106 protein-coding genes and 4 tRNA genes (2 of these 110 only partly in view) are annotated in these 115,343 nt (G+C 63.1%); 59 read left to right on the top strand and 51 right to left on the bottom strand.

All coding sequences use genetic code 11. From position 1 onward, the window contains the following. The 5 genes in view from DKW65_RS06990 to DKW65_RS07010 are tightly spaced (at most 15 nt apart) and all read left to right on the top strand, a layout consistent with a single transcriptional unit that may run on beyond the window. A protein-coding gene (locus tag DKW65_RS06990) for a GMC family oxidoreductase N-terminal domain-containing protein (RefSeq protein ID WP_111656573.1) crosses the window boundary here: on the top strand, positions 1-229 show its end. It extends 1,226 nt beyond the left edge of the window; 229 of the gene's 1,455 nt are visible here — the last part of the coding sequence; its start codon lies off the left edge, out of view; the stop codon is at positions 227-229. Beyond that, positions 226-657, top strand: a complete 432-nt coding sequence (locus DKW65_RS06995) for a hypothetical protein (RefSeq protein ID WP_111656574.1) — start codon at positions 226-228, stop codon at positions 655-657. The genes DKW65_RS06990 and DKW65_RS06995 overlap by 4 nt, the downstream gene beginning before the upstream one ends. Then, the gene (locus DKW65_RS07000) at positions 654-2,141 is read left to right on the top strand and encodes an aldehyde dehydrogenase family protein (protein ID WP_111656575.1); all 1,488 of its coding nucleotides are present in this window, start codon (positions 654-656) and stop codon (positions 2,139-2,141) included. Before DKW65_RS06995 ends, DKW65_RS07000 begins: the two co-directional genes overlap by 4 nt. Beyond that, positions 2,141-3,337 carry an amino acid deaminase/aldolase gene (locus DKW65_RS07005; protein ID WP_111656576.1) on the top strand — a complete coding sequence of 399 codons (1,197 nt, stop codon included), beginning with the start codon at positions 2,141-2,143 and terminating at the stop codon, positions 3,335-3,337. The genes DKW65_RS07000 and DKW65_RS07005 overlap by 1 nt, the downstream gene beginning before the upstream one ends. A gap of 15 nt (positions 3,338-3,352) precedes the next feature. Next, entirely contained in the window at positions 3,353-4,522 is a 1,170-nt protein-coding gene (locus DKW65_RS07010) for a multidrug effflux MFS transporter (RefSeq protein WP_111656577.1), read from the top strand. Here the strand turns inward: DKW65_RS07010 and DKW65_RS07015 are convergent. The 5 genes from DKW65_RS07015 to DKW65_RS07035 all read right to left on the bottom strand — a co-directional run bounded on the left by DKW65_RS07015 (position 4,512) and on the right by DKW65_RS07035 (position 14,734). Then, entirely contained in the window at positions 4,512-5,390 is an 879-nt protein-coding gene (locus DKW65_RS07015; RefSeq protein WP_245932419.1) for an OmpW/AlkL family protein, read from the bottom strand. The two genes, DKW65_RS07010 and DKW65_RS07015, sit on opposite strands and share 11 nt — an antisense overlap. 33 nt (positions 5,391-5,423) lie before the next feature. Beyond that, positions 5,424-8,663, bottom strand: coding sequence for an Ig-like domain-containing domain (locus DKW65_RS07020; protein ID WP_111656578.1), 3,240 nt, complete (start codon positions 8,661-8,663; stop codon positions 5,424-5,426). Positions 8,664-8,785: 122 nt separating this feature from the next. Next, positions 8,786-9,670 (bottom strand): OmpW/AlkL family protein, encoded by an 885-nt coding sequence (locus tag DKW65_RS07025; protein WP_245932420.1) that lies wholly within the window; start codon positions 9,668-9,670, stop codon positions 8,786-8,788. Between the two features lie 19 nt (positions 9,671-9,689). Beyond that, positions 9,690-12,962, bottom strand: a complete 3,273-nt coding sequence (locus DKW65_RS07030) for an Ig-like domain-containing domain (protein WP_162925754.1) — start codon at positions 12,960-12,962, stop codon at positions 9,690-9,692. A 530-nt stretch (positions 12,963-13,492) separates the two neighbouring features. After that, the gene (locus tag DKW65_RS07035; protein ID WP_111656580.1) at positions 13,493-14,734 is read right to left on the bottom strand and encodes an alpha/beta fold hydrolase; all 1,242 of its coding nucleotides are present in this window, start codon (positions 14,732-14,734) and stop codon (positions 13,493-13,495) included. 156 nt (positions 14,735-14,890) lie between these two features. Here DKW65_RS07035 and DKW65_RS07040 point away from each other — a divergent pair, with 156 nt between their 5' ends. Continuing rightward, entirely contained in the window at positions 14,891-15,889 is a 999-nt protein-coding gene (locus DKW65_RS07040) for an alpha/beta fold hydrolase (protein WP_111656581.1), read from the top strand. Between the two features lie 5 nt (positions 15,890-15,894). On the opposite strand, the gene DKW65_RS07045 is transcribed toward DKW65_RS07040, so the two are convergent. After that, complete coding sequence (locus DKW65_RS07045; protein ID WP_111656582.1) at positions 15,895-16,806, bottom strand: universal stress protein; 912 nt, start codon at positions 16,804-16,806, stop codon at positions 15,895-15,897. Between the two features lie 171 nt (positions 16,807-16,977). Between DKW65_RS07045 and ccoN the strand changes: the two genes are divergently transcribed. From ccoN to DKW65_RS07105, 12 genes are all read left to right on the top strand, one after another. Then, positions 16,978-18,429: a cytochrome-c oxidase, cbb3-type subunit I gene (gene ccoN / locus DKW65_RS07050; protein WP_111656583.1), complete on the top strand. Its 1,452-nt coding sequence runs from the start codon at positions 16,978-16,980 to the stop codon at positions 18,427-18,429. A gap of 2 nt (positions 18,430-18,431) precedes the next feature. Continuing rightward, the gene (gene ccoO, locus DKW65_RS07055; RefSeq protein WP_111656584.1) at positions 18,432-19,067 is read left to right on the top strand and encodes a cytochrome-c oxidase, cbb3-type subunit II; all 636 of its coding nucleotides are present in this window, start codon (positions 18,432-18,434) and stop codon (positions 19,065-19,067) included. Beyond that, positions 19,064-19,216: a cbb3-type cytochrome oxidase subunit 3 gene (locus DKW65_RS07060; protein WP_111656585.1), complete on the top strand. Its 153-nt coding sequence runs from the start codon at positions 19,064-19,066 to the stop codon at positions 19,214-19,216. The genes ccoO and DKW65_RS07060 overlap by 4 nt, the downstream gene beginning before the upstream one ends. Beyond that, complete coding sequence (gene ccoP / locus DKW65_RS07065; protein ID WP_111656586.1) at positions 19,213-20,124, top strand: cytochrome-c oxidase, cbb3-type subunit III; 912 nt, start codon at positions 19,213-19,215, stop codon at positions 20,122-20,124. The genes DKW65_RS07060 and ccoP overlap by 4 nt, the downstream gene beginning before the upstream one ends. Continuing rightward, entirely contained in the window at positions 20,124-21,494 is a 1,371-nt protein-coding gene (gene ccoG, locus DKW65_RS07070) for a cytochrome c oxidase accessory protein CcoG (protein ID WP_111656587.1), read from the top strand. Before ccoP ends, ccoG begins: the two co-directional genes overlap by 1 nt. Then, entirely contained in the window at positions 21,442-21,990 is a 549-nt protein-coding gene (locus DKW65_RS07075; RefSeq protein ID WP_162925755.1) for a FixH family protein, read from the top strand. The genes ccoG and DKW65_RS07075 overlap by 53 nt, the downstream gene beginning before the upstream one ends. Further along, on the top strand, positions 21,987-24,407 hold the full coding sequence (locus DKW65_RS07080) for a heavy metal translocating P-type ATPase (RefSeq protein WP_111656589.1): 2,421 nt from the start codon (positions 21,987-21,989) through the stop codon (positions 24,405-24,407). Before DKW65_RS07075 ends, DKW65_RS07080 begins: the two co-directional genes overlap by 4 nt. Then, complete coding sequence (gene ccoS / locus DKW65_RS07085) at positions 24,395-24,580, top strand: cbb3-type cytochrome oxidase assembly protein CcoS (RefSeq protein ID WP_111656590.1); 186 nt, start codon at positions 24,395-24,397, stop codon at positions 24,578-24,580. Before DKW65_RS07080 ends, ccoS begins: the two co-directional genes overlap by 13 nt. Beyond that, positions 24,573-25,301 (top strand): sulfite exporter TauE/SafE family protein, encoded by a 729-nt coding sequence (locus DKW65_RS07090; RefSeq protein ID WP_111656591.1) that lies wholly within the window; start codon positions 24,573-24,575, stop codon positions 25,299-25,301. Before ccoS ends, DKW65_RS07090 begins: the two co-directional genes overlap by 8 nt. A gap of 78 nt (positions 25,302-25,379) precedes the next feature. Beyond that, positions 25,380-26,756 (top strand): oxygen-independent coproporphyrinogen III oxidase, encoded by a 1,377-nt coding sequence (gene hemN, locus DKW65_RS07095; RefSeq protein WP_111656592.1) that lies wholly within the window; start codon positions 25,380-25,382, stop codon positions 26,754-26,756. A gap of 132 nt (positions 26,757-26,888) precedes the next feature. Further along, complete coding sequence (gene fnr, locus DKW65_RS07100) at positions 26,889-27,608, top strand: fumarate/nitrate reduction transcriptional regulator Fnr (protein WP_111656593.1); 720 nt, start codon at positions 26,889-26,891, stop codon at positions 27,606-27,608. Next, positions 27,605-28,579 (top strand): universal stress protein, encoded by a 975-nt coding sequence (locus tag DKW65_RS07105; RefSeq protein WP_111656594.1) that lies wholly within the window; start codon positions 27,605-27,607, stop codon positions 28,577-28,579. The genes fnr and DKW65_RS07105 overlap by 4 nt, the downstream gene beginning before the upstream one ends. A 249-nt stretch (positions 28,580-28,828) precedes the next feature. On the opposite strand, the gene DKW65_RS07110 is transcribed toward DKW65_RS07105, so the two are convergent. Then, positions 28,829-29,719, bottom strand: coding sequence for a crotonase/enoyl-CoA hydratase family protein (locus tag DKW65_RS07110; protein ID WP_111656595.1), 891 nt, complete (start codon positions 29,717-29,719; stop codon positions 28,829-28,831). A 111-nt stretch (positions 29,720-29,830) separates the two neighbouring features. On the opposite strand from DKW65_RS07110, the gene DKW65_RS07115 reads away from it, so the two are divergent. Beyond that, entirely contained in the window at positions 29,831-30,133 is a 303-nt protein-coding gene (locus DKW65_RS07115; RefSeq protein WP_111656596.1) for a sll1863 family stress response protein, read from the top strand. Positions 30,134-30,137: 4 nt separating this feature from the next. Here the strand turns inward: DKW65_RS07115 and yaaA are convergent, their stop codons facing one another. After that, positions 30,138-30,926, bottom strand: coding sequence for a peroxide stress protein YaaA (gene yaaA, locus DKW65_RS07120; RefSeq protein ID WP_111656597.1), 789 nt, complete (start codon positions 30,924-30,926; stop codon positions 30,138-30,140). 66 nt (positions 30,927-30,992) lie between these two features. Between yaaA and DKW65_RS07125 the strand changes: the two genes are divergently transcribed. The 4 genes from DKW65_RS07125 to DKW65_RS07140 all read left to right on the top strand — a co-directional run bounded on the left by DKW65_RS07125 (position 30,993) and on the right by DKW65_RS07140 (position 34,279). Continuing rightward, complete coding sequence (locus DKW65_RS07125) at positions 30,993-31,487, top strand: hypothetical protein (protein ID WP_111656598.1); 495 nt, start codon at positions 30,993-30,995, stop codon at positions 31,485-31,487. A gap of 68 nt (positions 31,488-31,555) precedes the next feature. Next, entirely contained in the window at positions 31,556-32,677 is a 1,122-nt protein-coding gene (locus DKW65_RS07130) for an acyl-CoA dehydrogenase family protein (protein ID WP_111656599.1), read from the top strand. Between the two features lie 96 nt (positions 32,678-32,773). After that, positions 32,774-33,625 carry an MBL fold metallo-hydrolase gene (locus DKW65_RS07135; protein ID WP_111656600.1) on the top strand — a complete coding sequence of 284 codons (852 nt, stop codon included), beginning with the start codon at positions 32,774-32,776 and terminating at the stop codon, positions 33,623-33,625. 6 nt (positions 33,626-33,631) lie between these two features. Beyond that, a complete protein-coding gene (locus DKW65_RS07140; RefSeq protein WP_111656601.1) occupies positions 33,632-34,279 on the top strand; it encodes an alpha-ketoglutarate-dependent dioxygenase AlkB family protein in 648 nt (215 codons plus the stop codon). On the opposite strand, the gene DKW65_RS07145 is transcribed toward DKW65_RS07140, so the two are convergent. Further along, complete coding sequence (locus DKW65_RS07145; RefSeq protein ID WP_111656602.1) at positions 34,257-35,528, bottom strand: nucleoside recognition domain-containing protein; 1,272 nt, start codon at positions 35,526-35,528, stop codon at positions 34,257-34,259. The genes DKW65_RS07140 and DKW65_RS07145 overlap by 23 nt on opposite strands. Before the next feature lie 166 nt (positions 35,529-35,694). Between DKW65_RS07145 and DKW65_RS07150 the strand changes: the two genes are divergently transcribed. The 5 genes from DKW65_RS07150 (at position 35,695) to DKW65_RS07170 (ending at position 42,522) form a co-directional block, all read left to right on the top strand. After that, positions 35,695-37,827, top strand: coding sequence for a carboxy terminal-processing peptidase (locus tag DKW65_RS07150; RefSeq protein WP_111656603.1), 2,133 nt, complete (start codon positions 35,695-35,697; stop codon positions 37,825-37,827). Between the two features lie 131 nt (positions 37,828-37,958). Then, positions 37,959-39,395, top strand: coding sequence for an AarF/UbiB family protein (locus DKW65_RS07155; protein WP_111656604.1), 1,437 nt, complete (start codon positions 37,959-37,961; stop codon positions 39,393-39,395). 239 nt (positions 39,396-39,634) lie between these two features. Then, positions 39,635-40,861: a Re/Si-specific NAD(P)(+) transhydrogenase subunit alpha gene (locus DKW65_RS07160; RefSeq protein WP_245932422.1), complete on the top strand. Its 1,227-nt coding sequence runs from the start codon at positions 39,635-39,637 to the stop codon at positions 40,859-40,861. Continuing rightward, positions 40,861-41,136 carry an NAD(P) transhydrogenase subunit alpha part 2 gene (locus DKW65_RS07165; protein WP_111656605.1) on the top strand — a complete coding sequence of 92 codons (276 nt, stop codon included), beginning with the start codon at positions 40,861-40,863 and terminating at the stop codon, positions 41,134-41,136. Before DKW65_RS07160 ends, DKW65_RS07165 begins: the two co-directional genes overlap by 1 nt. A gap of 3 nt (positions 41,137-41,139) precedes the next feature. Beyond that, a complete protein-coding gene (locus DKW65_RS07170) occupies positions 41,140-42,522 on the top strand; it encodes an NAD(P)(+) transhydrogenase (Re/Si-specific) subunit beta (RefSeq protein WP_245932423.1) in 1,383 nt (460 codons plus the stop codon). 82 nt (positions 42,523-42,604) lie between these two features. Here the strand turns inward: DKW65_RS07170 and DKW65_RS07175 are convergent, their stop codons facing one another. Both DKW65_RS07175 and DKW65_RS07180 read right to left on the bottom strand, forming a co-directional pair. Then, positions 42,605-43,375, bottom strand: coding sequence for a DUF481 domain-containing protein (locus DKW65_RS07175; protein WP_162925756.1), 771 nt, complete (start codon positions 43,373-43,375; stop codon positions 42,605-42,607). A gap of 4 nt (positions 43,376-43,379) precedes the next feature. Then, a complete protein-coding gene (locus DKW65_RS07180; protein WP_111656607.1) occupies positions 43,380-44,198 on the bottom strand; it encodes a mechanosensitive ion channel family protein in 819 nt (272 codons plus the stop codon). A gap of 167 nt (positions 44,199-44,365) precedes the next feature. On the opposite strand from DKW65_RS07180, the gene metH reads away from it, so the two are divergent. Then, the gene (gene metH, locus DKW65_RS07185; protein ID WP_111656608.1) at positions 44,366-48,067 is read left to right on the top strand and encodes a methionine synthase; all 3,702 of its coding nucleotides are present in this window, start codon (positions 44,366-44,368) and stop codon (positions 48,065-48,067) included. A 7-nt stretch (positions 48,068-48,074) separates the two neighbouring features. Here the strand turns inward: metH and DKW65_RS07190 are convergent, their stop codons facing one another. Both DKW65_RS07190 and DKW65_RS07195 read right to left on the bottom strand, forming a co-directional pair. Then, the gene (locus DKW65_RS07190; protein WP_111656609.1) at positions 48,075-50,123 is read right to left on the bottom strand and encodes a PEP-utilizing enzyme; all 2,049 of its coding nucleotides are present in this window, start codon (positions 50,121-50,123) and stop codon (positions 48,075-48,077) included. Continuing rightward, on the bottom strand, positions 50,113-50,868 hold the full coding sequence (locus DKW65_RS07195; RefSeq protein ID WP_111656610.1) for a lipoprotein intramolecular transacylase Lit: 756 nt from the start codon (positions 50,866-50,868) through the stop codon (positions 50,113-50,115). The genes DKW65_RS07190 and DKW65_RS07195 overlap by 11 nt, the downstream gene beginning before the upstream one ends. A 41-nt stretch (positions 50,869-50,909) precedes the next feature. Between DKW65_RS07195 and DKW65_RS07200 the strand changes: the two genes are divergently transcribed. Then, positions 50,910-52,568, top strand: coding sequence for an alpha/beta hydrolase family protein (locus DKW65_RS07200; protein WP_111656611.1), 1,659 nt, complete (start codon positions 50,910-50,912; stop codon positions 52,566-52,568). Here DKW65_RS07200 and DKW65_RS07205 read toward each other — a convergent pair. The 24 genes from DKW65_RS07205 to DKW65_RS07320 form a co-directional block, all read right to left on the bottom strand. Continuing rightward, positions 52,525-53,847, bottom strand: coding sequence for a hypothetical protein (locus DKW65_RS07205; RefSeq protein ID WP_111656612.1), 1,323 nt, complete (start codon positions 53,845-53,847; stop codon positions 52,525-52,527). The genes DKW65_RS07200 and DKW65_RS07205 overlap by 44 nt on opposite strands. Further along, a complete protein-coding gene (gene gspM, locus DKW65_RS07210; protein WP_111656613.1) occupies positions 53,847-54,392 on the bottom strand; it encodes a type II secretion system protein GspM in 546 nt (181 codons plus the stop codon). The genes DKW65_RS07205 and gspM overlap by 1 nt, the downstream gene beginning before the upstream one ends. Further along, positions 54,392-55,552 (bottom strand): type II secretion system protein GspL, encoded by a 1,161-nt coding sequence (gene gspL, locus DKW65_RS07215; RefSeq protein ID WP_111656614.1) that lies wholly within the window; start codon positions 55,550-55,552, stop codon positions 54,392-54,394. Before gspL ends, gspM begins: the two co-directional genes overlap by 1 nt. Next, positions 55,536-56,594 (bottom strand): type II secretion system minor pseudopilin GspK, encoded by a 1,059-nt coding sequence (gene gspK, locus DKW65_RS07220; protein WP_245932424.1) that lies wholly within the window; start codon positions 56,592-56,594, stop codon positions 55,536-55,538. Before gspK ends, gspL begins: the two co-directional genes overlap by 17 nt. Beyond that, a complete protein-coding gene (gene gspJ, locus DKW65_RS07225) occupies positions 56,591-57,226 on the bottom strand; it encodes a type II secretion system minor pseudopilin GspJ (protein ID WP_111656615.1) in 636 nt (211 codons plus the stop codon). The genes gspK and gspJ overlap by 4 nt, the downstream gene beginning before the upstream one ends. Further along, positions 57,223-57,642: a type II secretion system minor pseudopilin GspI gene (gene gspI, locus DKW65_RS07230; protein WP_111656616.1), complete on the bottom strand. Its 420-nt coding sequence runs from the start codon at positions 57,640-57,642 to the stop codon at positions 57,223-57,225. The genes gspJ and gspI overlap by 4 nt, the downstream gene beginning before the upstream one ends. Further along, positions 57,643-58,230 (bottom strand): type II secretion system protein, encoded by a 588-nt coding sequence (locus tag DKW65_RS07235; RefSeq protein ID WP_162925757.1) that lies wholly within the window; start codon positions 58,228-58,230, stop codon positions 57,643-57,645. After that, positions 58,208-58,651 carry a type II secretion system major pseudopilin GspG gene (gspG, locus tag DKW65_RS07240; protein WP_111656618.1) on the bottom strand — a complete coding sequence of 148 codons (444 nt, stop codon included), beginning with the start codon at positions 58,649-58,651 and terminating at the stop codon, positions 58,208-58,210. Before gspG ends, DKW65_RS07235 begins: the two co-directional genes overlap by 23 nt. Before the next feature lie 44 nt (positions 58,652-58,695). After that, a complete protein-coding gene (gene gspF, locus DKW65_RS07245) occupies positions 58,696-59,919 on the bottom strand; it encodes a type II secretion system inner membrane protein GspF (protein ID WP_111656619.1) in 1,224 nt (407 codons plus the stop codon). 17 nt (positions 59,920-59,936) lie between these two features. Next, complete coding sequence (gspE, locus tag DKW65_RS07250) at positions 59,937-61,442, bottom strand: type II secretion system ATPase GspE (RefSeq protein WP_162925841.1); 1,506 nt, start codon at positions 61,440-61,442, stop codon at positions 59,937-59,939. A 44-nt stretch (positions 61,443-61,486) separates the two neighbouring features. Beyond that, positions 61,487-62,644 carry a response regulator gene (locus DKW65_RS07255; protein WP_111656621.1) on the bottom strand — a complete coding sequence of 386 codons (1,158 nt, stop codon included), beginning with the start codon at positions 62,642-62,644 and terminating at the stop codon, positions 61,487-61,489. Next, entirely contained in the window at positions 62,641-63,222 is a 582-nt protein-coding gene (locus DKW65_RS07260; RefSeq protein ID WP_245932425.1) for a chemotaxis protein CheB, read from the bottom strand. The genes DKW65_RS07255 and DKW65_RS07260 overlap by 4 nt, the downstream gene beginning before the upstream one ends. 25 nt (positions 63,223-63,247) lie before the next feature. Next, positions 63,248-63,712 carry a response regulator gene (locus tag DKW65_RS07265; RefSeq protein WP_111656622.1) on the bottom strand — a complete coding sequence of 155 codons (465 nt, stop codon included), beginning with the start codon at positions 63,710-63,712 and terminating at the stop codon, positions 63,248-63,250. Then, positions 63,709-64,590, bottom strand: coding sequence for a CheR family methyltransferase (locus DKW65_RS07270; RefSeq protein ID WP_111656623.1), 882 nt, complete (start codon positions 64,588-64,590; stop codon positions 63,709-63,711). Before DKW65_RS07270 ends, DKW65_RS07265 begins: the two co-directional genes overlap by 4 nt. A gap of 15 nt (positions 64,591-64,605) precedes the next feature. Then, a complete protein-coding gene (locus DKW65_RS07275; protein ID WP_111656624.1) occupies positions 64,606-68,307 on the bottom strand; it encodes a response regulator in 3,702 nt (1,233 codons plus the stop codon). Between the two features lie 243 nt (positions 68,308-68,550). After that, a tRNA-Leu gene (locus DKW65_RS07280) sits at positions 68,551-68,637 on the bottom strand. A 52-nt stretch (positions 68,638-68,689) separates the two neighbouring features. After that, a tRNA-Cys gene (locus tag DKW65_RS07285) sits at positions 68,690-68,763 on the bottom strand. Between the two features lie 39 nt (positions 68,764-68,802). Beyond that, positions 68,803-68,878: transfer RNA gene (locus tag DKW65_RS07290), tRNA-Gly, on the bottom strand. A 116-nt stretch (positions 68,879-68,994) separates the two neighbouring features. Continuing rightward, entirely contained in the window at positions 68,995-69,612 is a 618-nt protein-coding gene (gene pgsA / locus DKW65_RS07295) for a CDP-diacylglycerol--glycerol-3-phosphate 3-phosphatidyltransferase (protein ID WP_111656625.1), read from the bottom strand. Positions 69,613-69,695: 83 nt separating this feature from the next. Then, positions 69,696-71,534: an excinuclease ABC subunit UvrC gene (uvrC, locus tag DKW65_RS07300; protein ID WP_111656626.1), complete on the bottom strand. Its 1,839-nt coding sequence runs from the start codon at positions 71,532-71,534 to the stop codon at positions 69,696-69,698. A gap of 8 nt (positions 71,535-71,542) precedes the next feature. Continuing rightward, positions 71,543-72,187, bottom strand: coding sequence for a UvrY/SirA/GacA family response regulator transcription factor (gene uvrY / locus DKW65_RS07305; protein WP_111656627.1), 645 nt, complete (start codon positions 72,185-72,187; stop codon positions 71,543-71,545). Positions 72,188-72,273: 86 nt separating this feature from the next. Next, positions 72,274-72,675: a fluoride efflux transporter FluC gene (locus DKW65_RS07310; RefSeq protein ID WP_111656628.1), complete on the bottom strand. Its 402-nt coding sequence runs from the start codon at positions 72,673-72,675 to the stop codon at positions 72,274-72,276. Continuing rightward, positions 72,672-73,100 (bottom strand): fluoride efflux transporter FluC, encoded by a 429-nt coding sequence (locus DKW65_RS07315; RefSeq protein WP_111657568.1) that lies wholly within the window; start codon positions 73,098-73,100, stop codon positions 72,672-72,674. The genes DKW65_RS07310 and DKW65_RS07315 overlap by 4 nt, the downstream gene beginning before the upstream one ends. Beyond that, positions 73,100-74,035, bottom strand: coding sequence for a LysR substrate-binding domain-containing protein (locus DKW65_RS07320; protein WP_111656629.1), 936 nt, complete (start codon positions 74,033-74,035; stop codon positions 73,100-73,102). Before DKW65_RS07320 ends, DKW65_RS07315 begins: the two co-directional genes overlap by 1 nt. A gap of 139 nt (positions 74,036-74,174) precedes the next feature. Between DKW65_RS07320 and DKW65_RS07325 the strand changes: the two genes are divergently transcribed. Continuing rightward, positions 74,175-74,882, top strand: a complete 708-nt coding sequence (locus tag DKW65_RS07325) for an FMN-dependent NADH-azoreductase (RefSeq protein WP_111656630.1) — start codon at positions 74,175-74,177, stop codon at positions 74,880-74,882. 14 nt (positions 74,883-74,896) lie between these two features. Here the strand turns inward: DKW65_RS07325 and dacB are convergent, their stop codons facing one another. Together dacB and DKW65_RS07335 are read right to left on the bottom strand one after the other, a co-directional pair. After that, the gene (gene dacB / locus DKW65_RS07330) at positions 74,897-76,288 is read right to left on the bottom strand and encodes a D-alanyl-D-alanine carboxypeptidase/D-alanyl-D-alanine endopeptidase (protein ID WP_111656631.1); all 1,392 of its coding nucleotides are present in this window, start codon (positions 76,286-76,288) and stop codon (positions 74,897-74,899) included. A gap of 98 nt (positions 76,289-76,386) precedes the next feature. Then, positions 76,387-76,476: transfer RNA gene (locus DKW65_RS07335), tRNA-Ser, on the bottom strand. A gap of 223 nt (positions 76,477-76,699) precedes the next feature. Here DKW65_RS07335 and DKW65_RS07340 point away from each other — a divergent pair. From DKW65_RS07340 to DKW65_RS07355, 4 genes are read left to right on the top strand one after another with little or no spacing between them, the layout of a single operon-like run. Further along, a complete protein-coding gene (locus tag DKW65_RS07340; protein ID WP_111656632.1) occupies positions 76,700-77,377 on the top strand; it encodes a Bax inhibitor-1 family protein in 678 nt (225 codons plus the stop codon). After that, positions 77,377-77,766, top strand: a complete 390-nt coding sequence (tusD, locus tag DKW65_RS07345) for a sulfurtransferase complex subunit TusD (RefSeq protein ID WP_111656633.1) — start codon at positions 77,377-77,379, stop codon at positions 77,764-77,766. The genes DKW65_RS07340 and tusD overlap by 1 nt, the downstream gene beginning before the upstream one ends. Before the next feature lies 1 nt (position 77,767). Further along, positions 77,768-78,088: a DsrE family protein gene (locus DKW65_RS07350; protein ID WP_111656634.1), complete on the top strand. Its 321-nt coding sequence runs from the start codon at positions 77,768-77,770 to the stop codon at positions 78,086-78,088. Further along, positions 78,088-78,384, top strand: coding sequence for a hypothetical protein (locus DKW65_RS07355; RefSeq protein WP_111656635.1), 297 nt, complete (start codon positions 78,088-78,090; stop codon positions 78,382-78,384). The genes DKW65_RS07350 and DKW65_RS07355 overlap by 1 nt, the downstream gene beginning before the upstream one ends. Before the next feature lie 189 nt (positions 78,385-78,573). On the opposite strand, the gene cysG is transcribed toward DKW65_RS07355, so the two are convergent. From cysG to DKW65_RS07380, 5 genes are all read right to left on the bottom strand, one after another. Then, on the bottom strand, positions 78,574-79,971 hold the full coding sequence (gene cysG, locus DKW65_RS07360; protein WP_111656636.1) for a siroheme synthase CysG: 1,398 nt from the start codon (positions 79,969-79,971) through the stop codon (positions 78,574-78,576). Then, the gene (serS, locus tag DKW65_RS07365) at positions 79,971-81,260 is read right to left on the bottom strand and encodes a serine--tRNA ligase (protein WP_111656637.1); all 1,290 of its coding nucleotides are present in this window, start codon (positions 81,258-81,260) and stop codon (positions 79,971-79,973) included. The genes cysG and serS overlap by 1 nt, the downstream gene beginning before the upstream one ends. Positions 81,261-81,328: 68 nt before the next feature. Then, a complete protein-coding gene (locus DKW65_RS07370) occupies positions 81,329-82,687 on the bottom strand; it encodes a replication-associated recombination protein A (RefSeq protein ID WP_111656638.1) in 1,359 nt (452 codons plus the stop codon). Further along, positions 82,684-83,316: an outer membrane lipoprotein periplasmic chaperone LolA gene (lolA, locus tag DKW65_RS07375; protein ID WP_111656639.1), complete on the bottom strand. Its 633-nt coding sequence runs from the start codon at positions 83,314-83,316 to the stop codon at positions 82,684-82,686. The genes DKW65_RS07370 and lolA overlap by 4 nt, the downstream gene beginning before the upstream one ends. A gap of 8 nt (positions 83,317-83,324) precedes the next feature. Further along, positions 83,325-85,595, bottom strand: coding sequence for a DNA translocase FtsK (locus tag DKW65_RS07380; RefSeq protein WP_211315789.1), 2,271 nt, complete (start codon positions 85,593-85,595; stop codon positions 83,325-83,327). Between the two features lie 535 nt (positions 85,596-86,130). On the opposite strand from DKW65_RS07380, the gene trxB reads away from it, so the two are divergent. From trxB to infA, 4 genes are all read left to right on the top strand, one after another. Beyond that, on the top strand, positions 86,131-87,075 hold the full coding sequence (trxB, locus tag DKW65_RS07385) for a thioredoxin-disulfide reductase (protein WP_111656641.1): 945 nt from the start codon (positions 86,131-86,133) through the stop codon (positions 87,073-87,075). 23 nt (positions 87,076-87,098) lie between these two features. After that, positions 87,099-87,839 (top strand): leucyl/phenylalanyl-tRNA--protein transferase, encoded by a 741-nt coding sequence (gene aat, locus DKW65_RS07390; protein ID WP_111656642.1) that lies wholly within the window; start codon positions 87,099-87,101, stop codon positions 87,837-87,839. Beyond that, on the top strand, positions 87,836-88,579 hold the full coding sequence (locus DKW65_RS07395) for an arginyltransferase (protein WP_111656643.1): 744 nt from the start codon (positions 87,836-87,838) through the stop codon (positions 88,577-88,579). Before aat ends, DKW65_RS07395 begins: the two co-directional genes overlap by 4 nt. Before the next feature lie 104 nt (positions 88,580-88,683). Then, entirely contained in the window at positions 88,684-88,902 is a 219-nt protein-coding gene (infA, locus tag DKW65_RS07400; protein ID WP_008737658.1) for a translation initiation factor IF-1, read from the top strand. A 71-nt stretch (positions 88,903-88,973) separates the two neighbouring features. Here infA and clpA read toward each other — a convergent pair whose 3' ends face one another. Next, positions 88,974-91,238 (bottom strand): ATP-dependent Clp protease ATP-binding subunit ClpA, encoded by a 2,265-nt coding sequence (gene clpA, locus DKW65_RS07405; RefSeq protein ID WP_111656644.1) that lies wholly within the window; start codon positions 91,236-91,238, stop codon positions 88,974-88,976. A 37-nt stretch (positions 91,239-91,275) separates the two neighbouring features. Further along, positions 91,276-91,656 (bottom strand): ATP-dependent Clp protease adapter ClpS, encoded by a 381-nt coding sequence (gene clpS / locus DKW65_RS07410; protein ID WP_111656645.1) that lies wholly within the window; start codon positions 91,654-91,656, stop codon positions 91,276-91,278. Between the two features lie 250 nt (positions 91,657-91,906). Between clpS and DKW65_RS07415 the strand changes: the two genes are divergently transcribed. After that, complete coding sequence (locus tag DKW65_RS07415; protein WP_111656646.1) at positions 91,907-92,182, top strand: cold-shock protein; 276 nt, start codon at positions 91,907-91,909, stop codon at positions 92,180-92,182. Between the two features lie 6 nt (positions 92,183-92,188). On the opposite strand, the gene icd is transcribed toward DKW65_RS07415, so the two are convergent. Next, positions 92,189-93,451 (bottom strand): NADP-dependent isocitrate dehydrogenase, encoded by a 1,263-nt coding sequence (icd, locus tag DKW65_RS07420; protein ID WP_111656647.1) that lies wholly within the window; start codon positions 93,449-93,451, stop codon positions 92,189-92,191. Between the two features lie 169 nt (positions 93,452-93,620). Here icd and DKW65_RS07425 point away from each other — a divergent pair, with 169 nt between their 5' ends. Further along, complete coding sequence (locus DKW65_RS07425; protein ID WP_111656648.1) at positions 93,621-94,253, top strand: pseudouridine synthase; 633 nt, start codon at positions 93,621-93,623, stop codon at positions 94,251-94,253. Here DKW65_RS07425 and DKW65_RS07430 read toward each other — a convergent pair. The 3 genes from DKW65_RS07430 to moaC are packed head-to-tail and all read right to left on the bottom strand — an operon-like array spanning position 94,153 to position 95,393. Beyond that, entirely contained in the window at positions 94,153-94,641 is a 489-nt protein-coding gene (locus DKW65_RS07430) for a molybdenum cofactor biosynthesis protein MoaE (protein ID WP_111656649.1), read from the bottom strand. The genes DKW65_RS07425 and DKW65_RS07430 overlap by 101 nt on opposite strands. Positions 94,642-94,643: 2 nt before the next feature. Continuing rightward, on the bottom strand, positions 94,644-94,898 hold the full coding sequence (gene moaD / locus DKW65_RS07435) for a molybdopterin converting factor subunit 1 (RefSeq protein WP_111656650.1): 255 nt from the start codon (positions 94,896-94,898) through the stop codon (positions 94,644-94,646). After that, positions 94,899-95,393, bottom strand: a complete 495-nt coding sequence (moaC, locus tag DKW65_RS07440) for a cyclic pyranopterin monophosphate synthase MoaC (protein WP_111656651.1) — start codon at positions 95,391-95,393, stop codon at positions 94,899-94,901. A gap of 281 nt (positions 95,394-95,674) precedes the next feature. On the opposite strand from moaC, the gene DKW65_RS07445 reads away from it, so the two are divergent. The 9 genes from DKW65_RS07445 (at position 95,675) to DKW65_RS07480 (ending at position 105,612) form a co-directional block, all read left to right on the top strand. Next, positions 95,675-96,142 carry an NUDIX hydrolase gene (locus DKW65_RS07445; protein WP_111656652.1) on the top strand — a complete coding sequence of 156 codons (468 nt, stop codon included), beginning with the start codon at positions 95,675-95,677 and terminating at the stop codon, positions 96,140-96,142. Further along, positions 96,142-97,269: a tRNA 2-thiouridine(34) synthase MnmA gene (gene mnmA, locus DKW65_RS07450; RefSeq protein ID WP_111656653.1), complete on the top strand. Its 1,128-nt coding sequence runs from the start codon at positions 96,142-96,144 to the stop codon at positions 97,267-97,269. Before DKW65_RS07445 ends, mnmA begins: the two co-directional genes overlap by 1 nt. After that, the gene (gene hflD, locus DKW65_RS07455; protein ID WP_111656654.1) at positions 97,266-97,901 is read left to right on the top strand and encodes a high frequency lysogenization protein HflD; all 636 of its coding nucleotides are present in this window, start codon (positions 97,266-97,268) and stop codon (positions 97,899-97,901) included. Before mnmA ends, hflD begins: the two co-directional genes overlap by 4 nt. A 132-nt stretch (positions 97,902-98,033) precedes the next feature. Continuing rightward, on the top strand, positions 98,034-99,401 hold the full coding sequence (gene purB / locus DKW65_RS07460; protein WP_111656655.1) for an adenylosuccinate lyase: 1,368 nt from the start codon (positions 98,034-98,036) through the stop codon (positions 99,399-99,401). Then, positions 99,402-100,562, top strand: a complete 1,161-nt coding sequence (locus DKW65_RS07465; RefSeq protein ID WP_111656656.1) for a JmjC domain-containing protein — start codon at positions 99,402-99,404, stop codon at positions 100,560-100,562. Between the two features lie 7 nt (positions 100,563-100,569). Continuing rightward, the gene (locus DKW65_RS07470; protein ID WP_111656657.1) at positions 100,570-101,001 is read left to right on the top strand and encodes a GNAT family N-acetyltransferase; all 432 of its coding nucleotides are present in this window, start codon (positions 100,570-100,572) and stop codon (positions 100,999-101,001) included. Next, positions 101,001-101,510, top strand: a complete 510-nt coding sequence (locus DKW65_RS07475; RefSeq protein WP_111656658.1) for a DUF7931 domain-containing protein — start codon at positions 101,001-101,003, stop codon at positions 101,508-101,510. The genes DKW65_RS07470 and DKW65_RS07475 overlap by 1 nt, the downstream gene beginning before the upstream one ends. Before the next feature lie 90 nt (positions 101,511-101,600). Then, positions 101,601-103,850 (top strand): hypothetical protein, encoded by a 2,250-nt coding sequence (locus DKW65_RS15865; RefSeq protein WP_162925758.1) that lies wholly within the window; start codon positions 101,601-101,603, stop codon positions 103,848-103,850. 10 nt (positions 103,851-103,860) lie between these two features. Continuing rightward, positions 103,861-105,612: a toxin-antitoxin system YwqK family antitoxin gene (locus DKW65_RS07480; protein ID WP_162925759.1), complete on the top strand. Its 1,752-nt coding sequence runs from the start codon at positions 103,861-103,863 to the stop codon at positions 105,610-105,612. Between the two features lie 8 nt (positions 105,613-105,620). On the opposite strand, the gene trmB is transcribed toward DKW65_RS07480, so the two are convergent. After that, positions 105,621-106,280 (bottom strand): tRNA (guanine(46)-N(7))-methyltransferase TrmB, encoded by a 660-nt coding sequence (gene trmB, locus DKW65_RS07485; protein ID WP_111657569.1) that lies wholly within the window; start codon positions 106,278-106,280, stop codon positions 105,621-105,623. A gap of 67 nt (positions 106,281-106,347) precedes the next feature. Between trmB and DKW65_RS07490 the strand changes: the two genes are divergently transcribed. The 9 genes in view from DKW65_RS07490 to DKW65_RS07530 are tightly spaced (at most 25 nt apart) and all read left to right on the top strand, a layout consistent with a single transcriptional unit that may run on beyond the window. Beyond that, positions 106,348-107,133, top strand: coding sequence for a hypothetical protein (locus DKW65_RS07490; protein WP_111656660.1), 786 nt, complete (start codon positions 106,348-106,350; stop codon positions 107,131-107,133). Positions 107,134-107,154: 21 nt separating this feature from the next. Beyond that, positions 107,155-107,724 (top strand): hypothetical protein, encoded by a 570-nt coding sequence (locus DKW65_RS15870; RefSeq protein ID WP_162925760.1) that lies wholly within the window; start codon positions 107,155-107,157, stop codon positions 107,722-107,724. Positions 107,725-107,749: 25 nt separating this feature from the next. Then, a complete protein-coding gene (locus DKW65_RS07500; RefSeq protein WP_162925761.1) occupies positions 107,750-108,904 on the top strand; it encodes a hypothetical protein in 1,155 nt (384 codons plus the stop codon). Next, the gene (locus DKW65_RS07505; protein ID WP_111656663.1) at positions 108,897-109,958 is read left to right on the top strand and encodes a DUF2169 family type VI secretion system accessory protein; all 1,062 of its coding nucleotides are present in this window, start codon (positions 108,897-108,899) and stop codon (positions 109,956-109,958) included. The genes DKW65_RS07500 and DKW65_RS07505 overlap by 8 nt, the downstream gene beginning before the upstream one ends. Next, a complete protein-coding gene (locus DKW65_RS07510) occupies positions 109,939-110,457 on the top strand; it encodes a DUF4150 domain-containing protein (RefSeq protein ID WP_111656664.1) in 519 nt (172 codons plus the stop codon). Before DKW65_RS07505 ends, DKW65_RS07510 begins: the two co-directional genes overlap by 20 nt. Before the next feature lie 11 nt (positions 110,458-110,468). Then, complete coding sequence (locus DKW65_RS07515; RefSeq protein WP_111656665.1) at positions 110,469-113,861, top strand: hypothetical protein; 3,393 nt, start codon at positions 110,469-110,471, stop codon at positions 113,859-113,861. An 18-nt stretch (positions 113,862-113,879) separates the two neighbouring features. Further along, entirely contained in the window at positions 113,880-114,884 is a 1,005-nt protein-coding gene (locus tag DKW65_RS15875) for a hypothetical protein (RefSeq protein ID WP_162925762.1), read from the top strand. A gap of 15 nt (positions 114,885-114,899) precedes the next feature. Continuing rightward, positions 114,900-115,130 carry a hypothetical protein gene (locus tag DKW65_RS07525; protein ID WP_111656667.1) on the top strand — a complete coding sequence of 77 codons (231 nt, stop codon included), beginning with the start codon at positions 114,900-114,902 and terminating at the stop codon, positions 115,128-115,130. 8 nt (positions 115,131-115,138) lie between these two features. Then, positions 115,139-115,343, top strand: the 5' portion of a protein-coding gene (locus DKW65_RS07530) for a hypothetical protein (protein WP_162925763.1). 152 nt of this gene lie beyond the right edge of the window; only the first 205 of its 357 coding nucleotides appear in the window; it begins with the start codon at positions 115,139-115,141; its stop codon lies beyond the right edge, outside the window.

Raw genomic sequence — 115,343 nt, forward strand, 5'->3', positions numbered from 1 at the left:
GCGTCGGCACAGCGTGGTCAACCCCGAATTCGCGTTGCATGGCCTGCCGCGCCTGCATGTGGTGGATGGCAGCCTGTTCCCGTCGGCGCCGGGTATCAACCCGTCACTCACTATCATGGCGCTGGCCCATCGGGCCGCCGAGGCGTTGCTGGGCGAATGTCTGCCTGCCACCACAGCGGCCGACCCGCAGCGCTCGACGGCGCCCCGGCGCGAGGATGTTCCGGCATGAGTGATCTGCCGTCTTTTTCACTGACGCCGCGCCAGCATCGCGCCATGACGCACCTCGGCAATGCACTGGTGCCCGGCGGCGATGGCATGCCGTCCTATGCCGAGGTGGATGCGGCGCGCCACGCCGGTCGTGCCCTGGGGGCGGCACGCGCTGCTGACCGCGACGCGCTGCTGCTGCTGGTGCAAATACTCGGTGTTGTCCCGGCGCCGCTGCTACGAGGCGGCCTCATCCTGACAAACCTGCTGGGGCGCCTGCCCGGCATGCCTGGCGCCCCGGCGCGACTGCTGGACATCGGCCTGCGCGGACTGGTGCTGAATACTTATTATGCTGGCCTGGACAGAGACGGGACGGACGGCCGTTCTGCTGTGCACCAGGCCATGGACTTTGCCCTGCAGTGTGAACCACCGAAAGGAAACACCCGACCATGACTACCCCGAACGCGCCCGTGATGATGGATCAGGCCCGCCGCGCCGCCGAGAAGCTGCGTAACAGTACCCTGGCCGAACGGCTGGCCGAGCTGGACAGCCTGCAGGACCGTATTCGTGACCGCCAGGAGGCACTGGTCGAACGCATCATGGCGGAGACCGGCAAGACGCGCACCGATGCACTGGTGTCAGAAATCATGGGCAGTCTGGATTACCTGCACTGGTTGCACGGCGCTGCCCGCAAGGTGCTGGCAGATCAGAAGGTGTCCACACCCATCGCCCTGATGGGGAAAAGCTCACACATCTGGCACGAACCCTGGGGCGTAGTGCTGGTGATCACGCCGTGGAATTATCCGTTCCATATTGCCCTCACGGCGCTGGCGCCTGCCTTTGCGGCGGGTAACGCGGTGATTCTCAAACCGTCGGAGCACACACCGCTGGCCGGGGTCTTCGAGTCGTTGTTTGACGGCTTGCCGCTGCTGTCGGCCGCGGTACAGATCGCCCAGGGTGACGGGGAGACCGCCGCGGCGTTGATTGCCGAGCGTCCGGACCGCATCTGCTTTACCGGCAGCGCGCCAACGGGGCGGCGTATCCTGGCCCAGGCGGCGCCGCTGCTGATTCCCGTGGATCTGGAGCTGGGCGGCAAGGACGCCATGCTGGTGTTCGATGATGTCAATGTCGAGCGCACCGTGGCGGGCGCCCTGTGGGGTGCCCTGACCAATGCTGGCCAGTCCTGCACCTCGGTGGAGCGGCTTTATGTGCAGCGCAGCATTCATGACACCTTTGTCAGCGCCTTGCGTGCATCACTGGACACGCTGGTGGTCAACGAGGGGGATGCCGGTGATGCGGACATCGGTGCCATGACCACCGACTTCCAGTGCGACATTGTGGCCGCACAACTGGACGATGCCCGCCAGAAGGGGGCCGAGGTTCATGGTGGAGGCCGGGTGCCCGAGACCCGCCTGTTACGCCCGGCGCTGGTGACCGGCGTGACCGCGGATATGCGCCTGATGCAGGAGGAGACCTTCGGCCCGGTCATCGTGGTCGAGGCGTTTGATGACGAAGCGCAGGCTATCCGATTGGCCAATGGTGCGCCCTTCGGTCTCAGCGCCAGTGTCTGGAGCAAGGACCTGGCGCGCGCCCGCCGTGTGGCCCGGGCGCTGCGTGTGGGTGCGGTGTCGATCAACAATGTGATGCTGACCGAGGGTAATCCGGCGCTGCCGTTCGGCGGTGTGGGAGAGTCCGGTTCCGGTCGGGTCAAGGGCGCCGAAGGGTTGCTGGGTATGACGCGCAGCAAGGCGGTGCTGATCGACAAACAGAGCGGCAAGCTGGAAGCCAACTGGTATCCCTACACGCGCACCAAGTACCGGCTGTTTGGCGACCTGGTCAACGGGCTCTTCGGGCGGGGTCCGGGGGCGTTGCTGCGTTTCGCCCGGGCGGGTCTGAAGCTGGAAAGCGTGGCGCAGAAGCCACGTGAGGGGCTGTGATGCACCGCGACCCGCAAGCGGCCTACGACTATTACCGGCAGGCCATCGCCGGACAGACCCTGCCGGTTGCCCTGGTGGACATGGAGCTGTTCGATATCAATCTGCGTGCCATTCTGGAGCAGGCAGGGGACAAGCCGTTGCGTATCGCCGCCAAGTCGGTGCGCTGCCCCACCTTGTTGCGGCATGCGCTGGACAGTGACCCGCGCTGCCAGGGGCTGATGTGCTTTCATGCGCGGGAAGCCTGCGCGCTCGCGGCGCAGGGCTTCGACGATCTGCTGGTGGCCTATCCGACGGTACAGGCCGAGGATGTCCGGGCGGTCTGTGCCGCCGTGCGGGCCGGCCATCGCATCCTGCTGATGGTCGATTGCCCGGCTCATGTGGAGGCGCTGGCGGCGGTGGCCCGCGCCGAGCAGGTGACGTTGCCGGTATGTCTGGATGTGGACATGTCCTGGCGCTTGCCCGGCCTTCATTTCGGCGTGTTCCGTTCGCCGGTACGCGAGGTCGAACAGGCGCTGGCCGTGCACCGTGTCATCAAGGCCAGCGGTTGCCTGCGCCTGGAAGGGGTCATGGGCTACGAGGCGCAGATTGCGGGCGTCGGCGATGCCGTGCCGGGGCAGGCGTTGCAGAACCGGGTGATACGCTGGCTGAAGCGCGGTGCCATTCCCCGTTTGCAGCAACGCCGTGCCGATGTCGTGCAGGCCCTGCGTGACGATGGCGCGCCGCTCGTGCTGGTCAATGGCGGCGGCACGGGCAGCCTTGACTCCACGCGCCATGATCCGTCGGTGACCGAGGTGACGGCGGGCAGTGGCCTGTTTGCACCGACGCTCTTTGACCACTATGCCCGGCATCGCTACGCCCCGGCGGCCATGTTTGCCCTGGAGGTGGCGCGCCAGCCGGACGCGGAGCATGTCACCTGTCTGGGCGGTGGCTATATCGCTTCTGGCTCGGCGATGCCGCCCAAGACGCCGTTACCGGTGTTGCCCGAGGGGCTGGCGCTGGAGCCCAATGAAGGGGCTGGCGAGGTGCAAACGCCGCTGCGCGGCAACACGCTGCCGGAGATCGGCGCGCCGGTATTCTTCCGGCATGCCAAGGCAGGGGAACTGTGCGAGCGTTTCAATGCGCTGTTACTGATCCGTGAGGGCAGGGTGGAGGCCCGGGCGGACACTTACCGGGGGCTCGGCTGGCAGTTCATTTAAGAGTATCCTCTGCTGATGTTATCCCCGCCATCCACCGCACGCCTGGCCCTGGTGCTGGGCATGCTGATTGCCGTCGGCCCGCTGGCCATCGACATGTATCTGCCCGCCTTGCCGGCCATGGCCGACAGCCTGCGCGTGAGCGTCGAACGCATCGAAGTGTCGGTCAGTGTCTATCTGTTCGGCACGGCGCTGGGGCAGTTGCTGGGCGGTCCGCTGTCTGACCGTTTCGGACGCAAGCCGGTGGCGACCGGGGGCTTGCTGCTGTTTGCCGGGGCCAGCATGGGGGTAGCCCTGAGTGAAACCATGCCGACGCTGCTGGCGTTTCGTGCCGTGCAAGCGCTGGGCGGCGGTGCAACGGTGGTCATCGCCGCCGCATCGGTACGGGATTTTCATACTGGCCGTGAGGCGGCGCGCCTGCTGACCACCATTGGCCTGGTCATGTTGGTTGCACCGCTGGCCGCCCCGGCCTTTGGCGCCCTGATCCTGCACGCCTTGCACTGGCAGGGCATCTTCTGGTTGCTCTGCGTTTATGCCCTGGCCATGGTCGTGGTCCTGAATACCGCCTTGCCGACGACGCGGCCCGCCGGGGCCCGCCCGCCTGGCGGCATTCTGGCTGCCTACGGGCGTGTCCTGCGGCATCGTCAGGCCATGGGCTTCATCCTGGCCAATGCGCTGTCGTTTGCGGCCATGTTCGTGTTCATCACGGATTCGGCATTTTTCTATATGGAGCACTTCGGCGCCTCCAGCGCTGTTTTCCCGGTGCTGTTCGGTGCCAATGTGGTCGTGATGATCGGCCTGAACCGGCTGAATATCCTGTTGCTGCGGCATTACGACAGCCCGGCAATGATGCGCGCCGGGCTGCTGTTGCAGTTGACCGCCGTGACCCTGCTGCTCGCGCTGACGCTGCTGCAGGCTCTGACGCTGGCGCGTGCCGTGCCGCTGATCATGCTGGGCGTGGGCGCGGTGGCACTGATCATTCCCAATGCACTGGCCAGCTTCCTGTCACTGTTCGAACGCGATGCCGGGGCCGCCACCGGATTGAATGGCGCCTTGCAATTTACCCTGGCCGGGTTGGCCGGGGCGCTGGTGACGCTGCTGCACACCAGCTCGGCGCTGCCGATGGCATTGACCATGACGGTATGCAGCCTGCTCGCCTGCACGGCCTTCTTCGTGCTCAGAAAGTAAAGCCAAGCCCCAGATGCACGGCGAACACTTCCATGTCGGCCACGAATTCGGCGTCACCCACTTCCACAAAATCATACTGCGGCAGGCCAGGAGCGCGAATAAAGGTGCGCCGCATGGTGCCCTTCACGTTCGGCACATTGATGTACTTTACATCCAGCGCTGCCCACCACTGGCGTGACAGGCGCATGTCCAGCCCGGCCTGGGCCACCCAGCCAAAGCGGTTTTCAATGTCCACATCCGGGTGGCCGACTTCGGTCAGGATGCGATTATTGACGCGGGTGTCATAGGTGTAGAGATAGGTGCCGCCCAGGCCCAGATAGGGGCGCAGTATTTCGCCTTCGCGGAAGCGTTTCACCACCGTGATGATCGGCGGAATGGCCTTGGTCTTCACGGCATCGTTGCCCAGTGGTGGCACGCCGGTGGGGATGCCCTGGGCCTCCTCGACCAGAGGCTCATCAGCGATCTTTCCCTTCAGTTTGACCTCCAGCGTCGGCGGCAATCCGACCAGGGTTTCCAGGGACCAGCCTGAACCCCATGGCAATCGATAGCCGATGATGGCCCCCGGGAGCAGCAGGGGATCTGCGTAGGCCTCGCCCTCCTGGGGGCCCGGCTCCACCGCCACTTCGGCAATGTTGGACAGGTTCTTCAGCTCAATGGAGCGCGTTTTCAGATTCGGGTCCAGGTAGCTGGCCCCGAAGCGAAAATAGAGCCGGTTGTCGCCAAATACCCGCCGTACCAGGTTACCACCGGGTACCTGGGCCGGGCGGTAGTCCTGATCCATGGCCAGAGCGGGCGGGGCCAGCAGCAGGCCTGTGAGAAGCACGCAGGGTGCCAGCAGCCTGGCGGTCAATACAGTACGTATTTTCATGATGTCGTTATCCCGGTTGTTATTCGTAGCGGGTTATTCGTTGCCGGGCGCCGCCAGGCGCAGGCCTCGGGACGGATGATTGGCGACGGTAATCTGGAAATCGCCGGAGGCAATCATCAGGTCGGCATGGCCGACCAGCAGGGCACTGCCAATCCCGCACAAGAGATTGAGCAAGGGAATGCCGCAGATATTGGCTTCACGAAGATCCAGATTCAGGCGTGCCCGGATGGCCGTCAGGTTCTCGGCCTCGAGCGCCAGGCGGCCGTCTTCGAGAAAGACGACGGGCCCCATGACATAGGCACTGATGGGCAGGCTGTGCAGATTGGAGGGGTTGCCCAGCCCGAGCAGGTTCAGGTCGGGGGCGTCGAGGTAGGCGTCCAGCCGTATCAGGAATTTTGCTTGCGACTCGCCGGGCTGGTTGATGACGTAGCCGAGTTTGGGGCCCTCCTCACGAGGGCGTACCCGCAATGTCAGGGCGCCAGTGTCGATATTCAGCGGCACCAGGCCAAGCAGGGTGGCGCTCAACGACAGTTCGGTGCCCAGGACCACGGGCGTGCCGACCTCCACCGGCGCCATGAAGCCGCCGTCGGTGTCGATGCAGACGGGGTTGCCGTCGTCATCCTCGTAGCCTTCCGGGGTGCACCAGCGACCACTGCCATCCTGCGTCATGTTCAGGTCGGGCACGCCCAGATCCAGCGGCTCAATCGGAAAGAAACTGACGGGCAGGCCGCCGGCGGTAAAGGCGGTATCCCCCCATTGCCCCGACGGCGAGGCGGCGGTAATCAGACCGCCCGTGCCGGTGACCTGAAGCCGACCGCTGTTGAGCAGCTGCGGTTGCTCGCCGTTGTCCAGAGTGCCGTTCCCGTTGGTGTCCGCGTAGGGCATGGTGCGCACGCTGGCAAAGATCGTGCTGACCGGGTCGATGGCCTCAAAGTCGATGACGATGTTGCCGCCGCCCTGGGCTCCGTTTCCGCCGATGCCCACCAGCGGTGTGGTATTCAGGCGCAGGTTGCCAAAGCGGCTGTGGTTGCGGAAGTAGGGCGCCGTGTTGCCGTTGACCACCAGACGGTACTGCTGGCCATGCTGCAACGCATCCGGGGAGGGATAAAGCTGCATGGCCCGGTCTTCCACATGCACGCCCGGTGTCAGGGATTGCCACTGGCCATCCACCTGCTCCCCCAGACACACCGAGCCGTTCTCACATTGGGTGCCGTTGCTGCTCAACTGGCCCAGCCGCAAGGTATCCACATTCATCGGCTGGCTGAAGACCAGGTTCATCGCCGTGCCGATCTCGTAGCGAAACAGTTCATACAGCGTGTCGCTGGCGCGGCCGCCGGTGCAGCGGCCGGATTTTCCCTGCTGCGCCTGGGTATCGGTGAGGGCGCAGCCCACACCGGGGTGCAAGACCGACAGCAGCGGCGGTACGGCGGTGCCGCTGTAGTCGGCGGTCCGGAACGCGAGCACGCCCTGACCTTCCAGCGCGTCATTGGCCTGTGGTGTGACGGGGAGGGGATTGAACAGATGCGCATCGCTCAGCCCCTGCGGCAATACCACCTGATGCGCCGCGCCGGCGCGCAATTCTCCCCGTGGCGTGATGGTGACCGTAGCGCCATCGTGGTTGACCCGTATCGGTACTTCGCTGCCTCCGGCATCCATATCCAGCAGCATGATCTCATCCAGCGCCGTCGTCGCCAGCGTTTCGCTGAACGTCAGCAGCAGGTTCTCGCGGGTCGGAAAGTTGATGTCGCCAAGCTGCGGATAGCTGCCGGTAATCACCGGCGGCGCCGGGTTGGTTTCATCCACCACAAAATCCATCGATGAGCGGATGCCCAGGGAAAAGTCCGCATTGATCCGGGCCGCACCGCCGAGGGCTTCCAGTTGCAGCGTGGTGAAAACTTCGAAATTGAGGCTGCCGTCGTAGACCGCGACCACGCCCGGGGCCTGAACGTGCATGACATTCTGGTTGAAGGTGGCATTGCCCAGCGGGTCGCCGCCGGTCATGGCGGCATCGAAGTGCATCACGGCCATCAGTGGCGCCAGGTCGTCATCAGGATTGGTATTCGGCGGACGGAACGGGTTGCGCAGCAGATAGGCCGTGACGTTGGTAAAGAAATGCCCGTGAATATCGCCGGTCATCAGTGCGGTGTTGATTTCACCGCCAATGCGCGCCGGATTGATGCCGGTGAGCCGCAGGCCTTGCCCGTGGCGAGACAGGATCGGCGTGTAGTTCGGGTAGATGACCGGGTCTGCAAGCCAGGCTTCCAGACTGTCAGGATAGGTGCTGGCTTCCACGGCGCCGAGCAGGTCGTTGACCAGCTCGAAGTCGTTGAGCTTCATGTCGGTCAACCGGGACACCTGCGGAAAGCCGGGATCGCCCGGTGCCGGGAAGGTGCGCAGCACCTGACGGATGGGCGGGTTGGCGTCATCGGGGTGTTGGCGCGACGACTGCGGGCTGAACACATAGGCCACACTCGCCATCGACTGCCCGGTGAGGTCCTGGATGTCACTGGTCAGACGCAGTTCATAGCGCTCGCCCGGGGTCAGGTCTTGCTTTGGCTGTACCGACACATAATGCCGCTCGGCATACACCGAGGCCGGCACCAGGGAAGCGTTGCCCTGACTGTCGACATGCACGAAAGAAAACGTCTCGCCGTAGCGCACGCTCTGCTGTGCCAGGGGTTCGGTGAAGGTGAGCCTGACCGGAGAAAAATCCATGAACGTGAACACCGGCGGCGTTTCCGGGGCTTCGCTGTAGCGAGCCGGTGATTCGTGATTGATCGCCAGCACGGCGGGGGGCACGCCGGGGAGGGGATCGGGCTGGCGCACGGTAAAGCGCAGCAGCGGTTCCTCATCGGGCAAGTTGACCGCGCCGGGGGCCAGTGGCTCGCGCGCCCACACGGCATACTCGCCGCCTGGCACCAGCGTCGGCAGATTCACCTGTACGGTGCGACCGTCGTTAACGATCACGGCATGCTCGCTGACCTCCAGCGGGCCGTTGGGGCCGACGATGCAGAAGGGGCCGTCGGGCGTCTGTGACCCGTTGAGGGTGCCGCAACCCTGCTCCAGTGCTTGCGGGTCTACGTTGTTGGAGAAGGCCAGCAGCACCTTGCTGCCCTGGGGCAAATCTACCGCCTGATCGAGCGGGTAGGCGTAGATCAGGCCATGGCCGATCTCAGGCGGTTGAAAGGGTGTCGGGCTGTTATCGCAGGCGCTCAGTAGCAGCAACGAAAACAGGGACAAGATCGTAGCGCGGAGAAATGCGTTGGTATTCATGAAGTCCTCGATGCAGCTTTTTGTTGTTTTACGAGGACGATGCTAGGGGGCGGGGGAGGTGGGGGCGATGCCCGTTCGGGTCCCGGTGACCCGAACGGGCAACTAAATCTGTGTATCGTGTATCAGAACGTGAAGCCTACGCCAACGTGTACGGCGATGTTATTAAGGTCGGCTACGAACTCCGCATCACCTACTTCCACAAACTGGAACTGGGGCAATCCCGGCGCGCGGATGAAGGTGCCCTCCATGGTCGCAGTGACCTTGGGTACCGAGACATACTTCACATCGATATTGGCCCACCAGTACTTGTAGATCTTGTAGTCCAGACCCACCTGGGCGACCCAGCCGAACTTGTTCTCGATATCCAGATCGGGGCGCCCGAACTCGGTGAGGATGGGGTTGGTGACCTTGCTGTCGTAGGTATACAGATAGGTCAGCCCCAGCCCGGCGTAGGGGCGGAAGTCACTGTGCATGCGGAACCGCTTCACCAGTGTCACGATGGGTGGCAAGGCTTTGGTTTCGGCCACCCGCGAACCCAGGGGTGGCACCCCGGTGGGAATGCCTTGTGCTTCCTCGGCCAGCGGGACGTCGGCGATTTCACCCTTGATCTTGAGGGTCAGCGTCGGCGGCAGGGCAGCGAGGGTTTCGATCGACCAGCCGCCATCACCCCAGGGCAGCTTGTAGCCGATGATGGCCCCCGGCAACAGCAGGGGATCACTGAATGCCGCGCCTTCCTGTGGTCCGGGCTCGATGGCGACCTCTGCGATATTCGACAGATTTTTCAGCTCGATAGAGCGCGTGTTGAGGTCCGGGTAAAGGTAAGTCGCCCCGGCCCGGAAGTAGATTCTGTCTTCCCCGAAAATACGGCGAACCAGATTCGTGCCGGGGTACTCGGGCCGCTGGTTTCGAAAGTCCCGCTCCGCCTGGGCGGCTGAGGGTGTGCCCAGCAGGCTCGCCGCCAGTGCGGCACCGATCAGGCGGACGATCATCATCCTGTTCTTGTTCATCGTCATGTCCCCGTTATTGTCATTCGGCTTCCGGCGCGGCGATTCGCAGCGCGCGGGAGGGGTGGTTCACCACCTTGATATTGAAATTGCCCGGATCAATGCGCAGATCGACGTTGCCGAGCTCGAAGGTCAGTACCGGCTCGACGATGCCGCAGACGATCGGCCCCAATATCGGCAAACCACAGATCGGGTCCAGTGGACCCGCCGTGCCCGGTTCGGCGATGGACAATTGCAGGGTCTGACGGATGGTGGTCAGGTTGGTGGAATCGAGCGTGATGCGCCCGTCATTAAGGAAGCTGATCGGCCCCTTGATATAGGAACTGATCTCGGTGCTGCGCAGGTTCGACGCCGCGAGGCCACCGAGAATTTCCAGATCTGGCGCGTCGAGGTAGGCATCCAGACGCAGCAGGAATTGCGGATTGTCTTCACCCACTTCGTTCAGCACGTAGCCGATGATCGGGCCTTCCTCACGTGGCCGGATACGCAGGATGACGCCGCCGGTTTCCAGGCCATTGATCGGCACGACGAGGGCGGTCGCGTCCAGCGACAGGCTGGTGCCCAGCACCACCTGCGCCCCGACGTCCACCGGCGTCATGAAATCACCCTCGGCATTGATGCAGACGGAATGGCCATCGGCGTCGGCATCTGGCGGCGTGCACCAGCGATTCGGGCCGTCGGGGATCATGCCCAGGTCATCGACCGCGAGATCCAGCGGTACGATCGGTTTGAAGCCCACGGGCAAGGCGCCGGAGATGAAGATCTTGTCGCGCTCGGGATCAGAGAAGCTGGCATCGGTGATGACCCCGCCCGTATCTTCCAGCACCAGCGTCGCGCCATTACCCAGCGCTTCGAATTCACCGCTGTCGAAAAAGCCGTTGCCGTTGGTGTCGGTGAATGGCCGGGTGCGGATGGTGGCAAAGATGGTGCTTGATGGCGCCACGGCTTCGAAATCGGCAACGATGTTGGGGCCACCGGGAATGCGGACACTGCCAAGCGGATCGGTGTTGACCGCCAGATGGCCGAAATCCGGGTGATTGCGGAACGTGTCGCCGCTGCCGTTGATCACCAGTCGATACTGACCGCCTTCAACGATGCGCCCGGTTTCCGGGAACAGCTGCGCGGCCATATTCTCGGCATGCAGCGCCAGCGGGATGCTTTGCCAGTTGCCGTCCACCTGCTCGCCAATACAGATCACGCCGCTGGCGCAGGCGGTGCCCGCGCTATTGATGGTGCCCGGGCGCATGCTGTCGGTATCCATGGGCTGGCTGAAATTGACATCCATGATGGTGCCGATTTCATACAGGAAGGCTTCGTATTGGGTATCCGAGGGCAAACCATTGACGCAACGGCCCGCCTTGCCCGGCTGTGTGCCGACATCCACCAGTGCACAGCCGACGCCGGGATAGACGTTGACCAGCATCGGCGGCACCAGTTGGCCGTTATCGCGAGCATAATCGCCCGTGGTGAAGCTCAGGATACCGTCGCCACCCAGTGCATCGCTGGCGCTGAATTCGATGGGCAACGGATTGAACAGATGCGCATCGGTGAGGGCAGGGGGCAGAATCAGTTGATGCTGACTGGCAGAACGCAGCTCCTCGCGGGGCGTGACCACCAGCGTGGTGCCATCCCGGTTGACCTTGATCGGCACCGTCGTGCCCCCGGCGCCCATATCCAGCAGCATGATCTCGTCGAGCCCTTGTTCACTCAGGGTATCGCTGAGCGTGAGCAGGATATTCTCGCGCGTCTCCACGCCGACATCGCCGTCTTCCGGGAAGCTGCCGGTGACCATGGGGCCGGCGGGATTGCTGGTATCCACCTCGAACGCCAGATCGCTGCGCACGCCCAGCGCAAAATCGGCATTGATGGTGGACGCTCCGCCGAGCACCTCGAACTGCAGGGTAGTGAACAGTTCGATATTCAGCGTGCCCTCGGTGATGGTGACCACACCGGGTGCCTGCACATGCATGATGTTCTGGTTGAACGTGGCATTGCCGGCCGGATCTTCGCCTTGCATGGAAATATCGAAGTTCATGATGGCAATCAGCGGCGCCAGATCATCATCCGGATTGGTCAGCGGCGGCCGGTACGGGTTCGGCAACAGATAGGCCGTGATATTGTTGAAGAACACGCCGGTGATGTTGCCGGTGTTCAGATTCAGATCCACCTCGCCGCCAAGACGAGCCGGATTGATGCCCGTGAGCCGCAGCTTCTGGCCGCCACGGCCGACAATCGGTGTCTCGACAGGAAAGGCCTGTGGGTCAGCCAGAAAGGCTTCCAGGGCATCCGGAAACGCCTCGACCCGGTTTACCCCGAGCACGTCATTGACCAGATCAAACTGGTTCAGCGTCAGGTCACTGAGCCGGGACGCCTGCGGGAAGCCGTTGTCACCCGGTGCCGGGAAGGTTTGCAGCACCTGCCGGATCGGCGGATTCTCATCACCCGGTTCGGCCTTGGAGCTGATGGGGTTAAAGACATAGGTCACCGGCGTCATGCCTTGCTGACCAAGATCCCGTACCGCGTCGCTGAAACGCAGCTCATACCGTGCATCAGGGGTCATGTCTTCGAGCGGCTGCAATGAGAGGTAATGACGCTCTGAATGCAGGCTGAACTCGACCGGCTCATCGATGGCGTTGCCCTGGTCATCCTCGCTGACCCTGACGAACTGGAAGGTTTCCCCGGGAATGACCGACGTCTGCTCCAGTGGCTCGGAGAAGGTCACCCGAATGGCGGTGAAATCCATAAACGGAAAACGGGTCTCGACACCACTGCCGTCGATGAACGCTTCCGGCCGCTCCTGGTTGATGGCGATGACCTCCGGTGCCGCCCCGGGGACGGGCGCCGATTGCCGGGTACGGAAAGAGAGCAGGGGGGTATCCTGTGGCGGCAGATTGACCGCCCCCGGTGCAGCGCTCTCACGCAGCCAGACCTGATAGCGCGTGCCCGGACGCAGATCATCGGTCAGAAACTCAAGGGTACGACCGTCGTTGACGACCCCGGCATTGCCCATGTCCACCGGCCCTTCGGGCCCGACGATGCAGAAACCACCTTCCGGCACACCATTGCTGCCAGCACTGCAGCCGGCCAGTGCCACCTGGGCGTCCACAGGACTGGAGAACGCAAACAGCGTTCGCGTGCCCAGCGGGATATCCACAGTGCCATCCAGGGGGTAGGTGTAGATCAGACCGTTACCGATTTCCGGGGGCTGAAAGACCTGGCTGCTGTCTTCACAGGCCGCCATCAGCGCGAGACCAGCGACCAGCGCCAGGCCCCGCAACGGGCTTGTTGTTCTCATGTCCTGTACTCCGGCGTCATTATTGTTGTAGCGCCCCTCAATCTTTATCCGGGCTGACCGGCCGGTTCTATGCTGGAAATGCGTGGAGTGGTAAAGCTGGGTGTATTGGCGTAACAGCACGTTACCCGCAGGCGTGTTTGGCGCGAGTTCGGGACATTTGGGCACAGTTGCGGTGGACTTGAGCGCTCAGGCCTCAAACTTCAGGCCAGAATCAGACCAGAGTCAGGCCAGAAGAATCAGACCAGAAGAGGACTGAGCGTTAGAGGATGTGGTCGAGGCCTGCCAGAGAGGCTGGCTGCCATTCTCCTGCCATATCTTCAATTTAACATAATATAGATTATACGAAATTAAAGAGATGCCCGGAGTAGGCAGCCCGAGCCCCTCACCCAAGGTTCTTTCAGATCACCCAAGGCTCTTTCAGATGCCTCACCCTTGACGGTACCGCCGTTGATGGCGACCTCCAGGCCATGGGCTTATCCAGGAACAGCTCCAGAAACAGCATGAGATATTTAATGCAATCCATTGATTTATCAGGTTGGATCATCCACCTGTCTGCGCAGGCGTGCGTCCTGGATGGCGCGGTCAGCGGCGCTGGGGCCTTCCCCGCGACGGGTGTCGCTCTGGGAGCGGCTGGCCAGCCAGGTCGCGGCTGGCTCCCACACGGCCTTGACCGCCTTGCTGCCCAGGATCACGCCCATATGACCACCGGGTACGATATGAAACTCGCGATCGCGGCTGGAGACCAGTTCCACGCTCTGGCGGGCAATACCCGGGGGCACCAGGATGTCGGTGTCGCCCGCGAAGACGAGGAAATTGGCCTCGATCGTGGTCAGGTCTGCTACCGTGCCGCGAAATTCCACCCGCCCTGCGGCCATCTGGTTGTCGATGGCGAACTTCACCAGCATGTCCTGGATCACGCCGCCGGGGTATTCGAGCATGTTGTTCAGGTAATCCGCTGTGGTCGAATAGTTCTCAACGAATTCGCGGTCCCAGAGTCGGGTCAACAGGTCCCAGTAGGTGGTCACGCTGCCGATGGGATCGGTCAGTTTGAAGCTGAGTGTGGTTAGCCAGCCGGGCGCATGCAGCCTGCCCGGATGCAGCGAGTGCAGCCGCCAGGAGCTGAACTTGCGGATCAGTCGGGCCGGGGTATTCAGGGCGGTGGCGGCGCGCGCCACCAGGCCACCACCGCGCAGGTCAATGGGGCTGGCCACCGTAATCAGGTTCTGGATATGCCGGTCCTGGTTCAGGCCGGTATGCAGCAGCGACAGCAAGCCGCCCATGCACCAGCCCATGATGGAAACGTCCTCCATGGCACAGTGGCGACGGACTTCCTCCAGGGCGGTACCGAACATGGTTTCGGCGTAGTCCTTCATGCTCAGTGTGGCGTGTCGGCGCTGGGGCTTGCCCCAGTCGATCAGGTAAACATGAAAGCCTTGCGCGGCCATGTAACGCACCAGGCTGCGATGGGGCATCAGGTCGAAGACCTCGGTGGTCACCCCCAGCGGCGGCACCAGCACCAGGGGAACCGGGTAGCGTTCGTGGCGAACCGGCAAGCGCTCTCCCCCACTCATCTCCAGTGAGTCTGTGGCGGGCGGCGGGTAATAGCGCACCGACATCAGATCGCCCTGATAGACAATCTCGTGGGGCGTCAGGCCGGATTTCACCAGCGATTCACGCATCAGCATCCAGTCCACGGCGTTATCGGCCATGGCCAGCAGGCGTTCATTCAGAAACAGGCCCCGGTCCAGGGCACCTTTCAGCAGGCGGTTCATGCGGTCCTCGAATGTCTCGCTCTGACAGCGACGTGATGCGGGTCGGCAGTCTACAATCAGTCCGGGTACGACCTATGGCCGTGGCGCCCCGGGGGCGTGTTGCACGGTCATGCCATGAATAGACATCCATCAAATAAACCATGACCAGGGAATGTTATGACATCCTTCATCAAGTATCTGTCAGGGCTTGTAATCGCCCTGCTGCTGGTGGTCGCCGTGTTCATTGGCCTGAGCTGGGCGCCTGACCGCCCCGCTGCCGAGCTGGCCGAACGCTGGGCGCCTGCACCTTCCGAATTCATGACCCTTGCCGGCATGCCGGTGCACTACCGTGACCAGGGGCCGCGTGATGCCGCCCAGACAGTGCTGCTGCTGCACGGCACGTCGGCCAGCCTGCACACCTGGGAAGGCTGGGTGGCGTCGCTGGAAGACGAGTACCGGGTCGTATCGCTGGATCTGCCCGGCTTCGGTCTCACCGGGCCGTTTGTCGAGCATGATGACTACAGTATTGATGCCTACACCACCTTTATGGGCCAGGCGCTGGACGCTTTCGGGATTGACCAGGCGGTGATCGCGGGCAATTCCTTCGGGGGTGAAGTGGCCTGGGAAACCGCCCTGGCCATGCCGGAACGCGTCACCGGGCTGATTCTGGTGGATGCCGCCGGGTACCCGATGCAGGCGCAGTCCATGCCGCTCGGGTTCCGCATTGCACAGATGCCGGCCCTCAGTGGTGTGATGAACCGCGTATTGCCGCGCAGCGTGATCGAATCCAGCGTGCGCAATGTCTATGGCGACCCGGCCCAGGTGACCGACGAGCTGGTGGATCGCTATTACGATCTGACCCTGCGCGAGGGCAACCGGGCGGCGCTGTCCCAGCGCTTTGCCAAGGTGGCGTGGCGGGATGAGAGCGGTGAGCGGCTGGCGACATTGCAGCAGCCGACGCTGGTGATCTGGGGCGGTCAGGATCGTCTGATTCCGCCGGAGAACGGTGAACGCTTTGCCCGCGATATGCCGAATGCGGAGCTGGTCATGTTTGATGAGCTGGGCCACGTGCCGCAGGAAGAAGATCCGCAGGCCACGGTGGCGGTGGCGCGGGTGTTCCTGGCACAGCTTGGCGATGTCCGTGGCAGCACCGACGACGCCGACGATAACGGCTGATCGGCTCAACAGGGCACGATCAGCAGGTCCCCCGCCACCCGGTGCAGAATCTTCTCCTGGGTGGTGGTGCGCCACAGGCTTGCCAGACCGGTGTGGTGTGCACTGCGCCCCATGACCAGCAGGCCGTCCGGGTGGGCGCGCATATGCCATTCCAGAGCGTCCGCCGGGGTGCCCTCCAGAATCTCGTGGCCGATGGTCAGCCCATTGTCCAGGCTCAACGTCTCGGTCAGCGCCGCCAGATGGCGCTGATGTATATCCCGCGCCTCCCGGCGCGGGTCTTCCGTGTGTGTCATTTCGCTCATCAGTTCGCCCAACTCCTGGGTCAGCCAGTCCAGTTGCGGCACCACCGTCAGGACGCACAGGGGTAATCCGATGGACCGTGCCAGCCCTGCTGCATGGTGGGCGATGGCAGCGCCCTGCAGGTTCTCGCCGCCGGAACTGCCCGTGTCGATGGCGGCATGCACAGTGGTCGGGCTGTCACGGCCGGTATCCACCAGCCAGGCGGGAATCTGCTCATTGAGGCGCAAGAATCGTCGCAGGTCACCGGGAGGCGTGGCCCCGGCGTGGCTGCGCAGCAGCATGACCAGATCAGCGTCCTGCTGGGCGGCGGCCTCCAGAATCATCGGTGTGGCGTCATCTTCAAGCCAGAGCACATCATAGCTGACATCCATGCCATCGCCGCGTAACCGGGAGGCCTGCATGTCCAGTTGCTCCCGTGCCCTGCCCAGCGCCCGGTGGCGTACCTGGTGGCGCAGCTCCGGTGTCAGGAATCGGTAGTCCATGCCGGACAGCGGGCTGCGCACAGGACGCAGCAGTCGCAGACTGCCGCAGTGCTCACCCAGGGCAGACAGCCGCGCCAGCATGGCGCCGTCTTCCACGTCGTGGCCACTCATCACGGCCAGAATCCGCTGGTACATAAGCAGGCCTCCCTGTTGCTCGCGGCTTGATGCGGATCAATAAATCCGTCGTTATCGCGCTTGACCCCAGCATAACAGCCCCCGCTCCCCATGCCAGCTTGACGCAGATCAAGATTGCCGCCGGACGGCCCGCGAGAATGGCGCTGCTAATGCCTGTCTGGGGAAAACGTCATGCAATACCACTACCGGGTGGTCCGGCAATTTGCGGTCATGACCATCGTCTGGGGCCTGGTGGGCATGTTTGTCGGCGTCTGGATTGCCGCGCAAATGGCCTGGCCTGTGCTCAACTTCGATCTGCCATGGACCAGTTTCGGTCGATTGCGCCCACTGCACACCAATGCGGTCATCTTCGCGTTCGGTGGTTCGGCGCTGATCGGCTCGTCCTACTATGTCGTGCAACGTACCTGTGAAACACCGCTGGCGTTCCCACGCCTGGCCGCCTTTACCTTCTGGGGCTGGACGGCCGTCATCCTGATGGCGGCGGTCAGCCTGCCGCTGGGGGCCACCACGGCCAAGGAATACGCCGAGCTGGAATGGCCCATCAACATCCTGATTGCGGTGGTCTGGATCAGCTACGCAGTGGTGTTCTTTGCCACGATCGCCCGGCGTCGTACCTCGCATATCTATGTGGCCAACTGGTTCTACGGCGCTTTCATCCTCACCATCGCCCTGCTCCACGTGGTCAATAATCTGGCGATTCCGGTGTCGATGTGGAAATCCTATTCGGTGTTTTCCGGCACCGTGGATGCCATGGTCCAGTGGTGGTACGGCCACAATGCGGTGGGCTTTTTCCTGACCGCCGGTTTCCTGGCGATGATGTACTACTTCATCCCGGTACAGGCGCAGCGCCCGATCTATTCCTATCGCCTGTCCATCGTTCACTTCTGGGCGCTGATTGCGATCTACATGTGGGCCGGGCCGCACCATCTGCATTACAGCTCCCTGCCCGACTGGACCCAGTCACTGGGCATGGTGTTCTCCATCGTGCTGCTGGCGCCCAGCTGGGGCGGCATGATCAATGGTGTCATGACGCTCTCGGGGGCCTGGGACAAGCTGCGCACTGATCCGATCATCCGTTTCATGATTGTCGCGCTGGCGTTCTACGGCATGGCCACCTTTGAGGGGCCGATGATGTCGATCAAGACGGTCAACGCCCTGTCGCACAACACCGACTGGACCGTGGGTCATGTGCATGCCGGTGCCCTGGGCTGGGTGGCCATGATCACCATGGGTTGCATGTACGTGCTCATCCCGCGCGTCTTCAACCGCCGCGCCATGTACTCCACCGGCTGGATCTTCGCGCACTTCTGGCTCTCTACCGTGGGCACGGTGCTGTATATCGCTTCCATGTGGATTTCCGGGCTGATGCAGGGGCTGATGTGGCGTGCGGTGAATACCGACGGCACCCTCGCCTACTCCTTTATCCAGGAGATGGAATACCGCTTCCCCTACTACGTGGTACGTCTGATCGGCGGCATCATTTTCTTCCTCGGCATGGTGCTGATGGCCTGGAACGTCTGGAAGACGCTGCGTGAAACCCGTAACGACGACGGCGACGACAACCTGCTGGTGGCCACTGACGACGCCGATGCTGTTGCTGTACCTGTTGAGGGAGGACGCTGATCATGGCTGGCTCAGCCCACGAAAAAGTCGAGAAGAACGTCGGTCTGCTGATCGCGCTGGTGCTGGTTGCCGTCAGTTTCGGTGGCCTGGCGGAAATCGTGCCACTGCTCAAGGACGATGGCACCACGCAGCCGGTCAAGGGCCTGCAACCCTATACCGCACTGGAGCTGGAAGGCCGCGATGTCTACATCCGCGAGGGCTGCCATGTCTGCCATACGCAGATGGTGCGACCGCTGCGCGCGGAAACCGAGCGCTACGGCCCCTACTCCGTGGCCGGCGAGGATGTCTGGGAGCATCCGTTCCTGTGGGGTTCCAAACGCACCGGGCCGGACCTGGCCCGGGTCGGCGGACGCTACTCGGATGAATGGCATCGCGACCACCTTTATGCACCACGGGATCTGGTACCGGAATCGAATATGCCGGCCTATCCCTGGCTGCGATACCGGCAGGTCAACTGGCGGCATACCGAGCGCAAGTTGAACGCGATGCGTCTGCTGGGGGTGCCCTACTCCGACGAGGACATCGCCGAGCAGCTGCAACGTATCGCTCGCGATTGGGCGGACAAGACAGAGGAAGATGCGCTGGTGGCCTACCTGCAACAACTGGGGACCGTGAGAACCGGAAGGAGTGCGCCATGAACCTGATTGATTACCACATCGGTCTGACGGTGCTGTTCGTGGTGGCGTTCTTCACCATGGTGGCCTGGGTGTTCTGGCCGTCGCGCCGTGACCGTTACAAGGATATCGCCCGCCAGGTGATCGAGGATGATGAAGGGGGTGCGCCATGAGCCAGTTCTGGAGCATCTATATCATCGTACTGGTGGTGCTGAATCTGGTCGGCTGTGCGGTGCTGCTGTTCTGGAACAGTCGCATGAGCGCAGAAGAAGCGCAGCGCGAAACGACCGGGCACAGTTTCGATGGTATCGAGGAGCTGAACAAACCCTTGCCGCGCTGGTGGCTGTGGCTGTTCGTTCTCACCCTGCTGTTTTCGGCCGCCTACCTGGCGCTGTACCCGGGGCTGGGGAACTACGCCGGCATGCTCGGCTGGACCTCCACCGGCCAGTGGCAGAAGGAAGTCGATTTTGTCGAGCGCCAGACGGCGCCGCTGTTTGCCGAATATGCCAAGGTGCCGGTGGAAGAACTGGTGGCCTATGACGAGGTGCTCGAGGTCGGCGCACGGCTGTACATGCAGAATTGCGCCATGTGCCACGGTGCCGATGCCCGGGGTGGGCGCGGCTATCCCAACCTGACGGATCGCGCCTGGCAATGGGGCGGCTCCCCGGAGGCGATTCGCATCAGTATCAGCGAGGGCCGACGCGCCAACATGATGGCGTTTGGCCCGATGCTGGGCGGCGAAGACGGCATTCTCGACATGGCCTGGTATGTCGCCGCGCTGAGCCGCGAGGAACTGGCCGAGCGTGACGACGTCGCCGAGCGCATAGCCCGCGCCGCACCGCGCTTTGCCATGTGCACCGCCTGCCACGGTGCTGACGCTACCGGCAATCCGCAGTTTGGTGCCCCGGACCTGACCGACGGCAACTGGCTGTATGGCGGGCGCATCGAAGATATTGCGCAAACCCTGCGCGAAGGTCGCTTTGGCCACATGCCGGGTCATGCCGGCCTGTTGTCGCCAGAGCGGATTCATGTGCTCACCGCCTATGTCTACAGTCTTTCGCTACAGGATGACGATCACTGATGTCCGGCAACCCGGCGCGTATCCCGCTCTACCAGAAGCGCGAGGCGATTCACCCTCGCGCTGTTTCCGGCCGTTTCCAGCGGCTTCGGGATATCACCGTGTGGCTGACCATGGGGGCATATATTCTGCTGCCATGGGTGTCCTGGGACGGCCGTCAGGCGGTGCTGTTTGACCTGCCCGCCCGACAGTTCCATGTCTTCGGCATCACCTTCTGGCCACAGGATTTCATCCTGCTGTCGTGGCTGCTGATCCTGCTTGCCTTCATGCTGTTTGTGGCCACCGTGTTTGCTGGCCGGGTGTATTGCGGCTACGTCTGCCCGCAGACCACCTGGACGCGATTCTTTACCTGGATAGAACACTTCACCGAAGGCGATCGCCATGCACGCCAGCGGCTCGACAAGGCACCGTGGTCGCGCCGAAAGCTGCTGCGCCGTGGCAGCAAGCATCTGCTCTGGTGGGCCCTGGCCTCGCTCACGGGGATCACCTTTGTCGGCTACTTCACTCCCATCGACAGCCTGGTATGGCGCGCCTTCGTCTGGGATCTGGGCCAGTGGGAAATCATCTGGATTGCATTCTTTACCGCGATCACCTACCTCAACGCGGGCTGGCTGCGCGAGCAGGTGTGCATCTACATGTGCCCCTATGCCCGCTTCCAGAGCGCCATGTTCGACCGCAATACGCTGATCGTTTCCTACGACGAAGCGCGTGGCGAACCGCGCGAGCGCGGTAAACGTCGTCGTGACGAGCAGGCCGGGGACTGTATTGATTGTGATCTGTGCGTGCAGGTGTGCCCCACCGGCATCGATATTCGCAACGGCCTGCAATACGAGTGTATTACCTGCGCCGCCTGTATTGATGCCTGCGATAACGTCATGGACCAGATCCACAAGCCACGCGGACTGATCCGTTACACCACGGAAAATGCCCTGGAAGGACAGCCTGTACAACTGCTCCGTCCTCGCTTGCTCGGTTACACGGCCCTGCTGGCCGTCATGGCGCTGTTGCTGGCCTGGTCACTGGCCACGCGCGTGCCTCTGGGCATTGATGTGATTCGTGATCGCGGTCAGCTCTATCGCACCGCCAGTGACGGTTTCATCGAAAACAGTTACCAGTTACGTGTCATGAACCGCAGCCAGCAGGCACGCACAGTGCTGATCGGTCTGCAGGCGCCTGAGGGCCTGCAATGGCGCCACGGCGAGCAGCAACTGGTACTGGAACCCGGCGCCAGCCGCATTCTGCCGGTGACGCTGGGTTATGACCCTTATCAGCACCGGGTCAACACCGGTGCCATTCGCTTCACTCTGGAGGACGACGACCATGCGCGATATCACCGCGCGCGGGAATCCCGCTTTATCGCCCCGCGTGACTGACACCCGTTCCTGGTATCGGCACGCCTTTGTCTGGCTGGTCCTGGCCATCCTCGCCTGGTCGGTTGTCGCCGGCCTGACGCTGGTCTACGTCGCCTTTTCCAACGCGGATGACGTGGTCAGTGATACCTGGTACCGGGATGGCCGTGGGATCAACCGCGATATGGCCGCCGAACGCATGGCCGAGGCGCTGGGTATCCGTGTCCTGCTCAGCGGTGGCGCGGCGCAAACACAGCTGCAACTGCACAGCGATGCAGCGCTGGCACTGCCCGCCTCGCTGGAGCTGGCCTTGCGTCACCCGACCATGGCGTCGCGGGATGTGGCGCTCACCTTCCGGCTTACGCAGCAGGGCACCTATGTGGCCGACGCGCCATTGCCTGCCGGGCGTTACAACCTGACCCTGACCCCGGATGCCGGTCACTGGCGCCTGTCGCGGCAGACGGTGGTACCCGTGGACGCCGGGCTGTCCCTGGATGCCACAGATGGCAGCCCGCAATGAACAGCGCGGCGCCCTTGTGCTGGCATTGCAGTACACCCGCGACAGGTCGTATCACGCTGGCGCGCACGCCAGAAGGTGACAAACCGGCCTGCTGCCCGGGGTGCGCGGCGGCCATTGAGGGCATTCATGCCCTGGGTCTGGGGGACTATTATCGTTTCCGCACCGACGCCAGCCCGGTGCCGGATCGTGAACAATCGGATGACGCCGTGCTGGCGCCCTTTTCGGTGCCCGAACTGGTGGCGGGCTATCTGCAACCCACCGCCTCGGGCGACACGCGGCTGACGCTGCGCATTGAAGGGCTGCACTGTGCCGCCTGTGTCTGGCTGATTGAAAACGGACTCAAGCAACTGCCCGGGATCACCGAGGTTCGTCTGAATCTGGCCAGCGCCCGGCTTCATGTCAGCCATGATCCGACCCAGGTGACCCCGCGGCAGATTGCCCAGCGTCTGCAACAACTGGGTTATCGGCCTGCCCTGCCGAGCCGGGATGGCCGTGCGACAGTAGCCCGCGAGGCGCACCGCGCCCTGTTGCGTCGTCTTCTGGTGGCGGGCCTGTGCAGCATGCAGGCGATGATGTATTCCACTGCGCTGTATATCGGCACCTTCGACGAGGTCGAGCAGGTCTATGCCGCGCTGTTCCGGTTAACCAGCTTTATTGTCGCCACCCCGGCCATCTTCTACAGCGGCTGGCCGTTCTTCAGCGGCGCCTGGCAGGCGCTGCGTGCCCGCACCCTGACCATGGATGTGCCGGTGGCCCTGGCCCTGGGACTCGCCTGGAGTGGCTCGGTGGTCGCGCTGGTCAGTGGCGTCGGTCACATCTATTTCGAATCCCTGGCGATGTTCGTGTTCTTCCTGCTGATCAGTCGCTGGCTTGAGCAACGCCAGCGGTTACGCGTGGCTGAGGCCCACAGCCAGTTGGCCGACAGCCTGCCCGCATTGGCCCTGCGTCGCACCGACGACGGTTGGCAGCCGGTGGCCACCCATCTGCTCGCCGCTGGCGACCGCCTGCGCGTGCAACAGGGGGAGTGGGTGCCGGTGGACGGTACCGTCTGCGCGGGCGAGGCCCTGGTTGAGGAAGCCGTGCTCACCGGCGAAGCGGTGCCGGTGCGCCGCACCAGCGGTGCGCCGTTGCTGGCGGGTACCCGTGTGCTGGAAGGGCAACTGGAGATGCTGGCCAATGGCCCGGCGCGGGAAAGCCGGGTCGCGCGACTGGGCGCCCTGCTTGACGCCAGCGAGGCGGAGGAATCGCGGCTGCATCTTTATGCGCGCGCCGTGGTGCCCTGGTTTATTGCCGGCACACTGGTACTGGCCAGCTTTACCCTCTGGTGGCACCGTGATGCCGGCCTGGCCCAGGGGCTGCAATATGCGCTGGCCGTGCTGGTGGTCACCTGCCCCTGTGCCCTGGCGCTGGCCGCCCCGCTCGCCGTCAGCGCGGCGCGCGCTCGCGCGCTGGCCGCCGGGGTACTGATCGCGCGGCCACTGCAGCTGCTGGCCCTGCCGGACGTCGACCGTGCCCTGTTTGACAAGACCGGCACCCTGACAGAGGGCCGTTTCCAGGTACAGACCATCGCGCATCTGGATAAACGCTGGCCAGCACAGACCCTGAAGCAGGTGGCGGCGTCCCTGGAGCAGTCGGCGGTCCACCCTCTGGCGCGGGCCCTGAGTACGCTGGCTGACCCGCTTCCGGTCAGCAACTTCCGTCAGCAGCGGGAGGGCGTGGCGGGAACCGTCATGGAGACATCATGGGTTATCCAGGCCGCGCCAGGTGAGGCGGCGTCGGGGCCGGGTGTGACCTCCGTGGCGCTCTACCTCCAGGGTCACAACAGTCAACCGGTGATGCGTTTCGATCTGGCGGACCGTCTGCGCGACGAGGCCCCGGCCGCAGTGGCGGCCCTGCGCCGCCTCGGCATGACCCCCCTGCTCGCCTCGGGGGATCAGGCCGCCGCAGTGACCTCGGTGGCGCAGGCCGTGGGCATCGATGCGCCCCGCGCGGCACAACAGCCCGAGGACAAGCTGAACTGGATACAGCAACTGCAGGCTCGCGGTCATCGCGTGCTGATGACCGGCGACGGGGTCAACGACACCCGCGCCCTGGCAGCGGCCGATTGCTCAGTGGCCATGGCGGACAGCAGCGCGCTGGCACGGGATGCCGCCGGTATGTACCTGCTGCGCCCCGATCTGCGCCTGATCCCCTGGCTGCACCACCTCGGACGCGCGACCCGCCGCACGCTGCGCATCAACATCGCCTGGGCGCTGGGATACAACGCCCTGGCCATCCCCTTTGCCGTCGTCGGATTGATCCCGCCCTGGCTGGCTGCTATTGGCATGTCGGCCAGTTCCCTGCTGGTGTCCTGGAATGCCGGTCGTCTGATGCGCTGGCAGGCCCCCGATAGCGAGGCGTCCCCATGGAAATCGTGATCCTGCTTATTCCGCTGGCACTGGTGGTACTGGGGCTGGCCATCGCGGCCTTCTTCTGGGCCGTGCGCCGTGACCAGTTTGATGACCTGGATGCGCCGGCCTGGCGGATCCTGTTCGATGACGACCAGCACAGAACGCCTGACAAGACCCGGCCGGAAGATTCCCATGAGTGACAGCATGCTGTTCGCCAGCATTATCCTGATGGCCTTTGCCGGCAGCGCTCACTGTGTAGCCATGTGCGGCGGCATGGCCATGGCGACCACGTTTTCCGTGCCCGAGCACCAACGCAGCGGGCCTGCCCTGTGGCACTGGCAACTGCTGTTCGGCAGTGGCCGGGTGCTGACCTACACCCTGCTCGGCGCCCTGATGGGACTGCTGGGTGCCGCCTTGAGTCTGCCCCCTGCCCTGCACGGTGTGCCGCTGTTGATCTCCGCCATCATCATGATCCTGCTCGCGCTTTATCTGCTCGGGCGCAGCGCCGGCTTGCGCTGGGTCGAGGGGCTGGGGCGACACCTCTGGCGACGGGTTCAGCCGGCCCTGAAACACCTGATGCCCGTCAACACACCACTGCGCGCCCTGCTGCTCGGCATGGCCTGGGGGCTGTTGCCCTGCGGTCTGGTGTATGCCGCCCTGGCCCTCAGCCTGGGCGCCGCCTCGCCACTCACCGGCGCCGCATTGATGCTCGCGTTTGGCCTGATTACCGTGCCGCCGGTCGCGGCCGCCGGGGTCATTGGCGGCAGCCTGGCCGCCCTGCGTGGGCCACGCGGGCGCCACGTAGCGGCCGCCCTCGCGGTATTAATGGCCGCCCTGCTGACCTGGCAGGCCATAAGCGGTCATGACCATGCCGGTCACGCGGATGCGGCGCCGCATCATGACCACACGCATCACCATTGATACACGTCAACATGCCCGGGCATCCGGCCTGCGATCATCGCTTCATCTAAAGCGCCCCCCTTACACCCCGGAGGCTTCATGACCGAGTGGAACACTGACCTGATTCGCCGCTACGACGGAAAGGGCCCGCGTTATACCTCCTATCCGCCGGCGCTGGCGTTCCATGAGGAAATCACCGCCCAGGACTACGAACAGGCGGTGGCCGAGGGAAATGCCGCCCGGCGGCCCCTGTCGCTGTATGCCCACATCCCCTTCTGCCAGTCGGTCTGCTACTACTGCGCCTGCAATCGCATTGTCACGGCCAACCGGCAGCGTGGCGCTGACTACCTCGAGGATCTGCTCGCTGAAATGGCACTGCGCGCCCGTGACATCGACGGCCAGCGGCCGGTGACACAGATGCACTGGGGCGGCGGCACACCGACCTTCCTGGACGACGCCCAGTTAACCAAGCTGATGTACCGCACCGCGCGGCATTTCCGCCTGCTGGAGGATGATCGGGGGGACTATGGCATCGAACTGGACCCGCGTACGGTGGATCGCGCCCGTATTTCCCTGCTACGCGGCCTCGGCTTCAATCGTGCCAGCCTGGGCGTGCAGGATCTCGACCCTCGCGTGCAGCGCGCGGTCAATCGCGTGCAACCCGTTGAACTGATCGCCCGCACCCTGGATGCCCTGCGTGAATTCGAGTTCTGTTCCGTGAGCGTGGATCTGATCTACGGCCTGCCCTGGCAATCGGAGGCCAGCCTGGCGCGCACTGTCGAACAGCTGGTGGCCCTCAATCCGGATCGTGTGTCCCTGTACAACTACGCCCACCTGCCCGCCCGCTTCAAGGTACAGCGGCAGATCGAAGAGGCTGCCCTGCCTGCGCCATCGGAAAAGCTGCGCATGCTGGCCCGCGCCGGCACCCTGTTCGAGCAGGCGGGCTACCAGTTGATCGGCATGGACCACTTTGCCCGTCCCCACGACGCCATGGCCCGTGCCCAGGCACAGGGTCAGCTTCACCGCAATTTCCAGGGCTATTCGCTGCATGGCGATGCTGACCTGATCGGTATGGGCGTTTCGGCCATCAGTCAGATCGGCCGGCTCTATGCCCAGAACCAGAAGCAGATCGACCCCTGGCGGGAGGCAGTGGAAGATGGCCTGCTGCCCCTGGAGCGCGGCTTCGTGCTGGGGCGTGAGGATGAAATTCGCCGTGATGTCATCATGACATTGCTGTGCGACATGCAGCTTGATCTGGCGCGTATCAGCCAGCGCTGGAGCATTGATGCAGAAGACTGTTTTGCTGATGAAATTGCCGCCCTGGCGCCAATGATCCAGGACGGCCTGCTGTGGCGCGATGGCGATGTGCTGCGGCTGTCCGATCAGGGCCGACTCCTGGCCCGCGCGGTCGCCATGGTCTTTGACCAGTACAGCGGCCACGGCCCGACACAAAGCCGCTTCAGCCGTATTATCTGAACTGCCGGACGGTTCCGGCGCGTGAATTTCCCTGGAAGGAGGCGTAAAGTGACGGTCAGACTGGTTCATAGCCAACACCAGACGGCCAGCCCCGATGCTGGAATCGTCGTCACACGAAAAGGGTCGAGCACCATGTCAGGTCGCGTTTCCTGCAACGACTGTTCATTGAGCCCCATCTGCCTGCCGTTGGCAGTGCGGCCGGACGAACTCGAGCAACTGGACAACATCATTCGTCGCGGTCGCGCGATGAAACGCGGCGAGCATCTGTATCGCGCGGCCGACCCCTTCGATGCGGTTTACGCCGTGCGCAGCGGCGCCCTGAAAACCTATTCCGTGTCCGAGGAAGGCGAGGAGCAAGTCACCGGCTTCTACCTGCCCGGGGAGATCGTCGGCATGGACGGCATCAGCACCGCCCACCACGTCTCATCGGCCAAGGCCCTGGACACGGCCACCGTGTGCGAAATTCCGTTCGAGCGTTTCGAGTATCTGTCCTCAAGGATTCCGACGTTGCAGCATCATTTTTTCAGTCTGATGAGCCGCGAAATCCAGGCGGACCGGGAACTGCATCTGCTGGTCAGCAAGAAATCTGCGGACGATCGCATTGCGGCCCTGCTGCTCTCCATCTCGGCGCGGCACAAACGTCGCGGGCTGTCGGGCAGCGCCTTCCGTCTGCCGATGTCCCGTTACGACATCGCCAATTACCTCGGTCTGGCGGTCGAAACCGTCAGCCGCATCTTTACCCGCTTCCAGCAACAGGGTCTGTTGCGTGTTGAAGGTCGCGAAGTCGAAATCCTCGATCGGGGTGCCCTGTGCGGCACAGCCCCCCAGGAAATTCTGGAGAAACAGGGATGACCAAACCGGTTTTCGTATTGCTCGATGATCAGCTCAAAGCCAGTCAACCCGCCCTCGACAAAGGTCTGCGCATCGCCTTCGGGCTCGACGCCCCGCTGATCGTTTGCGTCAACAGCTACTCCCCGGCTCTGGTGCGGCGCATCGGCGATGACGAGAACCGCCTGGCCGGCGCCCGTTACGCCGTAAGCCATGCCTGGGAGGCCCGGGTGGAAGCCCTGCTGGCCGAACAGGATCTTGATGAAGCGGAACGCGAACGCATCAGTACCCGCATTCTCTGGGACGACGATCAATACGATGCCTTGCGTGAAGCGATTCTGGACGCCGACCCGCAACTGCTGGTGGTGCATTCCGATGGCCGCGATCGCGGCCTTCGCGGTTTGTGGCTGACGCCCCGCCACTGGCACCTGATTCGCAAGGCGCCCTGCTCTGTGTTGTGTGTGGACGAAAATGCCTGGCCGGACGACATGCCGGTGCTGGCCGCGGTGGACCCGGAACACGACAGCGGCGAACTGACCGGACTGAATGCCACCATCGTGCGTGCCGCCCGCGACATGAGCGACGCCCTCGACAGCGACCTGCGTCTCAGCTACGTGGTCGAGCACCCGGACGAAACCCTGATCCTGATCGCTGGCGAAGCCATCCCCAGCTATATCGGCAATACCGATACCTTGCGTGACTATTATGCGCAGCGGCTCACTGAGCTGTGCGAGCGAGCCGGTCTGGACGCCGACGCCCAGGTCCTGCTTGAAGGACGCCCGGCAGAGGCCCTGGCCGACTTCCAGCAACGCAACGGTCCGCTTCTTCTGGTGGTGGGCACCGTTCACCGCGGCCCCGTACGTCGCCTGCTGCTCGGCAGCACCGCCGAAAAGATCGCCGGCAATGCCCGTGGCGACCTGCTGGTGGTCAAGGATGATGATTTTGAAACGCCGTGGAATATTCCTGATTTCGAAGACGACGACGATGAGGATTGAGTCGGGCTGTTGTTTTTTGGGGACGTCGTAGCCCGATGCAAGAACCAGACTTTCGCTTGGCTTGGAAGTTGTTAACCGGGCTGCGCGTGACGGCCCTCGGGGGGCGGGTAAGGGTTTTCTGGACCTTCGAGAGGCATGGATGCCGAACGAGAGCCCCCATGGACGGGTTTACGGCGTGTCCAGAAAACCCTTACCCGCCCTCCGAGGGCCACCACCACAACCGACAAGAATGGCACCCCACCCAGACTCTCAATCCTTCTCGGGCGTAGGCCACCAAGGGTACCCCGGCGGCATATTCGTAGCACTGGACAGCGTAAACGCCGGCGGGCGTTTTTCGATAAAGGACATGACCCCCTCTTTGGCATCCGCCGAACGCCCCGTCCAGTAAATCGCCTGACTCTCGATCTCGTGCGCCCGCCACGGATGCGGCTCCCCTGCCATATGCCACAGCATCTGGCGCGACAGCGCCACCGACACCGCCGACGTATTGTCCGCGATTTCCCGCGCCAGCTCGCGCGCCACCTTCATCAGTTCATCCGCCGGATGCAGCGAACGCAGCAGGCCGCCCGCCTTGCCCTCCTCCGCAGAAAAGACCCGACCGCTCAGCACCCATTCCAGACTTTGCGGCAACCCGACCACCTTCGGCAGCAGCCAACTCGCCGCCCCATCCGGCACAATGCCCCGGCGGCAGAAGACGAAACCCATGCGTGCGGTATCCGCAGCAATACGAATATCCATCGGCAACGTCATGGTCGCCCCAACGCCCACCGCCGGACCATTGATCGCCGCGATCATCGGCTTGTGGCAGGCGAACATGCGCAGCGTCACCTTGCCACCCGTGTCGCGCAGTTGCGTCCAGTCCGGCGTTCCACCGCTCGCACCCGTCTGGGCATCGTAGTCGAAGGTGGCCGCGCCCTTGCCCAGGTCTGCCCCCGCGCAAAAGGCCCGCCCGGCCCCGGTCACGATGATCACGCGGATATCGTCGTCCGCATCGGCCGCGTCCAGCGCGGCAATCAGCTCCTCGGCCATGGTGTCCGTGAACGCATTGAGCCGGTCGGGGCGATGCAATGTCAGGGTCAGGATGCCGTCTTCCACCTCATAACGCAGCGTCTCAAGATCGTGTGTCGCAAAGCCCGTCATGGAGCCTCCTCATTTACGAAATCAGCGTGGCAAGGCATGACCTGCGTCAATACGGCCATGCCCCGGGTCGATAAGCTGGACCCATACTGTCACTGACATCTGGAGAGCACCATGACCCGTCCGAGCGAATATGTGCGCAATCTGAATCAGAAGCTTGAGGACTGGGAATACCAGCTTGATCGCTTCCGGCATCGTTTGCAGGATCTGCGGGAGGAGCTGCGTGAGCGCGGCGAGGAGCGCGCCGAAGACCTTCAGGCGCGCCGCGCGGTATTGCGGGAAAAGCTGGATGCTGTTGAGGAACAGGGCGAGCACGCCCTGGAAGACATCCGCGATGGCCTGGAGCTGGCCTGGGAAGGGTTGCGGCTTGGCCTGCTCAGCGCGCGCTCCGAATTCGAACCCCGCGACGACGACTGACCACTCAGGCTGCCGCTTCGCGACGCCGGAACACCAGGGTATCGCCCTGTGATCCGGCAGCGTGGAAGCGGTAGCCCGCCACATCAAAGCGCTTCAGCGCGTCCGGGCTGTCGATATCATGCTGCAGTATCCAGGCCGCCATCAGCCCGCGCGCCTTCTTGGCATAGAAGCTGATGACCTTGTACTGGCCGTTCTTTTCGTCCTCGAATACGGGCGTGATGATACGCGCATCCAGGCTCTTGGGGCGCACCGCCTTGAAGTATTCGTTTGACGCCAGATTGATCAATACCTCGCTGTCGGCCCGTTTCAGGTCCTGATTCAGCAGCTGGGTGATGCGATCACCCCAGAAGGCGTACAGATCCTTGCCACGGGGATTGGCAAACCGCGTGCCCATTTCCAGCCGATAAGGGCGCATCATGTCCAGTGGCCGCAACAGGCCATAAAGGCCGGACAGGATGCGCAGGCGCTGTTGCGCCCTCGCCAGGGCACTGCCGTCAAATTGATCGATATCCAGGCCGGTGTAGACATCCCCCTTGAACGCAAAAACAGCAGGCCGGGCATTATTGCGGTCCATTTGCGGTTGCCACTCGGTAAAGCGGGCCGTGTTCAGCGCCGCAATACGATCACTGACTTTCATCAGCTCGCTGATATCGGCCGGCGTCAGGGTGCGCAGGTCCTTCACAAGTTCGGCGCTATGCTCCAGCAGGCGCGGCCGCGTGATACGCTGGCCGGCCAGCGATGGAAAATCAGATTCGTAGTCGAGTGTCTTGGCAGGTGATACAACTATCAGCATGATAAACCTCATCTCCGATTTGCAGCGGAGTATAGCAAATGAACGTGAAAGGACCGGGGTTCTCACATGCGCATTCTTCTTGTTCTTGTCGGCCTGGTGGCCATAGCCGTTGTGCTCTGGGCGAGCTGGCGCATCGACCGGCGACTGTTCATCTTCACACTGATCGCCGTGCTGATTGGCGCGCTCATGTTCGGTTTGGGGGTCTGGCACAGCCGTGACCAGGCCATGGTCCAGGTCTCCCCGGATGACGTGACATTGACCCTGGAACAGAGCCGTAGCATGGAAATCGGTGTTCGTTTGCAGGGTCGGGTCAACAACGGCAGCCCGCATCCGCTGGCCCGCGTGGAAGCCCGCGCGCTGCTTGAACGCTGCGTGGACGACGTCTGTGAAACCCTGGGTGAAGACAGGCTGACCCTGCGCCAGCATGTCCCTCCCGGTGCCAGCCTGCCCTGGTCGCAGATGGTCCAGCCGCCGCCCGGGACCGTGGATGGCCCCCATGATTGGCGTCTTGAGATCAAATCCGTGAGCGGTTATGCCAATGACCGTCGTCGTCGTCCTTGACTCGGCGCGCCGTGTCGCTATCGTTGTGACCAATTGGTCATCACGATGGATCATCACAAGGAACCCCGATGGATTTTCAGCTCAGTGAATTCCAGCAGATGCTGCGTGACAGCGCCCAGCGTTTTGTCCGTCAGCAACATGCATTCGAACAGCGCCGGGCGCTGCTCAAGGAGAGCGCAGGGCTGCACCCTGCCCTGTGGCAGCAATTTGCCGAGCTGGGCTGGCTGGCATTGCCCTTCCCCGAAGACAAGGGCGGCCTCGGCGGCCAGCATCGGGACCTGGTACAGATCATGGAGGCTTTCGGTGAAGGGCTGGTGATCGAGCCCTATGTGGCCAATGTGCTGCTGGCAGGTACCCTGATTGCACGCTGCGGTTCATCTGCGCAGGTCAGCGAACTGCTTGAGCCGATGGTGGCCGGCGCGCTGCAGCTGGCCTTTGCCCACGACGAAGCCGGGCGCCGGTTCAGCAACGACGTACAGGCTGTGACCGCCACGCAGGACGGTGATGAGGTGATTTTGCAGGGCAGCAAATCCAGAGTGCTCAATGGCGACCAGGCCGAACAACTGGTGGTGTCGGCCCGGCTGGGCGATGACGTCGCGCTGTTTGTCGTGCCCGCAAACCATCAGGGCGTCCAGCGGCAGGCCTGGGCAGCCGTGGATGGCGCCAGCGGCGCTGAAATCCATTTCGACACAGTGCGCATTCCGGCCGCTGCGCGTCTGGGCAGCGCCGATGCCCGCGCCGATATCAGCGCGGCACAGGATCTGGCCCTGCTCGGATTATGTGCAGAGGCGGTGGGCATGCTGCAGGCGCTGGTCAGGGACACCGTCGAATATACCCGCACCCGCAAGCAGTTCGGCGTGCCCATTTCCAGCTTTCAGGTGCTGCAACATCGCATGGTGGACATGTTCATGCGCGCGGAACAGGCCAGTGCGCTGCTCGACATGGCGGCCATCCAGATGGATGCTGCAGACGCCACGGCGGGTCAGACCGCCCTGTCCACCCTCAAGGTGTGGCTTGGCAGCGCGGGCCGGCTTGTCGGTCAGCAGGCCGTGCAGTTGCATGGCGGCATGGGCGTGACCGAAGAGCTGCGGGTCGGGCATTACTTCAAACGCCTGACACTGATTGAACAACTGCTCGGCAACGAAGACTGGCACCTGCGTCGTCTGGACCGCCTGTCCAGCGCCGCCTGACGCTTCCGCTCAATCCTGACGTCCGCGACTGATGGCACTTTGCCGTCAGTCGCGGAACAGGTCACAATGCCCTCCCCTGCATAGCCTGAGACACCTATGAGCGGTCTGATACCCGGCCAGGCGACGGCCATTGCTGACGGCGTCTGGCGTCTGCTGGCGCTGAATCCCGGCATGATGACCGGCCCGGGCACCAATACCTACCTGATCGCTGCCAACGATGGCCTGCTGGTGCTTGATCCGGGCCCGGCTGACAGCCAGCACATCATCAATATCGAGGCCGCGGCCGCAGACATCGGCTTGCCATTGAGCGCGGTGCTGGTCACGCATACCCACCGCGACCACTCTCCGGCCACCACCCTGCTGCGCGAACGGCTGCCCGAGCTGCGCAGGCTGGGCCCGGCAGCACCGGACGATGGTCTGCAGGATGACGACTGGCAGCCAGACCAGATACTGGGCGACGGCGATGTCATTGCGCTGGGCGAGCGTCGTCTGCGCGTAATCGCCACGCCGGGGCATGTCGGCAATCATCTCTGCTTCCTGCTGGAAGATGCCGGGCTGCTGTTCAGTGGCGATCACCTGATCCAGGGCTCAACCGTGGTGATTGCGCCGCCGTCCGGCTCGATGAAGGACTATCTCGAATCCCTGCAGCGCCTGCAGCACGAAACCCTGCATCAACTGGCACCCGGGCATGGTGATCTGATCGATGACCCGCAGGGCTATATCGAACACACCATCGGCCACCGGTTGCGGCGTGAAGAGAAGGTAGTGCGTGCGCTGACCCAGCACCCTGACAGCACCGCCAGCGATCTGGTCAGCACCGTCTATGACGATGTGCCGGTATTCCTCCATGGTGTGGCCACCCTGTCGTTGATGGCGCACCTGATCAAGCTGGAGCAGGATGGTCGCGCGCACCGTGACGCCGAGGAGCGCTGGGCGCTGCAGGGCTGAACAGCGATGACCGGCGACCTGTTCTCTGCGAACGCCTCTGCGAGCGCCTCTGCGAACGCGCCGCTGCTGCGACCGTTGCCGGGAACCCCGGGGCTGCAGGTCTGGCCCGCAGTGCTTGGCGCCAGCCGGGCGAACGTCCTGATGGACAGACTGCTGGCTTCCCTGCCCTGGTCACAGCCGGAGGTGACGGTCTACGGCCGCACGGGCCCGGTGCCGCGCCTGCAAAGCTGGCATGGCGATCCTGACGCCGATTACGCCTATTCCGGATTGCCGCTGCCGCCCCGCCCCTGGACCCCGGAACTGGACGCGCTGCGCCGCACTGTCGAGGCCGTGACGGGCCACCGCTACAACAGCGTGCTGGCCAATCTGTATCGCAACGGCGAGGACACCATGGGCTGGCATGCCGATGACGAACGCGAACTCGGGCCGCAGCCCTGGATTGCCTCGTATTCCCTCGGCGCCACCCGGGATTTCACCCTGCGGCGCAAAGGTCAGGGCCGCATCGAGGATCGAATTGCCCTGGCCCACGACCAGCTGATTCTGATGCCGCCAGCCATGCAGCGCCTGTGGGAGCATGCCCTGCCCCGCCGGGCGCGCGTGAGCGCCCCGCGCCTCAACCTGACCTTCAGGCTTATCCGAAAAACAGGTAGGTGACAAAGATGGCGGTCAACAGGCCTGCCATGTCCGCAACAATCCCGCACAACAGTGCATAGCGCAGTTTGACCACCCCTACACTGCCAAAATAGACGGCCAGGACGTAAAAGGTGGTTTCGGTGCTGCCCTGCATGATGGCGGCCATGCGCCCGGCCAGCGAGTCCACCCCGTGGGTTTGCATGACCTCCAGCATCATGGCACGGGCACCACTGCCCGAAAGCGGTTTGAGCATCGCTACCGGCAAGGCATCCACAAAACGGGTGTCAAAACCGGCCCAGACCGCCACAACACGAATGCCGTTCAATAGCAGATCCAGCACCCCGCCCTCACGCAGCACGGCAATGGCCACCAGCATGGCCACCAGGAAAGGAATCAACCTGACGGCCAGATGGAAGCCCTCCTTGGCGCCATCAATGAAGGTGCTGTAGGCATCCAGCTTTGCCCGATGGGCCAGGATCAGGAACAGCGCCACCACCGCCAGCAGGATGCCGTTGCCAATGCTGCTGGACAGGGTGGCTGCAGCCTCGGTGGGCAGTGCCCAGGCCAGCATCCCCAGGGCGAAGAGCAGCAACAGCCAGATGCCGGCCGCCGCCAGGATGACGGGATCGAACAGGCGGATCTTCTGCAGCCGGGCGGTAAACCAGACCCCGATAAAGGTCGAGGCGGTGGTCGCCATCAGCATGGGCAGATAGATATCCGCCGGGTCGGCAGCGCCTTGCTGGGCGCGGTACATCAGCACCGTAACGGGGACCAGGGTCACGGAGGAGGTATTCAGCACCAGAAACATGATCTGGCTGTCGGTCGCGGTATCCGGGGTCGGGTTGCGTGCCTGAAGGGACTCCATGGCTTTCAGGCCCAACGGCGTGGCGGCATTGTCCAGCCCGAGCATATTGGCGGACAGGTTCATGGTCACCGGCGCCATGGGGTCCGTCTGCCCGGCCTCCTGGTCAGCATCCGGTGGGGGCGGATTGACCACCGGGGCAGCGACCGCGCCGGGCATCAGGCGTCCCAGCAGCGGCGTGACGCCCCGGGCCACCCATTCGGCCAGGCCGCTTTTCTCGGCCAGCCGGAACAGGCCGGTCCACAGGGTCAACACCCCGATCAGGCCGATGCTGACCTGCACCGCCAGGTCTGCGGCCCCGAACATGGCCTGCATGGTGCCCGACAGCGCTTCCGGCGAGCCTCCCAGTGCCCGGATCACCGCTGCAGCAATCCCGAGCAGCAGAAACCCGATAAACAGATAGTGCATTCACGCCCCCGTGTACACGCTGTGGCATTTCCTTATACTGTTTTGACAACAGTGCAGTGACTGTGCGCATTCTGCCAGCGAATGACAACCGCTGGAACGAAAGCCGGGGGCGATCTGTCCAACCCGGCACAGGTCACTGCAAATGGACGCCGACAAGAGGCCCCGGATGATTCGACGCCACATAATGCTCCGCAGTGTGCTGGTCATGCTGCTCCTGGCCACGGCCGCCTTCCAGGTGACCGGTGCGCTGACCAACACCAACGCCACACCGGAGCCGCTGGCCCGTGAGGGTGGGCTTGCCCCCGAAGATGTGCACGCCCGCACGGCGCGTCATATTGTCGAGCGCCTGCAAGGCCATTACCGGCAGATGCGCTTTGATGATGCGCTCTCCGAGAAGGTCTTCGAGCGCTACCTGCGTGATCTGGACCCCAATCGCATCTATTTTCTGGCGTCGGATATCGAAGCCTTCGAACGCTATCGCACAGTGCTCGATGACCAACTGCGCCGGGGCGACCTGAGTGCAGGCTATGACATGTTCAATCTGTATCAGCAACGTGTGCGCGAGCGCCTCGAGTACATGCTGGCCCACCTTGGCGAGGGCATAGACGAACTCGATTTCAGCAGCGATGACGAAGTGAAGCTGGATCGCTCCGAGGCCGCCTGGGCCGAAGATGCCGATGCCCTGGATGATATCTGGATGCGCCGTCTCAAGAATGCGGTGCTGACCATGCGCCTCGACGGTGTTGAAGACGACGAGATCGGCGAGCGTCTGGAGCGTCGTTACAGCAGCCAGCTCAACCGTATTGCGCAAAATGGCCCCGAGGATGTGTTCCAGATCTATATCAATGCCCTGGCGCAAACGTTCGACCCGCATACTTCGTACTTCACGCCGCATACGTCCGAGAACTTCAATATCAGCATGAGCCGCTCGCTGGAAGGCATCGGAGCCGTGTTGCAGGCTGAAGATGAATATACCCGCGTGGTACGACTGATCCCGGGCGGCCCGGCCTCCAAGGCAGGACAGTTGCAACCGGCGGACCGCATTGTCGGTGTCGGCCAGGAAGATGGCGACATGGTGAATGTCATCGGCTGGCGTCTGGATGAAGTGGTCAATCTGGTGCGCGGTCCGAAAGGCAGCAAGGTGCGCCTGGAAATCATCCCCGCTGGCAGCGCCAGCGAACACTCCACCCGTGAAATCAGCATCGAGCGCAACAAGGTGGTGCTCGAAGAACAGGCGGCGAAAAAGAAGATCATCGAGGTGCCCGGTGTCGACAACACCACGCAACGCCTGGGTGTCATTACCATTCCGGCCTTCTATCTGGATTTCGACGCTTACAACCGCGGCGATGAGGACTACACCAGCACCACCCGCGATGTGGCACGTCTCCTGGATGAACTGGATGAGGCGGATATCGATGGCCTGATCATTGATCTGCGCAACAACGGCGGTGGCTCGCTCCACGAGGCCACACAGCTGGTGTCGCTGTTCATCACCCGTGGCCCAACGGTGCAGGTGCGCGATGCCCGTGGCCGCGTTCAGGTGGAACAGGATCGTTATCCCGGGATTCGCTACGCGGGCCCCATGGCGGTGCTGGTGAATCGCTTCTCGGCGTCCGCCTCGGAAATCTTTGCTGGCGCCATGCAGGACTACGGACGTGCGCTGATCGTCGGTGACCAGACCTTCGGCAAGGGCACAGTGCAGACCCTGCTGCCGCTCAATCATGGCCAGTTGAAGATCACCCAGGCCAAGTTCTACCGCATTTCCGGTTCCAGCAACCAGAATCTGGGTATCGTGCCGGATATCGAGTTGCCCTGGCTGGTGGACAAGGACGAGATCGGCGAGAGCGCCCTGCCCAACGCCCTGCCCTGGGATCAGATCGACCCGACCCGTTACGAGCGCCTGTTTGACCTGTCGCCGTACTTCGAGACCCTGCGCGGCCGTCATGCCCAGCGCATGCAGACTGACCCCGAGTTCGTCTATGTACTCGACCAGCGGTCGCTGGTCGAGGAACAGCGCAAGCGGCGGACCCTCAGCCTGAATGAGCAGACGCGCCGTGCCGACCAGAGAGATGTGGAGCGACGCAGCCTGGCGATCGAGAATTCTCGCCGCAAGGCTCAGGGTGAATCACTGATCAAGGAGTTTTCCGAATTGCGCGCGCTGGAAGAGCAACGCGCGCTGGACCCGGATGCCGATGATGACAGCGACCGCCCGGACGCCTACCTCAATGAAACCGGCATGATCCTCGGCGATCTGATCCAGTTGCTTCAGGACAAGCAGGTCACCGTCAGCGAACGCTGAGGGTCTGCGGAAAGCCCTCTCCCCTGCTGGCGCCCGCCAGCAGGGGCACTCCACACCCGCTCACACTCCGAAGCAGTTCTCCCTTGCCGTTTGCGGTAGAATGCACCCGCTTATTGAATCAGGGACTCTTGATGGCTCGCAAAACCGTAAAGCGTGTTAAGACCGGCGCCTTCGAGCGGCGCTTCTCCATGGCCCGGGCTGGCCTGATGGCCGGTGCCCGGTACGCGACCCTCTCCGCTGGCGCCTGGCTGACGCCGCGAGACCAGCGCGAGGCGCGGCGCAAGGAAATCCTGTCCGGCCAGGCCCAGGAACTGGTCCGCGAGCTGGGCAAGCTGAAGGGCTCGGTGGTCAAGATCGGCCAGATGATGGCGTTGTTCGGGGAACACTTCCTGCCCGACGAGGTGACCGCCGCGCTGCACACGCTGGAAAACAGCACCACCGCCCTGGAATGGCCCGCCATCGAACGCCAGTTGCGCAAGGAACTGGGCGATATGAAGCTGGCCGAGCTGGAGATAGACCCGGAACCCCTCGGTGCCGCCTCCCTGGGCCAAGTGCACCGCGCCGTGCGCAAGTCTGACGGTCGCGAGCTGGTGCTCAAGATCCAGTATCCGGGCGTTGCCGATGCGATCGACTCCGATATGCGCGCCGTAGTGCAGCTGCTCAAGCTCAGCCGGATGGTGCCGGTGACCGAACAGTTCAATCTCTGGCTGGATGAAGTGCGCGCCATGCTGGGCCGTGAGGTCGACTACGATCTGGAGGCCTACACCACGCGGCATTTCCGCAAGCTGCTGGCCGATGATCCGCGTTTTGTCGTGCCGGAGGTGTTCGGCGCCTACTCCACCCACACCATCCTCTGCCTCTCTTACGAGCACGGCATCAATGTCTCGGACCCGGCCGTGCTGGAGCTGTCCCAGCCACGCCGCAACTTCATCGGCCGCGCCATCATGGAGTTGTGCTGCCATGAGGTGTTCGAATGGAACAAGATGCAGACCGACCCGAACTTCGGCAACTATCTGCTGCGGGTCGGCGAGAAGCCGGAGGAAGACCAGATCGTGCTGCTGGACTTCGGCGCCATCCGGGATTTCGATGACGAGATCCTGGGCCCGGGCCGCGAGATGATCCGCGGCGCCTGGCACCACGACAAGGCGCGCCTGATCCGGGCACTGCATGCCCTGGATTTCCTCGCAGGCAGCGCCCCGGAGCGCGTGCTCGAGGACTTCTCCAGGCTGTGTTTCGAGGCCATTGAGGTGCTTCAGGACCCCGAACGCTTCCCGCCGCCGGCGCATGTCCTCAACGAACAGGGCGAGTACCTGTGGGGCAACAGCGACCTGCCCTCGCGGATCATGGCCCGCGCCGGCCGGAATGCCTTCTCCGTGCACTTCGACGTGCCGCCGAAGGAGTTCATTTTCCTTGCCCGCAAGCTGCTGGGGGCCTACACCTTCCTGCATGTCATCGAGGCGGAAGTGCGCGGTGACACCATCCTCAGGCCCTTCATCGGCATGCATGAGGAGGAAGACTTGGCCCTGGTAGACAGAAAATATACTGAGAAACACCCCGTCAATGGCTGATTTTGCTCACAATTTGATCGGTTGTTGCGAATCGACACCTTTGGCATTTGCCTTCAAACGGATGTCGCAATAAGGTTAGCACCCTGCCGACCAGCGGGTAGCGTGAAACCCACCGGTTCTGCCATTAGCCTTTGGTCCCGCACCCGGACCCGGCGACCGCAGCGGCAGCATACGTAACCAGACGCCAGTGCCCGGCTTCAGTCCCTGGAGCCGGGCATTTCTATCCAGCGAACCAGAAAATGGGGGTAACGCAGGTGATCATCGGTGTACCCAGGGAAATCTGTCCGGGTGAACAGCGCGTTGCGCTGGTCCCGGCAAACGTGACCGCACTGTTGAAGAAGCCCGGCATCGAGATTCTCATCGAGCGCGAAGCAGGCCTGGCGGCGGGCTATACCGACGCCGATTACGAGGCGGCCGGCGCCACCCTGACGGACCGGGAAACCGTGTTCGGCAAGGCCGAGATCCTGCTTCAGGTGCAGACCCCGGGCAGCAATCAGGCCAATGGCGATCAGGACCTCGGCGCGCTGCGTGAAGGCCAGATCGTTATCGGCATGATGGACCCGCTGGCCAACCCGTCTTTCGCCAGCACCCTGGCTGAGCGCAAGGTGACCGGCCTGGCACTGGAGCTGGTGCCGCGCATCACGCGCGCCCAGGCGATGGATGTCCTGTCCTCCATGGGCATGCTGGCCGGCTACAAGGCCGTACTCATGGCGGCCTATGAATCCAACCGCATGTTCCCGATGAACATGACCGCCGCCGGCACCCTGAATGCCGCCCGCGTGTTTGTCATGGGCGCTGGCGTGGCAGGTCTGCAGGCCTGCGCGACCGCCAAACGCCTGGGTGCGGTGGTGGAAGCCTATGATGTGCGCCCCGCTGCCCGCGAACAGATCCTGTCGGTCGGTGCCAAGCCGGTGGATCTGGACCTGGACACGGGTGCCGCAGAAGGCAGCGGCGGCTACGCCAAGGCCCAGGGCGAGGATTTCCTCAAGCGCCAGCGCGAGCTGATGACGGAAGTCGTGGCCCAGATGGACGTGGTCATCACCACCGCAGCGGTCCCCGGCGCCAAGTCACCGATCCTGGTCACCGAAGACATGGTCAAGGCGATGAAGCCCGGCAGCGTCATTATCGATCTGGCGGCCGAGCGTGGCGGTAACTGTGATCTCACCGAGATGGGCAAAACCGTGGTCAAGCACGATGTCATCATCGTCGGCCCGGTCAATGTACCGTCCACTATTGCCTTCCATGCCAGCCAGATGTTCGGCAAGAATCTGGAAAACCTGCTTGGCCTGCTGATCAACAAGGAAGGCCAGCTGAACCTCGACTTCGAGGATCAGATCGTGCAGGACACCGTTGTCGCCCACGAAGGTGATGTGCCCCAGGCGCGCCTGCGCGAGCTGCTGGGCCTGCCGGCCCTGACGGTTGCCGAGCCCGCCGAAGAAGCGTCTTCCGAAGAGGAGAAAAAGTAATGGATTTCGTCGCCCAGCTGACGGTATTCGTACTTGCCATCTTTCTTGGCTTTGAACTGATTACCAAGGTCCCCCCGACCCTGCATACCCCGCTGATGTCGGGTTCCAACGCCATCTCCGGTATTACGCTGGTCGGCGCACTGCTCGCCGCCGGCCATGGTGGCAGCACCCTGATCAGCGTCCTCGGCTTTATCGCCGTGGTCCTGGCAACCATCAATGTGATTGGCGGCTTCATGGTCACCAATCGCATGCTGGCGATGTTCAAGAGGAAGTAACCCATGCAGATAGCGCAGAACTGGATCGATATTGCCTACCTGATCGCGGCATCGCTGTTCATCCTCGGCATCAAGGGCCTGGCCAAGCCAAAGACCGCCGTTCGGGGTAACCTCCTGGCCGCCAGCGGCATGGGGATTGCTGCCGTCGTCACCCTGCTGCATCACAGCATCGTCAGCTACGAAGTCATCGTGGCGGGCCTGATTATCGGTGCTGTCATCGGCGCCATCCTGGCGATCAAGGTACAGATGACCTCCATGCCGCAGCTGATCGCCATGCTGAACGGCTTCGGTGGCGGTGCGTCCTTCGCCCTGGCTGCAGCCGAATATTTCAAGGGTGTGGACACCACCGTGGCGATGGCCGCGTCGGGCGCTGCCGTACTGATCGGTGCCGTGACCTTCACCGGCTCCTTTGTCGCCTTTGCCAAATTGCAGGAACTGATTGACGGCCAGCCCAAGGGCTTCCCGGGTATGAAGCTGGTCAACCTGATCCTGCTGGTCGGCGCCGTGGGCGCCATCGGCTACATGACCGTAACCGGCCAACCGAATGACACCCTGTTCTGGGGCGTTGTTGTGGCGGCAGCCCTGCTTGGCGTGATGCTGGTGATGCCCATTGGTGGCGCCGACATGCCTGTGGTCATCGCCCTGCTCAACTCCTACTCGGGTCTGGCGGCTTCCGCTGCCGGCTTCGTGATGGGCAACAGCGCTCTGATCATCACCGGTTCGCTGGTTGGCGCCTCGGGCCTGATCCTGACGCAGATCATGTGCAAGGCCATGAATCGTTCCCTGACCAACGTGCTGTTCGGGGTGATGGCTGAGGCTGGCGAAGCCATGGATGCTGACGAGGTCTATCAGGGCAAGATCAAGTCTTCGTCCCCGGACGAAGTGGCGATGATCCTGGAAACCGCCCAGCGTGTGGTGATCGTACCGGGCTTTGGTCTGGCCATGGCACAGGCGCAACACGCGGTGCGTGATCTGGCCGATGCCCTGGAAGCGCGTGGCACCACGGTGGAGTACGCTATCCACCCGGTGGCGGGCCGTATGCCGGGTCACATGAACGTGTTGCTGGCGGAAGCCGAGGTGTCCTATGACAAGCTCAAGGACATGGACACGATCAACCCGACCTTCGAGCAGACCGATGTGGCCATCGTGATCGGTGCCAATGACGTGACCAACCCGCTCGCCCGTGAAGACAAGGGCAGCCCGATCTACGGCATGCCGATCCTGAACGTGGACAAGGCGCGTACCGTGGTCGTGGTCAAACGTTCGCTGAGCCCGGGCTTCGCTGGCTTGCCCAACCCGCTGTTCGCGAAGGACAACACGCTGATGCTGTTCGGTGATGGCAAGCAGGCGATCATCGATACCACGGCGGCACTGAAAGAAGGCTGAGTCTGACTCATGCCGGAAACAAAAAAGGAGAGCCTCGGCTCTCCTTTTTTTGTTCTGGCTGGATGGTGTCATCCCCTGCGGTTCAGAAACCGTAGACGAGACCCACCGTCACTTCCTGATCTGTCTTGCTGCGCGCCGTGGGCGCCGGATCGCTGTTGTGTCTCAGGATGTGGCTGACACGCAGAGACAGGCGGCTGTTCAGCTTGCTGGTCACGCTGGTGGCCGCACGGGTCAGGGTCGCATCATCCTCTATTTCCGTGCTCGTCTCCTGCCGGAACTGCGCGTTTTCGGACAGGTTCAGCAGGTAGCGCAGGCCAACACGCAGCAACGCGCTTTCTTCCTTGCGGCGGCCGTCGTCATCCGGCACTTCCAGGCGCCGTTGCCGATAACCGGGACCCGCTTCCAGATCCAGGCGGTGCAGATCGTTGTCAAACATGCGACGACCAATACCCAGCGCGTAGCTGGCTTCGTAATCGTAGCCGGTGAAACGGTCTTTCTCCGCTTCGATCAGGTTGAACAGATAGTTGGCACCGTCCAGTTTCAGGTCGATCTTGTAGGCGCCGAAATAGCGCTCCGCCGAACGCTCCATGTCGCCGGTGCTGTTGTTGCGCTGCTCGGCATTGGCCGCGTCCAGGCGTGCCTGGTGGCGCCAGTCGGCAAAGTCACGCTCCGCCTGGCTGCGCGCATTGATGGTGTCGGACCGGGTGTTGCCCCGTTTGACCAGATAGGCCAGTTCTACATCGCCAGTCCATCGGTCGATGGTCTGGCCTGGCTCCTGGGCCGATACCTGTACAGGCACCAGGGCCCAGGAAAATGCGGTGGCGCACGCTGCCGCCAGCCATTTCTTCTGCATTGCTCTACTCCGGTTTGTCGAAATGTACATCCATCTGCGGGAACGGGATGGTAATGCCTTCATCATCAAACTTGCGTTTGACTGCTTCAATCGTGCCCCAGTAGACAGCCCAGTAGTCGGCACTGTTCACCCAGGGGCGCACGATCAGATTGACGGAACTGTCTGCCAGCTCGGAGACAGCGATATTCGGCGCCGGGTCCGCGAGGATGCGCTCATCGGCGGCGAGTACCGCCTTGATGGCCTCTTTCACCTTGGACAGGTCAGCGTCATAGCTGACGCCGAACACGAGATCGACCCGGCGTGTCGGCATGGCCGAGTAGTTGACGATCTGGTTGTTCATGATGCTGCCATTGGGCACCAGGATGACCTTGTTGTCCGGCGAGGTCATCAGGGTCGAGAAAATGCGAATCTCTCGGATGGTCCCGGCAGTATTGCCCGCCTCGACATAGTCGCCGACCTTGAACGGCCGCAGAACCAGCAGCATGACACCGGCGGCAAAGTTGGCCAGCGAATTGTTCAGGGCCAGGCCAACGGCCAGGCCCGCAGCACCGAACAGGGCAATCAGGGAGGCGGTCTGAACCCCGAGCCGATCCACCGCCGCGATGATGACAAAGGCCAGCAGGGCCACATGGGCGACGCGTGCAAGGAAGGTGGCAACGGTCGGGTCTACCTTGCGCTTCAGACCGGTTTCCATCAGCGCAGCGATGCGCTTCACCAGCCAGCGACCGATGATGAATATCGCCAGGGCGGCGATGATATTGAAGGTATAAGGCACCAGATTCTGTTCAACAAACTCCGCTGACAGCGCAGTCACCTCTTCCATGTCGTATCCCTCACTGTGGCTGAAGCGGTCAGTATGCCAGAGGCTCCGGCGAATGGTAGCGTGCGCCCCTCCCGCTTTTACAAATTCGCCACAGGTCGCCTTCATGGGCATTCACCGGCAGCACCGGTATAATGCTCGCCCCATTCGAGTCCCGTCCGGAGTTCAGCATGTCAGACAGCCTGCGCAAGCAGATCGAGGCGCAACTGGCCCGCCGCATCATGATCCTTGATGGCGGCATGGGCACCATGATCCAGGCGCAGCGATTCGATGAGCAGGCCTACCGGGGTGAACGCTTCGCCGACTGGCCGAGCGACCTCAAGGGTAACAATGACCTGCTCTGCCTGACACAGGCAGATGCCATTCTGGACATTCACCGGGCCTATCTGGAGGCCGGGGCCGACATCCTCGAGACCAACTCCTTCAATGCCACCCGCATCGCCATGGCGGATTACGACATGGAGGACCTGTCACGGGAGATCAACGTGGCCGCAGCGCGTCTGGCGCGCCAGGCGGCGGACGAGTTTACCGCGCGGGATCCGTCCCGGCCGCGCTATGTGGCCGGGGTCCTGGGCCCGACCAATCGCACCGCCAGCATCAGCCCGGACGTGAATGACCCGGGTTACCGGAACGTCAGTTTTGACCAGCTGGTCGAGGCCTATCTGGAATCCATCGATGGCCTGGTCGAAGGCGGCGCACAGCTGCTGCTGATCGAGACGGTGTTTGACACTCTGAATGCCAAGGCGGCGGTGTTCGCCGTGGAAACCTGGAAGGCGCGCACCGGCATCGAGATCCCGGTCATGATCTCGGGGACCATTACCGACGCCTCGGGGCGCACCCTGACCGGGCAGACCACGGAGGCGTTCTATAACTCATTGCGTCATGCGCGGCCGTTGACCATCGGCCTCAATTGCGCACTGGGCGCGCAGGAGCTGCGCCCCTACATGGCGGAGCTGTCACGCATCGCCGAGGGCCATGTCTCGGCGCACCCCAATGCGGGCCTGCCCAACGAGATGGGCGAGTATGATCAATCCCCCGAGGTCATGGCCGCCGAGATTGCGGACTGGGCGAAGAAGGGCTTCCTGAACCTGATTGGCGGCTGCTGCGGCACCACGCCGGAGCACATTCGCGCCATTGCTGAAGCGGTGGCGCCCTACCCGCCCCGTCCCCTGCCCGAGATCACGCCGGGCTGTCGCCTGGCGGGCCTTGAGCCGCTGAACATCACGGCCGAAAGCCTGTTCATCAATGTCGGTGAGCGGACCAACGTGACCGGCTCCAAGCGCTTCCTGCGCCTGATCAAGGAAGGCGATTACGACACGGCGCTGGAAGTGGCCCAGCAGCAGGTGGAGGCCGGCGCACAGATCATCGACATCAACATGGACGAGGGCATGCTCGAGTCCCGCGATGCCATGGTGCGTTTCCTGAACCTGATCGCCGCCGAGCCCGAGATCGCCAAGGTCCCGATCATGATTGACTCCTCCAAGTGGGAGGTGATCGAGGCGGGCCTGAAGTGCATCCAGGGCAAGGGTATCGTCAACTCGATTTCGCTGAAGGAAGGCGAGGAGAGTTTTATCGAGCAGGCCCGGTTGCTGCGCCGCTATGGCGCCGCCGTGATCATCATGGCCTTCGACGAGGACGGCCAGGCCGATACCCGCGAGCGCAAGGTCGAGATCTGCACGCGTGCGTACCGCTTGCTGGTGGATCAGGTCGGTTTCCCGGCGGAAGACATCATCTTCGATCCGAATATCTTTGCCGTCGCCACCGGCATTGAAGAGCACAACAACTATGCCGTGGATTTCATCGAGGCGGTGCGAGACATCAAGGCCACCCTGCCCCACGCTCTGATCTCCGGCGGCGTGTCCAATGTGTCCTTCTCGTTCCGGGGCAACGAACCGGTGCGCGAAGCCATCCACGCGGTCTTCCTGTACCACGCCATCCGTGCCGGCATGGACATGGGCATCGTCAATGCCGGGCAGCTCGGCATCTACGAAGACATCCCCGCCGAGCTCAAGGAAGCGGTCGAGAATGTGGTGCTCAACCGTCGCGATGACGGCACCGATCAACTGCTGGAACTCGCGGAAAAGTACCGGGGCAGCGGCACCGGCAGCAGCCGTCAGGAGGACCTGAGCTGGCGTGAGTGGCCGGTGGAGAAGCGTCTGGAACATGCGCTGGTCAAGGGTATTGCCGATTATGTAGAAGAAGATACCGAACTGGCCCGACAGCAGACCGTGCGGCCACTGCATGTGATTGAAGGCCCGCTGATGGCTGGCATGAACGTCGTCGGAGACCTGTTCGGTGAGGGCAAGATGTTCCTGCCCCAAGTGGTGAAGTCGGCCCGGGTCATGAAGAAGGCCGTGGCCTATCTGCTGCCCTTCATGGAAAAGGAACGCGAGGAGCTCGGCACCCAGGACGAAAGCAACGGCCGTATTCTCATGGCGACCGTGAAGGGAGATGTCCACGATATCGGCAAGAACATTGTCGGCGTGGTGCTGCAGTGTAACGGCTATGACGTGATCGACATGGGGGTGATGGTGCCCTGCGAAAAGATCCTCGACGTGGCCCGCAAGGAGAACGTGGACATCATTGGCCTGTCCGGTCTGATTACTCCGTCGCTGGACGAAATGGTCAATGTGGCCAGCGAGATGGAACGCCTCGGTTTTGATATTCCGTTGATGATCGGTGGCGCCACCACCAGCCGTATCCACACGGCGGTGAAGATCGAACCGCAGTATCACGGCCCGGTGATCCACGTGAACGACGCCTCGCGGGCGGTGGGCGTGGCCAGCAACCTGCTCAGCGATACCCAGCGGGACACCTATGCCGCAGGCATCCGTGCGGAGTACCAGCAGTTGCGCGAGCGCCGGGCCAGCCAGCAGGAAGAGCGCACCCTGGCGCCGCTGTCGGCCGCACGCGGCAACGCCTTTACCTGGGACTGGGCGGCTTACACGCCGCCGACCCCCACCTTCCTTGGCCAGCGGGTATTCGATGATTACCCGCTGGAGGAGCTGGTGCGGCGGATCGACTGGACACCGTTCTTCCGCTCCTGGGAGCTGGCAGGCCGCTTCCCGAACATCCTGGACGACGAGGTGGTTGGCGTTGAGGCGTCGCGACTTTATCGCGACGCCCGGGAAATGCTTGAGAAAATAGTTGAAGAGAAGTGGCTAACTTGCCGTGCTGTAATAGGTTTTTACCCTGCCTCCAGCGAAGGGGATGATATTCGGCTGTACACCGAGAGCGGTGACGACACCCTGATGATGCTGCACCACCTGCGGCAACAGACCGATGTGGCGCGCAAGCAGGGCAAGCCCAATCTGTGCCTCAGTGACTATGTCGCCCCCACCGACAGCGGTGTGCGCGATTACCTTGGTGCTTTCGCCGTCACCGCCGGTATCGGTATCGAAAGCCACCTGGCGCGCTTCGAGGCGGATCACGATGACTACAGCAGCATTATGCTCAAGGCCCTGGCAGACCGCCTGGCAGAGGCCTTTGCCGAGCGCATGCACGAGCGTGTGCGGCGGGAGTTCTGGGGCTACGCACCCGACGAGAGCTTCAGCAATGATGACCTGATCCGCGAGCGCTATCGCGGCATCCGCCCGGCGCCCGGCTATCCGGCCTGCCCGGATCACACCGAGAAGACCCTGATGTGGCAACTGCTTGAGCCGGAACAGCGCATCGGCATCAGCCTGACAGAAAGCTATGCCATGTACCCCGCCTCGTCCGTGTCAGGCTGGTACTTTTCACACCCGGAAGCACGCTACTTCGGGACCGGCAAGATCGGACGGGATCAGGTGGAGGACTATGCCCGGCGTACCGGGCATACCGTGAAGGAAATCGAGCGCACCATTCCGCATCTGCTGGGCTACAACAGCTGAACGCGGGTCAACCCGCCAGGACTACACCGTCTCCCTCGGGCAGGATGCTGCCCGCAGGGGCGTTGACGCGCACCCGGCTGCCCGCCACCAGACAGTGCATGGCATCGTCCACCCCGGTGATACAGGGGATATCCAGGGTTTCCGCCAGCAGCGCCGCCGGATGCAGCGGGTCATGGCTGGCCAGCACCAGCGCGCCAGCCAGGGTCAGCCAGGGTAGCCAGCCCGGCTCGCACTGATCCAGCACCACCACATCGCCCGGCTCGAGGGTCGACAGCGACCAGGCCGAATGCAGTAACCGCACCGGGCCGCTGGCCTGAGTCGCGACCCGGGGGGTGCCATTGAGGGCCGGCCGGCCACGCTGGTCGAGGCGCACCCCGTAGGCCACCTGGTCGATCATCCAGTCCGGCGCTCCCTGGCAGGCGGAGGTCATGTAGCGCAGTTTGCGCTCGCCGAGCTTCTCCGGTGTCAGCCGGCGGGTGCTGTCCCGATCGCCCTGCCACAGGGACCAGAGTTCATCAAAATAGACAAAATGGATATCCTCGGCGCGGCGCAACTGCTGCCGTGCCACCAGCACCTGAGCCATGGCAGCGAGCAGGTGCCGCAGCTGACCGCCCAGGGACTCACGCAGGGCGGCGGCCTGGGCACGCCAGCGAAGCTGGCGAAACGCCGGGGCGGTGCTCGGCGCGGGCAGTCGGCACAGCCTTTCCCGCCGTTCCGGCGACAGCGCCGCCAGCGTGGCCAGCTCCGCAGGTGCCTCATCAAAACGGACCAGCACAGGATCGGCGCCCGGGCCGACGGTTGCCCTCCGCAGCGCCTCATCACTCTGCCCCAGTTGCACCAGCGCCGCACGATGCGGCGGCGGCAGCATACTGGCCAGCAGCAGTGCTGCGTCGTGTCCTGGCGCGAGTGCAGACGGGTCGGCCGTGCAACAGGTCAGCCAACCTTCCAGCCCAGCCAACCGCTCACCGACCCGGTCCAGCCGCATCAATTGGCGCCAGTGACCGTTCAGGTCGCCCGGCGCTGGCGGGTTCGCGGCGCAATGCGCCCGTTCCGCTTCCAGCTGGCGCAGCTGCATGCCCGTCAGCCAGGGTCGCAGGCCATCCCGACGCCAATAGCGCTGGCGCCACACCACGGCGTCCCGCGGACGCCAGGCTGGCGGCACCCCGCGCAGCAAATGCTGGTCACCGCCCTGCTCCAGCAGGCGCAGGGAAAAACGGCTGTTGCTGTACAGGTGGCAATGCTGGCGCCGATACGGCTCGATATTGGCCAGGTCCTGCCAGCCCAGGCGCTCGCCCAGGGGGCGCCAGAAGCCGGTCTTGAACCAGCGGCCCGCCAGGGTGTACCAGAGCGGTGACACCGCCTGCTCCCAGATGCCCAGCCCGGCGCGGCGGCTCCAGGCTTCTTCCGGGCGTGGCAGGGAGCCGACCGGCAAGGTCTGGACCATCCACAGCTGCTCGCCGTCAAACACCCATTCGCACGCCTGCGGCCGCTCGAAGTGACGTCGCAGTTGCGCTGCCAGCGTGCTGAAAGGTTCGGCGCCGACGGTGCTCGCCAGCGGGCTGTCCGGTTCGCTGCTGAAAGCGATGCCGCCATGGCCATGCAGGATCAGTCGTTCCTGCCCGGCGGCACTGCCTTCCACCACGCCCTCAACGATCACATGTTCGAGATCCTGGCGCACCGGGTGACGGGTGAACAGCACGCCCGCAGCCACCCGCCGGGGCAAGGCCTGGACAAGCACGTCATCCGTGCCCTCCTCTACCCCCTCCTCGGCACGACTGAAACGCTGCAGCAAGGCTGCGGCCAGCGCAGCATCACTGTCCAGATTGACCAGCGATTGCCGTTGCGAACCCGGGGTCGCTGGCCCCTGGTGCAATACCCAGTAACGCATGCTGTCGTCCCCGGGCAAGCGCTCCAGCGCCGACTGGATGTCTGCCAGCGTCGGTACGCCGGTGGCCCGGGCGTGCCAGGCAGGCGGCACCGGAAGCCCCATGGCGGCCCACTGACTGGCAGCAGGTGCCCCGCTGGCCGGGCTCGGTGTCAGCGCTTCAAACTTCATTCGGGTGCCTCTGCGGGATCCGGGCTGCCAGCGCACGGCCGACACGGTAGAAGACAGGTGTCAGGAGCGCGGTCCCGATAACGAGCACCACGGCGATGGCCCCGAACAGATACGGCGCTTTCATCAGCGTGCTCATGAGGGACTCCTCCCAGTAGAAGAACCAGGGGTTCTCCGGCGGGAAGAACCAGATATGAAACTGATAGAAGACGGCCTTGGGACCCGCTATCAGCAACCACAGCAGTAATGGTGTGGCCAGCAGCGCCGCCGACGCGCCCCGACTGCGCCAGGAGGGCAGCGTCAAACGCCGGGTGGCCCAGGCGGCGGGCAGCCACACCAGGACCAGTATCAGTGACGCCAGCGCGGCACGCGACAGCAACACGGCAACATCCTGGAGATGGGCGACTTCGGTCTCGATCAGCAACGGCAGGGTCTGGCCATGCGGCCCGGCATAGGTGATCTGCGCGAGCCCCTCGCCATGCGCGTGCACCGCCTTGCGGATCGCCCGGAAGGCCTCGGCATGGGCCTGGGCATCCAGCTCGGCAAAGCCCGGTCGTTTCGGATTCTGGGGCGCATAGGTGGCGATATGTTCATCAATGGCGAGCACGCTGTACCAGAGCGGGTACCCGTAATCGACGCGCGAAAACAGCCACCACACCAGGGCCAGCGCCAGCCACACACAGATCAGCGCATAGGCAATCCACGCCAGGCCTTTTTTGCACTGGTGCAAGCTGTCTTCAATCCGCATAATTGGCCCGCCATAACAATAATAATGCGAGGAACATCGCCATGCGAAGTAAGGCATTGGCCCTGCTGGCTTGTTGTCTTTTCCTGAGCGTCACCCTGACGGGGTGTGCCACCACACAACTTCCCCTTGCCGACCCCGGCCCGGTCTCGGGCAGTCGTGATGCCACACGTTACCAGGTGAAGATCCCCACCCATGATGGCCAGATGCTGGCCGCCACAGTCTACCAGCCCGCGCTGGCTGCGGGCGACTCCGCACCGCTCATTATTGCCACGCACGGCTATGGCGGTTTTCGCGCCAAGCGTCCGTTTTCCATCTACGGCAAGACCATGATTACCGGCCAGGCCGCGATCGCCGCCTGGCGTGCGGGTTACTGGGTGGTGTTCTATGACCAGCGCGGTTTCGGCGGCAGTGATGATCGCGTGCACATGATGGCCCGTGACAAGGAAGTACGCGATGTGTCCTCGGTGATCGACTGGTCGTTGGCGCACCTGCCGGGTATCAGCACGCTGCCGGACGGTGCAGCGGCCATCGGCATGATCGGTGAAAGTTACGGCGCGGGCGCGCAGATCCTGGCGTCCTTTCACGAACCGCGGCTGCAGGCACTGGTCCCTGTGGCCGGCTGGCATGATCTGGCGGACGCCATGGCCCCCAACGGCCACGTGCGCACCAGTTGGGGCGGCGCCCTGGCCACCGTGCCGCCGGTAACCAGCGGTTTCTCGACACAGACCCTGAGCCGCCCCTGGCGCAGCATGTTCAGCGGCACCATGAACCATGAAGTACGGCGGGAACTGAATGCCCGCAGTCCGGCAAGCTGGTGCGGCAACGGCCATTCGCCCCAGGCCGATGTGTTGCTGGTCCAGGGATTCCGCGATTCCCTGATGACCATGGATCAGGCGCTGGACAACCGTCAGTGTTTCCTCGATGCCGGTCGTGACGCGCGCCTGCTCGCCATCCAGGGGGGCCATATCCTGCCCTGGCCAGTACAGCGCTGGTCTGGCAAGCCGCTGTTCAATACCGACCGCGATATCAACTGCAACGGCGAGGCCCAGCGCCTGGAGCAGGTCATCCTGTCCTGGTGGGATGAGAAGCTGCGCGGTGAAGAGCGTGAGGTGCCGCCCTTGTGTATCGCGCTTGATTACGATGACGCCATCACGCCGGAGAATTTCCCTGAATCCGTGCAGCGTTTTCCCGTGGCGCGTGAGCAGGTGCATATTCCCATCGCCGGGCTGTTCGAGGGGTTCATGGTGCCCTTCGACGCGGGCTACGACGTGTTTCGCGGGCTCTGGAGCAATGCCGACCGGCGCTTCCTGACCCCCAGTGGCGGGCTTGGTCGGCCGCGCTTTATTCCCCTGTATGTGGTGGAACGCGACGACGAGCTGTTGCTGGGCACGCCGGAGATCAATCTGATGCTGGCCGGCACCGCAAGTGTGCGCAGTACCCGGGTCTTCGTCGGGATCGGCGTGCAGCATGCCAATCAGCGGCGCATCCGTGTTGCCAGCGAGCAGCTTACCCCGCTCCCGCGCAAGGGGCGCTATCAGCAGGCGCTGACGCCGGTGGCCACCCCCCTGCAGGCGGGTGACCGGGTCGGCCTGATTGTTTATGGCTTCAACTGGCAGTACGCCTTCAACCCCTCCTTCTGGTGGAGTCGGGCACACTTCAATGGTGAGGTGGCGTTGCCGCTGATTCGCGACGATCGCTGATGGCCCTTCTGTCGTTCACGACCAGTGTCGGCACGCGCGTGCGTGCCGCCGCATACTCTGCCGGGTGGGTGCCGTCTGCCAGCGACCGGTCAAACAGCAGACGCACCGCAAAGCGCAGTTCCTGCTCCGGCGGCCAGCCGCGCAAGGCATAGCCCAGATTGGGAAGCTGGCCGGGAAACTGCTCCGGCTTCACTTCCAGATGGGCGTCGTCCTGGTAGACCAGCCCCAGCGGAATGTCTGACAGCGCGGGCGGCACCACCAGATCGGCCAACAGCGCAAAGCCCTGCTGCGAATCGAACAGGATCCAGCTTTCGTCTGTGGTCAGCCCCCGCTCCACCAGCGCTCGCTCTTCATCATCCATGCGGCCATCCACCAGACCGCTGAGCGAGCCACTCCGGGCGGTGCGCACCACGGCGCCGTACTGGGCGTTGCCATCGATGGACACCGAGACTTCCGGATCGCGCAGCGTGCTGCGGTACAGACCGGGCACGCGGGCGTAGCTGTGGGCCTCGTAATGATCCGGGTAGCGGTGCGCCTGAACATGCAACCGCATGACCGGGATGCCCCCCAGTACGACACGGGTTTCCAGATGCATGACCGACCGCAACGGACCATTCCGGTGTCCGGCCAGACGTGGGCGCAGGTTGGTGTTGTCCAGCGTCATGCGTGCCCGGCGGCTCATGAAACCACCGCTCATGCGCATCTTCAGGGTGTCGATGATCGACCCCTCGCCTTCATACGTGTGGTAGCCCAGGTAGCGCCAGTTGAGTTCATTGTCCGGGTCGACGTCCAGACGATAACTGGCGGTGCGGGTGATGCCGGTGTCGATATCGTGGTCGACATAGCGTCCGGGATGCCGGCGAGGGTCGTCCTGCGCCAGGTAAAGATAGCCCGGCTGCGCGGCGTCATCGTCCAGCACCAGTTCAACCAGCAAGGCGCCCTTGGCCGGCACGGCGTCCGCGGGTGCCCTGCCGCCCAGATCGCGCGCCCGGAACAGCAACCGGTCGGCACCGGTGAAGCGTTCCGGGTCGCCGTCCGCGTCCAGGCCAGACTCGGCAAACCAGACCATGTCAGCTTCGCCAATGGGATCAATCTGGAAGGGTATCGGCACAAACCCGGTATCGGGCTGCCAGCGCAGCAGGGATAACCGGGCTGATGACACGCCCTCGGCAGCCCCCAGATCGCGGGCCTGATAGTGCAGAATGCGTGTGTCCCGGGCAGCATCTGCCCAGGCGCTGAGGGGCAGCAGGCCCGCCAGCAGTATCAGCCAACGTGACATCAGCCCCCCCGGCGCAGGGTCGCTCTGACATTCACCGTTCCGGGGGTCTGGCTGCTGGAGATTTCCACCGCCGCCGCACGGATACCCTGCTCCTGTTCCAGCAACTGGAGCCAGGCGATGACCCGGGCAAACTCCTGTTGTTCCAGCTGGATACGCGCCGCGTTGTTCCCCTCGGGCGTGAAACCGCGCAAGGTCAGTCCCGACTGGGAAGCACTGGCGTTGATCACCGATATCCAGTCGCCCTGGAAACGCTGCGGTTGATCACTGCGGCTGTCCCGGGCCTGACGCACCACATCCGCATTGTCCTCGATCCAGCTCAGCACCCGCTCGCGGGCAAGGTAGTTGTTGATGGCCCGCTCGCGGCTGTTGAGTACCGGCGCCCACATCAGCTGGTAAATCAGCAACAGTCCCAGGAAAACCCCCAGTATGGACACCGCCAGTTGCTCCCGCCGCGCCAGTCCGCGGTACCAGACCAGTGCCGGTTCGGCCCGGGATACCGCTTGCCGTTGCCACTGTTGCCATTGTTGTTGTAGTTGTTCGCGCATCAGCCTTGTCCCACCCGCATACGTGCTGTCACACCGCTCGCCTCGCTGCGGGCGGTGCCGATTTCCGCAGACAATCCGGCAGACTGCAGCGCCTCGCGCAGCGCCTCCAGTGCCGAGAAGTCCTGGGCATTCAGATCCAGCATCAGAATGCTTTCCCGCTCGTCATAGTTCAGTCGCCGTGGCGTCACACCCTGACCGGACGCAGCGCCAATGATTTCTCCCGTCGGGCCCATCAAGGCAAGAAAACCGCTGCCACCGGCACCGCCGCCAAGACGGTTCAACTGGGTCTCGAACTCGCGCACGATCATCTGCGGACGCCCCGTGCCGGGGAACAACTCCTGATAGAGCGTCACGGAGGCCTCGGCCGTCTGTTGTGCGGCCTTCTCGTACTGCCAGGTCTGAACCATCAGCAGGACCCAGATACAGACCAGTACGGCCGCGGCCAGCCTGGCCACGGGCACCCAGGGCATCAGCCAGGCGGGTCCGTCCTGGCCTTCCCGTACCGGGCGCAGGTCGCTGTGCAGGAGATTGACCCGATCGACCGCCGCGAAACGCTCTGCCAGACGGGCGAACAGCGCGCCCGGCTCATCAATACGCTCAAACAGGCTGTCATCCAGACCCAGCAGTGCGGGCAACTGCGCCGCCTCGCCCTGGGGCAACACCAGCGCCTGACCGGCATCCGGCAGGCACAGCAGATCGCCTCCATCAAGGGCCGCCATGCAGGGGGCATCGTCGCGCAGCAGGTCCGCATCCACCCAGGCACCGATGATCCGGGCATGGGACGCTTCGGCACACCAGTCGAGCAATTGCTCCAGGCCCTGGCGCTCGCAGGCCAGCACCGGATAGCGGTCCTCGCTGGGCCGACCATGGGCAAACCACAGGTCTTCGGCCCGGCCAAGCACGGATTCCTCCAGCAGATAAGGCAGCACCTTCTGGATATGTCGTCCCTGGCGACGGCTCAGACTGACACGGGTCACCAGCACGTCACCGGCCGACAGCACCAGGTGAATGTCGCCGCGCATTGCTGCCAGCGCCTCACTGAGGCTGCCGCAGGTGCTCCCTGCGGCGGTGCGCCAGCGCGCCTGCACCGCCTCCGGGCTGTCCGCCCGCAGCGCGCCGGGTGCCAGGTAGAGAAGTCGTTGCTCATCCATCGTTATCATTACCCTGCTCTGTCAGGGCCTCACTGTAAAAAGCATTGCATGGCGGCTCAAGCGGGCCCAGCACAGGCACCAGCTGACGACTGAAGACCTGCGTGGGCCCCTGTTCCAGCCGCTGGATGCGGGTCATCAAGCGGCTGCGCTGGTCATTGCGCTGTACATCCACCACCACCTGAAAGTAATTCGAGCGCACATCCAGCCGTTGTTGCAACGCCTGGCGCGCTTCCGCCTCCATGGCGCTGAACGGCGCCTGGGCCATCAGTTCATCGATGGAGCCTATCGCCGCCTCTTCGCGCAGGCTGACAATCAGTTGCCGCCCCGCCGAACCCACATTATCAGCAAAGATCGCATCCAGCACGGGTTGCGAGGCCGTGTTCACGTTCAGCCGGGTGTCCACCGGCAGCGCGGTGAACAGACTCCAGAACAGCGGGCCGGGAATGTCCTCGGCGCGCATGCTGCGCAGGGCGCGCAGCTCGGATTCATGTGCCGCCGGGGCATTGGGGGTGCGGCGCCAGCGATAATCCGGGTCCTCGGCCCCCTCGACGCCATCCACGATGTTGTTGCTATCGATCCAGTCCGCCATTTCGTGGGACAGCCGCTGTGCCTTGCCCGGATCGGTCAGCGTATCGCCCAGCAGCGCGGCCAGCCGCTCGCGCCAGACCTCGTCACGGACAAACTCGGTGCCCTGCTGGGTCACCAGCCAGTTCAGGTTGAAGCGCCCCTGCAGGTCCTGCACCGTGGCACTCAGCACGGCGTCCTCGTAGGGCGTTGGCGGCAGATTGACGGCCCAGTTTTCCTCGACACAATCGTCCACCAGGGCGTTGTTGTTGCGGTCATCCTCCAGGTCATCGATCAGCCCCTGGATGGCCACGGTCTCCGCCGCAATGGCGTACTGATAGCGCTGGTCCCAATCGGTCAGGTTCTCGGTCCGGGCGCGGAAGCGGTCCTGGCGGAACATCACTTCGGTGGCAATGACCGTCATCAGCGCCACCATCATCAACACCACGATCAGCGCCATGCCGCGCTGCCGGGTTGCCGGGCTCACGGCTGGCTCCACGGGTTGATCACGGTACGGAAGAAGCGCTGGATTTCCGTCTCGTCGGTAAAGGTCATTTCCATGTCGATGCTGCGTGGCAGGCGCTGGAACAGTGCCGGGGTCTGGGCCAGCTCAACGTCCGGCCACTCGTCACGCCAGACCCATTCACCCTGGGGCCCCTGATCGAGAAACCGGAAACTGATACGTTCCACGCCTTCGAGCACCACGCTATCCACCGGTTCGGTCCCCTGATTCTGGTCCACGGCGGGCCAATGACGCCGGATCAGACGCTGTTCTTCATCCACCAGATAGACGACCCGCTGCATCTGGCTGCGCTGACGCAGGTCAAAGGGATTGGCCCAGCCCAGCCGGGTGAACTCGAAATACTCGGGTGTGCCACGCACGGCGGGCTGCGTGTCCCCGAACGGATCACGGGAGGGCCTCGCCACCAGTTGCTCGATGTCCTGGGCCAGGAAGATCAGCGCCCGCTGTCGGGCCTCCTGGGTGCTGGCATGGGTGGAGAGGATGTCGCGGTTGTCCAGCGCGGTGGTGAACGCCAGTTGGGCGGCCACATACATGAACGCAAAGATCGCAATGGCGATGACGACTTCCAGCAGGGTAAACCCGGACTGGCGGCTCATGGTGGTGTCCCGCCTTCTGCGTCGACCTCGACCACCTCATCGGCGGGCTTGCCCAGCAGGCTGGTCAATACGTACAGCACCTGCCGTTCGCGTCCGGCCTCTCTGTCTGGCCCCACCTCGACATCGACCCGCCGAGTGTCCGGGTAAGGGCCGCCGCTGATCCGGGTGCGCACCAGCCAGTGGCGCTCACCACGCTCGATGCGCTCATCCTGGCTGCCGGTTTCCGGCCATTGCTGGTACACCTGAAGCTCCACCAGCTTGTTACTGGCCAGCATATAGGCCTGGGTACGCTCATCCAGCATGTAGGTATTGCTGGCCGCCGTGCCCATGCTCTGCATCAGCGTGGTAATGGCAAACACCAGAATGCCCAGTGCCACCAGAACTTCGAGAAGGGTAAAACCGCGCTCACGGGCCACTCAGTCATCCTCCTCGACGGTCACGCGGGACAGCGCTGACAAGCGCATGCGCACGGGCAAGCGTTCAGAACCGAGAAGCTCGAGATTCAGTTGTGCCGGGGTGGATTCACCGCTGGGGAAAAAGAAAAGTTGCGGCCGTTCGTCACGGTCTGCGTCATCCTCGCCGGCCACCAGGCGCGATTCGGCGGCCTCAGCGAGGCCGAAACCACTTTGGCCGTCACGGCCATCGCCTTCCTCAGGGCTCTCCAGATCCCAGCTCAGCCGCAGGTCATCGTTCAGCCGCCAGGTACCCAGCCCGGAGCGCGAGGCCCCGCCGAAGGGCACGAACTTCTGCTCGACGGGGTCAAAACGCATCGGCGTGACCCGCTCTTCCTCCAGGCGCACGCCCATCAGCTCGCCGCTGAAAACGCTGTGCTCACCCACGGAGGAAAGCAGGTCGCGCATCCGCTCTACCCCCTGGTCAAGATCACGCTCACTGCCGATGAACAGATTGGGGGTCAGTACTGCAGCAAAGAGCGCGATCAGTACGATGACCGCCAGGATTTCAATCAGCGTGAAGCCGCGCTCAGTCCCGCCGGCGCAGCTCATTATAGTTGAGGTCCGCATTGACGCCCTCGCCCCCTTCCACGCCATCGGCACCCAGCGAGATCAGATCATAAGGCCCTGACGTACCGGGGCTGATGTACACGTAGGGGTTACCCCATGGGTCTTCGGGAATCCGCGACAGGTAACCGCCTTCCGGCCAGCTGCGGGCATTGCCCGGTCGTTCGACCAGCGCCCGCAGGCCCTCTTCGGTGGTGGGGTAACGGCTGTTATGCAACCGGAACATGTCCAGTGCCGAGGCAATGCTGGCCATATTACTCTTGGCCAGATCCACCCGGGCCTGCTCCCCCTGCCCAATCACGTTGGGCACGATCATGGCCGCGAGAAGCCCGAGAATCGCCACCACCACCATGATTTCGATCAGCGTCAGACCCCGCTGGACCGCTCGCTGCGCCTGCTTCTTCATTGCTGTAACTCCGCTAATACGATCAATGTCTTGTTATCCCCGTGCTACATGGCGAACAAAGCGTTCATCTGCATGATCGGCTGCATCATGGCCAGCACGATCAGAAAGACCAGCGAGGCCATGGTCAGCAGCATGGCCGGCCCCAGCAGGCCGACTACAGTACTGACCACCCCGGCGAGTTCCCGTTCCTGATATTCCGCAGCCCGGCTCAGCATCCGGTCCAGTTCACCACTGGCTTCCCCGCTGGCGATCATCTGCACCAGCATGGGCGGGAAGTAACCGCTGGCGTCCAGTGCCCGGCTCAGATTGCCGCCTTCACGCACCTTGCTGGCTGCCTGCTTGACCGCCTCGCGGACCGCCAGGTTGCCTACCACCTGACTGGAAATGGCCAGCGCTTCCACCAGTGGCACGCCGCTGCGCGACAGGATACCCAGCGTGCTGGCCAGACGCGAGCTGTCTGCGGTACAGATCAGCTTGCCGATCAGCGGCATCCGCGCCAGGCGTTGATGCACCCGCATTCTGAACGACGGTGACTTGAGGGCCTGCACAAAGGCCACCACCCCACCGATGATCAGGAGCACGGCCAGCCACAGCCAGTCGCGGAAGAAATCGCTGATGACGATCATGACCCGGGTCAGCGCAGGCAGGCCCTCTTCGTTGCGGGCAAACACCTCCACCATGCGCGGCACCACGTAGGTCATCATCAGGGTGATAATGACAATGGAGAACACCAGGATGAAGGCCGGGTAGATCATCGATTGCATGACCGAACGGCCGGTGTCGTGACGGTTTTCCAGGTATTCGGCCAGTTGCTCCAGCACCTGCTCCAGATGCCCGCTCTGCTCACCGGCGGCCACCGTGGCCCGGTACATCTCCGGGAAGGCCCGCGGGAACTCGGCCATGCTTCGGGCCAGGCTGTAGCCCTCGGTCACTTTGGCCCTGACTGCCAGAACGATGCGTTCGATGTGCGGTCGCCCGGCCTGGCGCGCAACCGCAGACAGCGCCTGCTCGATCGGCAGTCCGGAGCGGATCAGGGTCGCCAGCTGGCGGGTAATGAGCGCCTGTTCTGCTGTATTCAGCCGCCCGGCACGGGACAGGCTGGAAAAGAGTGTGGCCCCGCCCTTGCGATCGCGCGCCTCGCGCACTTCAAGAGGCACCCAGCCCTTGTCACGCAGGGCCTGGCGCACCTGGCGCGCGCTGTCGCCCTCCTGCATGCCTTTGCGGACCTTGCCACGGGCATCCAGGGAGCGGAATTCAAATGCGGGCATGGCGTGTGCTTCCCTTCTCAGCCTTCACGGGTCACCCGCAACACTTCCTCGATAGTGGTGTCGCCGGCCAGCACCTTGCGCCAGCCGTCGGTGCGGATGCCGGGCGTACGTGTCCGGGCATGCCGCTCCAGATGCTGTTCGCTGGCCCGGTCGTGGATCAGCTCACGCATCTGATCATCCACCACCACCAGTTCATAAATCCCGGTGCGGCCCCGATAACCCTGCTGGTTACAGTGGTCACAGCCCTTCGGGTGGTACAGGGTGACCTGCTGGTCCTCGCCCAGCCCCATCAGCTTGCGCTCGCTGGCGGAGGCCTCATAGGGCGTCTTGCAGTCACTGCACAGCACCCGTACCAGGCGCTGGGCCATCACGCCCAGCAGGCTCGATGAGAGCAGGAAAGGCTCGATCCCCATGTCCTGCAGCCGGGTGACCGCGCCAACGGCCGTATTGGTGTGCAATGTCGACAGCACCAGGTGGCCGGTGAGCGAGGCCTGGACCGCGATTTCTGCGGTTTCCAGATCACGAATCTCCCCGATCATCACCACATCCGGGTCCTGACGGAGGATCGCACGCAGCCCCCGGGCAAAGGTCATGTCGACCTTGTTGCTGACCTGGGTCTGGCCGATGCCTTCCAGCTGGTATTCCACCGGGTCTTCCACGGTGAGGATGTTGCGCGAACTGTCATTCAGCTCGGTCAGACTGGCATAGAGGGTGGTCGTTTTCCCGGAACCGGTGGGGCCGGTCACCAGAATGATGCCGTGGGGCTTGTGGATCTGCTGCATCATTTCCTGGTAGCAGACATCGCCCATCCCCAGATGACCGAGTTGCAAACGCCCGGCCTGCTTGTCCAGCAGACGCAGCACCACCCGCTCGCCGTTGGTGGACGGCATGGTGGACACCCGCACGTCCACGTCACGACCACCAATGCGCAGGGAAATACGACCATCCTGCGGAATACGCTTCTCGGCAATGTCCATGCGCGCCATGACCTTGATGCGGGAAACCAGCAACGGGGCCAGCTCCCGGCGTGGCGCCAGCACCTCGCGCAGCACGCCGTCCACGCGCATGCGCACCAGCAGGCGCCGTTCAAAGGTCTCGATATGGATATCGGAGGCATTCTCGCGGATGGCCTCCTGCAACAGGGCGTTGATCAGCCGGATGATCGGAGCGTCATCCTCCTGCTCCAGCAGATCGGAGGTCTCCGGCAGGGCTTCCGCCAGGCTGGCCAGGTCGATGCCATCCAGATTGTCGGCCGCCTCGGCGGCGGCCCCCCGCTGCTGCTCGTAGGTGATGGCCATGGCACCGGCAAAGCCGCCCTCGTCCAGGGTCACCACACGCGGCAATTCCCCGAGCCAGCGACGTACCTCGGCCAGAATCTGGATGTCCACCGGGGGCACACAGCACAGCTCGCGCTGCCCGGCCGCCGTACGCAGCATCACCTTGTGCCGGCGGGCATAGCTGTATGGCAGGACATCACGGGCAGCGACTGCCGGGGTGAGGTCCTCCTCCAGGTCTGTTTCCATCTCTGCGTCGGCCATGGTCTCGGGCTCTGGTATCGGTGCTTCTGTTAATACTTCTCCATGAGCGCTTCGACAATGCAGCGGCCGGTCTCGTTCATGTCGAGAAACTGGAATCCGGCGTGAAACTCCCCACTGTCCTGCCCGGCACCTGCCGGGCTGCACCAGACGGCGCGGGCATCAAAGCTCATGGTGTTCAATCCGTTGATCTGCTCCGGCAGCACCACCGACAACGCCATCCGCTGCCCTTCTTCGATGGCCTTGCGGGTGGACAGCTTGAAGCCGTCGATGCTGACGTTCAGCAGCCGCCCTACATTGCCACCAGTTGTGCGATCGAACAATACCATCTCGCGGAAGACTTTCTTGCGCGGATAACGCCTTGCATCGCGCGCCTGGCGCTCGGGGGACGACAAATCCTCGCCGGTCAGCTCCCTGAACAGCACCACACAGCCATTGAAGGCGTCCCCCTGCTGATTGATCGGGCTGGCGCTGATCTCGATACAGCGGGTCTGATCACCTCTGGCCCGGGCGTACAGGGGTGCGTCATTGCGCCAGGTCGCGCCCTCCTGGCAGTGGCGCAGCAGATCGGAGCTGTCCCATTGCCACGGCGTCTGCCCATCGGCGTCGCTGAACAGCACCTGTTCCAGGGCATTGCCCACCAGGTCGTCGCGATCACAGCCCAGCAGTGTGCAGGCCGCATCATTACAGAAGGTCACCCTGCCCTGTTCGTCGGTGCCGAGCACCCCTTCACCGAGTGCCTGCAACAGGCGCTCGTTCTCGTCCTTGAGTCGTTTCATCTGTACGACGGCCTGCTGCAGTTTGCGTTTCTGCATATCCAGGTCGAGGAAGACATTGACCTTGGCTTCCAGTATCTGCTGGTCAATGGGCTTGAACAGGTAGTCGACAGCGCCCGCCTGGTAGCCCTTGAAAACGTAGCTCTGTTCCTTGCTGATGGCCGTGACGAAAATGATCGGGATACTGCGCGTGCGGCGATTTTGCCGCATGAGTTCAGCGACTTCGAAGCCATCCATCTCGGGCATCTGCACGTCCAGCAGCACCAGTGAGAAGTCCTGCTTGAGCGCCAGCTGCAACGCTTCATTGCCGGAAGTGGCCATCACCAGATTGCGATTTGGCGCCTCAAGGATGGCTTCCAGCGCAATGAGATTTTCCCTGTGATCGTCAACGACGAGAATATTTTGCCTGATCATGCCTGCAACCCGAAAACAAGCGCTGAAATCATGTCACCCATGTCATCCAGATCATGGATTTCGTCCACACACCCTGTGGCAATAGCGGCCTCGGGCATGACCCGCGCTTCGGCGGTTACCGGGGACTGCGCCATGGTGATTCCCCCTCGTTGTTTTATATACGTTATACCGGCTGCCCCGTCATCATTGGCGCCAGTGAGGATAATGCCAAGTACATTGCTGCCAAAGACGTGACCGGCGGAAAAAAACAGCTCATCAATCGATGGCCGCGAGTAGTTTACTGGCGCCGCCAGTGAAAAACATACCGTGTGGTCCACATCCACGAGCATGTGATAACCCGGCGGTGCCACATAGACACTCCCCGGTTCCAGGGGCGTCTTGTCCGTTGGCGCCACGACCCGCAAGGCAGTGCGGGTATCCAGTATCCAGGGCAGCTTGTCACCCCCGGAGGGATGCTGATGTTGCACCAGCAGTACCGGCACCGGCAGGTTCGCGGGCAGTTTGCCCAGAATGCGCGTGTAGGCGTCCAGTCCACCCCAGGAGGCGCCCATCACCACTGCCTGAATCCGTTGCTGCATCACACCTCGCCATCAGCGGTCCTGCTCACTTGCCGCCGCGCTGTTTTTCTGCCTCGTACGCCGCCCGATAGGCCTGCGCTTCCTTGAGTTTTGCCTGCAATTCCCGACGCTGCTCGTCCAGTTGCAGGAAGAAGTTCACCTTGCTCTGCAGGATCAACGGATCCAGCGGCTTGAACAGATAGTCCACCGCGCCGGACTGATAGCCCTTGAAGACATACTTCTGCTCCTTGCTGATGGCCGTCACAAAGATGATCGGGATGTTCTGGGTATCCTTGCGTTGCCGCATCAGCTCCGCCACCTCGAAACCATCCATGCCCGGCATCTGCACGTCCAGCAGCACCAGCGAGATATCCTCCTTGAGCAGGACCTTCAGCGCCTCGGGCCCGGAGTGGGCCTTGATCAACTCACGGTTGGGCGCCTCCAGGATGGCATCCAGCGACACCAGATTGGCGGGCTGGTCATCGACCATCAGTATCTTCTGCTGAATCATCGTGTGTCTCTTTTCATCAACTGTCGTTTGCGGAAGATCCGCATATCCGCCACGACCGGTTCAAAGTGCTCCTCGCAAGCGGAAAAGCGCAGACTCTCCTTGGTGCCCAGACACAGGTAACCGCCCATGTCGAGGCTGTCCCGGAACAAACGGAAAACCCGCTGCTGAAGCTCGCGATCAAAGTAGATCAGGACATTTCGACACACTATCACGTTCATTTCGCCGAAAACCTGATCTGTCGCCAGATCATGATCGGCAAACACGATATTGCGCTTGAGGCGCTGATCCATGATCACACCGTCGTACTTGGCCGTGTAATAGTCTGCCAGTGAGCTCTTGCCACCTGCCCGGCGGTAGTTCTCACTGTACTGCTTTACCGCCGCATAGGAGTAGATGCCCTTCTTGGCCGCGGCCAGGACATTCTTGTCGATGTCGGTGGCATACAGCATGGCACGGTCGTACAGGCCCTCTTCCTCCAGCATGATCGCCATGGAGTAGATTTCCTCACCGGTTGCACACCCTGCGTGCCATATCTTGATGAACGGGAAGGTCTTGAGTACCGGAATGACCTCGTCGCGAAACGCCCGGTAGAACTCCGGGTCACGGAACATCTCGGTGACGTTGACTGTCAGGTCGTTCAGCAGCGTGACGAAAAACTGCTGGTCACGCAGTACCTTGTCCGTCATCGCCATGATGGATGGCAGCCCCGACATCCCGAGCCGATGCAGTACCCGGCGGCGCAGCGAGGCCTTGCTGTAGCTGCGGAAGTCATACCCGTACAACTGGTATATCGCTTCCAGCAGCAGGCGAATCTCGATGTCCTCGAGATTGACCTGCTCGTCGCTGATCGGCGCGGATGCCGGTTCTGGCGTTTTCATTTCATCCTGCTCCACTTACTTGTGCAGCCAGACACGCATGAGCGAGGTGAGTTTCGCCATGTCGATGGGTTTGGAGCAGTAGTCGTTCGCCCCGGCGTCGATACATTTGGCCCGATCGTCCTTCATGGCCTTGGCGGTCAGCGCCAGGATCGGCAACTTCTGGAAGCGATCCTGGGCACGAATCCGGCCCATGGCCTCGTAGCCATCCATTTCCGGCATCATGATGTCCATCAGGACGATATCCATGTCGGCGTCCTTGTCCAGCACCTCCAGTGCCTCGCGACCATTATTGGCAATGGTGATGTCGAAACCGAGCTCTTCGAGCTGGGCTGACAACGCATAGATATTGCGCATGTCGTCATCCACCAGCAGCAGCTTCTTGTCTTCGAACACATCATCCCGGTGCTCCACGGCACGTGCTGCATTGCGCGCATGCGAGGGCAAGGTCGATTCCAGCCAGTGCAGGAACAGGGAGGCCTCATTGAGCAACCGTTCGGATGAGCGCTCGGTCTTCAGGATGATCCGGTCTGCATACTTGCGCAACTGCGCTTCTTCTTCCCGGGTCAGGTCCTTGCCGGTGTAGATGATCACCGGCACCGTATCGTAGTCGTCACTGCCGTGCAGCGTCTCCAGCAACTCGAAGCCGGTCATGTCCGGCAGCGTCAGGTCGAGAATCATGCAATCGAACACCTGATTGCGCAGCGCCTCCAGCGCCTCGGCACCATTCACGACCGCGGTGATTTCGACCCCTTTCTGGTCGAACAGCTCCCGGATTCCTTCGTGCTGGATCTCGCTGTCCTCCACCACCAGCAAGCGGCGCACATTCTTCGAGATTGCTGTCTCGATCTTGGCGAAGGCACCGAGAATCTGGTCCTTGTTCACCGGTTTGGTGAGGAAATCGATCGCGCCGAGATCCAGCGCCTTCTTGCGCTCGTCCTTGCCGGACAGGAAATGCACCGGAATATCCTTGGTGCGCGCGTCTGCCTTGAGGCGTTCCATGACTTCCCAGCCATCCATGCCCGGCAGACCGATATCCAGAATGATGGCGCTGGGACGGTAATGCCGCGCGTACTCCAGGCCCGACTCGCCATCGTGACAGACATGCCCTTCCAGACCGTAGTCGGCGGCCAGATCCACCAGTACCTTGGCGAAATCGCCATCGTCCTCGATGATCAGTACGCTTTTCTCACGCACGGTGAAGCCTTCATCGTCGGCGCTGCCCGCCTGGCTTGCCTCACCGGCGGCCTGCAGTACGCCGCCGAGGGTGCCCGCCCCGCCGTTGACGTGCAGCATGGCGGCGCTGGTGCTGTCATCGTGGAACGACGGATCGACGGTATCCACGCTGCCCAGCGGCAGGTAGAGCATGAAGGTGCAGCCCATGCCCTCGCCTTCGCTGTAGATGTCGATTTCCCCACCCAGCAAGCGTGCCAGCTCGCGGGAAATCGTCAGACCCAGCCCGGTGCCGCCGTACTTGCGGCTGGTGGTGCCGTCAGCCTGCTGGAACGCTTCGAATATCAGCCGCTGCTTGTCGGTGGCAATGCCGATGCCCGTGTCGATGACCGAGAAACGTACGGTCTGGCCCGGCACCAGATGCCGCCCGGGCAGTTTGTCATCTTCGCCCGGCAGGTCCATGCGCAGGGTCACGCTGCCCTGATCGGTGAATTTCATGGCATTGGACAGCATGTTCTTGAGCACCTGCTCAAGCCGCTGGCGGTCCGTGAACATGCGCTCCGGCAAGGTGTCGCCCAGCGCCACCTCGAATTTCAGCCCACGGTCTTCAGCCACATGGGTAAAGTTGCGGCGGAAATGCTCGGCCAGCTCGTTCATGTGGATATCGTCAATGATGATATCCATCTTGCCTTCCTCGATCTTGGAGATATCGAGAATGTCATTGATCAGGGACAGCAGGTCCGTACCGGCAGAATGGATAACCGACGCGTGTTCGCGCTGCTTTTCATCCAGATTACCGCGCTTGTTTTCAGCCAGCGCGTTGGACAGGATCAGGATGCTGTTGAGCGGGGTGCGCAGCTCGTGGGACATGGTCGACAGGAACTCGGACTTGTAGCGCGAGGACATTTCCAGCTCGCGTACCTTTTCTTCCAGCTCCTGATGCAGGATTTCCAGTTCCTGGTTCTTCTTGGTGACCTCAGCCTTCTGCTCGGACATCAGCCTGGCCTGGGCCTCCAGTTCTTCGTTGGTGACGCGCAGCTCTTCCTGCTGGGCCTGCAGGCTTTCTTCCGAAGCGCGCAGCGCCTGCGTTTGTGCCTCCAGTTCTTCATTGATGGCTTTCAGCTCTTCCTGCTGCTGCTGCAAGCGTGATTCAGAGGCCGACAACTCCATGGCCTGCTCTTCCAGATCTTCGTTGACCTTGCTCAGTGCCTGCTTCTGGGCCTCGAGCTCTTCCGCCTGCTGACGGGTCTGTTCCAGCATATGGGCCAGCCGCACGCGGCTCTGCGCCGTGTGCACGGAAATGGCAAGATGACGAACGCCCTGCTCCAGGAAGGCCAGGTCGTCTTCCGTGAACTCGCGGAATGCAGCAATCTCGAGCACGCCCTTGAGCTCATCTTCCAGCGCGATGGGCGTGACAATCACGTTGCGTGGCGTGGCCTCCCCAGTGGCCGATGTGATGCTCAGGTAATCATCGGGCACCCGCTGCAGCAGGATCTGCTTTTGTTCGAGGGCGGATTGCCCCACCAGCGCTTCACCCAGCGCAAACTCGTTAGCGATGTTCTTGCGTCGCTGCAAGGCATAGGAACTGCTCAGGCGCAATTTTTCGGTGGCCTGATCATAAACATAGAAGGCCCCGATCTGGGCATCCAGGGTCGGCACCAGGTAGTTGAGCATGTTGCTGCCCAGCTGCTGCAGCGTCATGTCGCCGCGCATACGGTCATTGAGTTCGGCAAGCTGGGTCTTCAGACGTTCTTCACGCTGGTCTTCGTCGCGGCGGAACTTGAGGGTGTCGCGCATCTTGCGGATGGCGTAGAGCAGTCGACCTGTCTCGTCGCGGCTCTCCACTGCGATTTCCGCATCCCAGTCGCCTTCGGCAATGGTCCGCGCAACGTTCACCGCATACTGAAGGCGGCGACTGATGCCCCGCGTAATGGCCCAGGCGACCAGGCTCAACAGGACCAGCGCCAGAATGCTGACCACCAGGCCGAAGCGCTGGGTGGCGCGACTGTCTTCGCGCGCTTCGTTAAGCTTGTGGCGGAAACCCTCGTAACGGCGCTGCTCGAACGCCCGCTGCATCTCTTCGTACTGGGCCTGCAAGGCACGGATCTGGATGGTGACGGCCTGCGCCTCTTCCTCGGTGACTTCCCCGGCCACCATGGCCCGTGTCAGGTCGTCACCCATGCCGAGGTAGGTGTCCAGAACCTCCAGCAACTGTCCAATTTCTTCAGCCAGCTCCGGCGCATCAATGCGGATATCCTCCAGCCCCTGCATGAACTCGTCGGACAAGCGACGCGCACGGGCATAGAGCTCCGGGCTGCCCTGGTTCATGGCCTGGATGGCGGCCTCGCGCATCTGCGCGTAGCGGATATTGTTTTCGTTGACCATCTCCAGGACATGGAAGTCCTGCTGCTCGATGGCGGTAATCTGGCGGATGCTGTCTTCCGCCATGTAATAGCCGTAAAGGAAGTACGCCATGAAGGCGAGGATGCCCATAGCCGCGACCGACACGATCTTCAGCCGGATGGACAGTTGCTTGAACCAGCTCATCAGGGTCCCCTTGACTGCAAGCCTGTGCCGCAATGCGGCAAACATTGTTGTAGGTAGCTGCTGCCTGGCTCTGCAGCCGGGTCAGACGAAGTTCGTAGGCTAGCAGAATATCCGGATCAGAGACAATAAAATACCTCAGCAGACCCACTTAGGCGGCTGATTTGTATGGATTTTATTACCGTTGGTGATATCAGTGTGCCAGCATGGGGCAAGACAGAGAGGGAAAACGGGGGCCGCAGGAACTGGTGCCCGGGGCCGGACTTGAACCGGCACGTCCCGAAGGACAAGGGATTTTAAGTCCCATGCGTCTACCAATTTCGCCACCCGGGCCGGGTGAGAGGGGCTCAGGGCCGACCCTGCAATCGGGTCAGACCTGTAAAGATGGAGGCGCGGGTCGGAATCGAACCGGCGTATACGGAGTTGCAGTCCGCTGCATAACCACTCTGCCACCGCGCCTGAAACAAAAAACCCCGGAGGTCCCGAGGTTGGCAAATCTGGAGCGGGAAACGAGACTCGAACTCGCGACCCCAACCTTGGCAAGGTTGTGCTCTACCAACTGAGCTATTCCCGCATGCTGACTGTTGCAGCGCCGTGGATTCTACCGGAGGCCCCCGGCGTGTCAAGCCAACATTACACTCTGGCGTACTGACTGCACAATGTTTGCCCAGCGTTCGGCATCCGCGCCGTTCAGGCGCCACCCTTGCGCGGCCACAGCTGCGGCCAGGCCGCACGCAGATAGCTCATCATGGACCAGAGCGTCAGGAACATGGCCACGTACAACAGCGTGTAGGAGAACCAGAGGAACGGCGTCATGAGCAGTTCCCCCGCCTTGGTCTTGCCCGGCGTCTGCAGCAGCAAGGCCGTAATCGCCACAATCTGCACCACCGTCTTCACCTTGCCGACGCTGCTGACCGCGACCCGTGCCCGGGCGCCGATTTCCGCCATCCACTCCCGCAGGGCGGACACCGCGATCTCGCGCGAGATAATGACGATGGCTGGGACGGCTATCCACGCGGTGGCGTGATTCTGCACCAGCAGGACCAGTGCCGCCGCCACCATCAGCTTGTCGGCCACCGGGTCCAGAAACGCACCGAAACGGCTGGTGAGCTGCATCCGGCGAGCCAGATAACCGTCAAGCATATCCGTCAGCCCCGCCGTCACGAAGATGCCCGCGGTGAGCCAGGCACTCCACTGGCCCGGCAGATAGAATGCCAGCATGAACACCGGAATCAGGGCCAACCGCGCCAGGGTAATAAGGTTCGGCAGATTCAGGTTGGGCGGTGCCGGGTTTGGATTATCTGGCATGCGTACAACAACTCCTTGAGGCAAGCTCGTAATTATAGCCTCATCGTCACAGACCATGCAGCCGCCGTCACGCCCATCAGGGATTAATCATGTAACCAGGCGTACACGGTTTCGGCCATCGCATGACTGATTCCGGGCGCCTGGGCGAGCGATTCCACCGAAGCATTGCGCAACTGCTGCAGGCCACCGAAGTGATGCAGCAGCTGCTGCCGGCGCCGCGGCCCGATACCGGGAATGCCCTCCAGGGCCGAGCCACTGCGCGTCTTGCCGCGTCGCGCCCGGTGGCCGGTGATGGCAAAACGATGGGCTTCATCGCGCACCTGCTGCAGCAGATGCAGGCCAGGATCATCCGCTGCAGGCGTGATCACCGTGCCATCCGGTCGGTGCAGCAGCTCCAGCCCGGCCTTGCGCGACGGCCCCTTGCTGATCCCCAGCATCGGCAATGTGGCCAGACCGATGGCGGCCAGCGCATCGTGAACGCTGCGCACCTGCCCCTTGCCGCCATCGATGAGCAACAGGTCCGGCAGGGGCTTGCCCTCTTTCGTGACCCGCTGGTAGCGCCGCGTGACCGCCTCGGCCAGGGCCGCGTAATCATCACCCCCCTGCACCGGATTGACATTGAAACGCCGGTAGTCACCCTTGATAGCCCCTTCCGGACCGAACACCACGCAGGAAGCCACGGCCTGCTCGCCGGACGTATGGCTGATGTCGAAGCATTCAATTCGCCCTGGCGGGGTCGGCACCCGGAGCAATGACGCCAGGGCACTGTAGCGCTGGCTGATGTTGTCCCGGTTGGCCAGTGCACCGATCAGTGTCTGCTCGGCGTTGTCGCGCGCCAGACGCAACCAGCCCTGCCGCTCACCGCGTACCACATGGGCAAAGCGGACCCGGCGCTGCCGCGCAGCACGCAGGGCCTCACCGAGTGCCTCCACGCCATCGACACGGCGGTCCAGAATGACCTCGGCCGGCAACGCCTGATCGCCGTTGTCGCCCAGGTAATACTGCCCGAGAAAGGCCTCCAGAATATCCTCCTCGGTATCCTCCGAGCGAACTCTCGGATAATAGCTGTGATGCCCCAGCACCCTGCCCTGACGCACCACCAGCAGTTCGACCACCGCCATCCCGTGCCGCGCCACCACCGCCAGCACATCCACATCACCGCGCTGTGTGTCCACGTACTGCTTCTGCTGCACCAGGCGTATGGCGGCGATCTGATCGCGGATTTCGGCTGCCTTCTCGAAGTCCAGTGCCTCGGCGGCCTGCTGCATGCGCGCCTCCAGTGCCGCGCTGACCTGATCATCGCGGCCATCCAGGAAGTCGATGGCCAGCGCCACCTGATGACGATACTCCTCCTCACTCACCAGCCCGACACAGGGCGCCGTGCAACGCCGTATCTGATACTGCAGGCAGGGCCGGGTGCGGTTGTTGAAGTAGCTGTCCCGGCAATTGCGCAGCTGGAAGACCTTTTCCACCGTGCTCAGCCCTTCGCGCACGCTGGCCGCACTGGGATAGGGTCCGAAATAGCGGCTCTGGCCACGGCGCTGGCCACGATGAAAGCCGATGCGCGGGAACGTCTGCTCCACGCTGATGCGGATATAGGGATAGGATTTGTCGTCACGCAGCAGGATGTTGTACGGCGGGCGGTGTTGCTTGATCAGGGCCTGCTCCAGCAGCAGGGCCTCTGTCTCGTCATGGGTGACCGTGGTCTGCACGCCAGCGACCCGGGCCACCAGGGCGCGCGTCTTGATCGCCTCGACATTTTTCTGGAAGTAACTGCCCAGACGGGCCCGCAGATCACGCGCCTTGCCGATATACAACACGCGACCGTCTGCATCGAGCATGCGATAGACGCCCGGCTTGCGGCTGCAATGACGTAAAAAAGACGCGGCATCAAAGCCGCGTCCCGGGGTTTCACTGGACACTGTGGTCTCTAGCTCGCGAGTTCGGTCTCCAGCATACCGTGGCGCAATGCTACCAGGGTCATTTCCACGTCGCTGGCGATGCCTAACTTGTCGAAGATGCGGTAACGGTAGGTGTTTACCGTCTTCGGGGACAGGCACAGTTTATCAGAGATGTCCTGCACCTTGTGACAGTTGACGATCATGATCATGATCTGCAATTCACGCTCGGACAGCAGCTCGAACGGCGTCGCTTCGGGCCGATAGGGCTTGAGCGCCATGGCCTGGGCAATATGCGGGCTGATGTAGCGCTGGCCGACATGCACGACCCGGATGGCCCGCACCATTTCCTCGACATCGGCGCCCTTGGTGATATAGCCGACGGCCCCGGCACGCAGCAGGCGTGACGGAAACGGCTCTTCCTCGCACACGGTGACCGCGATGACCCGGATGGCGTCATTGGCGCGCACCATCTTGCGGGTGGCCTCCATCCCGCCCATACCCGGCATTTTCACATCCATCAGCACCACGTCCGGCTCTTTTTCCTTCGCCAGACGTACGGCTTCCTCACCGCTGTCTGCCTGGGCGACAACGCGAATACCCTCGATGTCCGCGAGCATGCGGCTGATGCCGGTACGCACCAGATCGTGGTCGTCAACGACCATTACCTTGATCATTACGTTTCTTCTCCCTTGTTTGTCAGTCATGTCATTCCCTGACCACACAGCCTGATCGCCCCGACAACCGGGGTGACGAGTCTGCATCACAGCGCGCCTCCCCGACCGAGGCGTTGCCCCACAGCATACCCCAGCGCCACCGCAGGCAGCCAGAGTAGCAGCGATATCGTGACATAGGCCAACGCCAGCGCGGGCAGCGCCGCCTGCCACAGGGTCAGTGCTTCCAGGCTGAACAGCGAAAAGGTGGTAAATCCCCCGAGCAGCCCGGTCATGACAAAATGATCGAGCTCAACGCCGCCCCGTCGCACCCCCCCCTTGCGAAGACCGGCAAATACACCGATCAGCAGTGACCCCGCCACATTGGCCACAAGCGTGCCCCAGGGCCAGACACCGGGCAGCACGGCAAGCAGCCACAGCGCCAGCCCGACCCGCGCCATGGCACCGAGAGCCCCGCCCAGAAACACCAACGCCAGAATACGCGGGGTCATGCGGGCCACCCCAGCAACAGAGTACGCATCAGCCACCCACCCAGGATGACCGCAAACAGGCAGCCGCAGACCGACACCAGCAGGTTCACCGCCGCCGCACCGAGGCCACGCTTGTGCGCCAGCAGGAGCGTTTGCAGGCTGAACGACGACACGGTGGTCAGGCTGCCCAGCAGGCCCGCGATCAGCAACCACCAGAGCCAGCCACCGCCTCCCTCATGGGCATTACCGGCACCGTCGGCATGGAGCACGGCCCACAGCATCCCGGCCAGCAAGGCGCCGCCGATATTCGCCAACCAGGTGCCCCACGGCCAGGTCGCACCCAGCCGCCGTGCAGCACCTTCGACCAGCGCCAGACGGACGAGCGCCCCGGCACCACCACCCAGGGCAACCAGGCCCAGCAGCCCGGGCCACGGCAGTTCTGTCATCAGGCCGGCATGCATTGCAGCAATTCCCCCTGCTCGTAGCGCGCCCGCAACCAGCGCACCCAGTCGCACACCGCACGGATCGACGGGTCATCACTGCGCGCTTTCGGATATACCAGATAGAACGCCCCGGCCAGGAGCGCGGGGCCGAAGGGTTGCACCAGGCGACCGGTGGACAACTCATCCGTGATCAGCGCTTGCCCGGCCAACGCCACGCCCTGGCCGCCCAGCGCAGCGGAAATGGCATGGGTCTCATCCGAGAACACCAGCCCGGCGCGGGTATCCAGCGCGCTGATCGGTGCCCCCTCGGCCAGCGCCTGGCGTTGCCAGTCGCTCCAGCCCGGCGGCGGCACGCGCACATTCTGCGGCGCAAAGTGAATCAGCGGCACCCGCTTCAGGTCCTCTGGCGTCTTCAGATTCAACGAGGGGCTGCATACCGGCATCAGTTCATCATCGAACAGCTTCTCCGCCGCCAGCCCGGGCCACTGCCCGTCTCCGTGCCGAATCGCCAGGTCGGCCGCCACCCCATCCAGCGCCACCGCCTCGTGTGTGGCGTGCACGTGCAGGTCCAGCGTTGGCGCCTGCTCCCGCAGAATGCACACCCAGGGCAATAACCAGCGCATCGCCACCGCCGGGGTGGCGGACAGAATCACGGTGTGTCGCGACGGGGGCGCACGCAGACGGGCGACCGCTGCGGCGATGTCATCGAAGGCGCCGCCCAGCACACCTTGCAGGGCGCGCCCTTCCGGCGTCAGCAGCAGTTGCCGGGGGCGACGCACGAACAGCGGCACACCCAGCGTCTCTTCCAGTTGCCGGATCTGATGGCTGATGGCCGTGGCCGTGACCGACAGCTCGGCGGCGGCGCGCTTGGCGCTCAGGTGACGGCCTGCCGCTTCAAAGGCACGCAGCGCCACCAGCGACGGCAGACGGCGCGGCATATCAGGTGAATTATTTTTTGTCATTGCTGCAAAAAACCATCGTTTGTCGGCACCCTGCGATCGCGGTCTTATGTTCTTCTGACAGGCCAACCCCTGTCAAACGACAGATGAAATCAATTCACTGACAGGAGAATACTCCATGACCGAAATCCTGCATATCGACGCCAGCGCTCGCCCCGGACTTGCCGGCATCGATCCCCACGGTTCCCACACCCGCCGCCTGACCCATGAATTCATACAGCGCTGGCGCGCACAACGACCCGACGATACGGTGCGCTACCGCGATGTCGGGTTGCAGCCCCCTGCCCCGGTCGATGCCGCCTGGGTCGAAGCCGAGTTCACCCCCGCCGCAGCGCGCACCCCCGCCATGGAGGCCGCCATCGCCGACAGCAATGCGTTGGTGGAGGAACTGGTGGCGGCGGATCTGCTGGTACTCGGCGTGCCCCTGTACAACTTCAGCATGCCATCAGCCTTCAAGGCCTGGATCGACAGCATCGTGCGGCTGGGACGCACCTGCGATTTCCGCCCGGAAAACCCGCCTCTGGAGCGCTATGTACCCTTGCTGGTGGACAAGCCCCGCAGCGTGGTACTGCTGTCTGCACGTGGCGGGCACGGGCTGGACCCGGGCGGCCCCTTCGCGCACATGAACCACCTCGAAGCCTCGGTGCGCACCGCCTTCCACTTTATCGGCATCACCGATATCCATACGGTGGCCATCGAACATCAGGAAGACGGCGGCGAGTTACTGGATGCGTCGGTGCGCATGGCGATGGCACAAACCCTGAACCTGGCAGACCAGTTGGCTGCACGGCCATTGGGGCAACAGGCGATGGCACAAACCGGCTGAGCTGTGTCTGCCGGTCAGCGCGGGCGCGCTACAGCGTGCAGCCAGGCATCAAGCTGTGGCTGCCAGGCGCCCGCCTGTTCATCGTTGATAATCGCCGCCACCGCCCAGGTGGTACCGGCCTCATCACGCACGTAACCGGCAATTGCGCGGACATCCCGCAGGCTGCCCGTCTTGATACGGCCCTGCCCGGCCAGGTTCTGTCCGCGCAGACGCATGGTGCCATCCACGCCCATGATCGGAAGGCTGCTGATGAATTCAGGCGCCCAGTCACTGTCATGGGCGTACGCCAGCAAGGTGGTCAACTGACGCGGGCTCATTCGCTCGTGCCGCGACAGGCCAGAGCCGTTGTCCAGCACCACCCCCTCGGCAATCCCCTGCGCGGCCAGCCAGCGCCCCACCACCCGGCGGGCGGCAGCCAGGTCGTCGCTGTCATCGGCACGCCGATACTGGGCCCCCAGCGTCAGGAACAGCTGCCGCGTCATGACGTTATTGCTGTGTTTGTTGATATCGCGGATCAATGTGGCCAGATCCGGTGAACTGGTGGCCGCAAGCAAGGTGCTTCCCGCCGCCAGCACGCCACTGCGCGTCTCACCCTCCAGCGTGCCCCCTTGTGCCGTCCACAGCGCCCGCACCAGATCCGCCGTATAGGTTTCCGTGGCGCCGGGCGCGTGATAGCGCCGCACACCGCAACCCGGCGGTAACTCACCGCGCAACGGCACCCGCCAGATGCCGTCATCGCCCTGTTCCGGCACACCGATCAGGGCACCGCGCCGCGGACAGGGCTGCCCCGCCGCACCAGGCCGCAGACGGTTGTCCAGCACCAGCGACGGCAACGCCGGCTCCATGGCCACCTGAACCCCGTTGTATCCGGCCTCGGCACTGATCTGCACCAGCCGGAACCCGGCCAGCAGCGGATCAGGCTTGGTCAGATAGGGCGCATAAGGATTCTGGCCATCGTCATCGAAAACCGGCGGCGTCTCCGGCAACCGGAAGTAGCTGCCATCCAGCACCAGATCACCCTCGATACGCCGGATCCCCCGGGCCTGCAACCGTGCCAGCAGGCTCCACAGCCGCTCACGCGTCAGCGCCGGATCACCTCCGGACACCAGATAAAGATTACCCCGCAGCACCTCACCGTCCTGCACACCATCGGTGTACAACCACGTCTGCCAGCGAAACGCCGGCCCCAACAGCTCCAGCGCCGCCTGCGTCGTCACCAGCTTCATCACCGACGCAGGATTCACCGGCCGATCCGCATGCTGATACATCGGCCGCCCCGGACCATCCAGCGGCACCGCCGCATAGGCCATGGGCACCTCGTCGAACACCGCCAGTGCACTGTGGCGGGTGCAAGCCGTCAGCCCCAGTATGCAAAGGAGCAGTGCCAGCGAAGCCAGACGTGTCATGACAGATTCCAGATAGCGCGAATGGTGAGGTTGACCCTGGTGATGCCACAGGAGTTCACCCAACAAAAAAGGCCCCGACTGGGGCCTTTTGGGTATTGTGGCGGAGAGGGTGGGATTCGAACCCACGGAGGACGTTAATCCTCGACGGTTTTCAAGACCGTTGCATTCAACCGCTCTGCCACCTCTCCGATTCCGCTTTTCTGGCGCGGAAGGCTGGCATGATAGCGGCGCGGACGGCATAGTCAACACTGGCGCGATGCGCGACCCGGCTGAGACAGCCGATTGACCAATAATTCGGCGATCGACCACGCCGCCCGGATGAACAGCGGCCCTGTCCTTGATTTTCCCGGCCCCCCTTCTATCATCCGGGTACTCACCACCCGAAAAAATCACTCTTGGGGATAACGGATTATGGATAACGAGTACCGTTACACTGATCGCGCCGCCAGCCCGGCGGTAGCCGGTGAACAGGCCGCGCGCGTCCTGCGTAACACCTATGGCCTGCTGGCCATGTCACTGGCCGTGGCGGCTGCCGCCAGCTGGTACGCTATGGCCGCCAATGTCGGCTTCATTAATCCCCTGATTACCCTCGGCGTCTATTTCGCCCTGCTGTTCCTCAACGCCAAGTTGCAGAACAGCGCCTGGGGCATCCTTTCCGTGTTCGGCATCACTGGCTGGCTCGGTTTCACCACCGGCCCGCTGATCGCCGCCTATGCCGGCCTGGCGGGTGGCATGGAAGTCGTGAATACCGCCCTGAGCGTGACCGCCCTCGTCTTCGTCGGCATGTCCGGTATCGCCCTGGTGACGAAGAAAGATTTCAGCTTCATGGGCAGCTTCCTCATGGTCGGCCTGCTGGTCGCCTTCGTCTGCGCCATCGTCACCCTGTTTGTGGACATGCCCGGCCTGCGCCTGGCCGCCTCCGCCATGTTTGCCCTGCTCTCTTCCATGGTCATTCTCTGGCAGACCAGCGCCATCATCCACGGCGGCGAAACCAACTACATCCGCGCCACCGTCACCCTGTTTGTCTCACTCTACAACCTCTTCCTGTCACTGCTGCACCTGCTCACCGCCCTGGGCGGCGATGACTGATGCGCTACAGCCTTCTGGTCACCGCCGGGCCTGACAGCCCGGCGGCGGCCACGGCCCTGCACATGGCCGAGGCCCTGCTGCAACGTGGCCACCCACTCTTCCGGGTTTTCTTTTATCGCCAGGGCGTTCTGCTTGCCAGCCGCCTGCCCGTCGTCAGCGATGGCGAACAGGACCTCTGCGCCGAGTGGCGTGCGCTTGTTGCCCAACACCAGCTTGATGCCGTCGTCTGCATCGGCGCCGCCCTGCGGCGCGGCATCCTGGACGCCGACGAAAGTCGCCGCCACCACCGCGACGCCGATAACCTCGCCCCCGGCTTTACCCTCGGCGGGCTCGGCCTCTGGGCCGAAGCGGTCGCCGAAAGCGATCGCGTGCTGAGTTTCGGAGCCTGACATGCTGGTACTGATTGCCCGCACCGCACCGCAACAGGACACCGCCGCCCGCGACCTCGCCGACATGGCCCTGACCCTGGCCGCCTTTGGCCAACCCCTGACCGTCCTCTTCTGCGGCCCCGGCGTGCTGCAACTGCGCGGCCACGACAACGACGACCATCCCTTGTCCAGCCTTGTCGACTTCGGCATCCACTGCGCCGCCGAACAACACGCCCTGACCACCTGGCTCAGCGACACCCCCTGCCCCGCCCACGTCAGCCCCCTCGACCCCGACGCCGTCCGCACCCTGCTCCACGGCGCCAGCCAGGTCTGGGGGTGGTAATGCTGCATCTCGTTGCCTTCCCACCCTGGAATACCGCCCGCTGTGACGCACTGGCCGCTGCACTTGCCGATGGCGATCACGTGGTCTTTATCGAGCAAGGTGGGGTGTTTCTCGATGGCACGCCCGGAAGCAGGGCTGCTCTGGCGTTATTGCAGGGTGCTGCGGAAGTGGTGTGGCATGTGGAAAGTTCTGTGGCGCCATCCGGAGGAATGCAGGTGGGAGATGTGGTGGTGGTTGATTGGAGTGGAATTGTGGGGCTGACGGAAGCGCATACGCCCTGCCTTAGCTGGTACTGAATTTGCGGGGGTCGGTTGGCTGGAAGTTTTCAAGCGGGCTGCGCGTGACGGCCCTCGGGGGGCGGGTAAGGGTTTTCTGGACATTCGAGAGGCATGGATGCCGAACGAGAGCTCCCATGGACGGGTTCACGGCGTGTCCAGAAAACCCTTACCCGCCCCCCGAGGGCCACAACCACCACAACCCGAAAACTAACCTTCACCATCCTCAAACCAGCGATAACGCGGATAAAGCCCCACCACATCACCAATGATGAGCAAGCTCGGCGCCTCAGGCGAAGCTTCCGCCACCGTGTCGGGCAGAGTGCCCAAGGTGCCTTTGATCACCCGCTGACCACTCAGCGTTCCCCGGGAAATCAACGCCGCTGGCGTATCAGGACTGCGTCCTGCCATGATCAGGCCGGCACTGATGGCCGGCAGACTCACCAGCCCCATGTAGAACACCAGCGTCTCCGAAGGCGTCAGAAAATCCGACCACGGCAGATTTAACTCACCGTTTTCCTTGCGATGCCCTGTGATAAAGCGCACCGACTGCGCATGATCCCGATGTGTCAACGGAATGCCCGCATACGCCGCACACCCCGCCGCCGCCGTCACCCCCGGCACCACCTGGAAATCGATGCCCGCCTCGACCACCTGCTCCAGCTCTTCACCACCGCGCCCGAAGATAAACGGGTCGCCGCCCTTCAGCCGACAGACCTTCTTGCCCTGCCGCGCATAGTCCACCAGCAGCCGATTGATGTCGTCCTGCGGCAATACATGCTCCGCACGCTTCTTGCCCACATAGACCAGTTCAGCATCGCGGCGCGCCAGCTCCAGCACTCCCGGCGACACCAGCCGGTCGTAGACCACCACGTCCGCCTTCTGCAACAGACGCAACGCCCGGAACGTCAGCAGATCCGCATCACCTGGCCCGGCGCCCACCAGATACACTTCCCCGCGCATCAGTTTGTCGGCGTCCGCCGCCTCGATGGCCGCATCCAGTTCGGCAGCGGCCGCATCCTCCTGGCCCGCCAGCGTCTGCTCCGCCACGGCGCCATCAATGACCTTTTCCCAGAACAGACGACGCGCAGACACCGACGGCAGCTTCTCCGCCAACCGCTTGCGGCGACTGCCCATCAGCGCCGCCAGACGCCCCCAACGGGCCGGAATCAGGCTCTCGATACGACTGCGCACCCAGCGCGCCGCCACCGGCGAAGCCCCCCCGGAGCTGATACTGATGATCAGCGGATCGCGGTCAACGATCGCGGGAAAAATAAAGGTGCACAAGGGCGGATTGTCGACCACATTCACCGGGATGCCCCGCGCCTGGGCCGCCTCGGAGACAGCACGATTGACCGCCTCGTCATCGGTCGCCGCCAGGGCCAGCAAAACGCCGTCCAGCTGATCCGCAGCAAAGACCCGGTGCCGTATCTCGCCGCCCCCCTGTTCCACCAGTGCCGCCAGATCGGGCTCCACCTCCGGCGCCACCAGACGCAACCGGGCTCCCGCGCGATCCAGCAGACGCGCCTTGCGCAGGGCGATTTCACCGCCCCCCACCAGCAGCACCGTCTGCCCTGTGATGCGCCAGGAAACCGGCAGATAGTCCATCAGAGTGTCTCCGCACCGCCCATGTAAGGCCGCAGGGCTTCCGGCACCGTCACGCTGCCGTCAGCGTTCTGGTAATTCTCGAGGATCGCCACCAGCGTGCGCCCCACCGCCAGGCCGGAGCCATTCAGGGTATGCAGCAGTTCCGGCTTGCCCGTCTCGGGATTGCGCCAGCGCGCCTGCATGCGGCGCGCCTGGAAATCACGGAAGTTCGAGCAGGAGGAAATTTCGCGATAGGTGTCCTGGCTCGGCAGCCATACCTCGATGTCGTAGGTCTTGCTGGCCGAAAAACCGAGATCACCGCCGCACAGGGTGACCACGCGATACGGCAGCCCCAGCGCTTGCAGAATCGCTTCCGCATGCCCGGTCAGCGCTTCCAGGGTGGCGTCGGATTCCTCCGGACGCACCAGCTGCACCAGTTCCACCTTCTCGAACTGATGCTGACGAATCATGCCGCGCGTGTCGCGCCCGTGGCTGCCCGCCTCGCTACGGAAACAGGGCGTGTGACAGACCAACTGCTGGGGCACCATGTCGGCCTCCAGAATCTCGTCCGCAAACAGATTGGTGACCGGTACCTCTGCTGTCGGTATCAGATACAGCGTACGCTCTCCGGCAATGCGGAACAGGTCTTCCTCGAATTTCGGCAGCTGCCCGGTGCCACGCAGCGCCTCCGGCCCCACCAGATAGGGCACGTACGCTTCCGTATATCCGTGCTCACGCGTATGCGTATCGAGCATGAAGTCGATCAGCGCGCGATGCAGGCGTGCGAGACTGCCGGTCATCACGGCAAAGCGGGCACCGGAGAGCTTGGCGGCGCGCTCGAAATCGAGACGCCCACGGCTCAGTTTTTCCGTCACGTCCACATGATCCTGCGGCGCGAAATCGAACTCCCGAGGCGTTCCCCAGCGTCGCACCTCGACATTGTCGGCCTCATCCTTGCCCGGAGGCACATCGGCATGCGGCACATTCGGAATCGTCATCAGCCAGTCGCGCAGCTGCTCGCCAATGCGCTGGGCACGGCCCACTTCACTGTCGAGTTCTGCATCGATGGCTTTCAACGCGTCCGCCACTTTGGCCTTGGCGTCATCCACATTCATGCCGGACTGGATCAGGCTGCCCACCTCTTTGGCCGCACGTTTGCGGTCGGCCTGCAACGCCTGGGAGCGCATGTCAGCATCCTTGCGCTCGGCGTCCAGCGCATCGAAGTGTGCCATGTCGAGGGTATAGCCACGTTTTGCCAACGCGGCGGCGATCTCTTCTCCTGCCTTGCGCAGGTCACGGATGTCCAGCATTGCCTTGTCATTCCAGAGCGGGTGAATTCAGGGAGGACATTATCGGGGACATCCCCGGTGGATGCCAGTTAGCGATGCCAGTCGCTGTCGTCGTCTTTCTGGCGCAGGGCGGCCAGCTTTTCGGCGATGCGGATTTCCATGCCCCGGGGCACCGGGCTGTAGAAACGCGTGGAAGGAATGCTGGTGGGAAAATAGTTCTCCCCGGGCACATAGGCGTCGGGAAAATCATGGGCGTAGCGGTAGTCGGCGCCATGCCCCTCTTCCTTCATCAGTGTGGTCGGTGCATTGCGCAGATGCAGTGGCACCTCATCGGTGGGATGCTCGGCCACGAAGCGGCGCGCCTGATTCCAGGCGTTGTAGACCGCATTGCTCTTGGCCGCCACCGCGAGGTAGACCAGCGCCTGGGCGATGGCCAACTCGCCTTCGGGGGAGCCGAGGCGCTCCTGCACATCCCAGGCGTCCAGGGCCAGACGCAGGGCTCGCGGGTCAGCATTGCCAATGTCCTCGCTGGCCATGCGCACCACCCGGCGGGCGATATACAGCGGATCGGCCCCGCCATCGAGCATGCGGGCGAACCAGTACAGGGTGGCATCCGGGTCGGAACCGCGCACAGACTTGTGCAGGGCGCTGATCTGGTCATAGAAGATATCGCCGCCCTTGTCGAAGCGACGCAGGCTGTCGCGAAACAACTCGCGCAGCAGGTCCGGGGTAATAACGGCCTTCTCCGCGCCCCCCGCGTCGCCGCGCGCCAGGTCGGCGGCCACCTCAAGCAGGTTGAGCAGGCGTCGGGCATCACCGTCCACCTGGTCCAGCAGCAGGATGCGGCTGTCGTCACCCAGGTCGATGTCCGCCAGGCTATCGTGGGCCAGCGCCCGCGTCAGCAGCCGGTCCAGATCCTCCCGTTGCAGGGATTGCAGGCGGTAGACCCGGGCGCGGGACAGGAGCGCGTTATTGAGTTCGAACGAGGGGTTTTCGGTGGTGGCGCCGATAAAGATCACGGTGCCGTCTTCCACATGGGGCAGGAAGGCGTCTTGCTGCGACTTGTTGAAACGGTGCACCTCATCCACAAACAGCACCGTGCGCTGGCCGTGACTGAGGCGGGCGCGGGCTTTCTCGACCTCGGCGCGAATATCCTTGACCCCGGCAAGCACGGCGGACAGGGTCACGAAGGTGGCGCTGACGTGCCCGGCCAGCAGTAACGCCAGTGTTGTCTTGCCAGTGCCCGGCGGGCCCCAGAGGATCATCGAGTGCAGCTGCCCCTGCTCCAGGGCGCGGCGCAGGGGTTTGCCCTCGCCGACCAGGTGCGCCTGCCCGACATAGTCGTCCAGCGAGGCCGCCCGCAAGCGAGCCGCCAGGGGTTGATGCCGTCTGTCCTCGCCGCCGGTCGTCGGCGCAGGCGCGTCCTGATCGCCGAACAGGTCGCTCATAGCTCGCTGATGACGTCGGCGCCGTCAGGTATCTCGAAGCGGAAGCGGGCCGGGTCGATGTCCTGATTCAGGCGCACATTGCGAAAGTCGATGGTAGTCTGCTGCCCCAGCGCATCCTCAAGACGCATGCTGCGCGGCGTCTCCCCGGCGAAGGTCACTTCCAGCAAGCTGAACAGCAACTCCTTGTCGCGCGGAATCAGGCGATAGGTCACTTCGCCGCGATGCCGGTCGGCTTCGGTAATCTCGAACTCGGCGGCCACTTCGTCAGGGTTGCCACTGAACAGCAGCGCCGGGGTGTTGCCGACTTCATCTCCCAGCGCACGCTCGATGACCTGCTCCAGGTCCACATCATGGATCCAGACGACATCACCGTTGGACACGACCACCTGCTCGTAGGGCGACTCGGCGTGCCAGTGAAACTGACGCGGACGCGCCACCAGCATGGTGCCGCTGGCCTCCTGCAGGCGGGAGCCCCCACGGTCGAGCACAATCTGGTTGAAACTGCTGCTCATGCTGCGCACCCCCGAGAGTTTCTTGACCAGATCCTCGGTGGCGTCCGCCAGGGCAGCCGGTACCAGCAGAGTCAGCAGGCCTGCACCAAGCAGGCCATTACGTATCACGTTTTTCATCAAAGGCCTCAGTCGCCGCCGGGCACGATCACTTCGCGCTGGCCATTATGCCCCGCCGCCGTGACCACACCGGCCATTTCCATCGCTTCCACCAGGCGGGCTGCCCGGTTGTAGCCGATCTTGAGTTTCCGCTGCACGGCGGAGATCGAGGCGCGCCGGGATTCGATCACATGGGCCACCGCTTCATCGTACAGCGGGTCCTGTTCGGCATCGTCGTCGCCGCCACTGCCTTCCATGCCCGGCAGCGGCGCGTTGATATCACCGCCGTCGAGGATTTCCGGCAGGTAATTCGGTTCGCCGCGCTTGCGCCAGTCATCACAGACCCGGTGCACCTCGTCATCTGAGACAAAAGCGCCGTGCACACGTTCCGGCACGCTGACCCCCACCGGCAAATAAAGCATGTCGCCGTGGCCAAGCAACTGCTCGGCCCCGCCCTGATCCAGCACCGTGCGGGAGTCGATTTTCGAGGACACCTGGAACGCCATGCGCGAGGGTACGTTGGCCTTGATCAGGCCGGTAATCACATCCACCGACGGCCGCTGCGTCGCCAGAATCAGGTGGATACCGGCGGCCCGGGCCTTCTGGGCAATACGGGCAATCAGTTCTTCCACCTTCTTGCCGACAATCATCATCATGTCAGCGAATTCGTCCACCACGATGACGATATAGGGCAGCCGCTCCAGCAAGGGTGCCGGCTCTTCCAGATTCATCGGGTCATTCGGTTTCCACAGCGGGTCTTTCAACGGCTGCCCCTGTTTTTCGGCATCCGCCACCTTGCGGTTATACCCGGCAATGTTACGCACGCCCAGGGAGGCCATCAGGCGGTAGCGGCGCTCCATCTCGGCCACGCCCCAGCGCAGCGCACTGGCAGCCTCCTTCATGTCGGTGACCACCGGGGTCAGCAGATGCGGGATGCCGTCGTACACCGCCAGTTCCAGCATCTTCGGGTCGATCATGATCAGGCGCACGTCGTCCGGCGTCGACTTGAACAGGATCGACAACAGCATGGCATTCAGACCCACGGATTTACCCGAGCCGGTGGTGCCCGCCACCAGCAGGTGCGGCATCTTGGCCAGATCGGCCACCACCGGGTTGCCACTGATGTCCTTGCCCAGGGCCAGCACCAGCGGCGACGGCGCCTCGTCGAAAGCCTTGCTGCCCACGGCTTCGGTAAAGCGGATGATTTCGCGCTGCTCGTTGGGAATCTCGATACCCACGGTGGTCTTGCCGGGAATCACTTCCACGACACGCACGGAGATGACCGCCAGGGAGCGTGCCAGATCCTTGGCCAGGTTGGTGATACGGCTGACCTTGATGCCTGCGGCCGGCTGGATCTCGAAACGGGTGATGACCGGGCCGGGCTGCACCGCGACCACTTCGGCCTCGATATTGAAATCACGCAGCTTGATCTCCAGCAGGCGCGACATGCCGTCCAGGGCTTCATTGGAGAAACCGCCCCGGGCGCCCTCCTCCACCGCATCCAGCAGACCCAGCGGCGGCAGGGTGCCGGTGACCTGGGAGGTAAACAGCGGCTGCTGACGCTCTTTCTCGGCGCGCACGCTCTTCTCCACCTTCTTCGGTGGCTGCTTGATTTCCGGTGGCTTGCGGGTCTCGGCCCGTTTCATGGCCACCTCGCGCACCTCACGGCGGCGTGCCAGTTCGACCGCCGCCTGACGCTTCTCTTCGCGCTTCTCCCGCCGGTTGCGCAGGGCCACCGGGATGCGCTGGGCCAGCGTCAGCACCAGGGCGCCGAGCTTCTCGGACAGGCGAATCCAGGACAGGTCGGTGAAGATGGTCATGCCAATCAGGAACAGGGCCACCAGCACCAGGGTGCCACCGAGAGGATTGAAGGCATCCAGCGACGCCTTGCCAACCACCTGACCGAGAATCCCGCCGGTATCTTCGGGCAGGATGCTGCCATTGCCGGAGAAATGCATCCAGGCCAGGGCCGTGCCCGCCAGCATGGTCAGGATGAAGCCCACCAGACGCAGGCTGAACATGGGCCAGTTGCCAGCCAGCCCGGCATGCCGGTCACGCAGCACGCGCACACCCCAGAAGCCGACAAGCAGCGGAAACAGGTAGGCAAGGTAACCGAACAGGATGAACAGCAGATCCGCTGCAAAGGCGCCAAAGCGACCACCGGCATTGCGAATCTGGCTGGCATCGCCCATGTACGACCAGCCCGGATCGCGTGGGCTGTAGGTCACCAGCGCCAGCAACAGATACAGCGACAGGGCAATCAGGCTGATGACCAGGCCCTCAATCAGCCCGCGACGCAGATGCTGCGCCCAGCCGGGCGTCTCGGCGGCCGTGTTGTTGCCGCGCTGTCGTGTTGAAGTCGCTCTGGATGATGCCTTGGTGTTGCTCAAGTCCCTGTCACTCCGACGTCAGCCCCCGGGCACGCCCGGAACCAACCAAGAAATTACTCAAGATTCGCCCGATAAGGCGATGAATTTAATAGAGATATTATCCCCGCAACACCCGGACCCGCAACACTCCGCCGCAATCCGCCACCAATCCGCCACAACAGGGGCATGCCCGGGCGCCATGCAATCCACCATTGTCGGCCATGACCCGGCGCGGGGCAACCGCACGCAACGCCCTGCCCCGCGACGCCACCCGGTTGGCGCCCTCTATGACCGCGATTGAAAAAAACGTTCCCCGCAGCGCACGCCAGGCCGACCGGCGTGCTTCAACCGCCGGGCGTTTTAGTGTAGCTTCCCCGCAGCTTGAATCCCGTGGCGCATCCCCCATTTCCTGCGGTAGTACGCCGTCAGTCGATGACGCCACACCCTGCCCGGAGGACTCCGCTTCATGAGCACTGCACAGCACCATCGCCTGATCATCCTCGGTTCCGGCCCGGCCGGCTATTCCGCGGCCGTCTATGCCGCCCGCGCCAACCTGGAACCCGTGATCATTACCGGCATCCAGCCGGGCGGTCAGTTGACCACCACCACCGACGTGGACAACTGGCCCGGCGACGTTGAAGGTCTGCAAGGCCCCGATCTGATGGTGCGCATGCAGCAGCACGCGGAACGCTTCAATACGCAGATGGTGTATGACCACATCAATGAAGCCGACCTGTCCGGCAAACCGTTTCGACTGAAAGGCGACAGCGCCGACTACACCTGTGATGCGCTGATCATCGCCACCGGTGCCTCCGCCAAGTATCTGGGGCTGGATTCCGAAGAGGCCTTCAAGGGCAAGGGCGTGTCTGCCTGCGCGACCTGCGACGGCTTCTTCTACCGCAACCAGAAGGTAGCGGTCATCGGCGGCGGCAACACGGCCGTCGAGGAAGCGCTGTACCTGTCGAATATCGCCAGCCAGGTCTATCTGGTACATCGCCGGGACAGCCTGCGCGCCGAGAAGATCCTGCAGGACAAGCTGTTCGCCCGCGAGAACATTACCCCGATCTGGTTCCACACGCTGGATGAAGTGCTCGGCGATGACAGCGGTGTCACCGGCGCACGCCTGCGCAGCACACAGGATGACGGCAGCACTCAGGATCTGGAGGTCCAGGGCGTTTTCATTGCCATCGGCCACCAGCCGAACACCCAGATCTTCGAGGGCCAACTGACCATGCAGGACGGCTATATCAAGGTGAAATCCGGCACCGAAGGCAACGCCACGGCCACCAGTGTCGAGGGCGTCTTCGCCGCCGGTGACGTCGCCGACCATATTTACCGCCAGGCCATCACCTCGGCGGGCGCCGGCTGCATGGCCGCGCTGGACGCCGAGCGCTACCTCGACAACCTCTGATCGACGCCACCGGGGACGCCGCCATGCCCACGCGTATCGGTGTTCCCTGGTTGCACCCCGGTGCCACCTTCCCGCCCACCCGCTACGCTCTGGATGACCCCAATGGCCTGCTGGCCATTGGCAACGATCTGGGCGTGGACACCCTGTTACAGGCTTACCGCCGCGGCATCTTTCCCTGGTTCAGTGAGGGCCAGCCGCCACTCTGGTGGACGCCGGACCCACGCCTGGTGCTTGAGCCCGACGCCTTTCACATCAGCCGCAGCCTGCGCAAGTGCCTGCGCCGGGACCCGTTCCAGTTCAGCATCGATCAGGCCTTCACCTCCGTGATGTCGGCCTGCGCCGCGCCACGTGATGATCAGGACGGCACCTGGATTACCGACGAGATGCGGGACGCCTACACCGCCCTGCATCATGCCGGGCACGCGCACAGCGTCGAGGTGTGGCAGGGCCAGCAGCTGGTGGGTGGTTTTTACGGTGTGAACCTGGGCGCCATGTTCTTCGGCGAGTCCATGTTCAGCCGCTGCGCCAATGCCTCGAAGGCGGCGCTGGCGCTCTTCTGCCTGTTGCGCAATGCTCATGGCGTGACCCTGATCGACTGCCAGATGGAGACACCGCATCTGCTTTCCCTCGGCGCGAGGCCCGTGGCCCGCGTCGACTTCGAGCGCGCACTGATGGAACGGGTGTGCACCGACAATGCCTGGCACTGGCCGCATGAGCGTGCCAGCCTTGCGGAATACACCGCACGTTATAGACTGACGATATGAGCGACCTGGCAACCCTCCGATTCTTCAGCACCCCGGCCCATGCCTGCAGTTATCTGGAGGAGCATCAGGCCACCACCCTGTTCGTCGACCCGCATGCCCGCATCACCCCGAAACTGTATGGGGACCTCACCCAGCTGGGCTTCCGCCGTAGCGGGGATTATCTTTACCGCCCCCATTGCGGCACCTGCCAGGCCTGTATTCCCGCCCGGGTCCGGGTCGCCGACTTCCAGCCCAATCGCAGTCAGCGACGCATCCTGCGCCGCAACCTGACACTCCGGGTGGAAGTGATCGCGCCGCGTTTTACCAATGAGCTGTACCAGCTCTACAGCCGCTACATCGAGCGTCGTCATGGCGACGGAGACATGTTCCCGCCCAGCCAGGAGCAGTTTGCCAGCTTCCTGATGTCGAGCTGGAGCGACACCCGCTTCTGCTGCTTCCGTGACCAGAACGATACGCTGCTCGCGGTCGCGGTCGTGGATCAGCTGGATGATGGCCTGTCGGCGGTCTATACCTTCTATGACCCGGAGTATCCGGAACTGAGTCTTGGCACCCAGGCCGTCCTCTGGCAGATCGGGTACTGCCGGGACAAGGGCCTGGCCTACCTCTACCTGGGCTACTGGATCAGGCGTTGTCGCAAGATGCGTTACAAGCAGCAGTTCCAGCCCCTGGAACTGCTGTGCAACGACGTCTGGGCCGAAGAGGGCCAGCACCCCGCGCCACCCCCGGGCATCCGCCTTTGACCCCGCACGGGCCCGGCGCCCGGTAAAGCCTTTGCAGGGCCACGGCATTTCCGGCACAATTGCGCCTCTCTTAATTGACCCGCCCCGAAGGGCCGACAGATTGCATGGCGAAAGAAGAGCAGATCGAACTTGAAGGTGTGGTGGTGGATACCCTCCCGAACACCATGTTCCGCGTGAAGCTGGATAACGGCCACGAGATCATTGCGCACATCTCTGGCAAGATGCGCAAACACTACATCCGCATTCTCACAGGCGACCGGGTCAAGGTGGAAATGTCCCCTTACGATCTGAGCAAGGGTCGCATTACCTTCCGCATGAAATAATCCGGAACCGGACATGAAAAACCCGCAGGGCCTTCCGGCGCTGCGGGTTTTTGTCGTGCCCTGATCCACAATCAGGTTGCGGCTTCGGCCTCGGCCTCGGTGACCAACAGGCGCAATCCCTTCTCGTCGGCGGTGACCGCCACGCGACCGCCCTGCTCTGCCAGGGCACCGAACAGCAACATCTCGGCCAGCGGCTTCTTCAACTGATCCTGTATGAGACGGGCCATCGGTCGCGCCCCCATGGCACGGTCATACCCGTGCTCAGCCAGCCAGGCGCGCGCCTCATCATCCACTTGCAATGTGACGCCACGCTCGTCCAGCTGCGCCTGCAGTTCGGTCAGGAACTTGTCGACCACACCCAGAATGGTCTCCGGGGTCAGGGCGCCAAACTGGATCACCGCATCCAGACGGTTACGGAATTCCGGCGTGAACATCTTCTTCAGCGCCTCGCTGCCATCGGTGGAGTGATCCTGCTGGGTAAAGCCGATAGACGCCCGGCTCATGACATCAGCCCCCGCGTTGGTGGTCATGATCAGGATGACGTTGCGGAAGTCCGCCTTGCGCCCGTTGTTGTCGGTGAGTGTGGCGTGGTCCATCACCTGCAGCAGCAGATTGAAGACTTCCGGATGGGCCTTTTCGATCTCATCGAGCAGCAGCACGCAATGCGGCGTCTTGGTGACCGCCTCGGTGAGCAGCCCACCCTGATCGAAACCGACATAGCCCGGGGGCGCACCGATCAGGCGGCTGACGGTATGCCGCTCCATATACTCGGACATGTCAAAACGGACCAGCTCGACGCCCAACGCCCGCGACAACTGGCGACTGACCTCGGTCTTGCCGACGCCCGTGGGGCCGGCAAACATGAAGCAGCCCACCGGCTTGTCCGCCGACTTGAGCCCGGCACGGGACAGCTTGATCGCCGCCGACAGCGCCTCGATGGCCGGGTCCTGCCCGAACACGGTCATCTTCAGATCCCGCTCCAGGTTGCGCAGCAGCTCTTTGTCCGACTGCGATACCGACTTCGGCGGAATGCGAGCGATCTTGGCCACCATGGCCTCGACATCATCCACCTCGATCGTGCTGCGGCGCTCATTCTCAGGCCGCAGCCGCTGCCACGCCCCGACCTCGTCGATCACGTCAATGGCCTTGTCCGGCAGGTGCCGGTCATTGATGTAACGCGACGACAGCTCGGCCGCGGCCTTCAGCGCCTCATCGGTGTAGACCACATCATGGTGGTCCTCGAAGCGCTTTTTCAGGCCACGCAGAATGCCGAAGGTCTCGTCAACGGTCGGCTCGACAACATCGATTTTCTGGAAGCGACGCGACAGGGCACGGTCTTTCTCGAAGATGCCGCGGTACTCCTGGAACGTCGTTGAGCCCATGCACTTGATAGTGCCATTGGCCAGCGCCGGCTTGAGCAGGTTGGAGGCATCCATGACGCCACCCGAAGCCGCCCCGGCACCAATGATGGTGTGAATCTCGTCGATGAACAGGATCGCATGGGGCTGCTTCTGCAATTCGTTCACCAGCGCCTTGAAGCGCTTCTCGAAATCGCCGCGATACTTGGTGCCCGCCAGCAATGCACCCATGTCGAGGGAATAGACCACGGACTCCTGCAGCGGCTCGGGCACCTTGCCTTCCACGATCATCCACGCCAGCCCTTCGGCAATGGCCGTCTTGCCCACCCCGGGCTCGCCCACCAGCAGCGGGTTGTTCTTGCGCCGACGGCACAGGATCTGCGCCGCGCGCTCGATCTCGAACGCCCGCCCGATCAGCGGATCAATGCGATCCTGGCGCGCCATCTCGTTCAGGTTGGTGGTATAGCTGTCCAGCGCCCCACTGGCGGCACCCTCGCCCTCTTCGGCAGCCGCCTCCGGGCGTTCGGTTTCCTCACCCTCGTGGATGCGGGAAATCCCGTGGCTGATGAAGTTCACCACATCCACGCGGTTGATGTTCTGGGCGCGCAGCAGGTACACGGCCTGGCTTTCCTGCTCGCTGAATATCGCCACCAGGACATTGGCACCCGTCACCTCGCGCTTGCCCGATGACTGCACATGGAACACCGCGCGCTGCAACACACGCTGGAAGCCCAGGGTCGGCTGGGTGTCACGCTCGCTGTCCTCATCCGGAATCAGCGGCGTGGTGTCATCGATGAACCGGTCAAGCGCCTGGCGCAACTCCACCAGATCGGCACCACAGGACTCCAGCACCTCCACCGCCGCCTGGTTATCGAGCAGCGCCAGCAACAGGTGCTCCACCGTCATGAATTCGTGCCGATGGGTACGGGCATGGCGGAACGCTTCGTTCAGGGTCAGTTCCAGTTCTCTGCTGAGCATGGCTCACCTCTCGGTTCACGAGGAAGAAATTCAGGCCTCAGGCCACTTCCACCTGGCACATCAGTGGATGCTGGTTCTCGCGGGCATAGTCAACGACCTGCGCCGCCTTGGTCTCGGCGATATCACGCGGAAAGACACCGCATACCGCCCGACCCTCCGTGTGCACCGTCAACATGGTGCGCGTCGCCTGTTCACGGTCCATGGCAAAGAACCTTTCCAATACCTCTACCACAAAATCCATCGGCGTGTAGTCATCGTTCAGCATCAGAACCTTGTACAACGGCGGACGACGCAGTTTCGGTCGTGCCTCTTCCACCGCCAGATCGCCATGCCGATCCGGCTGTCCGGGTTGCTCCGGCGGTTCCTGCGGCCCGCTGACCGGGTACGACGGCGGGTACGAATAGCTGCTAGAAATCATGCTGCTCTCTGATGGTTGTATACCTGTGATGCGCTCCCGGCAATCAGGATATGGTGAATTTCGGCGCATTTTTCAATAGCGGTACCCGACTCGCCACCCCGGGGCTTGACACTCCCCGGACATTGGTTAAAAGTTGAGCGGATCAGGGTACGATCGAATCAAGGTACAAGAATGTCTCCGCCAGTTTACCCGAATCGGCGTGAGCGCGGGGATAACAACAAATCAGCGGCCATCGGAGAGGCGAAGGACCATGGCTACGGGAAAGGTCAAGTGGTTTAACAATGCAAAGGGCTACGGCTTCATCCGCCCGGACGCTGGCGGGGAAGACCTGTTCGTTCACTATTCCTACATTCAGATGGACGGCTATCGCAGCCTCAAGGCAGGACAACCCGTGGAGTATGACTTGCAGGAGGCCAACAAGGGCTATCATGCCGTCAACCTGCGCCCGGCCGGAGAGCAAGGCGCGGCAGACAGCGGCTCCGCCGCCGGTGCAGCCCCTGTTGCCGCTGCACCGGTTACGGAATAACGCGTTTTACTGTTCCATGTGGCGAATGACCGCCTGACCGAACTGGGAGCACTTCAGCAGGGTGGCATCCGGCATCAGGCGCTCGAAGTCGTAGGTCACCGTCTTCGCCGAAATCGCCCCTTCCATACCCTGGATGATCAGATCCGCCGCCTCGTTCCAGTCCATGTGACGCAGCATCATTTCGGCAGAGAGAATGAGTGAGCCCGGGTTCACCTTGTCCTGACCGGCATACTTGGGTGCCGTGCCATGGGTCGCCTCGAACAGCGCCACAGAGCCACCGATGTTGGCACCCGGCGCAATGCCGATACCGCCTACTTCCGCCGCCAGTGCGTCAGAGATGTAGTCACCGTTCAGGTTCAGGGTGGCAATCACGCTGTAATCGGCCGGACGCATCAGGATCTGCTGCAGGAAGGCGTCGGCGATCACGTCCTTGATGATGATTTCCTTGCCGGTACGCGGGTTCTTCATGGTCAACCACGGGCCGCCGTCCAGCAACTCGGCGCCGAAACGCTCACGGGCCAGTTCGTAGCCCCAGTCCTTGAAGGCCCCCTCGGTGTATTTCATGATGTTGCCCTTGTGCACCAGGGTCACCGAGTCCTTGTCGTTATCGATGGCGTACTGGATGGCCTTGCGCACCAGGCGCTGCGTGCCCTCGCGGGACACCGGCTTGATACCGATACCGCACCCTTCCGGGAAGCGGATCTGGGTCACGCCCATCTCTTCACGCAGGAAACGGATCAGTTTGGTGGCTTCGGGGCTGTCTGCTTTCCACTCGATGCCGGCATAGATGTCTTCGGAGTTCTCCCGGAAGATGATCATGTCGGTCAGTTCGGGATGGGTCACCGGGCTGGGTACCCCGGGGAACCAGCGCACGGGGCGCATGCAGGTGTAGAGGTCGAGCTCCTGGCGCAGGGCCACGTTCAGGGAGCGAATCCCGCCGCCTACCGGCGTCGTCAACGGCCCCTTGATCCCGACAGTGAATTCGCGCATCGCTTCCAGGGTCTCTTCCGGCAGCCAGACATCGGGGCCGTAGACCTTGGTGGCTTTCTCGCCAGCGTAGATTTCCATCCAGGTGATGGCGCGTTTCGTACCGTAAGCTTTCTCAACGGCGGCGTTCACCACTTCAATCATTACCGGCGAGATATCAACGCCGATGCCGTCACCCTCGATATAGGGAATGATCGGGTGGTTGGGTACATTCAGGGATAGGTCCGCATTAACGGTGATTTTGTCACCATCTGCCGGCACCATGATCTTTTGGTATCCCATCTAACTACTCCCTCTGGAAAATAACCGTACAATTCGGTAAGCGGAGCCTCTAGGCCTCTCAGGAGGCGCGATTATAGCATTGGCGGGCGCAGCTTGCCTGACCTTTTGCGAATCACCGCCATCGTTTTCGGCCATGAGCGGCCCGCGGGTTATCAACAAGAGAGACGTCATGGCACGCCTGATACTGTTCAACAAGCCCTTTCGGGTCCTGTCGCAATTTACCGATGACGGCGGACGGGCCACGCTCGCGGATTACCTGCACATCCCCGGCGTCTATCCGGCCGGGCGCCTGGACTGGGACTCTGAAGGCTTGCTGTTACTGACCGATGACGGCGCCTTGCAGGCACGCATCAGCCAGCCTCGCTTTCATTTGCCCAAAACCTATCTGGTGCATGTCGAAGGCGTTCCGGACGCCGCACAGCTTCAGCAACTTCGCGATGGCGTTCAATTGAACGATGGTCTAACCCGGCCGGCACAGGCCCAGCCCTGCGAGGCGCCGGACTGGCTGTGGCCGCGCCACCCGCCAGTGCGTGAGCGCAAAACGGTGGCCGACAGCTGGCTGCAACTGACCATCAGCGAAGGCCGCAACCGGCAGGTACGGCGCATGACGGCCGCCATCGGCTGCCCTACCCTGCGCCTGGTTCGCGTGCGCATCGGCGACTGGACGCTCGACAACCTGGCGCCGGGCGAGCACCGCGAGATCAGTGTTCATCTTCCTCGCCCTGCTCCCGCCAGCGGCGCGCCGCCTTCACATCGGAAGCCCGCGCCTCGACCCAGTCGCCATCGCCCCCGGCGCCGCTGACCCGTTTCCACAGCGGCACCTCCGTCTTGACCCGGTCCATGAGACAACAGCACGCCTCGAAGGCCTCGGCTCGGTGAGCCGCCGCCACGCCCACCACCACGATGGTGTCACCCGCCACCATGTGGCCGACCCGGTGCCAGGCCAGCACGCGCGCCAGCGGCCAACGGCCGCCCACCTCGGCGGCAATACGCTCCAGCGACTTTTCTGTCATGGCCGGATAATGCTCCAGGAAGAGTGACGCCACCGCCCCGGCCTCATCGCGTACCTGACCCGTGAACAGCACCGTGGCGCCTGCCGCGCCACCTGCCGCCGCCAGCCACGCCTGTGCTGCGGCGCAATCCAGCGGCGTATCGAGCACCCGACAATCCCGCAGCACCTGGCCCGCCATGATCAGCCCCCGGTCACCGGCGGGAAAAAGGCCACCACATCGCCGTCCTGTACCCTGGTGCGCGCCTGCGCAATTTCCTCATTGACGGCGGCCAGCACCTGCTCCCCCGCACCCAGAGCTTCTTCCCAGGCGGTATCGCCCTGGGCCAGACGCGCGCGCACCGCACCCACATCGCGCAGATCCGGCGTCCATTCCAGCAACGCCCGCTCGGTACCCAAACGCTCGCGCAGGCCGGCGAAGAACAACACTTCAATCATCTACCGTCTCCATTCACCACTGCGGCCACCCGCCTTTTCCAGCAGGCAGATGCCCTCCACCCGCATGGCCCGGTCCACCGCCTTGCACATGTCATACACCGTCAACGCCGCCACCGACACCGCCGTCAGTGCCTCCATCTCGACCCCGGTCGGTCCCTTGACCCGGCATTCTGCCTCGATCCGCAGCACGGCTTCCGTGGCCCCGTTCTGGTTCTCTTCGGGCACCAGTTCCACACGAATCTTCGACAGCAGCAACGGATGACACAGCGGAATCAGGTCCCAGGTTTTCTTCGCCGCCTGAATCCCGGCCACCCGCGCCACGGCCAGCACATCCCCTTTGGGATGCTGTCCATCGACGATCATGGCCAGCGTCGACGGCGTCATATAGACCCGCGCCTGCGCCCTGGCCCGCCGATCAGTATCCGGCTTGTCGGTCACATCCACCATCGATGCCCGCCCTTCGGCATCCAGATGGGTCAGTGTCTTGTCGCTCATTGATTATCCTGTACCTGTTGAAAGCCCACTCTGCAAAAAAGCATCTGGACGACCCGCGCTCACGGAGGACGCCTGGGCGGGGACACCCTCCCGGGACTGTGTGAGGCATGGATGCCGAACGCAAGCCTCCAGGGATGGATTCACGGCGGGTCCCGGGAGGGTGTCCCCGCCCAGGTGGCCGGACCTGGCCCGGAGCACCCGTGTTCGGCAGGAAAGCCGCCAAACTGGCCCTGTATCGGGACGCTGATGTACCATCCCCGCTCCGCCGGATCGAGTCAACCATGAACAGTTTTACCCCCCATATTACCGTGGCCACCCTCGTCGAACAGGACGGACGTTTCCTGTGTGTGCGTGAGCGCGCCAATGATCGCGACGTGATCAACCAGCCCGCCGGGCATGTCGAGTCCGGGGAGCAGCTGGTGCAGGCCGCCTTCCGCGAAACGCTTGAAGAAACGGCCTGGACCGTCAAGGTCACGGGGTTTCTCGGTTGCTACATCTTTCAGCCGAACCCGCGCGGCGGTGTCTATCATCGCTATTGCTTTATCGCGGAGCCCCTGCGCCACGATGCCGGGCAGCGCCTGGATCGGGGCATCATCGAGGCCGTGTGGCTGGACGCCGAGGCGCTGCGCGCGCGCCGCAGCGAGCACCGCAGTCCACTGGTCATGCGCTGCGTTGACGATTACCTCAGCGGCCGGCGCCTGCCCCTTGATATCATCTATGAACATTCCTGGGCTTTGCAGGAAGGCTGATGACACTGGCTGAACGCGCACCCGAAGAAACCCGCATCATCGTCGGCATGTCCGGCGGTGTGGATTCCGCCGTGGCCGCCTGGCGCCTGAAAGATGCGGGTTACCGGGTTGAAGGCCTGTTCATGAAGAACTGGAACGAGGATGACGGCACCGAATACTGCACCGCCCGCGACGACCTGCTGGATGCCATGCAGGTGGCCGGGGTGCTGGATATCGAGCTGCACACGGTCAACTTCGCCGCCGAGTACTGGGATCGGGTGTTCGAGCATTTTCTGGCGGAATACCGCGCCGGGCGAACCCCCAACCCGGATATCCTGTGCAACAAGGAAGTGAAATTCCGCGCCTTTCTGGACCACGCCCTGACCCTGGGCGCCGATGGCATCGCCACCGGTCACTACGCGCAGGTGCGCCATGGCGAACACCTGGGCGAGCTGCGTCGGGCTGTGGACGCCAACAAGGACCAGACCTATTTCCTGCATGCGGTGGGCGGCGACAAGTTCGCCCGCACCCTGTTTCCGCTGGGCGGTCTGGAGAAGCCCGAGGTCCGGCGTATCGCGGAAGCTCAGGGCTTTGCCAATCACAAGAAGAAGGACTCCACCGGCATCTGCTTTATCGGTGAACGCCGCTTCAAGGATTTCCTGCAGCGCTATCTGCCCGCCCAGCCGGGCCGCATCGAGGACGACCATGGCCATCTGCTCGGCGAGCACAGCGGCCTGATGTATTACACCCTCGGCCAGCGCCAGGGCCTGGGCATCGGTGGCCGCGCCAATGCCGACGAGTCACCCTGGTATGTCGCCGCCAAGGACCTGGAGCGTAACGTGCTGGTGGCGGTGCAGGGGCACGATCATCCGTTGCTGCAAAGCCAGCAGCTGGACAGTGGCCCCATGCACTGGATTGCAGGTGAGGCGCCGACGCTGCCCGCACGCCTCACCGCCAAGACCCGCTATCGCCAGCCGGATCAGGCCTGTACTGTTGAGGCACTCGCGGATGGCCGCGTGCACGTGCGCTTCGAGGCCCCCCAACGCGCTGTAACGCCGGGTCAGTCGCTGGTGCTGTACGATGGCCCTGTGTGCCTCGGCGGCGCCGTCATCGAATCCACAGGCCCATCAATGAGCAGACCTGCATGAGCAGACCCGAACATACCCACCAGGTCATCGGCCTGGCCGCCATGTTCCAGGCCGGACAGCTGGCCGATCGCATCGCCGCCACCGGCCAGTGCCTGGATCAGCCCGTCGAAGCACTGCTGGCCGGCACCATGAATCTCTCGCCCAGTGACTATGAGCATGTCTACCCGTCACTGGCCGACCTGCGCCCCGGCTTCACCCTGCTGCGTGACGCCCTGGCTGGCAAGCAGAGCAATGACAATGTGCGGGCTGTGGGCTATGCGCTGGCCCTGATGCACCTGACCACCCGCTTGCGCAAGGACGACAGCCTGATGAGCATCCTCGGCAACCGGCTGGAGGCACTGGACGCCCAGCGCGCTCATTTCGACAGGCTGGCCTCGGCGGAATTCTGCCACCGGCTGGCCGGTATCTATGTGGATACCCTGGGCACGCTCAAATTCCGCATCAAGGTGCAGGGCGAGCCTGAGCACCTGCGTAACGAGGACAATGCCGCGCGTATCCGTGCCCTGTTCCTCGCCGGTGTCCGCGGCGGCGTGCTCTGGCAGCAGGCCGGCGGACGGCGCTGGCACCTGCTGCTGCAGCGCAAGCGTCTGCTGGAAGCCTGCGACGCCATCCTGCGCCAGTCTCTGCACTGATCTCCCCGTGCACGCCCCTGCCCGCCCTCTGCGGGCGGGGTCAGGGTATCTCGCCCGCCCCGCCCCCTTGCTGTATCATGCGCGCGATTCCCGAACCCCCTTGACGACTGCCGTCCGCCCAGGAGCACGCCCATGTCACAGCAGGACACCCTGACCGCCATTTCCCCCGTGGATGGCCGCTACGCCGGCAAATGCGATGCGCTGCGCCAGATCACCAGTGAATACGGCCTGATCCGTAACCGGGTGCGCGTCGAGATCCGCTGGCTGGAAACCCTGTGCAAGACCCGGGACATTCCCGAAGTCCCGCTGATGAGCGCGGATACCGCCTATCAGCTGCGGCAGATCACTGATCGCTTCGACCAGAAGGCCGCCCAGCGCATCAAGGCCATCGAGGCCACCACCAACCACGACGTCAAGGCGGTGGAGTACTACATCAAGGAGCGTATGGCTGAGTTCGGCGAGCTGGCCGCAATTGGTGAGTTCGTGCACTTTGCCTGCACCTCCGAGGACATCAACAACCTTTCCTACAGCCTGATGCTGGCCGAAGCCCGCGCTGTACTGCTGCCGGTGATGGACAAGGTGATCGAATCGCTGCGCCGCCTGGCTCATCAGTTGGCCGATCAGCCGCTGCTGTCGCGCACCCACGGCCAGACCGCCTCACCCAGCACCGTCGGCAAGGAAATGGCCAATGTGGTGGCGCGCCTGAAGCGTCAGCGCGAGCAGTTCGCCGCCGTGGCCCTGCTGGGCAAGATGAACGGCGCCGTGGGCAACTACAACGCCCACCTGGCCGCCTACCCGGATGTCGACTGGCCCGCCGTGGCCAAGGGCTTTGTCGAAGGCCTGGGGCTGACCTTCAACCCCTACACCACCCAGATCGAACCGCATGACTGTGTTGCCGAGTATTTCCACGCCTTGATGCGCTTCAATACCGTGCTGCTGGATTTCGACCGCGATGTCTGGGGCTATATCTCACTGGGCTACTTCAAGCAGCGTACCGTCGAGGGCGAGGTCGGCTCTTCCACCATGCCGCACAAGGTCAACCCGATCGACTTCGAGAATTCCGAAGGCAATCTGGGCATCGCCAACGCGCTGATGGACCACCTGGCCGCCAAACTGCCAATCTCTCGCTGGCAGCGCGACCTGACCGATTCCACCGTGCTGCGTAACGTCGGCGTCGGCCTGGGCCACAGCCTGATCGCCTATGAAGCCTCGCTGAAGGGCATTGGCAAGCTGGAAGTCAACGCCGCCCGCCTGGACGAGGATCTGGACGCTGCCTGGGAAGTCCTGGCCGAGCCGATCCAGACCGTGATGCGTCGCTATGGCATCGAGCAGCCCTACGAAAAGCTCAAGGCGCTGACCCGGGGCAAGGCCATCACCCAGGAGGCGCTGGCCAGCTTCATCGACAGTCTGGAGATTCCGGAAGAAGCCCGTGAACGCCTCAAGGCGATGACGCCGGGCAGCTATGTCGGCAATGCGGCAGATCAGGCACGGGCCATCTGAGTGAGTTCACTGCCACGCTTTACCCTGCCCTTGCCCGCCGCTGACTTTCTGCGCGACTACTGGCAGCGCAAACCGCTGCTGGCGCGGGGCTGCGCCTCGGGTCTGGAGATCCCGGACCCGGACACCCTGGCCGGTCTGGCCCTGGAGGACGGCGTCGAGTCGCGCCTGATCATGGGCGGCCAGCAGGGCCAACACGGCGAGACAGCGTCCTGGACCCAGCGCCACGGCCCCTTCGATGAAGACGACTTCCGCACCCTGCCGGAAAGCCACTGGACGCTGCTGGTGCAGTCGGTGGACTACTGCCTGACGGAAGTGTCCCTGTTGCTGGACAGTTTCGACTTCCTGCCGCCCTGGCGCCTGGAAGACATCATGATCAGCTATGCCGTGCGCGGCGGCAGCGTCGGCCCGCACTTCGACCAGTATGACGTATTCCTGATCCAGGCCAGCGGCCAGCGCCGCTGGCAACTGGGCCCGGCCTGCGACGCCAGCACGCCGCTGCAGCCCCACGACAGCCTGCGCCTGCTGGCCGACATGCCGGTGCAGGAAGAGCACCTGCTGGGCCCGGGCGATGTCCTGTATATCCCCCCCGGTGTGGCCCACTGGGGCATTGCCGAAGACGACGACTGTGTCACCTGGTCGGTAGGATTCCGCGCCCCGCGCCGCGCCGACCTGCTGGCGCGCATCACCGACGAATGCCTGGCCAACATGCCCGAGGCCCTGTTCACCGACCCGGGACGCGACCTGCCGGAGGATGCTGCCGGGCTGAGCGACACCGATGTCGACGCCCTCACCGCCCAGGCGCTGGGCCTGGTGACCCCCGAGCGTGCCCGGCAGGCGCTGATGCAGTTACTCAGTGAACCCCGCCAGAGTGGCCCCGATTTTGCAGGCCTTGATTTTGAGGTGGATACCGGGCACATTCGCGCCGCAGCCCCGGAAGCGGTGCTGGTCCGGCACGGCAGTACCCGCCTGCTGGCCGACGCAAAGGGGCTCTGGCTCAACGGCGAACATGTCCCGCTGCCCGACGATTCACGCAGCCTGGGCACTTATCTGGCCAGTCGGCGTCTGTATGATGCCGCATCACTGAACCAGCATGCCGGTACGGCCGGGATGGAGTTACTGAATGAATGGATTGAACAAGGCTTTTTCGTTTCCCTCGAGTGAGGCAGTCATGGCGTTCACCGTAATCCGGACCACCTGGGCCGAGCATGAAGCCGCTCTGCGACATATCCGCGATACCGTATTTGTGCAGGAACAGCATGTTCCGGAAGCACTGGAATGGGACGGTGCTGATGAGGAATCCGTGCACTTCATCGCTCTGGATGAACAGCACAACGCCATCGGCTGTATCCGTTTGCTGCCCAGCGGCCAGATCAGTCGCCTGTCCGTGCTCGAGCAGCATCGCAATCAGGGGATCGGCAAGGCATTGCTGATCGCCGCTGAAGAAGAGGCGCGCGCCCGGGACATGCGAGAGATTTTCCTGCACGCCCAGACCCATGCCACCAGCTTCTATGAAAACTGTGGCTTCAGCGTGACGGGCGGCATCTTTGTCGAAGCGGATATTCCGCACCGGCAGATGTTCAAGGAACTCAGCGCGGCCTGATGTCGGGCACGGACTGGTTCCTCGGCGAGGACAACCACAGCTACCCGCTGCCCGACCTCGCCGCCTTTACCGACGCGCTGCTGCGCCTGCTCCCGCAAACCCGCCGCAGCGTGATCATCCAGGCCCCCGAACTGGACACTCCCTGGCTCGGCAACCAGGCCATCGGCAACCTGCTCAGCCGCCATCTGCGGCATCATCCCCGCTTTCGGCTGCAACTGCTGTTCAATGACGCGCGCCGCGCTGTGCGACAAGGACACCACCTGATTCGCCTGGCGCAGCAGTTCCCCAGCTACTTTGATCTGCGACGGGCTCAACCTGACGACCAGCGCCATGCCGCCTGGCTGATCCTGGACGAGCGCGCACTGATCAGCCGCGATGACGTGCAGCGGTTCCGCGATGGCAGCGCCACCCCCAATGCGCCGCTGGCCGCCCGTAATCTGCTGCGTGATTTCGAAGACCGCTGGCAACGTGCCCGGCCCGACCCGCAGCTACGTCGTCTGTATCTCTGAAGCCGCACCCGGAAATGTGACCTCTCCCGACCTTCACGCAACGATAATTGTTATCATGCGCCACCTTGCCAACGGACAGGAGCGCATGCCGTGTCACACCGCACCCGGGGCCTGCTCGCAGGTGTCCTCAGTCTTACGCTTGCCCTGGCCGGTTGCCAGCGCAGCGACACCCCCGCTTTCACCGATTATTACCTGATCACCCAGAGCGTCGAGGCTCGCGGCCTGGGCAACGCCGAGATCAAGGCCTGGATGCGGGCCGACTATTTCCAGCGCGGCACGCAACGCACCGCGTTGCAGGTGACCCCACTGTGGATGTCCATCGGCGATGGCTACCGGGGGCTGGATACCGCACAGCCGGATGCCTACATGCTGGAAGACGAGGAATTCCTGACGCTGCTGGACTGGATGTTTGCCGGCACCCGGCTGGAGCTCGCCCGCGATGGCCGTATCCGCGAAGTCAAACCCGGCAACCCGGACGCCCACGCACGCATCATGGCGCGGATGCCTGACACCTTCCCCGCCCTGCATGAGCAGACGCCCCTTCTGGTGCGACTGCCGGACGACCTGCATATCGACCAGCAGTGGCAGGATACCCAGGCACTGCCCGACGGCGGGGACATGACGCTGACCCTGACCGTGATCGATATGGACGATGAGCAGGTGCTGCTGAGCCTGCGTGCCGGCCGCTTTGCCGAAGACCTTGACCAGGCCGAATTCCCCTACGCCTCAGGCACCATGTTGCTGCGCCGGGATGGGGAATACCCGGTGGAAATGCGCATGACCCTGCTCGCCCGCCACGATGACCTGCCCGGTGACGAGCCCCTGCAGATGACCCTGTCGCTGGCCAGCAGCGCCTTCAGCGAATACGGTTTCCATCAGTATTCGGGCAGCGACTATCTGGACTGGATCGACAATCGACTGCGGCACCGTGCCCTGGAACGCCCGGGCAGCGACGATATCGAACGCGAGTTACAGCGGCTGGATACCTCACAGGAAGCCATCCTGGCGCTGGATCACAGCCTGCATTGGCAGCTTCACGACGGCGACGTCATTCTGGACCATGATCTGCCCTCGGTATTCGATTACCACCTGCCCGGCATACGCCTGGCGGGCATTCGCCTGCTCGGCCACGATGGCCAGCCGCTGGCCCTGGATTACCTGCTCAATCGCCAGTTCGAACAGGAGCTGTATGCCGGCGCCACACGGCTTGGCGATACCCATTCGCCAGTCATGTTCCCGGACCCGCGCGCACCACGGGATCTGGCCAATGACCTGGACCGCATCGAACTGGATCTGTTGATTGAAAGCAGCACCGCGCAGCCGGTGACTTATATCTCGCGCGAATCATCACAGGATCATCCCGCCGATGCACGGCTCAGCGCTGTGCAATGGTCCGATGATGAAATCCGCCTCACGGTGCCCCGCTCTCACTGGGGCCTGGTGCCCGTGGCCCTGGACGCCAACGGCGAACCGGTGCCGATGGACCTGGTCTATCTGCCCGCCTGGCTGCAGCGCCTGCCGGAAGGCCCTGAGCGGTACCTGCTGGCAGACACCAGCAATCTGATCCTGGCCAATGACACGATGGAGATTCTGGTACGTACCGGGGAACCGGCGGCGCAACTGGCGCTGTACTTCGCCGAAAGCCGCTGGACAGCCCATACGCTGAGCGCCCCCCGCCTGGATTCGCCCGCAGGCGCCGAGGTACGGCGCTACCGCACTACCGCTGCGTCCCGTTTCCCGGAGCCCGGCAGCGAACCGCTGCCCAGCGGACAAGTCGATGTCCGGGCCGCATTCGCGGACAGCGCCCCCCTGTGCAGCGATTGTGACCACTTCAGCCTGCCCTGGCCTGACCCCCTGCCCCGTGTGGTGGCCGACAGTTGCCGCCTTGAAGCGCTCGATCCACAAGGCGCACCGGCTCGTTACTACGGCAATCTGCTGGCCAGCCAGTTCGAACCCGGCGGTTATATGAAAGACCCGGCGCTGTGGCTGACCAGCAAGGACGTTGTCCAGGTGCGCTATTTCCATGACCTGACAGTGAGCGTGCAACTGCATTGTCCGGAGAGCGTGGAATTCGTGCTGGAAGCCCCCGCCGACAACGACTGCCTGGAAACGCCCGATGCGCGCACGCTGCGGCTGCGCGACAGCGAAGACTGCGCCGCCTTGTCGCTGGCCCATTTGAGCGCCATGGATGATCTGGGCTTCCTGCTGCGGGCCGACACTGACGACCAGGCTGACGACCGCACACGACGTTTTCTGGGGCCGGTGGACCAGGTCCACTATCCGCACCCTGCAGGGGACTTCAGCCGCGAATGGACGGTGCGCTTCCCGGCGCTGCCTTGAGGAGATGCCGATGCAATATCTGACACGCGTCCTGTTGCTGGCCCTGCTGACCAGTGTTTCTGTTCCCGTCTCAGGTGACGACACCTTTGACGACACGGCGCGCCAGCGGGTATGGCTGGATCATGCCCTGCAACCTGTTGCGCAAGACGACGCCATCTACTATGCCTACGTGCCCCTGCCCGCCGTGGAAAGCGACGACGGCCGAACGCGCTACCAGCTGCATCTCTACCACCCCAACGATCAACTGGCGCGCGATACCCTGTTCACCCGAGCGGACCCGAGTGAAGGCTTTCGGGACGGCCCCTATCGCCATTACAGCCCGGAAGGCACGCTGGTGGGGGAAGGCGCTTTCTCGCGCGGATCGCCCCACGGCCCATACAAGACCTGGTTCCCCGACGGCACGCTACGTCGTGAAGGCCAGTACGAACACGGCCGTCGCCACGGCGTGCAACGCGAATGGCACGACAATGGCCAGCTGCGCAGCGAAACCCGCTACGAACACGGTCAGCTCACCGACGGTGTGATTGAAGTGCGCGATGCCGAAGGCCGCCTGGAACGTCGGCATGAGCGTCTCGGGGGTCAGATTCACGGCCATGACGAACGCTTTGTCGAAGGGCGTCTGATCCGCCGCACGCCCTATCAGCATGGTCAGCGCACCGGTGTGGCGGAGATATTTGATGAGGACGGCAACCTCCGGGAGCGCTATACCCTGGATAACGGCCGCCGTGTCGGCGAAAGCCGCAGCTGGCATGCCAACGGCACGCTGCGCGAGTTGCGCCTCACCAGTGACACCGGCGTCCTGCTGCGCCACGAGGTGTTCAGCGAAGACGGCCTGCCGCGCTCGCAGATGCGCCTGCTGCAATGGGATAACGGTGAAAGCCTGATGCTCAGCAACCGTTACGATGCCGAAGGCGAGCCAGCCCTGCGTGAGGCCGAGCAGCGCGACACTCAGGGCCGGCGTGTGCATCGGGTTGAGTGGCGACAACGCCCCGACGGCACCGAAAGCACTCGGGTCGAACTGCTGCATACCCCCCATCTGGACGACATCGTCGCCCTGCAATACCACCAGACCCTGGCCGCAGATGGCACCCTGCAACAGCGTCGCCGCGCCCTGCGAACCCGTGAGGGCGAGCGTTGGCTACTGGATGGCTTCCAGCGCACCGACAACCATATGGGCGGCTGGGAAGAAAGCCATTATCGCCGGGGAGACCGCCATGGCCCCTACCGCTTTTTTGACCGCAGTGGCGAGATCATCAGCGGCGGGGAGTACCGCGATGACCAGCGCCACGGCACCTGGCAGGAGCGCGACCTGCACGAGCAACAGACCAGCTGGTTTCACTACGAAAACGGCCAGCGCCATGGCGACTTTCATGCCGAAAATGATGACGGCCAGATCGTTCAGCGCGGGCGCTACGAGCGCGGCGAACTCAGCGGCGCCCTGGAGCATTTTGACAACGAGGGCGAGCGCACCGGATACCTGTATTTCCGTAACGGCAAGCTGCACGGCGACGTGGAGGACGTGGATCGGGAAGGCCACCACATCCGCATGACCTATTACGAAGGCCAGCGCCATGGTGACTACATCAAGACCCAGGCCGCCGGTTATCCGCTGGAAATCGGCCAGTATGAACACGGCAACGCCGTGGGGCGCCACTATCATTTTGGCGCCGACGGTCGCCTGCTATGGTTCACCGATTACGAGGACGGCGTGATGGTTGCGCACGAGTCTGCCCAGACGCTTCGCGCCGAAGGCCGCTATTGAGCCAGTCATTAAAACACCGCCGTCAGCTGCCACAGATCGTGGCCGCTTTCGCGGTACTTCAACTCGAAGTCTGTCAGCGGCTCCCCCAGCGCAGCCGCTGACAGCCTGTCCAGCGACGCAGAGATACCGGCCAGCGCCAGCGCCGCCTGCATCTCCTGCAAATACAGCCCCCAATTGCTGCGCAGCGTCAGCCGACCGCCCAGGGCCAGCATGGTGGGGAACACCGGATGGCCATGCCAGCGCCGCTTCAGATGCGCGGCCTTGGGCCAGGGGTTCGGGTACAGCAGATAATGCGCCTCAAGCTGCCAGCCTGCTTCCTCTGCCAGACGCCAGAAGTCCGCACATTCGGCACGCAGTAACAGCAGGTTGTCCGGCCCGCTGCCCGAGCGCGCCAGACGATGCGCTGACTGATCCAGCCCGATCACCCGGGCCTCGGGATGGCGCTGGGCCAGCAGCCGCGACGAGCGCCCCGTGCCGCAACCGGAATCCAGTATCAGCGGCGCCCCGGGAGACGCCCGGTACCAGGCATCCGCCTCGGCAAACGCCGCCCGGGTGTGGGCCGCCACAGGCGCCCGCCAGGCCGACGACAGGTGACGCTTCACCACCCGCTCCAGATCCTCGTGAATCCCGGCCTGATTGCTGGCCACCGGCTTGCTGTTGCCGAACATCTGCTGCACCGACCTGTCGGATAGGATAGGGTCGGGCATGATAACCGACACACGGGGATGGCACACCATGCGCTCTGGCTCCTTGCTTCCTGCTCTGATCCGCTCCGGGTTGCTGGCCCTGCTGCTCTGCCCTGTGCTCAGCGCGGCGCAACCGGCCACCGCACAACCGGTCATGGAGACCCGCATCATCGATACACTCGGTGGCGAATCGCTGATCCCCGTGATCGAACCGCTGCTGATCGAAGGCGGGCGTATCAGCCATTACCGCGGCCGCCTGGTGATCCGCACCAGCGCCGAGAACCTCGCTGAAATCAGCGCCCTGATTGCCGAGATCGACCAACCCCCCCGCCCTGTGCGCATCACCCTGCGCCGCGACGCCCGTTCCTCGGATACAGGGCGCGACACCAGCGTGCAGATCGAGGCGGACAGCGACGGCCGTGTCGGCGGGCGCGCACAAGCCAGCCAACAACAACGCACACAACAGCGGCGCGATGACTACCACATCACCACGCTGGACGGTCATGAAGCCTTTATCGACCGGGGACAATTGCTGCAACTGGCGGGCTACGCCCCCGGCAGCCGCGAAATACTGCCCTTGCTGCAAGGCATTGCAGTACGCCCGCGCCGACTGCCTGACGGCCGCGTGCAGGTCGAGATCAACCAGCGCTTTGAAGAACAGCGCGCCAGCGGCCAGCTGGAGACACAAGCCGCGCAAAGCACCCTGCTACTGCAACCGGCGCAGTGGTACCCACTGGGCAGCCTGCAACAGGACAACTCCAGGTTGGCTCCCGGCCATCGTTCAGATCAGGCGCAGCACATCAATCTGGAGATCCGGGTGGAGCTGAGCGACTGAATCCAGTCCGGATTTTCGGGTGTGACCGCTATCACACCCAAAAAGATGTCAGAGATTTCCTACAGACAGGATGTAAAAAAGCTTGATAAGGTGCGGCCTTTCACAGGAAAGCTGTTCAGGAGGAACGCCCCCGTGCATCCCGTTTCCACTTCCCGTGCTCGTCAAGATCATGCTGACACCGTAGCACGCACCGTAATCGGCACTCTCGTGCTCGAAAATAATCAGTACTTCCTTCAAGGCGACCAGACTACCCCTGGTATGTGGCCCGTCAGCGAGTATGCGGAGCATCTGGGTGGCCTGAAGGGGGGGGATCGTGTGACGGCAGTGCTTGCAGGCACAGGCGCAGATCAAGCGGACGCCGCGATCGTGACCAGCCGACTGGTTCGTGCTTCGGAAAGCACGCCCGCACTGGTCGATGAACTGGAGAGCGGCGCTCTGCTCTTCAACGCACCCAAAGGCCTGATTCTGCAAGCCGGAAACAGCCGCATCGAACTTCAGCCAGATGGCACCTTGCTGATTGATGGCGAAGACATCCGCACTCTTGCTCGTCACCGATATACCGTGAAAGGCGCTCGCGTCGAACTTAACTGAGCGGCGCGTGACCATGCAAAGTACCATGCAAAGTACAAAAAAGCGCATCATGGTGCGTCATTACACACTGGATACGCCCGCAGGTAATAACGCCAGCGAAGTTTGTGCTGCTATCAATGAAGGCAACCCGGGCTTCCGCATCTACGATACGCTTCCGGTCAGCGCGCGCACCGGCCAGGGCAGTGCATTTCCGTTACTCGGACTGATCGGCAGCCCGGACGGCCAGGCACTCCTAAGCCCGGATCGTCTGCTGTTTCGTCTCAACACCTTGCTGGACGCGCCTGACGACTGCCCTCGCCCGCAAATCGCCTTGCTCTGCCATCCGGCCACAACGAACCCACAGTACCCGGCTTTGGCGAAAGCATTACTGCCGCGCCTCAAGGCCCGGCTTCAGGATTATGGCATTGAGCACATTGAGCACGTTGACGAGCAGCAGTTCCCCGCAGCACTATCCAGACACTTGCAGGAACTGGAACAGGGAAAGCAGCCTGCACTGCTGATTGTGTCGCTCGACAGCCTGGTCAACCACGCCGCGCTCCACGCGCGACTCGCCGATCATGACGCGCGCACCACCGACAATCCGCACGGACGGGTCTTGTCGGAAGCCTTGTGCGCCCTGTGGCTGGAGGCAGTCGGTGAAGAAACCGAACTGGCCGACGGCACAGTGATGCTCGAACGTCTCGTCACGCATCATGAGCCCGATGATCAACTGCCTGACCGGCGCTGGCATCGCGCGCTGCCCGAGGCGGCCGCCAAAGCACTGGGCTGCGAAGCGCCGGGCGATCTGGCCAACCCGGTCCCGCGCCCGCATCACATCATGCTCGCCCGCGCACAAACCATGGCCGATGAGATGATCTGGTATCAGACGCAAAGCGCGCTGTGGCCATTGCGGCTCTCGCCACGCGACAATCTGGCCATGCGCAAGGGCGAGAAGGCCGCGCCGCAACCGGAACCGCTGCCTGCACAGCACATCATGCGACCCGCCATGACCCTGGGTGATACCGGCGCGAGCACACTGACTCTGGCCATCATCCTGGCGGCCGAATGGATGCGCGCCCCCGAGCAACCTGCCCAGGAGTGCTTGCTGCTCGATCACATTCGGCGTCAGCGTCTGGCACTGCTGATTCGGCAGCTCGTCCCGCACACGGCCGAAGCTGCGCCCGAGGTAGCCCATGCTTAGTCTGGCCAATGACAGTGACCTGCAAGCACAGCTGCTGCCCAGCTGGAACGCCCTGGGCGAACGGCAGCACACGCTGATCATCAAGACCAGTCATGACTTCGACCTTGATGGCAATCTGACACCCTCGAGCGAACCCGCCCCCATCATCATGACTGATGAATGGCGCGGCGAGCCGCGCTTCAGCAGCCTGGCAGCCGCTAACGAATCAGCGCCCTTCAAGCAGAACGCCGAGTATTACCTGTTTGGCAGCGCCTGCCCCGTGAACCCGTGCAGCGTGATGCGCGTCAGTCTCGCACTGGAGAGTGACCGACATCGCCAACAGAAAGTCTTGCGAGTACTGGGCGAGCACCAATGGGAAAGTCACTGGCTGGGCGCCCTGCGCGGCAAACCGGCCGAACTCGCCCCCGCAACCCCCTTGCATTATGAATTGGCCTACGGCGGCCATACCGGCAAGCGCGATACCGACAAGCAGGAAGAAGCGAACCCGGCAGGACGAGGCTTCAACCCTTCCGCTTTCAAGATCACCGACCCCCGCGCGCCGTTAATCGAATACGATCAGGAGGCTCCGGCCTCGTCGCCACGCCAGAAGCTGACACCCGCAGGCTTCGGCCCACTGCCGGCCCTGTGGGCACCGCGCCGTCAACGCATGGGCGAGATCAATACAGATCCGCAACATCACGAAGGGTGCCCATGGGACCCCAAGGCGGCGCCCGATCTGCACCATTGCGCGCCCGATGATCAGCAATGGCCCCATGCCTTCGCCGGCGATGAGCGGCTTACTCTTCAGGGGTTTTTCGCTGAGCGCCATACCCCGCTGCACCTGAACCTTCCCGTTCAGCCGATAGCACCACAACTGATCGACGGCGGCCAGCGACGCAGCCTGTCGCCGCAGTGCGATACGCTGGTGATCGATACCGACCGCCGTCAGCTGCACCTGATCTGGCGTTGCGCGCTGGCCTGGCATTCTCCGCTTGATCCACGGCCCGTCACGCTGTGGCTGCCTCCCGAATTGTCACTATCAAGGAACGAGAGCGATGAGCAATATATTGATTAACGGCCGCACCGCCGTGCACGCCAGCTCTGGCGGCGTCCTCAGCACACAGGAAGTGTGCAAGACACCACCCTTTTGCCGACCCGCCATGTATGCCAACGTAGCCACGTCCACCGACGCCAGCGGCACCGCTGGCAGCATACTGATCAACGGCCAACCGGCCTGCCACAGTCAATCCACCTTTGCCCGGAGCATCGGCGACGAAGCCGGCACCTGCGGCGGCACTCAGTCCGGGACCATCATGGGGCCTGCTGAGTTCATCACGTTCTCGCCGAATGTTTTTTTTGAGGGCCAGCCCGCCGTGCGTCAAGGCGATATGATGGTCTCGAACAATCGCAACACGCCGCCCGCGCCGCTGCAGCAACCCGCGGCCCCTGTCGCCGTTGCTCAGCAAGCCAGCGAGGGTGAATGCAGAAGTCTGCTGACGCCACACAAAATCAACGTGGAAGACGGTGAGCAGACCCGTCCGCGTCGCCGTCACTTCCTGACGTTGCGCAAGTAAGGGGGCCCGACATGTCATCCACACAACAGGTCAGCCAGTGCCAGACCACCGACGACGGCCGCGGCATCATCACCCTGAACAACGTCGAGCCAGGCTCAGGCCCACTATGGATCGAGATGGCGTTCCGCAGTGATTATCCCGCCGACGTACTGCGAGGCTTGCGCGACAACGGCTATTTTACCGACAGTGAATCCCCCCGCTTCTATCGTGTACCCCTGGGTATTGTGAATAGCGTTGAAGAGGATGACGATAGCAGTGCCGATGTGGGCATTACCCATATCAAACCGACACGCTTTGCCAACCCGGAAGGCACTGAACTGGCACCGCTGAGGGATGGCGGGCGGCTGTATGTCTTCATCAACGGCTGGCTATGGCGCGAGATCGCCGTGATCCAGGGTGGCACCGTCTTTCGTGACATCAACCTGGCCAAGTATCAGGGCCAGAACCAGCGCCCTTTTGACGATCTGGACACCGAAGTTGGCGCCATCACCGTACCCTACAAAGTGAACGGCCAACCCTGCCTGGTGCAGATCGCCTATTCAGAGATTCCCTGGAGCTGGGCCTTTATCGAGCGGCTCGGCGGCCTGGCCGACGACGACCCCCGCTACCTGCCTGACCTGCCCGTGCATGACGATTACCGCTGGCACCGCGACAACGTGGACCACGTTCAGCGCATGCAGCGCGCCACCCAACTCAACCTGCTCAGCTTCAATGACGACCTCAGCCCCGAGCAGCTGCGCGACACCAACATGCTGGTCGCGGGCACCGTCGAACAACACTACAACCAGCCTGAGCCCGGCTGCCCCAGCCCGATCCCTGATCTGGATGCCCTGGACATCGAGGAGCGTCTGATCGTCGCCGCCCTGCCTGACCCGCTGGGTATTGCGCTGGATATGGTGGCGGATATCCAGCTGGATCTGGATGAACTGAAGCAGCATCTGGTGGCCATTGAAGACGACGAGCATAGTGAAAACGCGGTCTATGCCTATCAATTGTTCTTCAATGAAAAGCTGCATAGACAACGCCATGGTGCTCGCGGCACGCGCCATGTCGACCGTAGTCAGCAGAGTCGACAACTCCGCTCCGCAGCTGCCCGCATGGATCGCGCTTATATCGAACAGATCCTCCGCGTAGAAGAACGCCGCAGACTGCGCCAATCCATCCGTGAAAAACGCAAGGCACTCGCGCTGTGGCTGGATGGCAAGAACGCTGATGGCACCGACGCCGCCATACAGTATGCTCACTTCCTGTCCTGTCAGCAGGCGTTGCTGGATTACGCCTGGCTACCACTGCCCGGAGACCGCGAGCGCGTAAACACGCTTTGGCAAGCCGCCGAAAATCGTTCCCCCGGTGAGGCCACCCCGGATTACCTGGCGTTGTGGAGCGCCGTTGTCGGAGTTATGGGTGGCGGCGGTGGCGACCCCGCACTGTATGACAGCGGCTACGACGCCGACCAGGATCAGGAACTGGAAAATCTCGACGAGGACCCTATCAACCAATGGCTGGCGCGTCTGATCGATCCCTCTCATCCGTTACATTCTGCGCTGTTTCCCAGCAGCAATCAGGTCCCCGACGAAGAGGAATTTGAAGTGGATATGGCGCAGGCGCTGGAGCCTCCCAAGGACACCGCGTTCCGCGCCCATGCCTTTGCAGCGCTCAATGGCGCCCAACCAGACTGGTGGTATAACCAGGCCATCGCCAAACAGGCCAACGAAGTGCTTGGAGCCTTTTTGTTTCATTTCCAGAAGCAATGGCAAAAATCGCTGTCAGGCCAGAAAACCATCGAAATCCCAAAGCTGTTTGTACGCATGGGCAAGGTCAGCCGAAGCGAACTTAAAGGTGCACGGCTTGTAATGGCCGGGGATGCCATCCCGCAGGGCTATATAGTGATGGATGGTGATTTGCGAGTACGTGAACAACTGAAGCGCCAGCAGCGGCGCAGTTCCTTCCGGGCAGAAAGCGATTTCTCGGCGTTGCGTAGCGACCGGGTGGCGGTAATGGGCAAAGACGGCATGATCGGCAGCACACTGCCTTCCGAACTGTACCAGAACCATGGCCTACCTGCCGATTTCAGTCAACAAACGTGGAACCAGCTTTTTCGCTCTGTAGATAGTAATGGTCTGGCCACCGCATCAGCGACGCTGGTGGTCATCCCAGACACCAGCCCCTATGCTCGCCACTGGAACTTGCCTGAAGGACAAGCCAACACCAATGTTCGGTTAACCACTGGCGTGATGAGACTGGGAAATGTCAGTTTGCCGCCGGTATTGGCGGTGCTCGAGGTGATGAATATAGTATCAGTTTCCAAAACAATTATGGATGAATTGGACACTGGCAAGCCCACGATTAACACAGCTTCTCGCGCTCTTGTTATCGCCTTGTCGCTTGGCTATGCCCTTACCGACACCGCTATCCGTATTGCTGGGGAACCGGCTGCAATGCGAATTATGACAGCCCCGATGCCGCAAGCATTAGGAAAAAATGTACTAAGCCGGGCGCAGGCGCTCGCAACGTGGGGAAATGAGGGCTCACGCCGGATTGCCAATGCCTTTGAACTGAGAACCTTTCAGAGTCTCGGCGCCGGGATTTCGGCTGCTGGTGCCATACTCGCCAGCTGGGAAAGCCTGATACAGATGGATCAAGGCAACCATGCTTCCGCCGGTGCCCATGCCGTTGAAGCCGGCGCGGCAGCGGGCCTGGCACTCAGCCAACTGGGGCGTGCCGCTGCCGGCGAAGGCGCGAAGCGGTTTATGATTATGCGACTGGCCATCGCGTTCGGACCTTGGGGCTGGGCCTTTCTTGGCCTGACCATTACCGCCAGCCTGCTGGCCCACTCCCTGCGTCTTTCACCACTGGAGCGCTGGGCCGCCTTCGGCCCCTTTGCCTCGAGAGCGGGTCATCGTTATAGCCAGGAGTTTGAGAACAAGGGCTCTATTGGCGCTTTCCGTGAGCTACTCAGCCTGCTACAAGGGCCGCAGGTGCACCTGAGCCGCAATAACCTTTACAACCCACCCCGTCTGGAAGTCACTATCGTGGCACCCAGCGCTGGCATATCAGGCATGATTGAACACGAAGTTCGCTGGTATCAAAGCCGTGGCGATGATCGCTTTGCCTCACTTACGCCTATCGCCTGGGAAAACCTGCTGAGTAATCAAGACGACCCGGGAAGCCGGATTGGGCAAGTCGCCTGGTATGCGCTTCCTGAGGGCGGCGAGTGCGAAGCCCTGTGCCGCATCTGGAACAGCCAGACCGAGGACTATTTCCCTACCGCCGATCTCGCTGACGCCGATCAGGCGGCGCTTCAGGCCATTCTCGACCAAGCCAATGAGAGTGCAATGGCGTGCCACGTGGAAGAACAACGCCTCACCAGCGGCTGGGCCCGCTCACAAAAGCTGCGCATCTGATCAAAAGGCCCCCTACCGATGACCGACAACGAACAGAACTACTACGCGCCCACCGCCTATAACAGCGAGAAGCCCCGTAATCTGCCGCCCGCCAGAGATCGCAGTGAAGATGGCTATTTTCTCAATAAATCACTAGGAAATCCCATTAACCTGCCGAAAAAGTCTCATTGCCGGGAGTATCTTGCACAGCGGACGCCCGGCAGCTGGTACAAGTTATCAAAGAATCCAGGATTATGGAGCGAGAGTCCATCTCAAGAAGATGGTCCACATGTCAAGGTCATTTGGGGAAGCATCTTCGAGTGGCCTGTTTTTATTCGTATGCTAAATCATATTTTTGGGATATTCATTTTTGTTGGAGGGGCAGCAAGCGTAGCTTTATACTTATTTATCGGTGGACTAAGAGGAGCAATGGTAATGATAGAGTTCCTGCTTATTCCTACCCTTGCCTGGGCAACCATAAGGTATCTAACTCGTAAAGAGCCAAAACTAAAAACTGACACCCGCTTCTTCCGCCGAACCGGTATGGTCAGCATCTACCTCGACAAAGGAAAACGCCAGGAAATCCCCTTTGACGAGTTTGATCCCTATGTCAGCTTCAACACTGGCCCATCCGGTAGCTCCAGTTTGATTCTGAACCTGGTGCATCGCTACTCCAACACCGCGATTGGCTACCACAACGCCTTTATGTTCGAGGACAAGTTGAAAATAGAGTGGGAACAGCTGTGTGATTTCATGGATATCTCGCGCCCGCTTCCTGAAACGCCCATTTACGAGCAATGCCGACACTGGGATCCGGTATCCAAGGCCTATGACGAGAAGCACAACCGCCCGAGTGATTACTGGCACAAGATGAGCAAGAAAGACATCCAGGCTCTAACCTTTCATGCCTATGATGCCGTTAAGGACTACCCTTGGGGTCGCACCCGTCAGCAAGCCCTGGCCCAAGGCTGGAAACCCTCCGAACAACGCTGGCAAGAAGAACAGGCGGAAAAGAAACGGAAAGAGGCGGATCAGTCGGCTTGATCTGGCGGTGAAACCGTGCAGGCCACTCACCTGGTGCTGGAAACCCGGCTGCATAGCCCCATTATCGACGACTGGCTGCCGAACCTGGCCCAAGGCGAAAGCCAAAAACACACCCAGGGCAATGCCGCCAGCGAACTCCAAACCACTCGCTATAGCAAAGACGGCAAGCATTACACCGAGTGTCGCCTCGCCGGAATGAACCACGCCATCGATATGCTCAACCATATCTACATCCCTGTCCATTAAGGCAAACCATGATGCAGCCTGACAGCACCTACACCGACACCGCCTACGACAGCCGTGGCGATGATCGCTTTGCCTCACTTACGCCTATTGCCTGGGAAAACCTGCTGAGCAATCAAGACGACCCGGGAAGCCGGATCGGGCAAATCGCCTGGTATGCGCTGCCAGCCGGCGGCGAATGCGAAGCCCTATGCCGCATCTGGAACAGCCAGACCG

It is taken from the genome of Isoalcanivorax indicus (assembly GCF_003259185.1).
Classification (GTDB): domain Bacteria; phylum Pseudomonadota; class Gammaproteobacteria; order Pseudomonadales; family Alcanivoracaceae; genus Isoalcanivorax; species Isoalcanivorax indicus.

Bases quoted from the DNA above. Each gene is read 5' to 3' on its own strand.
- DKW65_RS07200 (WP_111656611.1), top strand. From the start codon at position 50,910: ATGCGAAGTAAGGCATTGGCCCTGCTGGCTTGTTGTCTTTTCCTGAGC.
- DKW65_RS07030 (WP_162925754.1), bottom strand. From the start codon at position 12,962: ATGAGAACAACAAGCCCGTTGCGGGGCCTGGCGCTGGTCGCTGGTCTC.
- DKW65_RS07395 (WP_111656643.1), top strand. From the start codon at position 87,836: ATGAGCGACCTGGCAACCCTCCGATTCTTCAGCACCCCGGCCCATGCC.
- DKW65_RS07170 (WP_245932423.1), top strand. From the start codon at position 41,140: ATGCAGATAGCGCAGAACTGGATCGATATTGCCTACCTGATCGCGGCA.
- DKW65_RS07180 (WP_111656607.1), bottom strand. From the start codon at position 44,198: ATGGAAGAGGTGACTGCGCTGTCAGCGGAGTTTGTTGAACAGAATCTG.
- DKW65_RS07020 (WP_111656578.1), bottom strand. From the start codon at position 8,663: ATGAATACCAACGCATTTCTCCGCGCTACGATCTTGTCCCTGTTTTCG.
- DKW65_RS07265 (WP_111656622.1), bottom strand. From the start codon at position 63,712: ATGATTCAGCAGAAGATACTGATGGTCGATGACCAGCCCGCCAATCTG.
- trmB (WP_111657569.1), bottom strand. From the start codon at position 106,280: ATGTTCGGCAACAGCAAGCCGGTGGCCAGCAATCAGGCCGGGATTCAC.
- moaD (WP_111656650.1), bottom strand. From the start codon at position 94,898: ATGATTGAAGTGTTGTTCTTCGCCGGCCTGCGCGAGCGTTTGGGTACC.
- DKW65_RS07235 (WP_162925757.1), bottom strand. From the start codon at position 58,230: ATGAGCTGCGCCGGCGGGACTGAGCGCGGCTTCACGCTGATTGAAATC.
- DKW65_RS07325 (WP_111656630.1), top strand. From the start codon at position 74,175: ATGACCGAAATCCTGCATATCGACGCCAGCGCTCGCCCCGGACTTGCC.
- gspF (WP_111656619.1), bottom strand. From the start codon at position 59,919: ATGCCCGCATTTGAATTCCGCTCCCTGGATGCCCGTGGCAAGGTCCGC.
- DKW65_RS07135 (WP_111656600.1), top strand. From the start codon at position 32,774: ATGAGCGGTCTGATACCCGGCCAGGCGACGGCCATTGCTGACGGCGTC.
- lolA (WP_111656639.1), bottom strand. From the start codon at position 83,316: ATGAAAAACGTGATACGTAATGGCCTGCTTGGTGCAGGCCTGCTGACT.
- ccoN (WP_111656583.1), top strand. From the start codon at position 16,978: ATGCAATACCACTACCGGGTGGTCCGGCAATTTGCGGTCATGACCATC.
- cysG (WP_111656636.1), bottom strand. From the start codon at position 79,971: ATGGACTATCTGCCGGTTTCCTGGCGCATCACAGGGCAGACGGTGCTG.
- gspL (WP_111656614.1), bottom strand. From the start codon at position 55,552: ATGATAACGATGGATGAGCAACGACTTCTCTACCTGGCACCCGGCGCG.
- DKW65_RS07505 (WP_111656663.1), top strand. From the start codon at position 108,897: ATGCTTAGTCTGGCCAATGACAGTGACCTGCAAGCACAGCTGCTGCCC.
- purB (WP_111656655.1), top strand. From the start codon at position 98,034: ATGTCACAGCAGGACACCCTGACCGCCATTTCCCCCGTGGATGGCCGC.
- DKW65_RS07145 (WP_111656602.1), bottom strand. From the start codon at position 35,528: ATGCACTATCTGTTTATCGGGTTTCTGCTGCTCGGGATTGCTGCAGCG.
- yaaA (WP_111656597.1), bottom strand. From the start codon at position 30,926: ATGCTGATAGTTGTATCACCTGCCAAGACACTCGACTACGAATCTGAT.
- clpS (WP_111656645.1), bottom strand. From the start codon at position 91,656: ATGATTTCTAGCAGCTATTCGTACCCGCCGTCGTACCCGGTCAGCGGG.
- DKW65_RS07045 (WP_111656582.1), bottom strand. From the start codon at position 16,806: ATGTACCAGCGGATTCTGGCCGTGATGAGTGGCCACGACGTGGAAGAC.
- tusD (WP_111656633.1), top strand. From the start codon at position 77,377: ATGCGCTACAGCCTTCTGGTCACCGCCGGGCCTGACAGCCCGGCGGCG.
- trxB (WP_111656641.1), top strand. From the start codon at position 86,131: ATGAGCACTGCACAGCACCATCGCCTGATCATCCTCGGTTCCGGCCCG.
- metH (WP_111656608.1), top strand. From the start codon at position 44,366: ATGTCAGACAGCCTGCGCAAGCAGATCGAGGCGCAACTGGCCCGCCGC.
- DKW65_RS07010 (WP_111656577.1), top strand. From the start codon at position 3,353: ATGTTATCCCCGCCATCCACCGCACGCCTGGCCCTGGTGCTGGGCATG.
- DKW65_RS07415 (WP_111656646.1), top strand. From the start codon at position 91,907: ATGGCTACGGGAAAGGTCAAGTGGTTTAACAATGCAAAGGGCTACGGC.
- DKW65_RS07320 (WP_111656629.1), bottom strand. From the start codon at position 74,035: ATGCCGCGCCGTCTGCCGTCGCTGGTGGCGCTGCGTGCCTTTGAAGCG.
- DKW65_RS07270 (WP_111656623.1), bottom strand. From the start codon at position 64,590: ATGAAAACGCCAGAACCGGCATCCGCGCCGATCAGCGACGAGCAGGTC.
- hemN (WP_111656592.1), top strand. From the start codon at position 25,380: ATGACCGAGTGGAACACTGACCTGATTCGCCGCTACGACGGAAAGGGC.
- infA (WP_008737658.1), top strand. From the start codon at position 88,684: ATGGCGAAAGAAGAGCAGATCGAACTTGAAGGTGTGGTGGTGGATACC.
- dacB (WP_111656631.1), bottom strand. From the start codon at position 76,288: ATGACACGTCTGGCTTCGCTGGCACTGCTCCTTTGCATACTGGGGCTG.
- ccoG (WP_111656587.1), top strand. From the start codon at position 20,124: ATGTCCGGCAACCCGGCGCGTATCCCGCTCTACCAGAAGCGCGAGGCG.
- ccoP (WP_111656586.1), top strand. From the start codon at position 19,213: ATGAGCCAGTTCTGGAGCATCTATATCATCGTACTGGTGGTGCTGAAT.
- DKW65_RS07105 (WP_111656594.1), top strand. From the start codon at position 27,605: ATGACCAAACCGGTTTTCGTATTGCTCGATGATCAGCTCAAAGCCAGT.
- clpA (WP_111656644.1), bottom strand. From the start codon at position 91,238: ATGCTCAGCAGAGAACTGGAACTGACCCTGAACGAAGCGTTCCGCCAT.
- DKW65_RS07350 (WP_111656634.1), top strand. From the start codon at position 77,768: ATGCTGGTACTGATTGCCCGCACCGCACCGCAACAGGACACCGCCGCC.
- DKW65_RS07260 (WP_245932425.1), bottom strand. From the start codon at position 63,222: ATGCAGCAACGGATTCAGGCAGTGGTGATGGGCGCCTCCTGGGGTGGA.
- DKW65_RS07490 (WP_111656660.1), top strand. From the start codon at position 106,348: ATGCGCTCTGGCTCCTTGCTTCCTGCTCTGATCCGCTCCGGGTTGCTG.
- moaC (WP_111656651.1), bottom strand. From the start codon at position 95,393: ATGAGCGACAAGACACTGACCCATCTGGATGCCGAAGGGCGGGCATCG.
- DKW65_RS07510 (WP_111656664.1), top strand. From the start codon at position 109,939: ATGAGCAATATATTGATTAACGGCCGCACCGCCGTGCACGCCAGCTCT.
- DKW65_RS07110 (WP_111656595.1), bottom strand. From the start codon at position 29,719: ATGACGGGCTTTGCGACACACGATCTTGAGACGCTGCGTTATGAGGTG.
- DKW65_RS07255 (WP_111656621.1), bottom strand. From the start codon at position 62,644: ATGATCAGGCAAAATATTCTCGTCGTTGACGATCACAGGGAAAATCTC.
- DKW65_RS07370 (WP_111656638.1), bottom strand. From the start codon at position 82,687: ATGAGCGACCTGTTCGGCGATCAGGACGCGCCTGCGCCGACGACCGGC.
- mnmA (WP_111656653.1), top strand. From the start codon at position 96,142: ATGACACTGGCTGAACGCGCACCCGAAGAAACCCGCATCATCGTCGGC.
- DKW65_RS07355 (WP_111656635.1), top strand. From the start codon at position 78,088: ATGCTGCATCTCGTTGCCTTCCCACCCTGGAATACCGCCCGCTGTGAC.
- DKW65_RS07195 (WP_111656610.1), bottom strand. From the start codon at position 50,868: ATGCGGATTGAAGACAGCTTGCACCAGTGCAAAAAAGGCCTGGCGTGG.
- DKW65_RS07480 (WP_162925759.1), top strand. From the start codon at position 103,861: ATGCAATATCTGACACGCGTCCTGTTGCTGGCCCTGCTGACCAGTGTT.
- gspJ (WP_111656615.1), bottom strand. From the start codon at position 57,226: ATGAGCCGCCAGTCCGGGTTTACCCTGCTGGAAGTCGTCATCGCCATT.
- DKW65_RS07475 (WP_111656658.1), top strand. From the start codon at position 101,001: ATGTCGGGCACGGACTGGTTCCTCGGCGAGGACAACCACAGCTACCCG.
- DKW65_RS07205 (WP_111656612.1), bottom strand. From the start codon at position 53,847: ATGTCACGTTGGCTGATACTGCTGGCGGGCCTGCTGCCCCTCAGCGCC.
- DKW65_RS07125 (WP_111656598.1), top strand. From the start codon at position 30,993: ATGCGCATTCTTCTTGTTCTTGTCGGCCTGGTGGCCATAGCCGTTGTG.
- gspG (WP_111656618.1), bottom strand. From the start codon at position 58,651: ATGAAGAAGCAGGCGCAGCGAGCGGTCCAGCGGGGTCTGACGCTGATC.
- DKW65_RS07315 (WP_111657568.1), bottom strand. From the start codon at position 73,100: ATGACAGAACTGCCGTGGCCCGGGCTGCTGGGCCTGGTTGCCCTGGGT.
- ccoO (WP_111656584.1), top strand. From the start codon at position 18,432: ATGGCTGGCTCAGCCCACGAAAAAGTCGAGAAGAACGTCGGTCTGCTG.
- pgsA (WP_111656625.1), bottom strand. From the start codon at position 69,612: ATGCCAGATAATCCAAACCCGGCACCGCCCAACCTGAATCTGCCGAAC.
- DKW65_RS07000 (WP_111656575.1), top strand. From the start codon at position 654: ATGACTACCCCGAACGCGCCCGTGATGATGGATCAGGCCCGCCGCGCC.
- fnr (WP_111656593.1), top strand. From the start codon at position 26,889: ATGTCAGGTCGCGTTTCCTGCAACGACTGTTCATTGAGCCCCATCTGC.
- serS (WP_111656637.1), bottom strand. From the start codon at position 81,260: ATGCTGGACATCCGTGACCTGCGCAAGGCAGGAGAAGAGATCGCCGCC.
- gspM (WP_111656613.1), bottom strand. From the start codon at position 54,392: ATGCGCGAACAACTACAACAACAATGGCAACAGTGGCAACGGCAAGCG.
- DKW65_RS07140 (WP_111656601.1), top strand. From the start codon at position 33,632: ATGACCGGCGACCTGTTCTCTGCGAACGCCTCTGCGAGCGCCTCTGCG.
- hflD (WP_111656654.1), top strand. From the start codon at position 97,266: ATGAGCAGACCCGAACATACCCACCAGGTCATCGGCCTGGCCGCCATG.
- DKW65_RS07500 (WP_162925761.1), top strand. From the start codon at position 107,750: ATGCAAAGTACAAAAAAGCGCATCATGGTGCGTCATTACACACTGGAT.
- DKW65_RS07515 (WP_111656665.1), top strand. From the start codon at position 110,469: ATGTCATCCACACAACAGGTCAGCCAGTGCCAGACCACCGACGACGGC.
- DKW65_RS07060 (WP_111656585.1), top strand. From the start codon at position 19,064: ATGAACCTGATTGATTACCACATCGGTCTGACGGTGCTGTTCGTGGTG.
- DKW65_RS07075 (WP_162925755.1), top strand. From the start codon at position 21,442: ATGCGCGATATCACCGCGCGCGGGAATCCCGCTTTATCGCCCCGCGTG.
- DKW65_RS07175 (WP_162925756.1), bottom strand. From the start codon at position 43,375: ATGCAGAAGAAATGGCTGGCGGCAGCGTGCGCCACCGCATTTTCCTGG.
- DKW65_RS07025 (WP_245932420.1), bottom strand. From the start codon at position 9,670: ATGAACAAGAACAGGATGATGATCGTCCGCCTGATCGGTGCCGCACTG.
- DKW65_RS07340 (WP_111656632.1), top strand. From the start codon at position 76,700: ATGGATAACGAGTACCGTTACACTGATCGCGCCGCCAGCCCGGCGGTA.
- DKW65_RS07090 (WP_111656591.1), top strand. From the start codon at position 24,573: ATGAGTGACAGCATGCTGTTCGCCAGCATTATCCTGATGGCCTTTGCC.
- DKW65_RS07445 (WP_111656652.1), top strand. From the start codon at position 95,675: ATGAACAGTTTTACCCCCCATATTACCGTGGCCACCCTCGTCGAACAG.
- DKW65_RS07275 (WP_111656624.1), bottom strand. From the start codon at position 68,307: ATGAGCTGGTTCAAGCAACTGTCCATCCGGCTGAAGATCGTGTCGGTC.
- ccoS (WP_111656590.1), top strand. From the start codon at position 24,395: ATGGAAATCGTGATCCTGCTTATTCCGCTGGCACTGGTGGTACTGGGG.
- DKW65_RS07080 (WP_111656589.1), top strand. From the start codon at position 21,987: ATGAACAGCGCGGCGCCCTTGTGCTGGCATTGCAGTACACCCGCGACA.
- DKW65_RS07015 (WP_245932419.1), bottom strand. From the start codon at position 5,390: ATGAAAATACGTACTGTATTGACCGCCAGGCTGCTGGCACCCTGCGTG.
- aat (WP_111656642.1), top strand. From the start codon at position 87,099: ATGCCCACGCGTATCGGTGTTCCCTGGTTGCACCCCGGTGCCACCTTC.
- gspE (WP_162925841.1), bottom strand. From the start codon at position 61,442: ATGGAAACAGACCTGGAGGAGGACCTCACCCCGGCAGTCGCTGCCCGT.
- DKW65_RS07310 (WP_111656628.1), bottom strand. From the start codon at position 72,675: ATGACCCCGCGTATTCTGGCGTTGGTGTTTCTGGGCGGGGCTCTCGGT.
- DKW65_RS07425 (WP_111656648.1), top strand. From the start codon at position 93,621: ATGGCACGCCTGATACTGTTCAACAAGCCCTTTCGGGTCCTGTCGCAA.
- DKW65_RS07035 (WP_111656580.1), bottom strand. From the start codon at position 14,734: ATGAACCGCCTGCTGAAAGGTGCCCTGGACCGGGGCCTGTTTCTGAAT.
- DKW65_RS07115 (WP_111656596.1), top strand. From the start codon at position 29,831: ATGACCCGTCCGAGCGAATATGTGCGCAATCTGAATCAGAAGCTTGAG.
- DKW65_RS07155 (WP_111656604.1), top strand. From the start codon at position 37,959: ATGGCTCGCAAAACCGTAAAGCGTGTTAAGACCGGCGCCTTCGAGCGG.
- DKW65_RS07160 (WP_245932422.1), top strand. From the start codon at position 39,635: ATGGGGGTAACGCAGGTGATCATCGGTGTACCCAGGGAAATCTGTCCG.
- DKW65_RS07430 (WP_111656649.1), bottom strand. From the start codon at position 94,641: ATGGCGGGCCAGGTGCTGCGGGATTGTCGGGTGCTCGATACGCCGCTG.
- DKW65_RS06995 (WP_111656574.1), top strand. From the start codon at position 226: ATGAGTGATCTGCCGTCTTTTTCACTGACGCCGCGCCAGCATCGCGCC.
- DKW65_RS07470 (WP_111656657.1), top strand. From the start codon at position 100,570: ATGGCGTTCACCGTAATCCGGACCACCTGGGCCGAGCATGAAGCCGCT.
- DKW65_RS07150 (WP_111656603.1), top strand. From the start codon at position 35,695: ATGATTCGACGCCACATAATGCTCCGCAGTGTGCTGGTCATGCTGCTC.
- DKW65_RS07005 (WP_111656576.1), top strand. From the start codon at position 2,141: ATGCACCGCGACCCGCAAGCGGCCTACGACTATTACCGGCAGGCCATC.
- DKW65_RS15875 (WP_162925762.1), top strand. From the start codon at position 113,880: ATGACCGACAACGAACAGAACTACTACGCGCCCACCGCCTATAACAGC.
- DKW65_RS07040 (WP_111656581.1), top strand. From the start codon at position 14,891: ATGACATCCTTCATCAAGTATCTGTCAGGGCTTGTAATCGCCCTGCTG.
- DKW65_RS07190 (WP_111656609.1), bottom strand. From the start codon at position 50,123: ATGAAGTTTGAAGCGCTGACACCGAGCCCGGCCAGCGGGGCACCTGCT.
- DKW65_RS07165 (WP_111656605.1), top strand. From the start codon at position 40,861: ATGGATTTCGTCGCCCAGCTGACGGTATTCGTACTTGCCATCTTTCTT.
- icd (WP_111656647.1), bottom strand. From the start codon at position 93,451: ATGGGATACCAAAAGATCATGGTGCCGGCAGATGGTGACAAAATCACC.
- DKW65_RS07130 (WP_111656599.1), top strand. From the start codon at position 31,556: ATGGATTTTCAGCTCAGTGAATTCCAGCAGATGCTGCGTGACAGCGCC.
- uvrY (WP_111656627.1), bottom strand. From the start codon at position 72,187: ATGATCAAGGTAATGGTCGTTGACGACCACGATCTGGTGCGTACCGGC.